The 115,343-nt window shown below is 32.8% G+C and carries 111 protein-coding genes and 2 tRNA genes (2 of these 113 cut by a window edge); 37 read left to right on the forward strand and 76 right to left on the reverse strand.

Annotation, left to right across the window (positions count from 1 at the left end):
- The 4 genes from DFQ09_RS00265 to DFQ09_RS00280 form a co-directional block, all read right to left on the reverse strand.
- Nucleotides 1–340: the 5' portion of a DEAD/DEAH box helicase gene (locus tag DFQ09_RS00265; protein WP_115807594.1), read on the reverse strand. 275 nt of this gene lie to the left of the window's left edge; the window shows 340 of its 615 coding nt (coding positions 1–340); the start codon lies at nt 338–340; its stop codon lies beyond the left edge, outside the window.
- A 55-nt stretch (nt 341–395) separates the two neighbouring features.
- Nucleotides 396–935, reverse strand: a complete 540-nt coding sequence (locus DFQ09_RS00270; protein WP_115807595.1) for a sigma-70 family RNA polymerase sigma factor — start codon at nt 933–935, stop codon at nt 396–398.
- 245 nt (nt 936–1,180) lie between these two features.
- Nucleotides 1,181–1,654, reverse strand: a complete 474-nt coding sequence (locus DFQ09_RS00275; protein ID WP_115807596.1) for an OsmC family protein — start codon at nt 1,652–1,654, stop codon at nt 1,181–1,183.
- Between the two features lie 141 nt (nt 1,655–1,795).
- Nucleotides 1,796–5,209 (reverse strand): methylmalonyl-CoA mutase family protein, encoded by a 3,414-nt coding sequence (locus tag DFQ09_RS00280; protein ID WP_115807597.1) that lies wholly within the window; start codon nt 5,207–5,209, stop codon nt 1,796–1,798.
- Between the two features lie 145 nt (nt 5,210–5,354).
- Here DFQ09_RS00280 and purU point away from each other — a divergent pair, with 145 nt between their 5' ends.
- From purU to DFQ09_RS00295, 3 genes are all read left to right on the forward strand, one after another.
- Nucleotides 5,355–6,209, forward strand: coding sequence for a formyltetrahydrofolate deformylase (purU, locus tag DFQ09_RS00285; RefSeq protein ID WP_115807598.1), 855 nt, complete (start codon nt 5,355–5,357; stop codon nt 6,207–6,209).
- Nucleotides 6,210–6,371: 162 nt separating this feature from the next.
- Nucleotides 6,372–7,082, forward strand: coding sequence for a DUF4197 domain-containing protein (locus DFQ09_RS00290; protein WP_115807599.1), 711 nt, complete (start codon nt 6,372–6,374; stop codon nt 7,080–7,082).
- Between the two features lie 99 nt (nt 7,083–7,181).
- Nucleotides 7,182–7,379, forward strand: coding sequence for a Lacal_2735 family protein (locus DFQ09_RS00295; RefSeq protein WP_115807600.1), 198 nt, complete (start codon nt 7,182–7,184; stop codon nt 7,377–7,379).
- Between the two features lie 160 nt (nt 7,380–7,539).
- Here DFQ09_RS00295 and DFQ09_RS00300 read toward each other — a convergent pair whose 3' ends face one another.
- The 3 genes from DFQ09_RS00300 to prfA form a co-directional block, all read right to left on the reverse strand.
- A complete protein-coding gene (locus tag DFQ09_RS00300; protein WP_115807601.1) occupies nt 7,540–8,322 on the reverse strand; it encodes an ABC transporter substrate-binding protein in 783 nt (260 codons plus the stop codon).
- A gap of 104 nt (nt 8,323–8,426) precedes the next feature.
- Nucleotides 8,427–9,236 carry an orotidine-5'-phosphate decarboxylase gene (pyrF, locus tag DFQ09_RS00305; protein ID WP_115807602.1) on the reverse strand — a complete coding sequence of 270 codons (810 nt, stop codon included), beginning with the start codon at nt 9,234–9,236 and terminating at the stop codon, nt 8,427–8,429.
- Between the two features lie 34 nt (nt 9,237–9,270).
- Nucleotides 9,271–10,350: a peptide chain release factor 1 gene (gene prfA / locus DFQ09_RS00310; protein ID WP_115807603.1), complete on the reverse strand. Its 1,080-nt coding sequence runs from the start codon at nt 10,348–10,350 to the stop codon at nt 9,271–9,273.
- A gap of 321 nt (nt 10,351–10,671) precedes the next feature.
- On the opposite strand from prfA, the gene DFQ09_RS00315 reads away from it, so the two are divergent.
- Nucleotides 10,672–10,959: a hypothetical protein gene (locus DFQ09_RS00315; protein ID WP_115807604.1), complete on the forward strand. Its 288-nt coding sequence runs from the start codon at nt 10,672–10,674 to the stop codon at nt 10,957–10,959.
- A gap of 7 nt (nt 10,960–10,966) precedes the next feature.
- The gene (locus DFQ09_RS00320; protein ID WP_115807605.1) at nt 10,967–11,626 is read left to right on the forward strand and encodes an ATP-binding cassette domain-containing protein; all 660 of its coding nucleotides are present in this window, start codon (nt 10,967–10,969) and stop codon (nt 11,624–11,626) included.
- A gap of 5 nt (nt 11,627–11,631) precedes the next feature.
- On the opposite strand, the gene DFQ09_RS00325 is transcribed toward DFQ09_RS00320, so the two are convergent.
- The 5 genes from DFQ09_RS00325 to DFQ09_RS00340 all read right to left on the reverse strand — a co-directional run bounded on the left by DFQ09_RS00325 (nt 11,632) and on the right by DFQ09_RS00340 (nt 17,301).
- Nucleotides 11,632–12,636: a DUF3078 domain-containing protein gene (locus tag DFQ09_RS00325; protein ID WP_115807606.1), complete on the reverse strand. Its 1,005-nt coding sequence runs from the start codon at nt 12,634–12,636 to the stop codon at nt 11,632–11,634.
- Nucleotides 12,637–12,648: 12 nt separating this feature from the next.
- Nucleotides 12,649–13,827 (reverse strand): AIR synthase related protein, encoded by a 1,179-nt coding sequence (locus DFQ09_RS00330; RefSeq protein WP_115807607.1) that lies wholly within the window; start codon nt 13,825–13,827, stop codon nt 12,649–12,651.
- 44 nt (nt 13,828–13,871) lie between these two features.
- On the reverse strand, nt 13,872–14,234 hold the full coding sequence (locus tag DFQ09_RS00335; protein WP_115807608.1) for a hypothetical protein: 363 nt from the start codon (nt 14,232–14,234) through the stop codon (nt 13,872–13,874).
- A gap of 509 nt (nt 14,235–14,743) precedes the next feature.
- Nucleotides 14,744–14,887 (reverse strand): hypothetical protein, encoded by a 144-nt coding sequence (locus DFQ09_RS18795; RefSeq protein WP_179348168.1) that lies wholly within the window; start codon nt 14,885–14,887, stop codon nt 14,744–14,746.
- Nucleotides 14,888–15,114: 227 nt separating this feature from the next.
- Nucleotides 15,115–17,301, reverse strand: coding sequence for a glutamine synthetase III family protein (locus tag DFQ09_RS00340; RefSeq protein ID WP_115807609.1), 2,187 nt, complete (start codon nt 17,299–17,301; stop codon nt 15,115–15,117).
- 179 nt (nt 17,302–17,480) lie between these two features.
- Here DFQ09_RS00340 and DFQ09_RS00345 point away from each other — a divergent pair, with 179 nt between their 5' ends.
- Both DFQ09_RS00345 and DFQ09_RS00350 read left to right on the forward strand, forming a co-directional pair.
- Complete coding sequence (locus tag DFQ09_RS00345) at nt 17,481–18,506, forward strand: glutamine synthetase beta-grasp domain-containing protein (protein WP_115807610.1); 1,026 nt, start codon at nt 17,481–17,483, stop codon at nt 18,504–18,506.
- 337 nt (nt 18,507–18,843) lie between these two features.
- On the forward strand, nt 18,844–20,685 hold the full coding sequence (locus DFQ09_RS00350; protein ID WP_115807611.1) for a T9SS type A sorting domain-containing protein: 1,842 nt from the start codon (nt 18,844–18,846) through the stop codon (nt 20,683–20,685).
- Nucleotides 20,686–21,125: 440 nt separating this feature from the next.
- Here the strand turns inward: DFQ09_RS00350 and DFQ09_RS00355 are convergent, their stop codons facing one another.
- Nucleotides 21,126–22,076 carry a calcium/sodium antiporter gene (locus DFQ09_RS00355; protein WP_115807612.1) on the reverse strand — a complete coding sequence of 317 codons (951 nt, stop codon included), beginning with the start codon at nt 22,074–22,076 and terminating at the stop codon, nt 21,126–21,128.
- A gap of 167 nt (nt 22,077–22,243) precedes the next feature.
- Here DFQ09_RS00355 and DFQ09_RS00360 point away from each other — a divergent pair, with 167 nt between their 5' ends.
- Together DFQ09_RS00360 and DFQ09_RS00365 are read left to right on the forward strand one after the other, a co-directional pair.
- Nucleotides 22,244–22,603, forward strand: coding sequence for a BlaI/MecI/CopY family transcriptional regulator (locus DFQ09_RS00360; protein WP_115807613.1), 360 nt, complete (start codon nt 22,244–22,246; stop codon nt 22,601–22,603).
- Between the two features lie 2 nt (nt 22,604–22,605).
- Nucleotides 22,606–24,573, forward strand: coding sequence for a M56 family metallopeptidase (locus DFQ09_RS00365; protein WP_115807614.1), 1,968 nt, complete (start codon nt 22,606–22,608; stop codon nt 24,571–24,573).
- Between the two features lie 79 nt (nt 24,574–24,652).
- On the opposite strand, the gene DFQ09_RS00370 is transcribed toward DFQ09_RS00365, so the two are convergent.
- Complete coding sequence (locus DFQ09_RS00370) at nt 24,653–26,614, reverse strand: endonuclease (RefSeq protein ID WP_115807615.1); 1,962 nt, start codon at nt 26,612–26,614, stop codon at nt 24,653–24,655.
- A 563-nt stretch (nt 26,615–27,177) separates the two neighbouring features.
- Here DFQ09_RS00370 and DFQ09_RS00375 point away from each other — a divergent pair.
- Both DFQ09_RS00375 and DFQ09_RS00380 read left to right on the forward strand, forming a co-directional pair.
- Nucleotides 27,178–27,330: an SsrA-binding protein gene (locus DFQ09_RS00375; protein ID WP_115807616.1), complete on the forward strand. Its 153-nt coding sequence runs from the start codon at nt 27,178–27,180 to the stop codon at nt 27,328–27,330.
- 169 nt (nt 27,331–27,499) lie between these two features.
- A complete protein-coding gene (locus tag DFQ09_RS00380; protein ID WP_115807617.1) occupies nt 27,500–27,928 on the forward strand; it encodes an organic hydroperoxide resistance protein in 429 nt (142 codons plus the stop codon).
- Between the two features lie 518 nt (nt 27,929–28,446).
- Here the strand turns inward: DFQ09_RS00380 and DFQ09_RS00385 are convergent.
- The 14 genes from DFQ09_RS00385 to DFQ09_RS00450 all read right to left on the reverse strand — a co-directional run bounded on the left by DFQ09_RS00385 (nt 28,447) and on the right by DFQ09_RS00450 (nt 45,497).
- Entirely contained in the window at nt 28,447–29,700 is a 1,254-nt protein-coding gene (locus tag DFQ09_RS00385; RefSeq protein WP_115807618.1) for an McrC family protein, read from the reverse strand.
- Nucleotides 29,700–32,645, reverse strand: a complete 2,946-nt coding sequence (locus tag DFQ09_RS00390; RefSeq protein ID WP_115807619.1) for an McrB family protein — start codon at nt 32,643–32,645, stop codon at nt 29,700–29,702. Before DFQ09_RS00390 ends, DFQ09_RS00385 begins: the two co-directional genes overlap by 1 nt.
- 12 nt (nt 32,646–32,657) lie before the next feature.
- A complete protein-coding gene (locus DFQ09_RS00395; protein WP_115807620.1) occupies nt 32,658–33,827 on the reverse strand; it encodes an SIR2 family protein in 1,170 nt (389 codons plus the stop codon).
- 2 nt (nt 33,828–33,829) lie between these two features.
- Nucleotides 33,830–34,468: a hypothetical protein gene (locus tag DFQ09_RS00400; protein WP_115807621.1), complete on the reverse strand. Its 639-nt coding sequence runs from the start codon at nt 34,466–34,468 to the stop codon at nt 33,830–33,832.
- 24 nt (nt 34,469–34,492) lie between these two features.
- Nucleotides 34,493–35,188, reverse strand: a complete 696-nt coding sequence (locus DFQ09_RS00405) for a M48 family metallopeptidase (RefSeq protein WP_115807622.1) — start codon at nt 35,186–35,188, stop codon at nt 34,493–34,495.
- Nucleotides 35,188–38,418: a type I restriction endonuclease subunit R gene (locus DFQ09_RS00410; protein WP_115807623.1), complete on the reverse strand. Its 3,231-nt coding sequence runs from the start codon at nt 38,416–38,418 to the stop codon at nt 35,188–35,190. Before DFQ09_RS00410 ends, DFQ09_RS00405 begins: the two co-directional genes overlap by 1 nt.
- 189 nt (nt 38,419–38,607) lie before the next feature.
- Nucleotides 38,608–39,123 (reverse strand): hypothetical protein, encoded by a 516-nt coding sequence (locus DFQ09_RS00415; RefSeq protein ID WP_115807624.1) that lies wholly within the window; start codon nt 39,121–39,123, stop codon nt 38,608–38,610.
- Between the two features lie 3 nt (nt 39,124–39,126).
- Nucleotides 39,127–39,858 carry a DUF3800 domain-containing protein gene (locus DFQ09_RS00420; protein ID WP_115807625.1) on the reverse strand — a complete coding sequence of 244 codons (732 nt, stop codon included), beginning with the start codon at nt 39,856–39,858 and terminating at the stop codon, nt 39,127–39,129.
- A gap of 1 nt (nt 39,859) precedes the next feature.
- A complete protein-coding gene (locus DFQ09_RS00425; protein WP_147298300.1) occupies nt 39,860–40,381 on the reverse strand; it encodes a Pycsar system effector family protein in 522 nt (173 codons plus the stop codon).
- Between the two features lie 5 nt (nt 40,382–40,386).
- The gene (locus tag DFQ09_RS00430; RefSeq protein ID WP_115807627.1) at nt 40,387–41,385 is read right to left on the reverse strand and encodes an adenylate/guanylate cyclase domain-containing protein; all 999 of its coding nucleotides are present in this window, start codon (nt 41,383–41,385) and stop codon (nt 40,387–40,389) included.
- Complete coding sequence (locus tag DFQ09_RS00435) at nt 41,385–42,608, reverse strand: restriction endonuclease subunit S (protein ID WP_115807628.1); 1,224 nt, start codon at nt 42,606–42,608, stop codon at nt 41,385–41,387. The genes DFQ09_RS00430 and DFQ09_RS00435 overlap by 1 nt, the downstream gene beginning before the upstream one ends.
- Nucleotides 42,605–43,417: a hypothetical protein gene (locus tag DFQ09_RS00440; RefSeq protein WP_115807629.1), complete on the reverse strand. Its 813-nt coding sequence runs from the start codon at nt 43,415–43,417 to the stop codon at nt 42,605–42,607. The genes DFQ09_RS00435 and DFQ09_RS00440 overlap by 4 nt, the downstream gene beginning before the upstream one ends.
- Nucleotides 43,414–44,940, reverse strand: a complete 1,527-nt coding sequence (locus DFQ09_RS00445; RefSeq protein ID WP_115807630.1) for a type I restriction-modification system subunit M — start codon at nt 44,938–44,940, stop codon at nt 43,414–43,416. The genes DFQ09_RS00440 and DFQ09_RS00445 overlap by 4 nt, the downstream gene beginning before the upstream one ends.
- A complete protein-coding gene (locus DFQ09_RS00450; protein ID WP_115807631.1) occupies nt 44,940–45,497 on the reverse strand; it encodes a restriction endonuclease subunit S in 558 nt (185 codons plus the stop codon). Before DFQ09_RS00450 ends, DFQ09_RS00445 begins: the two co-directional genes overlap by 1 nt.
- Nucleotides 45,498–45,692: 195 nt before the next feature.
- Between DFQ09_RS00450 and DFQ09_RS00455 the strand changes: the two genes are divergently transcribed.
- A complete protein-coding gene (locus DFQ09_RS00455; protein ID WP_115807632.1) occupies nt 45,693–46,019 on the forward strand; it encodes a low molecular weight phosphatase family protein in 327 nt (108 codons plus the stop codon).
- Nucleotides 46,020–47,173: 1,154 nt separating this feature from the next.
- Here DFQ09_RS00455 and DFQ09_RS00465 read toward each other — a convergent pair.
- Nucleotides 47,174–47,533 (reverse strand): XRE family transcriptional regulator, encoded by a 360-nt coding sequence (locus DFQ09_RS00465; protein ID WP_115807633.1) that lies wholly within the window; start codon nt 47,531–47,533, stop codon nt 47,174–47,176.
- Between the two features lie 398 nt (nt 47,534–47,931).
- Between DFQ09_RS00465 and DFQ09_RS00470 the strand changes: the two genes are divergently transcribed.
- On the forward strand, nt 47,932–48,501 hold the full coding sequence (locus DFQ09_RS00470) for an RNA polymerase sigma-70 factor (protein ID WP_245940287.1): 570 nt from the start codon (nt 47,932–47,934) through the stop codon (nt 48,499–48,501).
- Between the two features lie 390 nt (nt 48,502–48,891).
- On the opposite strand, the gene DFQ09_RS00475 is transcribed toward DFQ09_RS00470, so the two are convergent.
- The 3 genes from DFQ09_RS00475 to DFQ09_RS00485 all read right to left on the reverse strand — a co-directional run bounded on the left by DFQ09_RS00475 (nt 48,892) and on the right by DFQ09_RS00485 (nt 51,272).
- Entirely contained in the window at nt 48,892–49,269 is a 378-nt protein-coding gene (locus tag DFQ09_RS00475; protein WP_245940288.1) for a BfmA/BtgA family mobilization protein, read from the reverse strand.
- 326 nt (nt 49,270–49,595) lie between these two features.
- On the reverse strand, nt 49,596–50,966 hold the full coding sequence (locus DFQ09_RS00480) for a site-specific integrase (RefSeq protein WP_115807635.1): 1,371 nt from the start codon (nt 50,964–50,966) through the stop codon (nt 49,596–49,598).
- Nucleotides 50,967–51,198: 232 nt separating this feature from the next.
- Nucleotides 51,199–51,272 (reverse strand) — tRNA-Arg (locus DFQ09_RS00485).
- A gap of 118 nt (nt 51,273–51,390) precedes the next feature.
- Here DFQ09_RS00485 and DFQ09_RS00490 point away from each other — a divergent pair.
- The 5 genes from DFQ09_RS00490 (at nt 51,391) to DFQ09_RS00510 (ending at nt 55,343) form a co-directional block, all read left to right on the forward strand.
- On the forward strand, nt 51,391–52,026 hold the full coding sequence (locus DFQ09_RS00490) for a Crp/Fnr family transcriptional regulator (RefSeq protein ID WP_115807636.1): 636 nt from the start codon (nt 51,391–51,393) through the stop codon (nt 52,024–52,026).
- A 57-nt stretch (nt 52,027–52,083) separates the two neighbouring features.
- Nucleotides 52,084–52,641 carry a YeeE/YedE family protein gene (locus DFQ09_RS00495; protein ID WP_115807637.1) on the forward strand — a complete coding sequence of 186 codons (558 nt, stop codon included), beginning with the start codon at nt 52,084–52,086 and terminating at the stop codon, nt 52,639–52,641.
- Nucleotides 52,642–52,643: 2 nt separating this feature from the next.
- Nucleotides 52,644–53,060, forward strand: coding sequence for a DUF6691 family protein (locus tag DFQ09_RS00500; protein ID WP_115807638.1), 417 nt, complete (start codon nt 52,644–52,646; stop codon nt 53,058–53,060).
- Between the two features lies 1 nt (nt 53,061).
- A complete protein-coding gene (locus DFQ09_RS00505) occupies nt 53,062–53,865 on the forward strand; it encodes a sulfite exporter TauE/SafE family protein (protein WP_115807639.1) in 804 nt (267 codons plus the stop codon).
- 71 nt (nt 53,866–53,936) lie between these two features.
- A complete protein-coding gene (locus tag DFQ09_RS00510) occupies nt 53,937–55,343 on the forward strand; it encodes an MBL fold metallo-hydrolase (RefSeq protein ID WP_115807640.1) in 1,407 nt (468 codons plus the stop codon).
- 57 nt (nt 55,344–55,400) lie between these two features.
- On the opposite strand, the gene DFQ09_RS00515 is transcribed toward DFQ09_RS00510, so the two are convergent.
- Together DFQ09_RS00515 and prmA are read right to left on the reverse strand one after the other, a co-directional pair.
- Entirely contained in the window at nt 55,401–55,673 is a 273-nt protein-coding gene (locus tag DFQ09_RS00515; protein ID WP_092468387.1) for an ATP-dependent Clp protease adaptor ClpS, read from the reverse strand.
- Nucleotides 55,674–55,739: 66 nt separating this feature from the next.
- Nucleotides 55,740–56,576: a 50S ribosomal protein L11 methyltransferase gene (gene prmA / locus DFQ09_RS00520; RefSeq protein WP_115807641.1), complete on the reverse strand. Its 837-nt coding sequence runs from the start codon at nt 56,574–56,576 to the stop codon at nt 55,740–55,742.
- Between the two features lie 71 nt (nt 56,577–56,647).
- Here prmA and DFQ09_RS00525 point away from each other — a divergent pair, with 71 nt between their 5' ends.
- Complete coding sequence (locus DFQ09_RS00525; RefSeq protein WP_115807642.1) at nt 56,648–57,850, forward strand: porin; 1,203 nt, start codon at nt 56,648–56,650, stop codon at nt 57,848–57,850.
- Nucleotides 57,851–57,985: 135 nt separating this feature from the next.
- Here DFQ09_RS00525 and tpiA read toward each other — a convergent pair whose 3' ends face one another.
- From tpiA to DFQ09_RS00550, 5 genes are all read right to left on the reverse strand, one after another.
- On the reverse strand, nt 57,986–58,735 hold the full coding sequence (gene tpiA, locus DFQ09_RS00530) for a triose-phosphate isomerase (protein WP_115807643.1): 750 nt from the start codon (nt 58,733–58,735) through the stop codon (nt 57,986–57,988).
- A gap of 85 nt (nt 58,736–58,820) precedes the next feature.
- The gene (locus DFQ09_RS00535; RefSeq protein ID WP_115807644.1) at nt 58,821–59,894 is read right to left on the reverse strand and encodes an ABC transporter permease; all 1,074 of its coding nucleotides are present in this window, start codon (nt 59,892–59,894) and stop codon (nt 58,821–58,823) included.
- A 74-nt stretch (nt 59,895–59,968) separates the two neighbouring features.
- Nucleotides 59,969–61,063, reverse strand: coding sequence for a BT_3928 family protein (locus tag DFQ09_RS00540; protein WP_115807645.1), 1,095 nt, complete (start codon nt 61,061–61,063; stop codon nt 59,969–59,971).
- Between the two features lie 64 nt (nt 61,064–61,127).
- Complete coding sequence (locus DFQ09_RS00545) at nt 61,128–61,418, reverse strand: four helix bundle protein (protein ID WP_115807646.1); 291 nt, start codon at nt 61,416–61,418, stop codon at nt 61,128–61,130.
- A complete protein-coding gene (locus DFQ09_RS00550; RefSeq protein ID WP_115807647.1) occupies nt 61,402–61,947 on the reverse strand; it encodes a DUF1599 domain-containing protein in 546 nt (181 codons plus the stop codon). The genes DFQ09_RS00545 and DFQ09_RS00550 overlap by 17 nt, the downstream gene beginning before the upstream one ends.
- A 95-nt stretch (nt 61,948–62,042) precedes the next feature.
- Between DFQ09_RS00550 and folP the strand changes: the two genes are divergently transcribed.
- The 6 genes from folP to DFQ09_RS00580 all read left to right on the forward strand — a co-directional run bounded on the left by folP (nt 62,043) and on the right by DFQ09_RS00580 (nt 66,184).
- Nucleotides 62,043–62,870, forward strand: coding sequence for a dihydropteroate synthase (gene folP / locus DFQ09_RS00555; protein ID WP_115807648.1), 828 nt, complete (start codon nt 62,043–62,045; stop codon nt 62,868–62,870).
- A gap of 3 nt (nt 62,871–62,873) precedes the next feature.
- Nucleotides 62,874–63,575, forward strand: a complete 702-nt coding sequence (locus DFQ09_RS00560; protein WP_147298301.1) for a hypothetical protein — start codon at nt 62,874–62,876, stop codon at nt 63,573–63,575.
- A 207-nt stretch (nt 63,576–63,782) separates the two neighbouring features.
- Nucleotides 63,783–64,565 carry a diadenylate cyclase CdaA gene (gene cdaA / locus DFQ09_RS00565; RefSeq protein WP_020896432.1) on the forward strand — a complete coding sequence of 261 codons (783 nt, stop codon included), beginning with the start codon at nt 63,783–63,785 and terminating at the stop codon, nt 64,563–64,565.
- Nucleotides 64,565–65,353, forward strand: coding sequence for a DUF3667 domain-containing protein (locus DFQ09_RS00570; protein ID WP_115807650.1), 789 nt, complete (start codon nt 64,565–64,567; stop codon nt 65,351–65,353). The genes cdaA and DFQ09_RS00570 overlap by 1 nt, the downstream gene beginning before the upstream one ends.
- Before the next feature lie 3 nt (nt 65,354–65,356).
- Nucleotides 65,357–65,863: a DUF3667 domain-containing protein gene (locus DFQ09_RS00575; protein ID WP_115807651.1), complete on the forward strand. Its 507-nt coding sequence runs from the start codon at nt 65,357–65,359 to the stop codon at nt 65,861–65,863.
- A gap of 87 nt (nt 65,864–65,950) precedes the next feature.
- Nucleotides 65,951–66,184 carry a hypothetical protein gene (locus DFQ09_RS00580; protein WP_115807652.1) on the forward strand — a complete coding sequence of 78 codons (234 nt, stop codon included), beginning with the start codon at nt 65,951–65,953 and terminating at the stop codon, nt 66,182–66,184.
- Here DFQ09_RS00580 and DFQ09_RS00585 read toward each other — a convergent pair.
- Both DFQ09_RS00585 and truA read right to left on the reverse strand, forming a co-directional pair.
- Nucleotides 66,181–67,950: an ABC transporter ATP-binding protein gene (locus DFQ09_RS00585; protein WP_115807653.1), complete on the reverse strand. Its 1,770-nt coding sequence runs from the start codon at nt 67,948–67,950 to the stop codon at nt 66,181–66,183. The two genes, DFQ09_RS00580 and DFQ09_RS00585, sit on opposite strands and share 4 nt — an antisense overlap.
- 34 nt (nt 67,951–67,984) lie before the next feature.
- Nucleotides 67,985–68,734 (reverse strand): tRNA pseudouridine(38-40) synthase TruA, encoded by a 750-nt coding sequence (truA, locus tag DFQ09_RS00590; protein ID WP_115807654.1) that lies wholly within the window; start codon nt 68,732–68,734, stop codon nt 67,985–67,987.
- A 148-nt stretch (nt 68,735–68,882) separates the two neighbouring features.
- On the opposite strand from truA, the gene DFQ09_RS00595 reads away from it, so the two are divergent.
- A complete protein-coding gene (locus DFQ09_RS00595; RefSeq protein ID WP_115807655.1) occupies nt 68,883–69,377 on the forward strand; it encodes a metallophosphoesterase family protein in 495 nt (164 codons plus the stop codon).
- A gap of 13 nt (nt 69,378–69,390) precedes the next feature.
- Here the strand turns inward: DFQ09_RS00595 and DFQ09_RS18800 are convergent, their stop codons facing one another.
- Nucleotides 69,391–69,546, reverse strand: coding sequence for a hypothetical protein (locus DFQ09_RS18800; protein WP_181897122.1), 156 nt, complete (start codon nt 69,544–69,546; stop codon nt 69,391–69,393).
- Nucleotides 69,547–69,691: 145 nt separating this feature from the next.
- The gene (locus DFQ09_RS00600) at nt 69,692–70,102 is read right to left on the reverse strand and encodes a DUF4293 domain-containing protein (protein WP_115807656.1); all 411 of its coding nucleotides are present in this window, start codon (nt 70,100–70,102) and stop codon (nt 69,692–69,694) included.
- A 217-nt stretch (nt 70,103–70,319) separates the two neighbouring features.
- Between DFQ09_RS00600 and rho the strand changes: the two genes are divergently transcribed.
- Nucleotides 70,320–72,032, forward strand: coding sequence for a transcription termination factor Rho (rho, locus tag DFQ09_RS00605; protein ID WP_115807657.1), 1,713 nt, complete (start codon nt 70,320–70,322; stop codon nt 72,030–72,032).
- Between the two features lie 76 nt (nt 72,033–72,108).
- Here the strand turns inward: rho and DFQ09_RS00610 are convergent, their stop codons facing one another.
- From DFQ09_RS00610 to DFQ09_RS00675, 14 genes are all read right to left on the reverse strand, one after another.
- A complete protein-coding gene (locus tag DFQ09_RS00610) occupies nt 72,109–72,567 on the reverse strand; it encodes an RNA methyltransferase (RefSeq protein WP_115807658.1) in 459 nt (152 codons plus the stop codon).
- Nucleotides 72,568–72,853: 286 nt separating this feature from the next.
- On the reverse strand, nt 72,854–73,870 hold the full coding sequence (locus tag DFQ09_RS00615) for a helix-turn-helix domain-containing protein (RefSeq protein WP_115807659.1): 1,017 nt from the start codon (nt 73,868–73,870) through the stop codon (nt 72,854–72,856).
- Nucleotides 73,871–74,346: 476 nt separating this feature from the next.
- The gene (locus DFQ09_RS19035; protein ID WP_115807660.1) at nt 74,347–74,499 is read right to left on the reverse strand and encodes a lmo0937 family membrane protein; all 153 of its coding nucleotides are present in this window, start codon (nt 74,497–74,499) and stop codon (nt 74,347–74,349) included.
- 160 nt (nt 74,500–74,659) lie between these two features.
- Complete coding sequence (locus DFQ09_RS00625) at nt 74,660–76,438, reverse strand: CHASE3 domain-containing protein (protein ID WP_115807661.1); 1,779 nt, start codon at nt 76,436–76,438, stop codon at nt 74,660–74,662.
- Between the two features lie 3 nt (nt 76,439–76,441).
- Nucleotides 76,442–76,888: a response regulator gene (locus DFQ09_RS00630; RefSeq protein WP_115807662.1), complete on the reverse strand. Its 447-nt coding sequence runs from the start codon at nt 76,886–76,888 to the stop codon at nt 76,442–76,444.
- A gap of 21 nt (nt 76,889–76,909) precedes the next feature.
- Nucleotides 76,910–77,458 (reverse strand): helix-turn-helix domain-containing protein, encoded by a 549-nt coding sequence (locus tag DFQ09_RS00635; RefSeq protein ID WP_115807663.1) that lies wholly within the window; start codon nt 77,456–77,458, stop codon nt 76,910–76,912.
- A 203-nt stretch (nt 77,459–77,661) separates the two neighbouring features.
- Nucleotides 77,662–78,192, reverse strand: a complete 531-nt coding sequence (locus tag DFQ09_RS00640) for a lipid-binding SYLF domain-containing protein (protein ID WP_115807664.1) — start codon at nt 78,190–78,192, stop codon at nt 77,662–77,664.
- Between the two features lie 224 nt (nt 78,193–78,416).
- Nucleotides 78,417–78,489, reverse strand: a tRNA-Met gene (locus DFQ09_RS00645).
- A gap of 174 nt (nt 78,490–78,663) precedes the next feature.
- A complete protein-coding gene (locus DFQ09_RS00650; RefSeq protein ID WP_245940289.1) occupies nt 78,664–79,509 on the reverse strand; it encodes a leucine-rich repeat domain-containing protein in 846 nt (281 codons plus the stop codon).
- Between the two features lie 132 nt (nt 79,510–79,641).
- A complete protein-coding gene (locus DFQ09_RS00655; RefSeq protein WP_115807665.1) occupies nt 79,642–79,824 on the reverse strand; it encodes a CPXCG motif-containing cysteine-rich protein in 183 nt (60 codons plus the stop codon).
- Between the two features lie 5 nt (nt 79,825–79,829).
- Nucleotides 79,830–81,149 (reverse strand): TolC family protein, encoded by a 1,320-nt coding sequence (locus DFQ09_RS00660; RefSeq protein ID WP_115808394.1) that lies wholly within the window; start codon nt 81,147–81,149, stop codon nt 79,830–79,832.
- Nucleotides 81,139–84,336, reverse strand: a complete 3,198-nt coding sequence (locus DFQ09_RS00665; RefSeq protein WP_115807666.1) for an efflux RND transporter permease subunit — start codon at nt 84,334–84,336, stop codon at nt 81,139–81,141. Before DFQ09_RS00665 ends, DFQ09_RS00660 begins: the two co-directional genes overlap by 11 nt.
- Nucleotides 84,336–85,475, reverse strand: a complete 1,140-nt coding sequence (locus tag DFQ09_RS00670) for an efflux RND transporter periplasmic adaptor subunit (protein ID WP_115807667.1) — start codon at nt 85,473–85,475, stop codon at nt 84,336–84,338. The genes DFQ09_RS00665 and DFQ09_RS00670 overlap by 1 nt, the downstream gene beginning before the upstream one ends.
- Nucleotides 85,476–85,551: 76 nt before the next feature.
- A complete protein-coding gene (locus tag DFQ09_RS00675) occupies nt 85,552–87,459 on the reverse strand; it encodes an ABC-F family ATP-binding cassette domain-containing protein (RefSeq protein ID WP_115807668.1) in 1,908 nt (635 codons plus the stop codon).
- A 112-nt stretch (nt 87,460–87,571) separates the two neighbouring features.
- Here DFQ09_RS00675 and DFQ09_RS00680 point away from each other — a divergent pair, with 112 nt between their 5' ends.
- Nucleotides 87,572–87,979, forward strand: coding sequence for a DUF983 domain-containing protein (locus DFQ09_RS00680; protein ID WP_115807669.1), 408 nt, complete (start codon nt 87,572–87,574; stop codon nt 87,977–87,979).
- On the opposite strand, the gene DFQ09_RS00685 is transcribed toward DFQ09_RS00680, so the two are convergent.
- The 9 genes from DFQ09_RS00685 to DFQ09_RS00725 all read right to left on the reverse strand — a co-directional run bounded on the left by DFQ09_RS00685 (nt 87,980) and on the right by DFQ09_RS00725 (nt 99,134).
- On the reverse strand, nt 87,980–89,023 hold the full coding sequence (locus DFQ09_RS00685; RefSeq protein WP_115807670.1) for an NAD(P)/FAD-dependent oxidoreductase: 1,044 nt from the start codon (nt 89,021–89,023) through the stop codon (nt 87,980–87,982).
- A gap of 122 nt (nt 89,024–89,145) precedes the next feature.
- The gene (gene porN, locus DFQ09_RS00690) at nt 89,146–90,057 is read right to left on the reverse strand and encodes a type IX secretion system ring subunit PorN/GldN (RefSeq protein ID WP_115807671.1); all 912 of its coding nucleotides are present in this window, start codon (nt 90,055–90,057) and stop codon (nt 89,146–89,148) included.
- Between the two features lie 63 nt (nt 90,058–90,120).
- On the reverse strand, nt 90,121–91,695 hold the full coding sequence (gene porM / locus DFQ09_RS00695; protein WP_115807672.1) for a type IX secretion system motor protein PorM/GldM: 1,575 nt from the start codon (nt 91,693–91,695) through the stop codon (nt 90,121–90,123).
- 45 nt (nt 91,696–91,740) lie between these two features.
- Entirely contained in the window at nt 91,741–92,376 is a 636-nt protein-coding gene (gene porL / locus DFQ09_RS00700) for a type IX secretion system motor protein PorL/GldL (RefSeq protein ID WP_040757182.1), read from the reverse strand.
- Nucleotides 92,377–92,465: 89 nt separating this feature from the next.
- Nucleotides 92,466–93,812 carry a type IX secretion system lipoprotein PorK/GldK gene (gene porK / locus DFQ09_RS00705; protein WP_449489481.1) on the reverse strand — a complete coding sequence of 449 codons (1,347 nt, stop codon included), beginning with the start codon at nt 93,810–93,812 and terminating at the stop codon, nt 92,466–92,468.
- Nucleotides 93,813–93,977: 165 nt separating this feature from the next.
- Nucleotides 93,978–95,144, reverse strand: coding sequence for a formimidoylglutamase (locus DFQ09_RS00710; protein WP_115807674.1), 1,167 nt, complete (start codon nt 95,142–95,144; stop codon nt 93,978–93,980).
- Nucleotides 95,145–95,150: 6 nt separating this feature from the next.
- The gene (gene topA, locus DFQ09_RS00715) at nt 95,151–97,694 is read right to left on the reverse strand and encodes a type I DNA topoisomerase (RefSeq protein WP_115807675.1); all 2,544 of its coding nucleotides are present in this window, start codon (nt 97,692–97,694) and stop codon (nt 95,151–95,153) included.
- Between the two features lie 161 nt (nt 97,695–97,855).
- A complete protein-coding gene (locus tag DFQ09_RS00720) occupies nt 97,856–98,290 on the reverse strand; it encodes a hypothetical protein (protein WP_147298302.1) in 435 nt (144 codons plus the stop codon).
- 46 nt (nt 98,291–98,336) lie between these two features.
- Nucleotides 98,337–99,134: a hypothetical protein gene (locus tag DFQ09_RS00725; protein WP_115807677.1), complete on the reverse strand. Its 798-nt coding sequence runs from the start codon at nt 99,132–99,134 to the stop codon at nt 98,337–98,339.
- 181 nt (nt 99,135–99,315) lie between these two features.
- Between DFQ09_RS00725 and miaB the strand changes: the two genes are divergently transcribed.
- The 8 genes from miaB (at nt 99,316) to groL (ending at nt 107,059) form a co-directional block, all read left to right on the forward strand.
- Nucleotides 99,316–100,761, forward strand: coding sequence for a tRNA (N6-isopentenyl adenosine(37)-C2)-methylthiotransferase MiaB (gene miaB / locus DFQ09_RS00730; RefSeq protein WP_115807678.1), 1,446 nt, complete (start codon nt 99,316–99,318; stop codon nt 100,759–100,761).
- 12 nt (nt 100,762–100,773) lie between these two features.
- The gene (locus tag DFQ09_RS00735) at nt 100,774–101,706 is read left to right on the forward strand and encodes a hypothetical protein (RefSeq protein ID WP_115807679.1); all 933 of its coding nucleotides are present in this window, start codon (nt 100,774–100,776) and stop codon (nt 101,704–101,706) included.
- Nucleotides 101,707–101,708: 2 nt separating this feature from the next.
- A complete protein-coding gene (locus DFQ09_RS00740; protein ID WP_115807680.1) occupies nt 101,709–102,974 on the forward strand; it encodes a sigma 54-interacting transcriptional regulator in 1,266 nt (421 codons plus the stop codon).
- A 105-nt stretch (nt 102,975–103,079) separates the two neighbouring features.
- Nucleotides 103,080–103,583, forward strand: a complete 504-nt coding sequence (locus DFQ09_RS00745; RefSeq protein ID WP_115807681.1) for an LptE family protein — start codon at nt 103,080–103,082, stop codon at nt 103,581–103,583.
- A 3-nt stretch (nt 103,584–103,586) separates the two neighbouring features.
- Nucleotides 103,587–104,549, forward strand: a complete 963-nt coding sequence (locus DFQ09_RS00750; RefSeq protein WP_115807682.1) for a hypothetical protein — start codon at nt 103,587–103,589, stop codon at nt 104,547–104,549.
- 1 nt (nt 104,550) lies between these two features.
- Nucleotides 104,551–104,883, forward strand: a complete 333-nt coding sequence (gene secG, locus DFQ09_RS00755; protein ID WP_115807683.1) for a preprotein translocase subunit SecG — start codon at nt 104,551–104,553, stop codon at nt 104,881–104,883.
- Between the two features lie 175 nt (nt 104,884–105,058).
- Nucleotides 105,059–105,334, forward strand: a complete 276-nt coding sequence (locus tag DFQ09_RS00760) for a co-chaperone GroES (RefSeq protein WP_115807684.1) — start codon at nt 105,059–105,061, stop codon at nt 105,332–105,334.
- Nucleotides 105,335–105,430: 96 nt separating this feature from the next.
- Nucleotides 105,431–107,059: a chaperonin GroEL gene (gene groL / locus DFQ09_RS00765; RefSeq protein WP_115807685.1), complete on the forward strand. Its 1,629-nt coding sequence runs from the start codon at nt 105,431–105,433 to the stop codon at nt 107,057–107,059.
- A 180-nt stretch (nt 107,060–107,239) separates the two neighbouring features.
- Here groL and DFQ09_RS00770 read toward each other — a convergent pair whose 3' ends face one another.
- The 9 genes from DFQ09_RS00770 to xrtF all read right to left on the reverse strand — a co-directional run bounded on the left by DFQ09_RS00770 (nt 107,240) and on the right by xrtF (nt 113,982).
- Nucleotides 107,240–107,566, reverse strand: a complete 327-nt coding sequence (locus DFQ09_RS00770) for a DMT family transporter (RefSeq protein ID WP_115807686.1) — start codon at nt 107,564–107,566, stop codon at nt 107,240–107,242.
- 95 nt (nt 107,567–107,661) lie between these two features.
- A complete protein-coding gene (locus DFQ09_RS00775; protein ID WP_115807687.1) occupies nt 107,662–108,054 on the reverse strand; it encodes an ACT domain-containing protein in 393 nt (130 codons plus the stop codon).
- Entirely contained in the window at nt 108,055–108,867 is an 813-nt protein-coding gene (locus tag DFQ09_RS00780) for a type 1 glutamine amidotransferase domain-containing protein (RefSeq protein WP_115807688.1), read from the reverse strand.
- 147 nt (nt 108,868–109,014) lie between these two features.
- Nucleotides 109,015–109,578, reverse strand: a complete 564-nt coding sequence (locus tag DFQ09_RS00785) for a Crp/Fnr family transcriptional regulator (protein WP_115807689.1) — start codon at nt 109,576–109,578, stop codon at nt 109,015–109,017.
- Between the two features lie 179 nt (nt 109,579–109,757).
- Nucleotides 109,758–110,129, reverse strand: coding sequence for a heavy-metal-associated domain-containing protein (locus DFQ09_RS00790; RefSeq protein ID WP_115807690.1), 372 nt, complete (start codon nt 110,127–110,129; stop codon nt 109,758–109,760).
- A 107-nt stretch (nt 110,130–110,236) separates the two neighbouring features.
- Nucleotides 110,237–112,474: a TonB-dependent receptor gene (locus DFQ09_RS00795; protein WP_115807691.1), complete on the reverse strand. Its 2,238-nt coding sequence runs from the start codon at nt 112,472–112,474 to the stop codon at nt 110,237–110,239.
- 72 nt (nt 112,475–112,546) lie between these two features.
- Complete coding sequence (locus tag DFQ09_RS00800; protein WP_115807692.1) at nt 112,547–112,960, reverse strand: HYC_CC_PP family protein; 414 nt, start codon at nt 112,958–112,960, stop codon at nt 112,547–112,549.
- Nucleotides 112,961–113,009: 49 nt separating this feature from the next.
- The gene (locus tag DFQ09_RS00805) at nt 113,010–113,438 is read right to left on the reverse strand and encodes an exosortase F system-associated membrane protein (RefSeq protein ID WP_115807693.1); all 429 of its coding nucleotides are present in this window, start codon (nt 113,436–113,438) and stop codon (nt 113,010–113,012) included.
- Nucleotides 113,431–113,982 carry an exosortase family protein XrtF gene (gene xrtF, locus DFQ09_RS00810; protein WP_115807694.1) on the reverse strand — a complete coding sequence of 184 codons (552 nt, stop codon included), beginning with the start codon at nt 113,980–113,982 and terminating at the stop codon, nt 113,431–113,433. The genes DFQ09_RS00805 and xrtF overlap by 8 nt, the downstream gene beginning before the upstream one ends.
- Nucleotides 113,983–114,075: 93 nt before the next feature.
- On the opposite strand from xrtF, the gene DFQ09_RS00815 reads away from it, so the two are divergent.
- Nucleotides 114,076–114,534: a GAF domain-containing protein gene (locus DFQ09_RS00815; protein ID WP_115807695.1), complete on the forward strand. Its 459-nt coding sequence runs from the start codon at nt 114,076–114,078 to the stop codon at nt 114,532–114,534.
- A 72-nt stretch (nt 114,535–114,606) separates the two neighbouring features.
- On the opposite strand, the gene DFQ09_RS00820 is transcribed toward DFQ09_RS00815, so the two are convergent.
- Nucleotides 114,607–115,343, reverse strand: partial view of an ABC transporter permease gene (locus DFQ09_RS00820; RefSeq protein WP_115807696.1) — the 3' portion only. 517 nt of this gene lie beyond the right edge of the window; 737 of the gene's 1,254 nt are visible here — the last part of the coding sequence; the start codon falls outside the window, past its right edge; its stop codon occupies nt 114,607–114,609.

The raw sequence follows: 115,343 nt of genomic DNA on the forward strand, positions 1-115,343 counted from the left end.
TTTTTTGCTTTTCAATATCATATTCATCGTAAAGCGCATAAACTCTTAAATCTGTGTTTTTGGTAAAACGTTCAAATTCATCTTTTAAAGCTAAAGCATCTGCCTTATCTTTTACAATGATTACGGCACGTGGAGAATCCTCAAACGCTTCAGCTTTCAGCTTATGAATAGTCGCAATAATAAGCGCTGTTGTTTTCCCACTATCTTTTGGTGCAATGATATAAGCATCAGAGCCCCCTTTTAATATTGGAAGTACTTTTTTCTGAAACGAATTTGAAGTTTCATAACCAGCGTTTTCTAAAGATTCTTTTAATAAAGGATGTAATTTTTTGAAAGACATGAATGCATTTTTTAAATAGTAAATTAAAAATTTACTAAGGACTGCAAAGATACCATTAATGACAGACTTTACAGTCGGCTTTGTCTTGTATTTCTCCAACTAAATGACCTTCATCATTCATTTTAAAGCCGCAACAATCCATAAAACCCTGTGCAATCTGTTTTCTTGCACGCTGAATTTGAGATTTTACCGTTGGTAATGAAAGGTGTAATTGATTAGCGACCTCTTGTTGTTTTAAGCCTTTAATATCAGATAAAAACAAAGGGTCTCTATATTTTTTAGGTAAGCTTTTTATAATACCTCTAAGACAATCTTGCTCCGAATGTTCACTAGGTTCTGGCTCTGATTCTATTTCTAAATCGTCTACAGGAAACTCTTGTTTATTTTCTCTAAAGTAATCTAAAACCGTATATCTAGCAATTGAAAACAACCATGATTTCAGTTTATCTTCGTCTTTTAGGGTATGCAACTTCGTATGAACTTTTATAAAGGTTTCCTGAAGAATATCTTCTGTAATCACAGGATTCTTTACTTTACTTAGTATAAAGCGTCTTATGTCTTCTGCATATAGTCCCCAAACATCTTTTGTAGTCATACTCTAAATTAATTAAAATTAGTTCGGACACAAAATCTTGTATCCGAACTAACACTAATTTAACAATTGCAGTTTGTACATGCACAGCTATTACAAGTACAGTCAAAACAATTTCCTTTAGCGCAACTATCACAGTCGCAAGTGCATTCTTTATTTTTCATGATATCTATTTTTTTAGTTCATATAATAGACGAAAGAATCTTTAAAAAGATGCAAAAAAGATGACACTATTTATTAATGTTGAATTATTTCACCAATATAATTGCTTCGTGAGTAATTGGAAAATTGCACGAATTAGCTATAAAACATAAGCTGTTTGCCTTATTATGCAAACTTAGTGCTAGTGTTTTTTGTGCCTCATCTTTTATAGTCACCATAGGTTTTAATCTTACCGATTTAAAACCTCCACTTCCTGAAGCCATAACTTCTAAATCGCCTTCTGCATGATCTGTATAGCTTAAGACTTCAATATTATTTTGAGCACAAACGTATAGATAAGACATCATGTGGCACGATGTTAAAGCTGACAATAATAAATCTTCCGGATTGTACAAGGCGTCGTCACCTCTAAAGGGTTTTGCTGCTGACACTTGTAATGGTGTTGTTTTATTATCTATTAACACCTCATGATTCCGACTGAAAGTTCTTGGGTTTTGTGTGCTTTCTCCTTGATTAATTGTCCAGTTTACGGTTGCTTTAAAGGTGTGTTTTATAGACATGGTGTTCTTTTTATTGAATATAAAAAAAGCGTTTCAGATTGAAACGCTTTTTTATCTTATTATTATTTATTGAGATCCCAAAACTAGTTTGGGATAAGCGATTCGCACACTTTTTTCGACAAGCAAAAAGTGGCTCTCTGCTTACATGTTTCGTCTATACTGACCTCCTACTTCAAATAATGCCGAGGTAATTTCTCCCAAGCTACAGACCTTACATACTTCCATTAAAGCTTCAAATATATTTTCGTTGTTTATGGCACGTTGTTGTAAATCTTTTAACAATGCTGTTGTATCATTTGCTTCATGAAGGTTCGCTAAGGTTTTAATCTGAAATTGTTTCTCTTCTTCCGTTGCTCTAATCACTTCCGCAGGCACAACTGTTGGTGACCCTTTACTACTTAAGAAGGTATTTACACCAATAATTGGGAATTTTCCGTTGTGTTTTAAGGTTTCATAATACAAGCTTTCTTCTTGTATTTTACTACGTTGGTACATGGTTTCCATAGCACCAAGGACTCCACCTCTTTCTGTAATTCTATCGAATTCTAAAAGCACAGCTTCTTCTACTAAATCGGTTAATTCTTCAATAATAAATGAGCCTTGAATTGGATTTTCGTTTTTATTTAATCCTAGTTCTTTATTTATAATTAATTGAATTGCCATCGCACGTCTAACCGATTCTTCAGTTGGTGTTGTAATAGCTTCATCATACGCGTTAGTGTGCAATGAGTTACAGTTATCATAAATAGCGTATAAAGCTTGAAGCGTTGTACGAATATCATTAAAGTCAATTTCTTGAGCGTGTAAACTACGTCCAGACGTTTGAATATGATATTTCAACATTTGTGCTCTTGCATTGGCGCCATATTTGTGCTTCATTGCTTTTGCCCAAATTTTACGTGCCACACGACCTATTACTGCGTATTCTGGATCAATACCGTTTGAGAAAAAGAACGATAAGTTTGGACCAAATTTATTGATGTCCATACCACGACTTAAATAATATTCCACGTAAGTGAAACCATTAGATAAGGTCAACGCTAATTGCGTAATTGGATTGGCTCCTGCTTCTGCAATATGATATCCAGAAATAGAAACTGAATAAAAGTTTCGTACGTTATTTTCAATAAAATACTCTTGAACATCTCCCATTAAACGCAATGCAAATTCTGTAGAGAAAATACAGGTGTTTTGTGCTTGATCTTCTTTTAAAATATCTGCTTGAACCGTTCCTCTAACTTGAGCAATGGTATTGGTTTTTATTTCGGCATAAACATCGGCAGGTAATACTTTATCTCCAGTAACACCTAATAACATAAGTCCTAAACCATTGTTTCCTTCTGGTAGCTCTCCATTATAAGATGGGCGTTCTTTGCCTTTATAAATCTTAGCAATTTTGGCTTCAACCTCTTTTTCTAAACCATTTTCTTTAATGTAAAACTCACATTGCTGATCAATGGCCGCATTCATAAAGAACCCTAATAACATTGGCGCAGGACCATTAATAGTCATACTCACCGAGGTCATTACGTTTGCTAAATCAAAACCAGAATACAGTTTTTTAGCATCGTCTAAACAACAAATACTAACTCCTGCATTACCAATTTTTCCGTAAATATCTGGTCTTAAATCTGGATCGTTTCCATAAAGTGTAACACTATCAAAAGCAGTAGACAAACGTTTTGCTGGCAAGCCTGCACTTACATAGTGAAACCGTCTATTAGTTCGTTCTGGACCTCCTTCTCCTGCAAACATACGTGCTGGATCTTCGCCTGTACGTTTAAAAGGATATAATCCTGAGGTGTATGGAAATTCTCCTGGTACGTTTTCTTGCAATGTCCAACGTAATAAATCTCCCCAAGCTTGATACTTTGGTAACGCTATTCGTGGAATTTGCAAATGTGATAACGACTCCGAATGTGTTTCGATTTTAATCTCTTTATCTCTTACTTTAAAGCTATAAATTGGATTTTTGTATTTATTAACTTTCTCATCCCAACCAGTAATGACTTCCCAATTGTAAGGATCTAAGTTTAATTTTACCCGGTCGAATTCACTAACTAAAAGTTTTACAAAATCTTTATTCTCTTCATTAGGCGCTATAGATTCTGAAGCAATTCCTGCTTTATCTAATTCTGGAGTTGCCTCTAAAACAGATTCTAATGTTTTATAAATGCCGTATAAACGCTGAGCCACTTCAACTTGCGCATCTGCGGTTTTATCATAAGCGCGATTACTTTCTGCAATTTCAGATAAATAACGTGTTCTAGACGGAGGAATCACAAAAATCTTCTCGCTCATTTCCTTAGAAATTTCAAAAGTCGATTTTAATTCTGAATTAGCTTTTTCAACCAATTTATCCATAATCGCTTTATAAAGCGTATTCATTCCTGGATCGTTGAATTGTGAAGCTATTGTTCCATAAACCGGCAAATCATCTTGGTGAACATCCCAAAGATGATTGTTACGCATGTATTGTTTTTTTACATCGCGTAACGCATCTAAAGAACCACGTTTATCAAACTTGTTAATCGCTACTAAATCGGCGAAATCTAGCATGTCAATTTTTTCTAATTGTGTTGCTGCACCAAATTCTGGAGTCATAACGTATAAGGCCACGTCCGAATGTTCCATAATCTCAGTATCCGATTGACCGATACCAGAAGTTTCTAAGATGATTATATCGTATTCTGCAGCTTTTAGAACTTCAATCGCTTCGTTTACATATTTGGATAATGCTAAGTTAGATTGACGTGTTGCCAAACTACGCATATACACTCTTGAGTTGTTAATCGCATTCATACGAATACGATCTCCTAAAAGCGCACCTCCTGTTTTACGTTTAGAAGGATCTACAGAAACTAAACCAATAGTTTTTTCTGGAAAATCAATTAAAAAACGACGCACCAGCTCATCGACTAAACTCGATTTTCCTGCTCCACCTGTTCCTGTTATTCCTAAAACCGGTGTTTTAGATGTTTTATTTTTTATATGAATTTTGTCTAATGTCGCTTTTGCAACTTCTGGAAAGTTTTCTGCAGAAGATATCACTCTAGCAATTGCTTTTGGATTTTTAGTAGGAAGTAGATCTACTTCGTTACTTAATGAATCTCCAATAGCATAATCTGATTGTTGAACCAAATCGTTAATCATGCCTTGTAAACCAAGGGCTCTTCCATCGTCTGGAGAATAGATTCTGGTAATTCCATAATCCATTAATTCCTTGATTTCTTCAGGAAGAATAACTCCACCTCCACCACCAAAGATTTTAATATGACCAGCTCCTTTTTCTTTCAGCAAATCATACATATATTTAAAATACTCGTTGTGACCCCCTTGATATGATGTTAATGCAATGGCATTCGCGTCTTCTTGGATCGCCGTAGTCACAACCTCCTCTACACTTCTATCATGCCCCAAGTGAATCACTTCAACTCCAGTAGATTGAATGATACGACGCATTATATTTATGGCTGCATCGTGTCCATCAAAAAGAGATGCGGCTGTTACTATACGTACTTTATATTTTGGCTTATAAGGTGCAACTTGTTCCATTCTTAAAAATCTTGCTTATTTGAATGGCAAATTTAAGGAATATTCAAAAATCTAAGGCAATAATCATCAATTATCTAAAACGCAGAGAAAGTGGCAACGGCACACAATTTTAATTACTTTTATCAACTCATTCAAGATTAGTTTTATGCATAAAATCACATTACTTATTCATTGCGCCGATCAACCGAATATTATTGCTTCGGTGACGAGTTTTATGGCTTCAAACGATGGAAATATTGTCTATATCGATCAGCATGTCGACAGAGAGCAAAACATATTTTTTATGCGATTAGAATGTGAATTTGCATCAAATTCGTTCTCACTTGAAAAATTCAAACACCTATTCAATTCTGAATTGGCCGAGAAATTTCAATTGAAATGGAAAATATATTCTGCTGAAAGGAAACCAAAAATGGCATTATTCGTTTCTAAATACGATCATTGTTTGTATGATATTTTAGGCCGTTATAACTCGGGTGAATTATTTCTTGAAATCCCATTCATTCTTAGTAATCATCTCGATTTAAAACCTATTGCAGATAGTTTCAATATTCCGTTTTATCATGTGCCTGTTACAAAAGCGACGAAGCATGAAGCGGAACAAGAACAGTTGAACTTACTTGAAACGCATCAGGTTGATTTTATCGTTTTAGCCCGTTATATGCAAATTGTTTCTGAAACATTAATTGATAAATATCCTAATAGGATTATCAATATTCATCATTCGTTTTTACCTGCTTTTGTTGGCGCAAAACCGTATCATTCGGCATACAAACGCGGTGTAAAAATTATTGGATCTACAAGTCATTATATCACTGAAGAGTTAGACGCCGGACCAATTATAGAACAAGACGTAGCACATGTATCTCATACCTTTTCAATTAAAGATTTAATAGCAAAAGGACGCGATTTAGAAAAGATAGTTTTATCTAATGCTATTAAACTTCACGCCAATAGAAAAGTTATGGTCTATAATAACAAGACCATTATCTTCTCTTAAATACTAATTTACAGATACAAATTCAACTTAAAAACAATTTTATAGTGACTATTGCAACTTAAATGTGTCTATAATAATAAGTTGAGATGTCTATTTTAGGTCTAAAACTTGAAGTTTTTTTGCCTATATAAATTATCTTTACCAAAAATTAAAACTTAAATGATGATTAAAAGAATTTTTGCCCTACTGATTATTTTCAATTTAACAGCTTGTGCTGAGTTACAACAGGTTGTCGATTCTTTACCTCAAGGAACTGGTGGAGTCATAGGTAATGCTGATATTGCAGCCGGATTACGAGAAGCCTTAGACACAGGTATTGAAAAACAAGTAACAAAATTAACCGCAGAAGATGGTTTCTTTAAAAATGAATTGGTAAAAATCGTTTTACCAGAAGAACTTCAAAAAGTAGATAGCGCACTTCGTAAAATTGGATTAAGCAGTTTAGCTGATGAAGGTTTAAAGGTACTTAACAGAGCTGCAGAAGATGCCGTATCTGAAGCGACTCCAATTTTTGTTAATGCTGTAAAAGACATCACTTTTGATGATGCCAAAAACATTCTTTTGGGAGAAGATGACGCTGCAACATCATATTTAACATCAAAAACGCAAACGGAATTATACAGCAAGTTTAAGCCTGTTATAAATAATTCGTTTAGCAAAGTAGGTGCTGATCAAATTTGGTCTAACCTTATTACCAAATACAATAATATTCCTTTGACAAATAATGTGAACCCTGATTTAACGGATTACGTAACGCAAGAAGCTTTAAAAGGTGTTTATACTATGATTGCTGTTGAAGAAAAAGAAATAAGAACAAAAGTATCTTCTCGTAGTAGTGATTTATTGAAGAAGGTCTTTGCTATGCAAGATTAAATCAGCATTACGCTATAGATTTTGTTATCTTTTACTTAAAAAAACATTTGTTCTAGCTAAATTTTAGTAATTTACTAAGGTATTTATTAAAATTTAGCTGTGAGTAATTCAGAAAAAATAATAAAAAAAAGAATAAAGCTTAAGAAAAAGTACCTTCAACTTATTGAAGACGCTTATAATTTAAGACAAACAGATCACGCTTTAAGTGATTTCTCTGAGTACAAAGCCACTAAAGTTCTTTATAAAATTAATAAATTAGGGTTTGTTATGCACAATTCGGAAGTCCAAGTCTACTAATCCTAACTTATTAAATTACACTTAATTATACCCTAACGTTCTCTTAACTTCTAAGCTAATTAAACTCACCATCTTTGCAGTGCAAAAGATTGAGTTAGTTAGATCTTACATTAGTTAGTTAGAAGTCGATATTGTAGTTAGGTATCGACTTTTTTTATGCTTAATTATGAAAGGTTTTGAAATAGCTATAAGATTTCAGTACACGACTCCCATACCAAGAAAACAATTCACCATCGACAATTTTTATAGTCTTCTCTGGAAATTGAGCTTTTAATTCTAAGACATGTTCTTCTTTAAACGGAAAAGGTTCACTTGATAGAAAAATGAGGTCTGCCTCTTTTAATTTTGGATTACTTAAGTCGACTTCCGGATAACGTTTATCATCTTTAAACACATTTACAAAACCAGATTCTTTAATCATAGCATCTATAAAATTCTCTGATGCCGCAATCATCCACGGTTTTTTCCAAATAAAATAAGCAACTTTTAACTTATCTGTGTTTTGAAGTGTAATTTGAAATGCTTCGCGTTCTAATTGAATATTTGCTACTAAAGTTGACGTTGTCCTCTCAATATTAAAAATTTCCCCATACATCTTAATGAGCTCAAAGCAATCGTCGAGGTTATAAACATCACTCACGTGAATTGGAGCTATTTCTTCTAAACTTTCAATAATCTCCTTAGTATTCTCCTCTTTATTGCAAAGGATAATATCTGGACGAAGCGCTTTTATTTTTTCAATATTGATTTTCTTTGTGCCACCAACAACAGCTTTAGACATTCTAAGATGCTTCGGGTGTACACAAAACTTAGTAACACCAACAATTGAAGATTCTAAACCTAAATCTACCAATAATTCGGTTTGCGAAGGCACCAAAGAGATGATACGCTTGGGTGTTTTGTTGAGTTGAATTTCTCGTTTAAGTTGATCGATATATGTCATTATGAATACTTTGGCCCCGCTCAGTAAAACCTGAGTACAGCAATCTGTTTAATTATAGTTCTGTTTCAAGAGATTCCCACGTCCTACCTCCTCGGAATGACAGTTCACAATTCAACAGCCATCTGTAGTTGTAATTCTTTAGCTTTTTGAGCTGCAGCTTCCGCGAAGTCTTCTTCCTGAGACGCATAAATTATGCCTCGAGACGAATTAATTAATAAGCCAACAGAACTATTCATACCATATTTACAAACCTCTTGAAGGTTTCCTCCTTGCGCACCAACGCCAGGCACTAATAAAAAGCTATCTGGGATAATTTTTCTAATATCCGCTAAAAACTCAGCTTTAGTAGCACCAACCACATACATTAAGTTTTCAGAATTCTTCCAAGATTTAGACGTTTCTAAAACCTGTTTATACAACTCTACTCCATCAACCGACTTTGTTTGAAAATCAAAAGCTCCTTCATTTGAAGTTAATGCTAAAAGTATGGTGTGTTTGTCCTTAAAAGCTAAAAAAGGCTCTACTGAATCTTTTCCCATATAAGGTGCAACAGTAACACTATCAAAACCTAAATCTTCAAAAAATGCTTTAGCGTACATCGTACTTGTATTCCCAATATCTCCACGTTTCGCATCTGCAATCGTATAAATTTCAGGATGATTGTCGTTAAGATAGTTGATTGTTTTTTCTAAAGCTTGCCAGCCTTTTATACCGTATGCTTCGTAAAATGCTGTGTTGGGTTTATAGGCAACACAAAGATGATGTGTAGCATCTATAATGGCTTTATTAAAAGCGAAAATTGGATCTTCTTCTTTTAATAAATGCTTTGGGATTTTATTTAAATCGACGTCTAATCCTATGCAAAGGAACGATTTCTTTTTTTTAATTTGGTCTATAAGTTGCTGTGTAGTCATAGTATAAAAAAAGCCTCAGTAAAGAGGCTTCAATTTAAATTACATCATCATTAGCCTTTAACAACTCTGTGTTTTCGGCTAACATTAATTCGTCTATTATTTTTTGAATATCACCATTAATGATATTTTGTAAATCGTAAAGGGTTAAACCTGGTACTCTATGATCTGTTACGCGTCCTTGTGGATAATTGTAGGTTCGAATTTTAGCAGATCTATCACCAGAACTCACCATACTTTTACGTTTTTCAGAATCGGCTGCTTGTTGCTTCGCTAATTCTAAATCGTATAAACGCGAACGTAACACCTTTAAGGCTTTTTCTAAGTTTTTATGAGATGATTTCTGGTCTTGACAACTTACAATCATTCCCGTTGGCTCGTGATGTAACTTAATAGCAGAGTAGGTTGTGTTTACCGACTGCCCCCCAGGACCAGTTGATGTGGTACGCTCTATACGAACTTCCGTCATATCTAATTCGTAATCAAACTCTTCCGCTTCAGGTAATACCATAACCGTTGCTGCACTTGTATGCACACGACCTTGAGTTTCTGTCTGTGGCACACGTTGTACACGGTGTACACCAGCTTCAAACTTTAAAGTTCCATAAACATCTTCACCTGATACTTCAAAAATAATTTCTTTAAAACCACCAGATGTTCCGTCACTTTGACTTACAACATCGACTCTCCAACCTTTATCGCTACAATATTTTGAATACATTCGGTATAAATCACCCGCAAAAATACTAGCTTCGTCTCCACCTGTACCCGCACGCACCTCAACAACGACATTTTTAGCATCGTCTGGATCTTTAGGAATCAACATAAAACGAATCTCTTCTTCAAGCTTTTCAATGATTTCTTCTGCTTCTTCAAGTTGCATTTTAGCCATATCTACCATTTCGGCATCAGAGCCATCCGCAAGAATCTCTTGAGCTTCAGAAATATTTTCTAAGGATTCTTTGTAGGTTTCACCTTTATCTACAATTAATTTAAGATCCTTGTATTCTTTCATCAGCTTGGTGTAGCGCTGCTGATCTGATATAATATCTGGTTGAATGATAAGATCATTGATCTCATCAAAACGTTGTTTTATAATCTGTATTTTCTCTAACATCTCTCTTCAAAATTGGATTTCAAAAATACGTTTTTTTTGAGATATTAGACCGCTGCGTTTCTAGAATAAAGAATCAAGACCTAAATATTGATAAATCAGTAACTTTCAATGATCTAGTTAGCTCCGATTAAGTTACTTTAATACTAATAAATTCTTTTAGTATTATTGTTATCAGTATTAAAATATAGAAAATGTCGCTTTACTATAAAATCTTTATTCTTGACTCTAAAAGCAGAGCGGCCTTGATTCTTTTCAATGCTAATACAAATTCAATATTACAGGTAAAAATAAACTCCCCATAAATAACGTTAGTATAAAACTATGTATCGATTCCTAGCTATACTTACATTTTACAGACCGTTTGTGGTTTGGTCTTTTACGGCGAATGCTATTATCGGATTTTTCAATCCACTAATAGTACCAGCATTAGTGACCAAATTATTTCTTACGGTTTTTGCATGGTATTATGTGAGTGAAACTAATAATAAACGAAAATTAACCTTTTACAAAAATTTAGGTATTTCTACTTTAAAGCTTTTTTCTGTTATATTTATTTTAGACTGTATTTTAACCATTATTTTTATTACCATATTTAAGGAATTCACTTGATAAACAAATGATATTTGAACTAGACAATGTAGAACTTTACTTTAAAAACAAACGCATTTTAAACGGTATTTACCTCAAAGCTGAAACGGGAGAGGTTACAGCTATCTTAGGTAGAAATGGCTGTGGCAAAAGCTGCTTGCTCAATATTGCTTTTGGGAATTTAAAACCAAAATACATGTTGGTAAGATTAGATAGCAAACCTCTTTTAAAGCCCTTATATTCTACAGGAATTGCTATATATCTGCCACAGTATAATTTTATTCCTGGTGACATGACCTTGTCTTTTGTATTTAAATTATATGCTATTGATTGGGCTATTTTTATTGAAAGTTTTGAAGCGTTTTCTATCTATAAAAATGCGAGATTCAACGCACTATCAGGTGGGGAAAGACGTATTATTGAAACCTATATTATTCTAAAAACCAAAAGTCAAATCGTATTTTTAGACGAACCATTTTCTCATTTATCACCTTTACATATTGAAACTGTAAAACAGCTTATTCAAGAAGAAAAAAAAGAAAAAGCTATTATTATATCCGACCATATGTATCAACACATTATTGAGGCATCAGATCATATTTACTTATTAAATAATGGCTCCACAAAAAAAATTGAAAACCTTACAGAACTTGAGGATTATAAATATTTAAGTGAAGGTACCTTATAAAAGAATTAAGATGATGAATTACTTTTAATAATTTGATCTAAATCTACCACTACACCAACACCCAAAATTTGTTTCCATTGTAACTTAGGACCTACAATAACACTTTCTTCATTGGTTAATTCATTGGTTTCAACTTCTACCTTAATATCATCGTCATACCTAAGATGAGAGCCTAAAGTAGCCTTTACAAATCTATTGACTTTCATGTCCAAATTGAGTTCCCATTCTAAATCAACGTTTCCAAAACTATTAATATAATCCGTATATAAACGTAATAAACTTGACACTTTAATATTCTCAAAAAGCTCCTCTTCATATTTATTAGTTAATAATATACCCAATTCTTGTCTCACCTTTTTACCTTCCCTAAGCATATTTCCCTCTAAATCATAAATAGCTGGCTCTACTCCAAAAGCACCTCTATTTGCTAAATCATTATCTAAAACAAATGTTGTTTTTAAGGTAAATGGTGAGGCATAAAAGGACATGCGCTCTATAAACCTTCCATATTCCATTCCCAAACCAAAAAACATATAACCAGGGGCTAAAACTCTAGATATAGGCTCATCTCTATTAGGATAATTATATCCATTTGCTAATTGCGTGTTGAAACTAAATTTTGAAGAATAAAACCAATTACTTTTGGGGTCTTTTTCTAAACCAATATTAGAGATTACCTCAATAACATCTTCCGTTTTTCTAATGTTTAGATCTTCTTGCTTGTTTAAACCATAACGGATGTTAAAGTTAGAATTCCAAAACCATTTTTCTTGCTTATATTTTGCCTCTGCTTTACCTGATATAATAGCCGAGATTGAATTAGCTCCACCTGTATTCCAGTTTGTAAAAGACACCTGATTAAGCGTTAAGCCAACTTCTTTTTTAGTTCTCCACCCTAATTGAATAGGTTCATTCTTTTTCTTTTGAAAATATAAAGAATCTGGCTGAGCAAAAAGGATACTAGAGCATAAGACAAATACGCTAAATATAAACCAAGAATAGTTTTTCATGTTTGAAATAAATTAATACTTAAATGTGCCGTATTCACTGCTAATAGTAAGTTGTTTTTTATCGGAAGCTTCTACGCGACCAATGATTTTAGCATCTACATTAAAAGATTTTGAAATCTCAATAATAGCACTTGCAACTTCTGGCTTTACATACAATTCCATACGATGGCCACAGTTAAACACTTGATACATTTCTTTCCAATCTGTTTTAGATTGTTCTTGAATTAGTTTAAATAACGGCGGAACTTTGAACATATTATCTTTTACAATATGAAGTTCATCAATAAAATGAAGAATTTTTGTTTGCGCTCCTCCACTACAATGCACCATGCCGTGAACCGAATCACTATTATATGTATTCAGAATTTCTTTGATTATTGGCGCGTAAGTCCTTGTCGGCGATAACACTAACTTACCAGCGTCGATTGGTGAGTTCTCAACAGTATCTGTTAATTTTGTTTGTCCGGAATACACTAAGTCTTCTGGTACAGCAGCATCAAAACTTTCTGGATATTTTTCGGCTAAATATTTTGAAAACACATCGTGTCTTGCTGATGTTAATCCATTACTTCCCATACCTCCATTATATTCGGTTTCGTAAGAGGCCTGACCGAAAGACTCTAAACCGACAATAACATCACCTGCAACAATATTAGCGTTATCAATAACATCTGAGCGCTTTATACGTGCCGTGACTGTAGAATCGACAATAATCGTCCTTACTATATCGCCAACGTCTGCAGTTTCACCACCAGTTGAATGGATCGTAACTCCAAAAGACTTTAAATCTTCAATTAAGTCTTCTGTTCCGTTAATTATTGCTGAAATGACTTCACCAGGAATTAGATTCTTATTTCTTCCAATGGTTGAAGACAACATTATGTTATCTGTGGCTCCGACGCAGAGTAAATCGTCAATATTCATAATTAACGCATCTTGAGCGATGCCTTTCCAAACTGAAATATCTCCAGTTTCTTTCCAATACATGTATGCCAAAGACGATTTTGTACCAGCTCCATCGGCATGCATTATTAAACAATAATCAGAATCATTAGTTAAATAATCTGGAACTATTTTACAGAACGCTTTAGGGAACAAGCCCTTATCGATATTCTTTATAGCATTATGGACATCTTCCTTTGAAGCAGAAACTCCTCTTTGCGCATATCTTTTACTCACCGAATTACTCATTGTATCGTTTATTAGTATTGATATTGCAAAAGTAAGAATTGCGTTTAATTATAAGGAATGATTAAGCTGTAATTAATAACAGTTTTCATTTTTCTAAATAATGCTTCCTTTTTCTTTTTACCACCGAAGTATAAATTAGAGCTTAATCCACCTCTCAATAACGCATCATCTGTTTCATCTGCCATAAGACAAACTAAATGATCCTCGATAAACATATAATTATATTCCCCAAATAATATTAGGCCAACACCTTTAGTGAGTAGAACCTCAAAACCAAACCCTCCTTGTGCTCTTGCAACTGTACTTATAAAAGAATTAGATGTGTTATAACCACCACCCACAAATAAAAATGGTAAAAATCTCGTATAGGGACTAAATAGGATTTCTAAATTTAAATCGAAAGACATAAATCCTTCGTTAAAAACAGCCTTAACAGCAACGTTGTATTTATTCTATGTGATATATATATTAAGATGACTTGTAATATGATGCTTACACCCTATTCTGAAGAACAACTCACACTCTGATTCTGGATAATCGCCCTCCATCATTGTTGAACCAACTGCTAAATCTGCAACATTGAAACCTCTGTAATCAAAAAAAGCATATTTGCGATTGATAGTCTTTTTACTTTTTTTTTACTAATTTCTTGAGAAAACTCTGAATTAGAAAAAAAGTCAATGCTATACCCAAAGCAATAGCTTGGAGTTTAGAAATTATATACTTCTAAATTAGAAGATCAGTATATTCTATTGCAGATTTAACGAGAGATTGACAATACAGATAAATTTTTACTTAACTATAAACACACTATATGTTTACTGGAAGAAATCAATTAAAGCAAAAAAAAAGATAAAACCGAAACATCGATTTTATCTTATAGCCTAGAAGGCAAATATTACCTAATAATTTTATCTTAATTTTTAAGATCTGCTGGTAGCTTTACTTGTACACTTACAACTTCATCATTATTAACATTTTTCAATTCGCTAGAATTGTCTTGAGATAAAATAAGCGTTGCTCCAACAAGAATTGCTACACTAAGTAGTAACTTTTTCATTTTTACAAATTATTGATTAATAGCCCTACAAAGATACTAAACAAACGTATCGTTAAAAGGTCCACCCCCAATTATTTCGCACGATACCACCACCTTTTCGACAACTAGTTTAATGTTATCGACAAACTGCACAAAACGCAATTTTCGCACTGTAAGTTGTACGTATATATACGTATTTCATCGCATAGAATTACCTACTCAAACACCTCTAAGACATTTTATATTAATTATTTAGTGAACAAAAGCTCTCTATATTTAGTTAAAGGCCACAACTCATCATCAATCATTAATTCTAGTTTATCACAATGATATCTAATATCTTTAAATAATGGTTTTACCTCATTGCAATATCCATCAGCTTTCTTTTCTAGACTCGCTTCTTTATTAATTGCTTTTCGCGTTTCCGTCATTTTAGTTACCGTTGAGTTAATCGTTTCAATATGTTCTGATATTTGCTCGATAAGAACCAGTTGCGCTTTCGCAAAATCTTTAAAACGATCTCCATAAATAGTCTTAAGACCAGTTACATTTTCTATCAGAATATTTTGATACCTCACAGCAGTTGGCACTACATGATTTCTGGCAATATCCCCAATGACTCTACTTTCTATTTGAACATGGTGAATATAATCTTCCATTTCGATTTCGTAACGCGCTTCAGACTCCACCTTATTCATCACCCCTAAGCTGTCAAAAAGTTCTATTGTAGATTTAGCCTTTTTTATCTTTAATGCTTCAGGTGTCGTTTTATTATTACTTAACCCACGCTTCTTAGCTTCTTTCTCCCATGCTTCACTATAACCATTACCTTCAAAAAGAATCGCCTTAGATGTTTTAATATATTCTCTCAATACATTAAAAATAGCATCATCCTTTTTCATTGATTTCTTATCGATTAACTCATCGACTTCAATTTTAAAATCCATTAGTTGTTTTGCAACTATCGTACTTAAAACTGTCATTGGGTTAGCACAATTCGCTGTAGAACCCACTGCTCTAAATTCAAACTTATTACCAGTAAAGGCAAATGACGAGGTTCTATTTCTGTCTGTATTATCTAATATCACTTCTGGTATTTTACCAACCACATTAAGTTTTAGGTCTGTAATTTCCTTAGGAGATAATTTCCCTTTAGTTACTGTTTCTAATTCCCCGAGCACTTTAGTTAGTTGATCTCCAATAAAAATTGAAATAATCGCAGGAGGTGCCTCATTAGCCCCTAAACGATGATCATTACTAGCAGAAGCAATCGCAGCTCTTAATAACTCTTCGTGCGTCTGTACCGCTTTAATCGTATTAATAAAGAAGGTTAAGAACTGAAGATTGCTCATCGGTGTTTTTCCTGGAGATAATAAGTTGACACCTGTATTTGTAGATAAACTCCAGTTGTTATGCTTACCTGAACCGTTAACACCTGCAAATGGTTTTTCGTGCATAAGCACTGTAAAACTATGTCGTTTGGCAATTTTCTGCATAATATCCATTAACAATGAATTATGGTCCACTGCTAAATTAGCTTCTTCAAAAATGGGAGCCAATTCAAATTGGTTTGGTGCCACCTCATTATGCCTTGTTTTAACAGGAATTCCTAATAGCATGCATTGGTGTTCTAAATCGCGCATATACGACATCGCCCTTGCCGGAATAGTACCAAAGTAATGATCATCTAATTGTTGACCCTTTGCTGGCGAATGCCCCAATAGCGTTCTTCCGGTTAATAAGATATCTGGCCTAGATAATGCCAATGCCGTATCTATTAAAAAATATTCCTGCTCCCAACCCAAAGAGGTTCTTACGCTTTTTACGTTTTTATCAAAGTATTTACACACAGCAACTGCAGCACTATCTACCACTTGCAAAGCGCGTAAAAGTGGAGTTTTAAAATCTAATGCTTCACCTGTATAGGATACAAAAACTGTTGGAATGCATAATGTTTTATCATATATAAAAGCAGGTGATGTAGGGTCCCAAGCTGTATAACCTCTAGCTTCAAACGTGTTTCTAATACCACCATTTGGAAAACTAGAAGCATCTGGTTCTTGCTGTACTAATTGATCTCCACCAAATTTTTCAATAGCGAGTCCATCACCAATAGTTTCAAAAAATGCATCATGTTTCTCAGCTGTTGCCCCAGTTAATGGCTGAAACCAATGTGTATAGTGTGTTGCTCCTTTACTGATTGCCCATTCTTTCATTCCTGTAGAAATATGGTCTGCAACAAGACGGTTTATTTTAGTTCCTTTTTCAACGGCTTCTAAAACACTATTTAAAGCGGTCTTAGTTAGATATTGACGCATCGCTACCTCGTTAAACACATTAGAGCCAAAGATTTCGGATCGGCGTTTCTTCTCCTTAATCTTTAACGGCTTCCTTTTTAAAGATGCTTTTACAGCATGAAATCTGAGTGTTGACATATTGTTAGTTTTTAAGGTCAAAAATACAAAATATTTAAAAAATAGACAATTACCTACACAAAATTAGGGTAGTCTACAATAATTAAACACTTTTAAACTAAATACCCCCATTTTTTTTGATGGGTAAAAAAAAATAACAATATTTGTGTCATTATTATCTGATAAACAAAACAATCATTATGGCAAAAATTAAATTAGAATACATTTGGTTAGATGGCTACTTCCCAACTCAAAATATGAGAAGTAAAACCAAAGTAGAAGAGCACGAAAACTTTAAAGGTACTTTAGAAGAATTAGGCATGTGGTCTTTTGATGGATCATCTACTAGACAAGCTGAAGGTGGATCTTCTGATTGCTTATTAAAGCCAGTAGCTATTTATCCAGATCCAGACAGAATCAACGGATATTTAGTAATGACAGAAGTTTTAAATGCTGATGGAACACCTCACGTTTCTAATGGTAGAGCTACTATTGATGATGATGATAATGATTTCTGGTTTGGTTTTGAGCAAGAGTATTTTATTATGGATACTAAAACTCAGTTACCATTAGGATTCCCTATAGGCGGATACCCTGCACCACAAGGTATGTATTACTGTTCTGTAGGTGGGTTACATACTCACGGAAGAGGTTTAGTTGAAGAACATGCTGATTTATGTATTGATGCTGGTTTAAATTTTGAAGGTATTAACCAAGAAGTTGCTTCAGGACAATGGGAATTCCAATTATTTGCTAAAGGTGCTAAAAAGGCTGGTGACGAAATTTGGATCGCTAGATACTTACTAGACCGTTTAACTGAAAAATATGGTTACTATATTGAATACCATCCAAAACCATTAGGTAGAGATATGGACTGGAATGGTTCTGGTATGCACGCCAACTTCTCTAACGAGGTATTAAGAACTTGTGGAGATAAAGAAACTTACGCAAAAATTTGTGAAGCTTTCCGCCCTGTAGTAAAAGAACATATTGCTGTTTATGGAGAGTTTAACGATCAACGTTTAACAGGTTTACACGAAACGGCATCTATTAATGATTTCTCTTGGGGAGTTTCAGATAGAGGAGCTTCAATCCGTATTCCTATTATCGTAGTTGAGAAAGGCTGGAAAGGTTGGTTAGAAGATAGAAGACCAGCTTCTAATGGTGATCCATACAAAATTGCAGGTAGAATTATTAAAACTGTAAAAAGTGCTGACATTTCTTAATTAGCCACTATTATATATTTTAAAAGTCGTCTAGAATTTTTTTTTCTAGACGACTTTTTCACTCCTTATTATATGTGAAGATTAAAACACACTTAATCTCATGTTTATTTACAAGTAAGCAACATACTTCTCAAGAAACAACTTCACTTATTACTGTATCTCGCTCATACTTATGAGTTTCATAAGAACTAAGGAGTATTCCCTTACAACGATAAAATCTGTTTTTCATAGTAAATTACGTCATTTTATCGACTTTTTGAGATAGTCTTCGCCTTTTTTGGGCTACCAATACACACCTTCATAATATTGCATTGTTATTAACCAAATTCAAATACTTATGAAAAATTTTACTAAGCACCTACTTCCTGTTTTATGCGGAGCTGCTACTTTTATGTCAATTAATATGAATGCCTTCCAAGGTAATTCACAAGATAGCTGTAATGCTGTCGAAGTGATTGCCTCAACCCAAGGCACTCAATCAAATGGTGATGCGGTACTTGCGAGTCGTTCAGATGTTAATGCCGCTTTAAATGCACCAGACAAATCAAACGCTGCTAACGGATTTTATACTTTAGGTATGAAAGGAAGCATTACTCTTGCTTTAGGCGGAGCTGTATACAATGAGCGCGGAACCGATATAATGATTTATGAAACGTCTTTCTCTGGAGATAACTGCAGTGGATATGATGATGAAATGGCATTAGTAGAGCTATCTCAAGACGGTGAAACATGGATCGAATACGGTACAGTTTGTCGTGATGGAGCAATAGACCTTGAAGGTGTTGCTTTAGATTACGTTACTCAAATTAGAATTACAGATATAACATATGGAGCTGGAGATGGCTACGATTTAGATGGTATTGAAGCAGTGAATGGCTGTGAAGACATTCCTCTTGATGTTTGTTATGGTTCAGGAGCTATGAACTATATCCCAGGATTAGATAACAATGGAAATGCATTAACAGTTGCTGAGCGCATGGACACAAATAAAGCTTTAGGTCAACCTCAAATGGATGATTCATTAAACTTTTTATCATTAGGTTACGGTGGAGAAGTTACAATAACTTTTGACGGTGTTGTTTACAATAATGAAGGTCCAGATATCGAAGTTGTTGAAACTACATTTGGTAACGCATCATTCGCTAGCTACCCAGAATCTGCTGATATTTATGTGTCTCAAAACGGTATCGATTTTTACCTTATTGGATCAGTTCTTACAGATGACGCAGGAGATTTAGATATTAGCAATGCACCTATTTTCTTATCTTATATTACAGAAGTGAAGATTGTAGACACAACACCTAGTGGATCTATTTCTGCTGATGGTTTTGACTTAGATGGTGTTGTTGCTTTAACGGGTTGTAAAGAACCTATTTTACCTACACCTGCAGGATGTTATGCTGTAGATTACTTTAACTATGTTGAAGGAACTAAAAAGAATGGTGGTGTTATTGACGCTATTAGAACTGAAACGCCTAACAATGTACTTGGTGAGCCAGAATCAACTGATGATTACGTCTTTACATCATTAGGGTACGGTGGAGAAGTTACTTTAACATTTGGTGGTGCTGTTTACAACCAAGAAGGTCCTGACTTAGTAATTGTTGAAACTACTTTTGGTAATTCATTAGGATGTGACAGTTACAAAGAGTTTGCTAATGTTTATGTGTCTGCTGATGATATCAATTATCATTTTGCTGGTACTGTATGTAAATCAGATAATACAATTGATATTTCAGACGCTGGTGGGTTTAACTTTATTTACTACGTGAAAATTGTAAATAACGACGAATTAACAACAACGGAAGACGGTTATGACCTTGACGGTGTAATTGCTATAGGAACTTGTGAAGAATTTGATTACCAGGCTTACGCTGAACAACAACGTTTACTTAGTGTAAATACGGTGAATGCTGAAGAATTAGGCTTTAGAACATACCCTAACCCAACAAATGGTGTATCTTATATTGAATTTACACCTCAAGCAACTGGTAACGTATCGATAGAGGTATTTGATATTAACGGTCGTAATGTTGGTCGTGTATTCAATGAGGAAGCTTACCCAGGTAAAGTATACAAAGCAGAATTTAACTCTAGTAATTTAGCTGCAGGCTTATATGTATATAAAGTTACCACTGGAAACTCAAGCATTACTAAGAAGTTTGTTGTTACTAAATAAGTAAAGCAACATATTAGTAATTCCAATTACTATATACAAAGCCTCCTGAAATATTTTCAGGAGGCTTTTTTTTTCTATTACTTTTTAGACGTTATGTTCAATTGAAGATAGGTGTAAAATGAGCTTTAATACCTCAACGACTCAATAGTCATAACGTTCATTTCATATAATTAAAAACTTACCTTAGCGAGTATAAGAGGCTAAATTTAATGCTAAGAATTTAGTTGTTAGACCAACCATTGTAGACGTTACAACAAGAAACTCAAAATAGTGCTTAGTGAGTTATTCGCTAGAAATAATAGAATTAATGAACCATTCTAGCGCATACAAAAGCCTCACGGATTATAAGGTCATGAGGCTTTCTCTTTATGCTTTATGCTAATTAAGAGAAGGTAATCATACCTTCATCAACAACGTACATTCCTAATTTACCTCAACATCTATTTAAGCGCCATATATATGAACACCAAATAAGACCCTAACAATAACACTCCTTTAAACCTTCCTATTTCAAAACGTTTTGGGATGATTATAAACGGAATTAAAATAGCAGCAAAACCAATCATCCAAAATATATTTGTTGATAATATCTCTGGAGTTTCAGGGTTAACAACAATAGGTTTTATCATTGCAGTAAGACCTAATACTGAAGCGATATTAAAAATATTAGAACCAATAAGGTTTCCTAAAGAAATAGCTTTCTCTTTCTTTAATGCTGCAATAACAGAAGCCGCTAACTCTGGCACACTTGTACCAATAGCAATTACGGTAACAGAGATGGCATAATCACTAATACCTATAGATACCGCTAACTCTTTAGCTCCATCTACTAACCAAAGAGAACCAAAATATAAACCTGCCGCACCAATTAGCAACCACATTACAATTTTAAAGTTAGAAACTACAGCAAGTGAATCGTCTACCTCTTCAACGTTTGCTTTAGTTGATTTTCTAGAACTTCTAATTAAAATAACTAAAAAGACAACTAAAGAAATCATCATTAACAAGCCTTCAATAGCGGTTAAAACTCCATCATTTTTTAAGAAATAATACAGTACAAATGACAATAACATCATCATTGGCCAATTCAGTTTATAAAAGTCACGATCTACAGCTAATGGAGAAATAATAGCCGTTATTCCTAATACTAAGCCAATGTTTGCAATATTAGAACCGATGACATTTCCTAAGGCAATATCCGAAACCCCTTCTAAAGCGGCTTGCAAACTCACTAATAATTCTGGTGCAGACGTCGCAAAAGACACAACCGTCATACCAATAACCAACTTAGACAGCTTAAGTTTAAAAGACAATCCAACGGATGCTTTAACCAAAAAATCTCCACCAATTACTAACAACGCTAACCCTGCAATAACCATTAACACACTCATCTCTATTTATATTTTTAATTACTTATATCCATTAAAAGCGCAAAGATAATATTTCATTTTCACACCTACTAAAACTATAATTTTCGTTATAAAACTATTTTTGCAGTTGTACAACTACAAAAATAGTTATACATTTGAATTAAAGACTAACACTAGATTTTACGTTTATGCAAAAGCTAACAAATAAAGAAGAAGAAATAATGCACATTTTATGGAAGTTGGAAAAAGCTTTTGTAAAAGATGTATTAGCAGAGATATCGGTTGATAAACCACATTACAATACGCTTTCTACCATTATTAGAAATCTAGAAGAAAAAGGCTATGTTAGTTATAATGCCTATGGCAAAACACATCAGTACTTCCCTATTGTAACCAAAAAAGACTATAAAACCAAGTTTATGAATACTGCTATTGAAAACTACTTTAATAGCTCGTACAAAAATGTTGTTTCATTTTTTGCTAAGGAAGAAAAAATTAGTGTCGATGAGTTAAAAGAGATTATTGCCTTAATAGAAAACAAAAAATAATTATGGAATATCTATTAAAAGCATCAGCCGTAATTGCCATAATGTATGTGTGTTTTTACTTTTTTTTGAAAAAAGAAACTTTTTTTGAGCACAACCGATGGTTTCTTTTAACGGGATTAGTACTTGCGTTAATTTTCCCCTTAATCGTAATTCCTGTTTATATCCCTGTTGAACCTATAGCAAATGAAGTAACAACCTTTATATCATCTACACCTTCAAGTTTTGTTACTACTCCAACTGAAGTCGCATTTGATTGGTTTAAACTTATTCCTATACTATATAGTATTGGAATAATCGTGTTTAGCGTTCAGTTTGTTTTTCAGTTGGGCTCGTTAGTTTTACTCCTTCTAAAAAATCCAAAACACAAAGACCAACATTTCACTTATGTGATTGTAGATACTAAAATTTCACCATTTTCATTTTTTAAATGGATTGTTTATAATCCGGAATCGTATGACGCAGAAGAACTTCAACTTATTCTAACACACGAGAAAGTTCATGTTAACCAATTGCATTCTATAGATATTATCTGTACACAATTGGCTTGCATTCTATTTTGGTTTAACCCCTTAATTTGGTTGTACAAAAAAGAAGTGCGCCAAAACTTAGAATATATCGCAGATTCTAAAACACAATCCCTTACCAACACCACAAAAGAATACCAACATTTATTATTAAAAACCAGCGTTACTAATCACGCTACTATAGTATCTAATAATTTTTATAATTCATCAATCAAAAAACGAATTCTTATGTTAAACAAATCGAGATCAAATAAAAAAAATCTATTTAAGTACCTTTTAATTCTTCCGCTTTTAGCTGGCTTATTAATGAGTATGAATACGGAAACTGTTTATGTTGAAGTTAAAAATGACATCATTAAAAACACCAACACAACTGAGATTATTGATGCCATCTCAACTGAAAGTATCAAGGTTAAGTTTACAAAAAATATGAGCGATGAAAGCTTATACAAAATGAAAACATGGTTAAAGTCTAAGAATGTCACCATGACCATAAAACACGTAAAGCGAAACAGAAATAGCGAAATTTCGAATTTAAATATTGATTTTAAAACAGAAAACGGCACTACAAATTACCATGTTAAAGACAAAGATGGTATTGCTCCTTTTGAATTTAAAATGGATGATGACGGCAGCTTTGGGGTTGAGGTCGTTCAACCTAACGATCATAAAAATACAACCTTTATAATCGAAGACAGTATCTATTTTAATACTCAAACTCCTGAATACAAGACTAAAATTAGTCAATTAAGTTTTAATAAAGACACTATTCATTCCTCTATGGATTCTTTAGAGATTAAGAGTCAAATCAACAAAAAATCTGATTTTTATTATGAAGATGGATCTAAACCTAAAATTATCAGTCAAGAAGTCATAATTCATGACCCATCCAATAAGGCAATTTACAACTCACGTTACGATTCTCAGAATCCAAAACCTTTAATAATTGTAAATGGTAAACCTGCTCTTTCAAGTTATTTAAAAACTATTGATCCTAATGATATTGAAAGTATGACTGTTTTAAAAGGCGAAAACGCTATTGACACTTACGGCGACAAAGGAAAAAATGGTGTTATTGAATTAGTTTTAAAAGACAGCAAAGCGATAAAAAAAGATAGCCAATGGAAAGTAAGCAAGGCAGAAATAAGCAACGTCACTTTTATTGACGATGAAGATGCTTCAAAAAATGGATCCATTGCTTATATTTCAAAATCTACACCAGATCAAATTTTAGATTCTCACGTAAATGAACTTAAAAGAATTGGAATCACGGTTAAGTATTCAAAATTAAAACGCAACAAAGCTGGCGAGATTACAAGTATAAAAATTAGCCTCGAAGATGGAAAAGGATCTAAAAGTAGTGCCGCCTGGAAAGTCACTGATGGTATTCCAAATATAGAATTCGGAAAATCAGAAGGCACTTTAATTGCAAGAACTCAAGAATAAAATTTACATCATCTCAAATACTAAAAAAGCCAAACTGTTTAAATTCAGTTTGGCTTTTTTATTGAAGTAATATTATACGTTAATCGACAATAACCTTCTTAATCACAGAACGATTCTCGCTTGTCAACTTTAAAAGGTACAAGCCAGAAGCCACATCTAAATCTATATACTCCTCAACAGATTGCGATTGCTTTAAAAGTTTTCCATCAATAGAATAAACTTCAACATCTGCATTAGCATTTAATCCTGAAATATAAACACGTCCTGTTGTTGGATTAGGAAATATAGCTACTTTAAGCTCTGTATTATCAGTAACATTTAATACTTGATCCCAATCTTCACCAATTCTATTTCCCCAAATATATTCTATCATATCTGGCTGATCTATAAATGGGTTTCTATTCTTCTGCCAGTTATAAATTACGTTATTTCTATTCATTTCAAAATCATCTGGCGGATCATTTCTATGCCAATCTAATAAGGTTGCTAAATCGCCAAACTCACCAACATTGCCTTCCGGAAAGCCATTAACAATTTCTAACCCATTATAACGTACTGCCATATAGAATACACCTCTTGCCACATCTCCTTTAAATTTACCTGCTGTTCCACTTGGACCATTATACTGACCATAGAACTGGTTATTTCTACTACTATTTTCTGGTCCGTCTGCAGCTCTTAACGCATGTGCATCAGAATTCCCATGACGTAACGAGTCTGCTTTGGTTGTCCAATACACATCAATCCCATCTGCAATTTCATCTTCCTCTATACTGTCAAATCCACCACGAGATCTCGGAAATGTATGTTCTCTATTCCACTTCCCTGTACTTAAGGAATTTGTTTGAATATCTAATTTAGCACGTCCTTCTTCTAAATACACCAACCAAACCTCATTACTATGTTCCGGATTTTGATCAGCTTCTTTTAAAATATCAATAACATCAGCATACGTCTGCGCTCTAACAACACTTGGATCTGCTACAATATCTTGTAATGCTTGTCGCAATTCTACATCAGCTAAACCATCTAAATTACTATAATAGCCATTTGGTTGTGTACTTTCTACAATGCCGTATGTTGGCTCTAATGGTGTCCCCCAAGCTGCTACTGTAAAATCATTATCTACAACTCGTATTTCAATATCACCATTATTAGCAATAATGGGTTCAACTAAATCTAAAAATCTAATTTTTAAAACCTCATCACCCTCATCATCCGCATCATCAACTATAGTAATTGTGGTACTCGCTGTAGTTTCACCAGATAAAATTGTAATACTTGTACTCCCAGTATAATCCGAGGTATTAAACCCGTAATTATCTAAACTTATATTGAAGTTTAAATCTGAAGTAATCTCTGTATCTGACGTAAACAAAATATCAAAAGCCTCACCTTCCCCGATCTGTGTTTCTGTTACTGAAATTGCTATCGCGGTAATAGTAATACCAGATCCATCATTCTCTCTTCGCGGTGTTGGAGTTGCAGACGCAAATGTTTCATTCCCCATACCATCTACAAAACGTTGAATCGATTTTGGATTGGCATTAGTACCACTATCATTATGCTGAAGTGTTTCACCTAACTTATCTAATAAACCAGTGGCATCAGAATCATTAGTTCCATACACCATAGCATCAATTAGATTCGTTTGAGTTGCTACCGTTTCTTCTGGGAAATCATTTACCGAAGCTTGATAAATACCCACGGCATCTGGACCATTCTGAATGACATTTTCGGACATTAAAGATTGTGGAAAAGGAGTCACATTCGCACTACCCACAACCAACAAACCATTAATATCTGTTGTTAAACCATTTAAATCATATGTAAAATAGCTGCTATCGCCGCCACTACTCGATCCATTAAAGAACACTAAGATGTAGCCATCTGTTGAAAAATTCGGAGTTGTTGATTTTATTTCAATAAACTCATCAGTATCTATACTAGGACTATCAGGTTCTAATTCATTAATCACTAAAACTTGAGACCAACTAAATCCTGAAATTAATAGTAATATTACAATAGTAATTTTATTCATCGCTTACTTTTTCACAAAGATAGTTCTATTATTATGTCTATCTGTTACGGTAATATTAAATACGAAAAACACTTCAAATAAAACATGAAAATTATCATGAAAAATATGTAGAACAATAACCAAACGTAGAGATTTAGTCATTTTCAGGACGAAAGTCCCCTACGATTTAGATACCTATTCAAAAACACCCCTATAAAAGTATCAAAACGAAGCCACAAACCACTATTAAAACAATAAAATGAAACACAATCATAGGCAAGTCACAATATATTGAAACACAAATGGTATTTTTAGTTATAAATTAGAATCCAAATTCATCGATTTATTCCAAATCATTTGGCGGAACATTGTTTAGATTATATATTGAAATCTCAATCAAACAAACGAAGTAATTTATTAACCTCTAAACTTAAAAACTATGATGACATTAACTAAATTGATTATTGAAATTATTATTTCTTCAATCTAAATGAAAACCAATTAAATTACCAACCAAAAAAAGTAAAGCTTAGTTCTAGAATAAGTTTTACTATTTTTGTTAAAGATTTATTATTCAATTTACTATGAAAACTAAAATCTTTAAAATCCTGGCTAAACTTAACAAAGCCATACTTCCTTCTTACACTAAAAAACAATTAGACCTTAGCAAAGCTTCTAAGCTTCAACTTGCTATAATAGGTTGGCGCGTTTATGTAACTAAAAATGCGCTAGGCTAATTAATCCTTTTTTATGGATTCTATCTTCTATTCTTTCTAAGGCAAATCACTTTATAACTAAAGTTTTCTTTTAACATTATCTAAATTTATGAGAAATTTAAGACCGAAGATTTTATTAGATAGTTGTAACGTATTATATTTAGTATACTAACATTAAAAACAAAAGACCATGAAAACATTATATGAAGCAACCACAATAGCAGAAGGAGGAAGAACAGGACATATCACGTCAGAAGATGGACCTTTAGATCACAATCTTTCTGTCCCTAAATCTATGGGAGGCAAAGGTGGAGACGGCACAAACCCAGAACAACTTTTTGGTGCCGCCTACGCAGCATGTTTTGGCGGAGCCTTACAATCTGTCGCTAAGAATGAAGGCATCGAAATAGATAATGACGCATTAAGTGTCACTGCTATTATTGGGTTTTGTAAAGATGACGATGGCTTTTGCTTAGAAGCCACTTTGGATTGTTATATCCCAGGAGTCGATTTAAAAACAGGTGAAGACCTCGTAGAAAAAGCACATGAAGCCTGTCCTTTTAGTAAAGCAACACGCGATAATATTACAGTAACTTTAAATTTATTACTTGATGAATAAGATTCCGATCTAATAAATTTATTAAAAAATAATTAATAGAACCACGTATATCTTTATGATCATCGTGGTTTTATTGTATAAAACAGGCAAACATTCTATAAATCAAAAAAACCAACACTTTCAAAATTGCTTGAAAGTATTGGTTTTAGTAGTGACCTCGACTGGATTCAAACCCAGTACCACAAACCTTAATAAATAAAGGCATTTGCAAATTTCTTAATTATTAGGTAGCCTATTAGCTCCCACAGCGATTGATTTTCTATATGTTTGTTATATTTTCAATCTTATCGTAAAGATAAAAAAAATCAAATGAAAACAAACTTATAAAAACGACTAAGTCTATGTTTTATAATTATTAGTGGGCTGGCGAAAAATACTGGTTATGGCAATGTAGCGTCTGTTCGATAGACAGGTGTGAAAAGGACATAACGAGTATTGCGCGGAACTGGAAGCTCTTGCGATTGAGTGAATGTAGTTTTTACGGAATGAAGGAATTAGTATGTGCTGGAAGTGTGGGATTAATTTACGTTAGCTTCAAACGACTCCAAAATTTCTTTGGCAATATCTCTATTCAATTTACCATCTTTTAAAACTTCGGCAAACGCTAATTCGCAAGAATGCGCCTTATCATCTTCTGCAATAAAATAATCACCCTTAATGGTATTCTGATTTGTTGTTGAAGGATATAATAACATACTATGATTACAATTCCATCTATAGTTATAAGCATACATCTGCTTTAAATCATCATCACCTGGTTTACCATCATTTACAACTTTCCATTTAGTATCAATAATAAAGGTTTTATCTCCACTTCTAGACTCTAAAACAATATCAGGCTTTATTACTTTTTTATTCCAAAAGACCTTTTGTTTTTGGCCTCTTATGATAAATTCTTTGCTGCCCTCTTTTTTTATTGATTGCAGTATGTATTCTTCCCAAAGCTTATTCATATCAAACATTAATGCTATTAAATTTTTGTTCCCAGACTTGATATCTGGTCGGTAATTCATTATTATTAATTCTGAAATAAGTAACGCCTTCTCATAAGGAATATGCTTACGTGAAATTGGGATTTTCTTAAAATGGTTACTTTTTACTCTTAGGTTGTCTGTAATAGGAAATAAAGTTTTTATTCTATTTAGCTTATCTAATACAATAGATTCTGAAGTAAAATGAGATACTACTTTAATCGTTTCGTTTAGTATTTGGTGAATCAAGTGGTTATTATCATATAAACTTTTATTTATATAAAAACGTTCTTTATGAATAGTGTTTTTTGATATGTGTTTAGCAAATTGAATAGGGCCTTTTAAAGCCTTTGCTTGACCTGATTCTCTTCTGTATTTTTTTATTAAACCTCGTTGAATTAATATTTCAACTTCATTTAAAAATAATTCAAAATATAAATGCAATAGCGAATTAGATTTTAACCGTAGTTGTGCGGTACCCGTATTTTTTGCGGTTAATAAGTTGCAAGTTTTTAGCATATCCAATAAAACACCTTGCCAGATATTTTTATTGTTTTCTTTACCTGATTTAGGCAATACTTCAATTGTTGTTTTTCCTATTTGTATTACTCCTACATATTGTTTAAAACGTACACCGTTCGGGATTAATTCAAAAAAAGGTGTGTTAGGATTTTCATTATAGTATTGTTCAAAAGCTTGAAAATGATTTTTTAAAAATCGTTCATCATTCCATTTTCCTATGTAGGAGACTCTTTCGTACTCAAAGAATTGTAAAGGTTGATATGTGTTTTTCTTACTCACTAATTGATAAGCTTATTGATGGCATTTATAAATTCCTCGTCTTCCATTGTTTTTGGATCTATTATCTCGAAAACCTCATCTTCATAATTTGAGCTATCACCTTTACTAAATACTGCAAACAAATTTTCTTTCCTCTCATTTTCCATTTCATCATCAGTCTTTAAAAAACCATCGCCCAGTACTAACCCAATTTTATTAAAATCATTGAAAAAGTATTCTTGAAGAAGCGGAATAATATTTTCTGAAAAAACAGCTTTCAAACTTTCAGTAATATTTATATTCTCAATTTTTGATAATTTTAAAAAATAGGAATGACCTATTTGATGGTCTCGATCTATTAAACGTTTGATGCGCTTGTTTATTTTTTCTAAAATGACACTAATTTGTGTGTCGTTCCATTCATTTTTATCGCCTAAAACCGTGCTAATAACTTTATAATTAGGCATTACTTCTTTAAAGCTGAAACGACGTCTTAAAGCACTATCTAAAGCTTCAACAGAACGATCTGCTGTATTCATTGTTCCAATTACATAAAGGTTGCTTGGTACACCAAACATTTTTTTTGAATATGGTAACCTAACTTTTATTTCATTAACCTCTCCAATTCTTTTATCACCTTCAAGTAGAGTTATTAGTTCCCCGAAAATTGAAGCTACATTCCCTCTATTTATTTCATCAATAAAAATAGCATAGTCATTATCTGGATCTTGTTCTGCTTTATAGGCTAATTGTTTAAAGACACCGTCTTTTATTTCATAGGATATATCAGTGCTTCCTGTTTCAAGTAAAGGTTTTATACCTTCTACAAAATCCTCGTATGTAAACGATTGATGAAAAGTAACAAATTCGAAATTTTTGATAGAATCATTAAATTCAATTGATGGATCTTTAACCTCGTTTAAAAGTTCATCTACTTCTGGATATAAGTTTACTACAGCTTCTTCTTCTAGACTCCATTTAGATTCTTTAGTTTTGAAAAATATCTGTGGCTCACTTCTGTCTTTTACATTTACATTAGGGCAAGAATTTACTGTATGTGCTTGTAATCTACTCCATAGAATAGGGTGAATTGATTTAGCACTTGATAAACGTTCTTTTGCTTTTACTATAGGATGCGCTAATATTTCTTTTGTATTTGATTCACCTATATCTCTAAGGGCTATAGCAAATGTTTGCCACCAACTTAAATCTTCTGCTATTTTATCATGTACTTGTTCAGTTGTTAAGTTTTCTTCAGAAATTGTGAATTTTGAGAAATACTCATTTTGTAAAAAAAACGTTTTTCCAGTTCCTGGAGGACCATACAAAATTTGATTTAAAGGTTCTTTTAATCTATTCACACCGTTATCGTTGTTATTAGTCTCACCGAACTTTTGGTTTAAAAATTTATAATAGTTATCCTTACCTAAAATTGCTCTGGGTCTATGTGTGCTTTCCCGTTTGCTGTATTTTATAAAATCGTTATCCTCGTTTTTATATGCAACTTCATTTATCGCTTTTATAATATTAAAATAGTTGGATTTTGAAACTTCAAAAATATCCATATCAAAATACGTATTGTATTCATCTAAGTATCTATTTAAAAGCTCTACATCGTTATTAAAATAGTTAGATCTAGGATTTTGCAAAAGCCAATCGATAAATTCTTTTTTAACGTTAATCAGGTTTTCTATATTATTATTTCGTAATAATATAGCTTGGTAAAAAGGCTGAAAAAGTAGTTTATTGGCCTCTTCAATATTTTTAATTTCTTTGAAAGTGGAATAACCGCTAGGTAGCCAATCCCGTTTATCATTTACTAAACTTCTAGTATTATCAATAAAAGGTTTTAAGATAATTTCATATTCTCTATAAGTAAACTCGCTGTTACCAATAATATCATTTATTTCTTTTGGCAATTCTTTAGAATTTGATGTAAATCTAATAAGATGTGAGAGTTTATTTCTTCCACAAGTTATATAAGCGTAATCACCTATAACTGCTTCATTCATCCAGTTTTCACCTTGATTATTACCTGTGTACCTTCCCATGACAGCCCATTTATGACCTTCAAATTTTTCAAGTAGATTAGCTTTTCTATAAGCTGTCGTTTTAAGAAATGTACCCATCGACAACTTGTATATTCTATTTTTAGATAGATCAATTATATTTTTTTCTTTGTTTGATTGACTCATAAATTTCTCTATATTTTCATTCTTAAACATTAAATATTTAAGTGCGTTATTAGTGGTATTAGCTTCAACATTCCATTGTGTTCTTTTGGAATTTTTTATTGCATTATATTGAAGTTGAAATTGAGTTTTGTGTTCTTGAATTAATTCTTCATCTACTTCAGACCAATTTTTAACTTTGATTTTTATAAAGTTTTGCTCTGGTTCGCCTTTGTATGGATAATCGTAAACAAAGTTATATTTACTTTTGTTCTGATCTTTAAACTTTTTGCTGACTAGAAAACCAATATGAGCATAATCATCTTTTTCGATATATGAGTAAGCCGCTCTCATCCCAACAATAACCGAAAGTATTCCTTGGCTTTCAATAGCCAATCTTACCTTGTACACCTCTATATTTAAATCAGTAAGGATAGTGTGACCAAATTTTATAAAACCTTGAAAGAGATCGAGTTTCTTAACCCGTTTTTCTAGGTGTTTAATAAGTTTGCTTCTATCGGTAGTATTGTAGATAAAATCTTCAGTTATTTTAAAACCTATTTCCTCTATGAATTGATTTGTAGGAACGCCGCCACTAACTGATTTTACCTCTAATTCTGGATACTCTGCTTCAATCACATTAAATGCTCTAGCTAAAACAACTTTAGGTGGCATTTTTACTTTTTTAAAGATTACGTGATAGCGTTCACTTTTATTTTTTTTATCCCAACTTTCATTCTCTACTAGAATCTGCTCTATAGTTGATTTCCAAATTTGTTTTTCATTTTCAGTCATAATTTTTTAACTCTAAATAAATTCTAGAAGATCGTCCAAATTATTTAAGTTACGATTAGTTGCAGCTTCAAAAGGATAATCAACAAATGGATTCTGATTAAAAATATTTAAATCTTTGCGTTTTTTTAATTCGTTATTTACGTGCTCGTCACCATAAGAATAACCTGAAATTAAGATTGTTTGCGCAGCCCCAATAGAATCCTTAAAGTTTTGAAGTAACTGAGAATACATAATATCATTATCAATAATATCCGTTTTATTAGTTCCAGTAATAAACTTAGGTGTGATATCAAAATTCATATCTTGGATTACCTTCTTTGTTTTTGGATCTATTCTTGTTGCATAATGCTTAGCACGATAGCTATTAGTTGTAAAGTAATTGTATTTCCCTGTATGTTGCAAAAACATTTTACCTCTATCTTCAAAGTGCTCAAATCTGAAATAATCTAGACTACCATGCAACTTATGAATTCTTATTTTTTCTGAAAATTCATTTTGAAATACTTTTAGCGGTTGATCTTCATATTGTATTTCCGAATTTGTTGTTGTAAAACCTCTTGAATAATTTAAGCCTTCTCTTTGCAATAATCCTTCTAAAAGCACATCGTGGTTTAAAGTGTATATATCTACTTGATCAAATTGCTTTATATATTCTAGAAATATTTGATATTCCCGAAAAGCTTCGTCAATTTTATTACTATTAACAAAGAGAAGATCACTTATCAGATGGTTAATAATTTGAGATAATTGCTCCAAATAAGGATCTCTTTCAAATAAGTATAAGTAGGGCGCATGAGCTTCTGGTTCACCAATAAGATATGGTTTATCAGCTATAAGAGTTGTCTTAGCTCTCTTGTAGACTTCTTTAAACCAATCCATGTCATTGAATTTATTCATTATGAAGGCAAAAAACACTTCGTAATTATCAAAATCATCAACTTCTCGATTGTATGTCTTTATTATTTCATCAAGTATATATGAGTAAGCCAATTGCTCAACGCCTAAAAGGCCATTATGTATTGTAGTAGCATCCTTTTCGTCTTCCCACATCCACTCTCCAGAGCCCATTCTTAGAAGTTTGCTTTTTTGATCGCGATCAAAGCGTGTTCTTATATCATTAGCTAATGGCATACCTGCAGGAAATGAAAAACCTGCACCTAATAATACTGTTAACTTTTTCATGTTTAATTATCTTCAATATTTAAAACAAAATTTTCAAAATTGTAGGTCTGAATATAATCACTTAGAAGCATTTCAAGTTCTGGAAGTTTTAATTCCATTCTCCCATGAATGGTATAGCGTAAGTACTGTCCAATGGTATTTAGAAAATTTAATAATACTCCAGAATGGGATAACTGAGGTCTAATAACAGCCCATATTTCATCATGACTATTAGGATGATAGGTATAATAATTTGCTTTATCTAACTTGGCATAAAAAGGATGTTTTATCATTTTTTCATCCTTAAAAGCTTCAATTACTGTTCGAATATCAGAATTTAATAATTGTGCTAGTTTACAAAATAATACTTGTGATAAATTACAGTGAAATGAAATATAATTATCATCTATAATAACACATTTTCCCTGACTAAACTGTTCTGAGTAAAATTGACCAGCTTTAAAATTATCACTTAAAGTATCATTATAATCTAAGTCTACAAGTAAATCTATTATTGGACGACCTCTATACTCGTGATTAAAAAAAGCTATAGGATAGGAAAAATAATCTTGATGTATTCTATTGAATGTTCTTAAATAATGAAAGTTAATATTGTCTAATACATTTATTAAATAATATAATTCCGAAATTGTTTTAGTCATAGTTTTATTTTTTTAAATAATTGTTTAGGCCAATAGTATCTCCAATTTGTTCTTCCATTTCTTCCATTCTGGAAACTCTTTTTCTTGTAAGTCAAAAAAAGCTTGCGTATGATCTCTATGCACTAGATGACAGAGTTCATGAATGATTACGTATTCTATACATACTTTAGGCGCTTTAATTAGTTCTGGATTTAAAAGAATTCTTCCATTTGTAGAACAAGAACCCCAACGGTGTGGCATTTTTCTAATTTCTAATTTATTAGGTGCCACTTCATATTTTTTAAAATGTTCTATTAATGGTTGCGCTATGGTATGGAACCAAGCTCTTGCCTTCTCTAAGTACCAGGATTCTAATAATTGTTCTATTTTGCTGACATCACTTGTTCTTACTTCGATATTGCGTCCTGTATGCTTTACGATTTCTTCATTGCTTTTTACTACTAAAAGCTGGTATTGTCTACCTAGATACAAGTGAGATTCACCTGAGACATATTTGCGGACTGTATTTCTAGGTTCAAATGATAAAAAATGATCCTGTTGTTTTAATATCCATGACGCTCTCTTTCGGACTTTCTCTTCTATTTTTTCTATACTACTTCCAACTGGAGCATTCACTTCAGTAGAACGATCAGGATGCACGGTAATACCTAATGTTTTTCTTTCACGAAAGTTCAAGTTATATACTATTTCTTCAGAGCCATATATTAGTGTGCGACGCATTATTTATATCTTATTTTAGCTACTTCTACAATACGTTCTGCAATTTTGTCGATATCTTGGAAACTCAATTTTAGGTCATATTTGTCTCGAATATGATCTATAATAAAATCCCCAATAAGGAAAATCATTTTCTTTTGAACATCTGTACCGCTTTTACCCGACCAATCCACTCGACGTAGATTAAGAATAATATCATCTGCTTTAAGTGCTAATTCTTCTGCTATTATAAGTACCGTTGCTTTATCATCATTACGAGACTGAAATTCTTCAATACCTATTCCAAAAAATGCTCTAGCTACTTCTTTGTCTTCCAAAGAAGCAGGTATACTAGAGTCTGTTCTACTCAATACCGCGTCTTTAGCTTCTTTAATCCTTTGTAGATAAACCGTTTCATCAATTCTACCTTGTAGATAGTCCTCAATAGTTTCTTTAATTAATTGCGAAAAACGTTTATAAAACGCTGGATCTTCATCCATTTTTTCAGAGATATGCTTTGCTGTTCTTGAGGCAATCATATCTGCCTTAGCAGCTTGTCCTGTTGCTTTTTCTATTTCTTCATCAAACGCTTCTCTGTCAAAAATATTTACTAGTTCTGTAAGTGTCACAACATCTGAAGTCGGTATATGTGTATCAATTAATTTCTGAATTTGACCTTCGTATTTTTTATAATCTATCTTATCAGAATACCTTGATGCTACAGCTGTGCGCAATTTCATAAAGAAGGATAAGTCTTCTTTATATTTTGCAATTCGTTTTTCTTCTGTCTCTTTATGAAAAACAATAGATGACAGTGCTAATTTTAATATGCGCGCATATTTTGCTAGTTGATCATAGAACTTATTTCGTAGTGCTTCGTCCCTTAGTAGTTGTTGGTATCCTTCTGCATCTTTCTTATTTGTAATAGATGAAAAAAGTTGCCAAAGATCACTATGTATTTGTGGCAATTGTTCTATTTCTTCACTAATATTTGTTAGCGTTCCATGTAATTGATCTTCATCAAAATCGTCAAATGTAGAGTAGGTCTTTAATGCTGAGTCCAACTCTTCAAGAACACCATAGTAATCTATTATATAACCATAATCTTTATCTGGGCTTACACGGTTTACACGTGCAATAGCTTGTAATAGCGTATGGCCTAATAATTTTCTGGTTAAGTACAGTACTATATTATTAGGTGCATCAAAACCTGTGAGTAGTTTATCTACAACTATGATTAATTCTGGTTTATTATCGTTTTTAAAACGGTTTACAATATTCTTTTGGTATTTTTTTGGAGAACCGTGTTCGTCCATCATTTTGTGCCAAAACGTTTTTACTAAATCATTCGTTTTTCCATAGGCGGTGTCTTCACCTTCACGTTCGTCTGGAGGAGATATTACAAGTGCTGAGGTTACTTTACCTATTTCATCTAAATAGTTTTTATATTTTACAGCAGCTGCTTTAGACTGACATACAATTTGGCCTTTGAATTTTGTTTTTTGAAAATTCTTTACATAATGATTAGTAATATCCCAGGCGATTGCATAAATTTTTTGATCGGCAATATTAAGTTGATCTGCTCTAGAAAATTTCTTTTTAAGATCCGCTTTTTCATAATCATTTAATGGCTCTGACACCATATTAAAAAAGTTATCTAGAGGCGCTGCATTAACGTCCTGTATTGCGTGACGCCCTTCATATAATAATGGCACTACAGCTTTATCTTTTACCGCTTGATCTACCGTATAACTATCTATAAGCGTACCAAATTTTGATAATGTACTCTTGTCTTTTTTAAATAATGGAGTTCCTGTAAATGCTATAAAGCACGCATTAGGTAATGTTTTTTGCATTTCAATATTAAAGGTACCGTGTTGGGTACGGTGTCCTTCATCTACTAATACAAAGATGTTATTACTAGTGAGTGGTTTTTTTATTTTCTTTACTGCAGATTCAAATTTATTGATGATTGTAGTTACTACAGCATCACTTTCTGTATGTAATAATTCTACTAGTTGCGATCCTGTTTTAGCGTTATCTACATCCATTCCACATTTTCTAAATGTACCCGTGATTTGAGTATCTAGATCTGTTCTATCTGTAACTAAAATAATTTTTGGATTCAAGATACTTGACTCCATTGCAATAGCTTGGGCAAGCATCACCATTGTAAGTGACTTTCCACTTCCTTGCGTATGCCATACCACACCACCTGTACGCTGTCCATTATTTAATTTTTTAATTTGCTTCATTGCCTTTTTTATGGCAAAAAACTGCTGATAACGTGCTACTTTTTTAGAACCATTATCAAACAATGTAAAATTATATATGAGATCTAATAAACGTTCTTTGCTGCATAGGCTGTATATATAGTCATCTTGAGGCGTTGCTTTTATTTCTTCTACTTCTAATGCGTCAAAATGTTTGCGGACGTAGTAGAAACGTTCGTTAAATAAGCGTTGCTTTATTGAATCTGCAAGAGGTGTGTTTTTTAGTTTATAAATACTTTCGCGAAAGCGTGCTTCTTTTTCTTTATCAATACCTCCATTAGGTTTTTTAAAATCTTCTTGCCATTGTGCCCAAAATTTTTCTGGAGTCCCTGTTGTAGCATAACTACCTTCATTCACTGTCACCGCCATTATTAACTGCGCCATTGCATATAATGGACGAATACCATCCTCTTTTTGATTGCGTAGGTTTTGTGATATAGCTTGTGTTAAAGGCTCTTTCATATCTGGTCTTTTACACTCTATAACACAAAGTGGAATACCATTTACAAACAATACAATGTCTGGTCTGTAATGCTCTTTTAATCCAGAACGAAGGACACTAAACTCTTCTGTTACGTGGAATATGTTTTTTTCTGGATATTCCCAATCGATATACTGTAAATCAAAACTTTTACGATCTCCTTCTATGCTTTGATCTAATGAAACACCAAGAGTTAGAAGCTCATAGATTTTCTCACTAGTGGACATATAACCATCTACCATAGGTATATCTCTCAATGCTATGATTGCATTTTCAATATTATTATCTGTAAACGGAACTACTTTATTTGAAGAGACACGTGCTATATTAATTTTATGTAATTGTTTACGCAAAATATCCTCTAATAAAATACTAGATGTTTTATCACCTCTCGCTTTTATAGCTTCTTCTTGGTTGAGGTAGTTGTAGCCCATATTAATTAATAACTGCAATGCAGGTATTTGTGAAATATGATCTTCTTTAAACGAAGGTGTTTCCATAGTTTTGTTCATTACAAAACCGCTCTAAGCGAAACGGTATGATTGTTGATATTTTGTTTATAAGCAAAATTTAGTTACTTTTGCAGTGTCATTACCCAAAGGGTACAGGACTTGGCTTAGCACTTGTTGCATCGTTCGTATTGCCTAAAGATACGTTCCTCACTTACGAAGTGAGGTTTTTTTTTGCCTTTAATTTGGGTATTCATTGTGCCAATTTTGAAACCTTCTTCTCTCTATATCATCTACCTTAAATGCTGTTACTAATTGTAAAGAATTGGTTATTTCTCTTATAATAACTACATAATCTTTTTCATATAACCAGTAATACTGTTGATTTTTACCATTTGCATGGATGCGTTCAAAATAACGTACTCTTGTATCTTCTTTACAATTCACAACTGGTTTTATCCAATGAATTTTATTTGCTCGTTCTGGATCAAAATTTCTTTTGCCTGAATGTTTGCTTTCTCTTGTGCAAACATGTTCAAAACCAGAAGGCCTACCTCTAAACAACGGATGCCTTGACTTTCTTTTGTCATAGGCGACCTGAATTCCGTTTATATAAATAGGCTCTTCTATCATATCCTTTTTAAAAACCCCATAAAGCGTATACATTTGATCTGATGTTGGTTCGTCTAAATCTAAATATTCAAATAGATCTTCCACAATATCTAGTTCGTGTTCTTCCTCAAAATAATTCATCATATCTTATTTTTGAATTTGAATTTGAAAATCGAAAATATTGAACTTTTCTTCAAAAGGAGGTGTTCCGTCATGTATAGCATATCCAGATTTTTCTTCTAAATATTTAATAATTTCTATTTTAACCTTTGAAGCATTTTCTTGCTTATGTAATTTTCTTGCTTTAAAGGTTATTGCGCCAATAAAGAAATCTGCCATTTGCAAAAACTCGTTTTCATCTGATCTAATATGCTGAAAAAAATTAAAAGGAGAGTCTCTGCTGTACTTTTCCCTGTACTCTGCATTAAGCCTGGTGTCTAACTTATTTAAACGTTCCTTTCCTCTTGTGTCTTTTATGTCTAAAGTTACTTTATGAGGTGTTTCTAAGTAATTTACCCAAGGATTACGCAGTAATAGAAAAACTAATGTGTAGTAAAAAGAATTATGATCCCCTTTATTGTATTTAGAGTGGTCTAATTGGTTTTTATTTTTAACCAAAATAGCTCTAAATTGTATCTCATTTTCAAAGAAAAAATCAATATAATCTTTATATAATCCTATTCTGGAATAAGAGAGTTTGTTCCATTTAATCTCGGTAGGAGATTTATGTTTTAGCTTTAAACCCTTTATGGCTTGTTTGAAAGCGACGTAGTTCTCTGATGCAATTTTTGTATAACCAATACACATTAAAGGTTGTTTGTCATTTTCTAAATGGCAACTCTCGTCTATGTAGATATTATATTCGTAGTTTTCTGGCATATTATTTTTTATATGTGTAGGCTGCGAAAATTGCAGCGACTATAGGATTAATGTAAGCACTGACTGTTATCCAAACAGCAATTGTAAATAGGCTATATTTTCTAGTAGCTACATTTGCTAGGGAATGAATTTGAACAGCTATGTCTTCATCAACTTCTGAGAATTCTTCTTTTACACCTTTGCCTTTTAGAGATTCTAAAATCTTTTTAGGTGTGCTTTTTCCTAAATGTTCAAAAAAGAAAATATTATTTTTTTCTTTGGAATTTGAAATACTTAGGAGTATAAATTTAAGGCGAGGTACAAATGAAATTAAACAAGTGACTGTAGAGATAATTAATAAAATAATTATAAATGAAAAGTAGTTATCTATAAAATTTGGCTCTTCTGCTTTGTTTAAAAAGGGAAGCTTAGCAACGCCATATATAGAGGCTGAATTAAATACTACAAGCATTGCGTTTTTAGCTTCAGCAAATTTTAGCCAATCTTTAACATTGCTGTGTATTTCTAATAATTCTTTATTCATATTTTTTATTTTATTTTCCAAGTTAAATTAGAGCCGTAAACCTCGTTATTAACATCCTTAACTTTATAAGTTTCTTTTTCCCACCATTTATATATAACATCATTTCCATCTGCATTTTCTTTTTTATAGCCATTATATACTGCTTTAGAAATTAATATAGCTGGATATTCTGTTTTTCTAATTTTCTTTTCAAAGCTTATAAATTTTCCACCGGACACGTATACACTACCTGTCGATGAGGTTTGTATAGAAGCTGCAAACTTTTCTGGTGTCATTTCTACTGTTTCTATAATATCTGAATACGTTGGTAAACCAAGTCTACTTAAAGGTGTTACTCCAGGAGGATTTGCAAGACCTAAATTAAAATCTAAAAAACCAATATTATTAGAAGGATTTCGCTTTACTAAATAATAAACCTCTTTAACCATCTTATTAGCAGTATCCGTAAGCCTAGAAGCAAGGTTTGCAGGATACCCAGTCCAAACCAAGCCTCTGTTTTCATTTGCTTCTGTACCTTTCTTTGGCGTACCTACTTTGATCACTTTTAATTCTCCATAATCTACACCAATACCGCATTTAAAATCCATACTTGTAAATTCGGTGTCAATTATTTGGGTACATAAATGATTAATGGTAATTGCACAATGGACTGCATTTCTGTAACAATTATCAGAAGGAAACACCACCATCACTCGGTCTCCAATAATATTTCTAACGTAACCACTATGATGATGCGCTGCTTTTAATACCGCTTTAGAGAAAGCAGAATATAACTTACCCATAGTTTTAGTATGATACTTTCTGGTTAAAGCGATCGAACCTCTAATGTCTACAAAAAGGACACAAGTGTTTATTACTTTTGCTTTCTTTTCTTCTGTGTTACCAAAAGTGAGTGCGCTGTCATCTAAGTTAGGCACATACTTAGTAGAAGTATATGAAAAATCAGTACTTAAGATGTCTTTAATATCTCCATCGATTTCTTGTATAATTTTCTTTACAGCCATTATACTTTTAATCTTTTTTTACCACTAAGCAATTGTTGCATTAAGCCTTTTTTTTGCAATTGCAATTGGTTGCGTTGGGTTGTTAGTAAGCTTATTTCTTGGTCTGCCGTGTTTAAAACTTGGGCTATGGCAATTTGTTCTTTTATAGGAGGCATATTAATCTTAATTCCTTTAAAATTTTTCCATCTTAATCCACCACGACGATCAATAGATCCTTCCATTCTTCTGTTATACTCGTGAATGAGTTTATGAGACTTTAAAACTTTAAAAAGATAATTATCATCTATTGTTTCTTTGGTTTTAAAAATCGTATACATAGGACTAACTAAACCAAATTTATTGAAGTCTTGATATCCGATAGATCCTTCTTCTATATGATTTGTAGCATAAGCAAAATATCCGTGAGGAACTATTTTGTATTTTGATAAATCATCTCCAAAAACTTGTCTTCCAAAATATTCTAACGAAGGTACTAGGCCATCATATTTAGTACAGGATAGGACTTCAATAGGTTCATTTGCATCATTTTTTTCACTATACTCACTTGCGAAATCTTCAACACGCTTTTCCTCCCACTCTTTATTAAACCCAGACAACCGTTTTTCACCACTTAACAATTGTTGCATTAAGGCTTTTTTAAGTTGTTGTTTTGCTTTTATTAAAGCATCTTGTTTTGTTATGGCAGTGTCCCAAGTGCTTAGGCAGTTGGCAATGATTTTTTGTTCTGGGAGCGGTGGAATGATAGATTTTGTCAATAAAATATCCTTTCGTGAAAGTCCAGGTATCATATTTCCTGAAGCCAATTGTTGAAATTTATATCTCTTTTCATTCAGAATATAAAATAAAAATAGGTTGTCTGATTTCACTCCATTAATAGACATTAATTGCCTGCCTAGAGCGACTTCAGTTAAACTACATAAAGCTAAGGCTCCCACTCCAGAACCCTTAACTGTAATTAGAACTTCTCCTTTAAATGACACTTTATTGCGAACATCAGTCCATTTTTTGACTTTGCTTATTGAATTAGTTATATCGGTCGGGCCCGTGAAATAAGGAATTCCCGTTTTTTTAGAGCTATAGTCTTCTTTATCTAGATGTTGACCTGATTCTAGAGTAATTAAATTATCTAACTTGTCAATCACCCAATCTTCAGGAATCCATCCTAATTTGGTTTCTTTAAATCCTAGTTTAGAAGGTATGTTATTTTTCTTTATAGGCATCATAATCTCTTGTGTGTTACTTTAATTAAATATGCCATTACTAACCCAGAGTTATCGGCGTAATCTTGATAGTTTTCATGTGCAGAATTATCTCCAAAAGATGGGATGTCTTCAACAGGACTTTCTTTTAATTTTTTAGGAATAATTTCAAAGTTTAAATCAGTGAATTCAAGAGAATATTCGTTAATTATTTTAGACCACTTCTCAATTTCTTTCTTTTTTAACTTCTCTATCTGGATCTTATTAAGCGTTTGATTGTCTTTATCAAACCTTCTAAAAAAACAGATATAACCTGAAAGAATTTGATTGTGACAAATTGAGTCTTTTAAATTTAATGCATTTACAATTCTTAGTACATCTTCTTTTATTTTGTTAAAATCCGGATTCAATGCTTTGACTTCTATACCTACTAATGATCTTTGTTGATTAGACAAGTAGCCAGAATTATGCATAGAATCCTCTGTAATTGTAATATCAATTCTTTTACTTTTATTATTTATAGGATTATGATCTTTTCTATTTAATAATTTACCACCAAATAATTCTTCTGGAAATTTCACACTAGGAAAAGCACCGTTATAAAAATTTTCAATAGGGTATTCTAAATTAACAGCCAAACCTTTTCTAAAGCAATGTTTTTCTAAATTTTGAGCAATATTTACAGTTATTAAATACTCAATTATGCGCGATTGAAAATCTGTATAGTTTTGTGTAAAATAAAGATTTTGATCATATCCTTTTTTTAAACCTTCTAAAATATGATTTTCTATCTCTTGTAAAAGATTGGTTTCTTTTTCTGCTATTACAATCATAAGCCTAATTCCTTTAAGTATTTACTCATCTCTTCACGCACTCCAACAAGTTCATTTTCTAATTTAGTAATTTCTGTTTGAACTTCTGTGATATTAATTTCTGCTTCTTCTTCAAAGGTGTCTACATACCGTGGAATATTAAGGTTGTATTCGTTTTCTTCCATCTCCTCGAGAGTAGAGACATAACTGTATTTATCTTCTACTACACCTGAAGGCATTCCGCTTTTGCGAAAACTTATATAAGTGTCTACAATATGGTCTAGGTGTTTTTCAGAAAGTACGTTTTGATTTTTACCACTATCATATTCTTGACTGGCATCTATAAATAAAGTGTCTGTACGTTTGTCTTTTCCTTTATTAAAAATGAGTATGGCCGCAGGAATACCAGTTCCAAAAAATAAGTTAGCCGGCAAGCCAATTACTGCATCCAAAAGATTGTCTTCTATGACACGTTTACGTATGCGTCCTTCTGCACCACTTCTAAAAAGTACACCGTGAGGAACCACAACACCTATCACACCTGTACCTTCATAAGCACTCTCTATCATGTGTGATATAAACGCCCAGTCTCCTTTGCTTTTAGGTGGCACACCACGGTTAAAACGGTTGTACTTATCGTCTTCTGCTTCATCGTGTCCCCATTTGTCTAATGAAAAAGGCGGATTTGCTACAACTGTATCAAACTTCATAAGATTATCGCCTTCTGTATGTTTAGGGTTTCGTAATGTGTCTCCCCAACGTATAGAGGCATTATCAAAACCGTGTAAAAACATATTCATCATTGCTAGTGCCCAAGTGCTTCCATTAGCTTCTTGTCCATATAATGAAAAGTTAGAATCGCCTACTTGTTGTCCTGCTTTAATTAATAGTGATGCAGAGCCACACGTAGGATCGTAAATACGCGCTCCTGGTTTTGATTTTGTTAATCGCGCAAGTAATGTAGAGACTTCTTTTGGCGTATAAAATTCACCCGCCTTTTTACCAGCATCACTTGCAAAGTTTGAGATAAGAAACTCGTAAGTATCCCCTAAAACATCTTGTCCATCTAATGCTGAAGGTCTTACATCTAGCTTATTAAAATCTGTAAGTAGATTTTTAAGTCTTGAATTCTTGTCTTTTTTATCTCCTAGATTACTACTGTTAAAACTGATGTTTCTAAAAATTCCTGCACCATCACTACTTGTTAATTTTTCACGGTTAGCATCCTCTAAATCTGCAAGAGCAATATCAATTAACTCTCCAATATTAGGTTCAGTACGTTTGTTATATAAAGAGTTAAAATGACTATGTTCTGGTACTATAAAACGCTCAGAAGCCATAGCACGTTGCGCACGCGAAATATCGCCATCGTATTTTTTAAGATGTACTTCGTACTTCTCTGTATAGGTGTCAGATACATATTTTAAGAATAACATCACTAAGATGTAATCTTTATACTGACTAGGATCTATAACACCTCTAAAGGTATCGCAGGCTTGCCAAATAACTTTATTGATGTCTTCGGATTTAATTTTATTGCTCATTATGATTGTATTTTATTTTTTAGTAATAATTCTAATTTGGTTGTTTTTAAATGATCTAATTGTTTTGTCAATTTAGATTCTTGTTTTTTAAGTTCGTCAATAGCTACAATGTTTTTTTGAATTTCTAATGTTGGGATTTCTATATCTAATTCTCCAAGTATTGTTCTGTTAATAGCTGGCAATGCAGTACCACGACTATAACCTCTCAATTCTTTTTGAGTACTTTCTAAATTAATATACCAAGCTATATAGCTAGGTATTACCGAAGTTATTGTATCGCGTAGTACCATAAATACAGATGAAGCAACCATAGGTTTGACAAAATGCTTTAAGGTGTGTGCAATAAATCCGTTATGTCCTTTTGCTAAAACCACAATATCTTCTTTAGTTAAAAAATGTTTTTCTAACTTTGATGATGGCATTAGGCTAGGTTCGATAAGCGGATTAATAGAGTGAAAATCTACAAAATCACTAGCACCTAAGTAGTAGATGGTTCCTTGAGGATTTCTGCGCTCATTTATGCCCGAGGATATTGTAGTGATTTCTTTAAGTTTCATTTTATTTGTTGTTATCTACGTACAAATGTATAGTAATTTAGGTTTGAATCCTAATTAATTTTATTGTTATTTATGTACAATTATGTTTAGTCTAGCGAAAGCGGCTACTTTTACTAGTGTTTTTAGGTGAAATTTTATTTAATAAAATATTTATTTCTATTGAAATAGGTTCACAAAAGCTAATAATGAGAGTTTATGAAAGTATTATTTATATGTTCGGCTAATAAACAGCGGTCTAAAACTGCAGAGGATTACTTTGCTTCAAAATATAGCATCCACGAATTTTTGAGTGCTGGCACCAATCTTAAAATTTGTCGAAAAGAAGGGACTACAGAACTTACAGAGGATTTATTAATATGGGCTGAGGCTGTTTATGTAATGGAAAAAAGACATCTTGTGCAAATACAGAAGCATACAGGATCTACCTATTATTCAAAAATTAAAGTATTAGATATACCAGATGTTTATAAGTATTATGATGGTGATTTGATTTCGATTTTAGAAGAGAAGGTGTTGTTATAGAATTACCATTATAATGGTAATTCTAAAGTAGTATTTCATAATGCATAAAATACTTTCGTGATTACGCATTCAAATTTCTCCTCGTCTCATCACTTATAGGTGTTGTTGATAATTCATGTCCAAAAAATATTAGAACTTCATTTACCTTTGCAGTCATTAAATTTGGTTTACCCGGTTTAAGATCATGCACAAAGCAAAGCCCAACCAACACCAGTTAAATGTGATAGCTTCAACTGTGTCATTTTACTTTCTTTACTGCACACCCTAACAAATTCAGCAGTAGCATTATGTCGATTCTAATCTTTCATTAATATACCCTTATGGGTAAATTAATAAAATGTTCAAAAAATATACCTTTTTGGGTATACTATTATTTTTATAGAGTAAATTATACCTTAATGGGTATAAAAATAAAATCTTAGCGATCACTTACAAACCGTCAAATTTTGCCAAGCGTTCGCAAATTTTATTCGAAAGTGGCATTTTGAAAAGACGAAGATTTAAAGTTGCTGGCTTTTAAGCGTTGGGCAATCTTCGACTTTTTAAAATGTTAGCCTAAATGGCGATTGAATGTCACGTGCAGATGTGAATTAAAAATTAAACAAGGGTACTATTTATCTTTGCTTTATAATCAAAGGTGAATTTAGTTAATTTTTGCCCTCGTTTGATCAGACCCAATTCAAAGATTTGGCAGTAAATAGATTTAATTGCCAAATCTTTGATGACTGTAATTTATAATTTTTATATTACATAACAATGAACATAAAATAAAGTCAGCGAGCGTAGCGCTGCAAGCCCCAACATCTATCGAACAAACCTAAAAGGGTTTTTGGTGCTATTTTAACCATAAATGTTTATACAGTCTTTCAACCTCACTTACCCGAAAGATGCCGTGCAATATGTTTAGGTTCTGGCTTAACAAAAAGCTTTCGAGCATTTCTGTGGTTAGTGTCAAATCACAGTTTGCAGTTGAAACTGAACTCATGTTTTGTTACTTTTAAATTTTAAAAAAATTAGATTGAAAACTTGTCGAAGAAACGCCAGCTAAACACCTATTGAAATAATTGAATTCCAACTAGACTTTTACCTTTAAGAATTTGATAATAATAAATTTAATATGATTTCATTGAGTAAAATAAATTTCAATTCAAATTTTATAAAGAGTCATACTCATTAATAATCTTACTTTTTAAAGAACTGTAATAGTTTCTTTTTTCCTTAGTAAGCTTATCTTCAAGGTTTATTGATTCTTCTAGAATTGATAATAATCTATCTTTACTTTTTAGTACAAATAATTCACAGAAATCAATATCTAGAAGTTGGCTGATTATATAAATTTTATCCCAACTACTTACATTTTCAAACCTTTCGACCCTACCCACCATTGTTGGGTTAGAATTTAACATTAGTGAAAGAGTAAGTTGCGAAAGTTCTTGTTTCAATCTAGCTAATCTAAGAACACATCCTATTTGGATATTTAAAAGTTGTAGTTCTTTTTCGTTATACTTTATCACATTGTAAAAGTTGGAAAAATTGTATAATTTATTCGATACATATTTGTATTGAATAAATTATTTACTATATTGTAATTAATTATCTAATTTTACCATTCTTCACATTAGAAAATCTTTGAAGTTCTAGCTTTGAATCTCTGAATAGAAAACTGGTAATTTTTGTAGATGAGATGATAAGTAGATTGGTCCACGCCTAAGGCGTGGGCTTTCTTATCAAAGTAAAGTATATCAGTATCTCTATTCGTGTCAGTTGAATTTCAACCCTATTTGTATTTTACATTTAGTTAAATAGTGACGGTGTTCTTTTTGTAACATTCACGAGTAGTATTGGAAAACAGTTGTTTAACGCCTAGTAAATTATAATCTAAATATCTAGGAATAGTATAATGTATATTTAAATGAGTGGTTCCACAGAACCTAAAAAAATGCTTCAAGGCAAACCACAACATATGACCTCAGAAAAGTATAAGGCACTTTTTGACGACTTGTACCCTTCGTTATGTCTATTCGCTAACAGATATTTAAAAGATTTAGATACGTCTAAGGATGTGGTTCAAGAAGTATTTATTAAAACTTGGGAACGTAAAGTGCCCCACCCCAACTATAATGCTATAAAATCGTTTCTGTATATCTCTGTTAAAAATAAATCGTTAGATTATTTACGAAGTAACTATCATAAAAAAATGATGATAACTCCAGATACAGACTTTTATAAAATTCAAACAAAAGATCATTTTTTGAGCGAAATAGTAATTGTTGACATTTATAAGAATTTGGAAAGTGCAATGAAAACACTACCCAATAAATGTGAAAAGATCATAAGGTTTAGCTTAAATGAATATACCAATAACGAAATTGCAGAAGAACTGTCTATATCGATCAACACCGTTAAATCCCAAAAGCGTATTGCCTACAAAAAACTAAGAAATGCGTTAAGTCATCTAAATAGTTTTTTTGTTTTACTTTAAATTTCGACTTTCATTGTAATATTTTACAATTTGCAATACAAAAAAGGACGTCTTGTCCATTTTGATAGATTATGTAAACTGAAGTCAGTAAAAAACTTTATGCTTTAAATCGCTGTGGTGCTATTAATAGCGATCAATAGGCTTCAAAGAGATAACATATCTTTGTGAGCATAATAAAAATTCAATATGGATTTAGGATAATTATAAATACATCAATCCGCCAATTTAAAATTTGACATCTATCCTTCTTTTAAAATTTAACACTTCATTTTCAGTTAGTTCCAGTTTTATATAATCCTTCGCGAAGGTACTTTTTACAATCTTAACTTTACCTAAAATGCATCTCAAATCATTTTTTAATAAATTCATATTACCCTCCAAACGATCGTATTAAATTTTTGGGACTTTAATTTCCATTTCGAAGTTTTTTTCATTCTGAACCTTAATAAGTTTTTCCTCTACTAATCTTGACTGTGTTGGTTTTGGATTAACAAACAATGATTCCAACATTTTTCTAGTAGGTATTAAATCACGCTTTTCAATCTCTCTTAAAATACTTTCAACAGCATCCATTCTTTTATTTATTAGGATGGATAAACTATTTATACTATTGTCAAAAGGAACGAATGGATTGATTTGGTTCTTTTCAAAAAAATCCAACATTGCTTCCATTGTTTCTGTATAATTTTCATTCTTGTCCAATGCAAAATTCTTAAATCTTTCGACAGTCTCATTGTGAAAATTAATTCTTGAAAAATTCTTACTCATAATGCTAAATTTTAAAAATTAGGATAATGCATTCTACTGTTTATAAGGGTTTTCGGCGATTTTTCTCAATTTTAACGCAAATTTGAATATTCGAACACCTCTCTAACACAACATAAACAACTGAAAATAAGTTAATTAAAACAAAAAAGGGAATAATTATAACATCGCGCAGCGTGTTATCCTCTTGCTATTCCCTCCTTAGTCTTATAAACCCACTTTTTGCATTTGCATTCCAAATGACAATTGGATAAAATTTATCCATTTTAAAATGGGAATACCTTTTATTAACTAGTATCTTTTTAAATCTCGAAAACAAAAATTAATGCTTAATTTTCATCAGATTTTTCATTGAGCACTTCACTCAGTTTCTCAATTAATTGCTCCTTTGTTAAATTAGAATACTTCGTCTTTTCAGCTTCCACAATTTCTTCACGTAAATGTTTAAGCTCATTTTCCTCTTCAAATTTCCTCGCTTTTTCATTGAGTCTTTTCTGCACCGCATCCATATCAGATTTTATCTTATGATCCATAACGCGCGCATAAATTTGAGTCGTTGTAATTTTAGTATGTCCCAAGATTTTTGAAACCGTTTCAATTGGCATTCCATTACTTAAAGCAACTGTTGTTGCAAATGTGTGCCGTGCCATATGAAAGGTCAGGTTCTTATCAATTCCAACCTCAGTAGCAATCTCTTTCAAATAAAGGTTTGCTTTCTCGTTTGATATTGAAGGTAAAAGTGTACCTAAAATTTGTGTGACTGGATGTGAGTCATATTTCTTAAGAATTTGTTCTGCCCTAAATAACAATGGTATCTTAATTTTACTATTGGTTTTTTGTCTAAAAGTGCTAATCCATTTATTGCCTTCGTCGTCTCCTATCCAGACATTCTTCTTTGTTAGATTTTTAATATCAACATAAGAAATTCCTGTATAGCTGCTGAAAACAAAAAGATCCCTTACACGGTCTAAACGGTCAATTGAAAACCGATGTATTGCAAGTCTCGAAAGCTCACTATCGGATAAAAATTCTCTATCCACTTTATCAAAGGTCGATTTCCATCTTCGGAAGGGATCATCTTTTATCCATTCCAAATTATAAGCAAGTGTTACTATTTTTCGTAAACGTTGAATATGCTTTGTAACCGTATTATGGCTCATTGCTTTTGGATGCCCTTTAGGGTAGTAAGCATTGAGAAAAGTTTCAAAATCGCATAAGAATTTATAATTCAAATCAGATAGAGATATATCTGTGACCCTTTTTTTCTTAAGAAAACGAATAACATAACCTTCAGAAACTTTAAAATTTCTAATTGAACCAACCGCATGGGTATTTTCAATTTTAAGCCTATGATAATTTATTAACTCTATTAAAGTTTTCGAGTCTTCTCCTTCTTGTAGAAACTCATTTTTTATATCATCTGCTGTTATTAATTTATTACTACTTCGTAAAATTTGATAATGATTATAGAGTTCTGATTTTGTCAATTCCAAATACTCATTAATTTCTTTGGCTTTTGAAGAACTGCCAATTACCTTTCGTTGTTTAGAATCCCAAAGTTTTAATGGGACTTTTCTTTTCAAACTAATGTTGACACGCTTTTGGTCAATAGTAACTCGTGCATAGAGAAGTACTTCTCCATTAATTTCTTTTTGCTTGTTGACCCAGAAATGAACCCCAAGTGTTTTTACTGTTCTCATAATTGTTGTTGCATTAAGTTAAACTTAAATTCAGATCGTCAAATCAAACAAACAATTGAGCTATATTATTTTAGCTTAAAATACACCCGAGGTAACCTTTTTAAATTAGAGGTAACCTTTTAGGTATCATTTTAAACCAAATAACATCAAATTAAATGAACCCCTAAAAACCACGAAACCACGCAAATCCGTAGATTTGCGTGGTTTTGATGCTATTTAATACAGCTTTTAGTGACCTCGACTGGATTCAAACCAGTAACCTCTTGAGCCGTAATCAAGTGCGCTATTCAGTTGCGCCACGAGGCCATTATTTTCACTTTAATAATACCTAATGGTATTTTTTTAAGTGGGTGCAAATATAATACATTTATTAAATGATAGCCAAACTATTTATTTCAAATTTTTAAATTACTATTTTTGAAGTATGATTTCTAAAGAATTACTTCAACCATTTAATTACCTATTCGACTCAGAACTAATCGATAGCATCGCCAATGTTGCGTTTCTTAAAACTTTTCAGAAGGCTGATATTATTATAGACATAGGTCAAGACTTAAATTTTATCCCCCTTTTAATTAAAGGAAATATTAAAGTTTTACGAGAAGACACTGATGGTGACGAACTTTTACTCTATGTTTTAGAGACAGGAGATACTTGTGCGATGTCTTTAACATGTTGTATGTCAAAATCAACCAGTAAAATTAGAGCCATTGCAGATGAAGGCGTTACGGTTATAATGATTCCTATTGCCAATATGAAACTGTGGTTTAATTCTAATGAAAGCTGGCGTAACTTCATATTACAAAGTTACCAAGTCCGTTTCGATGAGATGCTAGAAACAATTGACACGCTCGCTTTTATGAAAATGGATGAGCGCTTGTTTAAACACCTCACTGACCAAGTTAAATTATCGGCCTCAACTAATTTAGAAGTCACCCACCAAGAAATTGCCGAAGATTTAAATACTTCACGGGTTGTAATTTCACGATTATTAAAACAATTAGAACGAGAAAATAAAATTGAACTCGGTAGAAACAAAATCCGGGTTTTAGACTTTTAGTAACATTTATCACATAGTCTTAAAATCATAAAGCTATTTTTGTATCAAATTAAACGTATGGAATTTATTTTACAACCATGGCCTTGGTATGTTTCGGGTCCATGTATTGCAATCATAATGTATCTACTACTCTATTTTGGTAGAACTTTCGGAATGTCTTCTAATCTTAGAACGCTATGCGCTATAGGAGGCGCAGGTAAACGTGTCGCCTTTTTTAATTTTGATTGGAAAAGTCAAAAATGGAATCTCATTGTTGTATTAGGGGCTATCGTTGGTGGCTTTATAGCGCACTATTTATTATCTAACCCTATTAATATGGATCTCAGCGAAGCTACGGTTAAAGACTTAACTGCACTTGGGTTTAACGATGTTGGCCAAAGTTTATTACCGCCAGAGTTATTTAGTTGGGATGCTGTATTTAGCATCAAGGGCATGTCTCTTCTTATTGTAGGCGGTTTTCTTGTTGGCTTCGGTACACGTTACGCTGGTGGTTGTACTTCTGGCCATGCTATAACAGGGCTAAGTAGTTTACAATTACCATCATTAATTGCTGTTATTGGTTTCTTTTTAGGAGGCCTCATAATGATTCATCTTATTTTTCCAATACTCTTTTAATTATGGGCAAGTATATAAAGTTTTTTATAGTCGGTATTTTCTTCGGAATTGTTTTAGTAAAGTCCGAAGCTGTATCATGGTATCGCATTTTTGAAATGTTTAAATTTCAATCGTTTCATATGTATGGTATTATTGGCACTGCCGTTGGTACCGGTGTGATTCTATTATTAATATCTAAGCAGAAAAAGATACAAACAACAGAAGGCACCACCTTAAGAGTTCCTTTAAAAGACCGTGGCTTTACACGCTATATCCTTGGAGGAACAATCTTTGGTTTGGGTTGGGCGCTATCAGGAGCTTGCCCAGGACCTATGTATATTTTAATTGGCACAGGCGCTTTTTCAATTATAATTGTTATTGCTGCGGCCTTATTAGGCACTTATGTTTATGGGTTATTAAAAGATAAACTACCACATTAAAATGGATTTTATTGAAATTGTAGGTTATATAGGCGCTTTAATCGTTGGACTTGTATTAGGTCTAATAGGTGGAGGTGGTTCTATTTTAACGGTTCCTATTTTAGTCTATTTTTTAGGCTTCAGTCCCATAATTGCAACTGGCTATTCTCTTTTTATAGTAGGAAGCACAGCCTTAGTTGGTACTGTGCGCAACATTAGGAAAAAGACGATAGACTTTAAAACGGCTATTATATTTGCAATTCCATCAATACTTACTGTATTTACGGTAAGAAGTTTAGTAATCCCTAACTTACCAGAGGTTTTATTTTCAATCGGTAATTTTCAGCTTACAAATTCACTATTTATTATGTTGCTGTTTGCTATCATTATGCTTTTGGCAGGTTGGTCAATGATTAAATCTAAAGTTGTCAATAAAGAAGGTGTTGTAACCAAATTAGATAACACTCACTATTTCGCCATTGGTACGCAAGCTATCGGCATTGGTGCATTGGCAGGCTTGGTTGGAGCTGGAGGAGGCTTTTTAATAGTACCAGCATTAGTATTATTAGTAAAACTTCCTATAAAAAAAGCCATTAGCACATCGTTGTTTATAATTGCCATTCAATCCCTAATAGGGTTTTTAGGTGATTTAAAAACATTAACTATCGATTGGCGCTTTCTAATTACGTTTACCGTGATCTCAATAGTTGGGATTTTTATCGGATTAGCATTGTCGAAAAAAATTAGTCCTAAAAAATTAAAACGTGGATTTGGCTATTTTACCATAGTCATGGCAATCTATATAATTTTCAAAGAATTGTTTTAACACTCTTTGTGACAATTATCACACTGCAAAAAAATGAAGTTTTGTAAATTTGTAATACATATAAATTAATAATGAAAATAGAACAATTATACACAGGCTGTTTAGCACAAGGTGCTTACTATATTGAATCGGAAGGAGAAGTTGCTATAATTGATCCACTTAGGGAAATTCAGCAATATCTTGATAAAGCAAAAGCGAATAACTCAAAAATAAAATATATTTTAGAAACTCATTTTCATGCTGATTTTGTTTCTGGACATGTGGATTTAGCTAAAGAAACAGGTGCAACGATTGTATTTGGCCCAGGCGCAACTACAGAATACGACATCCATACAGCTACTGACGGTGAAGAATTGAAACTAGGAAATGTGACTATAAAGGTTTTACATACACCTGGCCATACTTTGGAATCAGTTACTTATTTACTAATTGACGAAAATGGAAAAGATCACGCCATTTTTTCTGGTGACACTTTATTTTTAGGTGATGTTGGACGGCCAGATTTAGCCATTAAATCCGATTTAACCAAAGAAGATTTAGCAGCAATGTTATTCGATTCACTTCGAAATAAAATTATGCCTTTAGCAGATGATGTTATAGTTTATCCTGCACATGGCGCTGGTTCTGCTTGTGGAAAAAATCTGAGCAAAGAAACTGTAGGTGTTTTAGGTGAACAGAAAAAAACAAATTATGCGTTAAGAGCAGACATGACGAAAGCTGAATTTGTAAAAGAAGTTTTAGATGGTATTGCACCACCTCCACAATACTTTGCGAAAAATGCCATGATGAACAAGATGGGTTATGATGCGTTTGATACGGTTTTAAAAACAGGAAACGTTCCTCTTAGTCCAGAAGCGTTTGAAGCGATGGCAAATCATGAATCTGCTTTAGTACTAGATGTTAGAACACAAGCTGATTTTATAAAAAGTCATATTCCAAATTCTATATTTATTGGGCTGAATGGTGGTTTTGCACCATGGGTTGGAGCTTTAATTAAAGACATCAAACAACCTATTGTATTGGTGGTTCCTGAGGGTAAATCTAAAGAAGCTGTTACAAGATTATCTCGTGTTGGCTATGATAACACCTTGGGCTATCTTGAAGGCGGATTAGACGCTTGGAAAAAAGCAGGAAAAGATATTGAAACTTTAGATTCTATCTCTGCAGAAGAATTTGCAGATAGAGCAAAAGCAAATCAACTTAATGTATTAGATGTACGAAAAGATGGAGAATACCAATCTACTCATCTAGAAGGCGTTCAACATTTTTCACTAGATCTTATTAATGAGAACATGAATCAGGTTGATAAAGACAAAACGTACTATGTACATTGTGCAGGTGGTTATCGTTCTGTTATTGCAGCCTCTATTTTAAAAGCAAGAGGGTTTGATAAGCTTGTTGATATTGCTGGTGGATTTGGCGCAATTAAAAACACAGATTTAAAAATGACGAATTTTGTTTGTCCGTCAACGTTGTAAAAAGTTAAACATATCAATTATAAAATAAAAAATCCCACATGATGTGGGATTTTTTATTTAAACTATTTCAGCGCTAAGTCCTGCTTGTAAAAGCTTAGAGCAGCGTGGTTCTAAATCGTCATAAGAACCTGTTTTTACGGTACACTTACCTTTATAATGCACTAACAGTGCACATTGCTCTGCTTGTTCTGGCATGTGATCGCAAGCATAAATAAGCGTATCAATAACATGGTCAAACGTATTGACTTCGTCATTAAATAATACGATTTCGTTTTGTTTTAATACTTCTTCTTCTAGAAGTAGTTCTTCTGAATATTTTTCTTTTGTCATAGTGGATATCTTTTTAAGCACATCATCTACAGTGCTTAGTGTGACAGACTCTATTTTTAATTACTACTAATTTATAAATTTTAACGACACCCATTGTCCTTTTTGCAGAGTTTTAGTCAACTTTAACATCTGCTTATTACACTCTGCTTCAATAATTGGAATATCTTGCTCGTAAAAACCACTCAAAAATAAAGATCCGTTTTCATTTAAACATTTGGCATATTCTGATATATCAGCCAATAATATATTTCTATTGATGTTCGCAATAATACTGTCGTATTTTTTGTCATTTAATAACGTTACATCACCTTCATAAACCGAAATATTTTTACAATCATTTCGTTCTACGTTTTCTAAACTATTTAAATAACACCAATTATCTATATCAATAGCATCTAATTTAGTAGCACCTACTTTCTCAGCTAATATGGCTAAAACTCCAGTTCCACAACCCATATCTAAAACCGACTTATTTTTAAAATCGTTTTGTAATATATGCTGAATCATCATGTGTGTGGTTTCATGATGTCCTGTACCAAAACTCATTTTTGGCTCAATAATTAAATCATATTTTACATCATCTCGTTTCTCATGAAATGGCGCACGTACAGAAACCAAATCATCAACGACGATCGGATTAAAATTCTTCTCCCATTCTTCGTTCCAATTGGTTTGTTCTATGTCTTCAAACGTATAATCAATCTTAAATTCATCTGAACTCAAAATATAAATAGCATCGAGAATGTTTTCATTCCATTCCTCTTTTTGAATATACGCTATGACGCCTTCTTCATTTTCTACAAAGCTTTCAAAACCAGCATAACCTAATTCTGCAATTAAAATCTCAACTGCTGGTTGTAAAGGACTTACTTTAAACGTGTAACCTATATATATTTCGGACATTAATCTTTTTTTTTGCAAATTTACTAATCATTAATTTAGTTACTAGTATTTTTGCTTCAAATTAAAATGATATGAATAAATATATTATAGGCATTCTATTTTTGGTTCTATCTCAAGTAACCATTGCTCAAGATGACAACGACATTAAACTATCTGCATTACCGTATTATAGCTATGGTAAAGGTCTAGGAATTACATCACCGGATAGTATTTTTAAACTCAACATTCGTTTTAGAATGCAAAATCGATTCACATCTCTATATAATGAAGATGAGGAAGATGGATATGAAGCCATGATTAGACGTTTGCGTTTGCGTTTTGATGGTTATGTTGGTGACCCAAGCATTATTTATGTTATTCAATTATCGTTTTCACCAAATGATGTTGGTGCTATTGAGGACGGTGACAATCTTAACATTATTAGAGATGCGATTGTATTTTACAGACCCGATGAGCATTGGAATATTGGTTTCGGACAAACCAAACTTCCTGGAAATAGGCAACGTATTAATTCCTCTGGTGCTTTACAACTTACAGATCGCTCTATAAACAATGCACGTTTTAATATCGACAGAGATTTTGGTTTACAAGTCTACTATCTGAATGATTTACAAGACAAGTTTTCTTATAATGTAAAAACAGCGATTAGTACTGGTGAAGGTCGAAACTGGACGAAGGAACCAGATAACGGATTAGCGTTTACAGGGCGTTTAGAACTCTTTCCTTTTGGTGCTTTTAAAAGTAACGGCATGTTATTTGAAGGAGATATAAAACGTGAAAAAAGTCCAAAATTAATGCTCTCTGGTGTTTACCATTACAATAATAATGCCCGAAGAACACGTGGTACTATTGGTGATGAGTTGTTTGCGCAACGCGACATACAATCCCTATTTTTAGATGCTATTGTAAAATATAATGGCTGGGCGTTTCAAACAGCTTATATGCAGAGAACTGCTGATGATCCTATAACGTTTAATCCGGATGATGCTTTAGATTCTCAATACGTTTTTACAGGAAATGGATTTGACACCCAATTGAGTTATATTTTTGACAATAACTACGAAGTTATTGGCCGTTATTCTTACCAAGAACCACACAAAGATATTGAAGCATTAACACCACAAACCAATCAATACAGTCTTGGTGTTACGAAGTATATTTGGGAACATGCTTTAAAATTACAAGCCGAAGTTACAAATACAGAGTTAAACTATTTAGATTCTAGCACTACTAGCAATTGGTATTTAAGATTTCAGGTTGAAATAGGGATATAGTCTAATTCACACTTATTGAAATCTAGAAAACAACTTAGATTTCAAGCAAAAAAAAGTCCTTAAACACATTGGATATCTCCAAAAGTTTAAGGACTTTTTAAATTATTATAAACTTAGTTTATAAGTTAAGATCTTTTAGAATGCATTTACAATCGCATAGAAATCTTCTGCGTTAAGTGCGGCTCCTCCAATTAATCCACCATCTACATCTGGTTTTCCAAAGATCTCTTTAGCGTTTCCTGGCTTTACACTTCCACCATAAAGGATAGAAACAGAGTCAGCAACATCATTACCATATTTATCTGCTAAGGTTTTTCTAATAAAGGCATGCATATCTTGTGCTTGCTCTGGACTAGCAGTTTCACCTGTTCCGATGGCCCAAACTGGTTCGTATGCTAAAACAATATTTTTAAAAGCATCAGCTTCTAAATGAAATAATGCATTTTTAATCTGACTTTCTACTACAGCTTCATGGTTTTCAGATTTTCTATCTTGTAATTCTTCACCAAAACAGAAGATTGTTCTCATATCATTTGCTAAAGCGGCATCCACTTTTTTAGCTAACGATTCGTCCGTTTCATTGAAATACGCACGACGCTCACTATGACCTAAAATAACCGTTTTAACTCCGATACTTTTTAACATACTAGCGCTAATTTCACCAGTATATGCTCCGTTTTCAGCAAAGTGCATGTTCTGAGCAATAACCTCTATAGACTCTTGTCTTAAAGATTCAAACGCTTGCCATAAGTTGGTAAACGTTGGTGCAATCATAACCTCAGCATCTGATGTTTGATTTTGCTTTAACAAATCTGTTATCAGAAGTTCCGATTGCGGTAAATCATTATTCATTTTCCAGTTTCCGGCTACGATATGTTTTCTCATAATATAAGTATATTAAATTTTTAATTTCAGTACACAAAAATAACATAATAAAGATGAAAGTAAATTGACAATTGTCAGTATTTCATTATGATAACTTCACTCTTGGATCTAACCAAGCATAAATGATATCTACAAAAATATTAATCGTAATAAATATAATCGCTATCACTAAAACAGCTCCCATTATTACTGGTAAATCTAAAGTATTAAGTGCATTTACAATTTCTTTCCCTAAGCCGTTCCACCCAAAAATATATTCCACAAAAACAGCTCCTGCTAACATCGATGCAAACCAACCTGAAATTGCAGTAACTACAGGGTTTAAAGCATTTTTAACCGCATGATTTTTAATCACCTGAAACTCACTCAAGCCTTTAGCTCGCGCCGTTCTTATATAATCTTGGTTTAAAACTTCTAATAGCGAGTTTCGCATTAACTGAATCACAACGGCTAATGGTCTAATCCCTAAAACGATTGCTGGAAGGATTAAGTTTTTCCATTGAATACGCATCTTTTCGCCAAAGTCATCGAGTTCGTATAAACTACCTGTCATTTCTAAATTGGTGTATTTATGTAATACAAAACCAAATAACCATGCAAATAAAATGGCACTAAAAAAGGACGGTACACTCATACCAAACGTACTTAAAATCTGAATTGTTTTATCGATCCAAGTGTCCTTATATAAAGCCGAAATAATACCGAAAACAATACCTAAGGCAATGGCGATAATAATAGCAGAAATTGCTAAAACAAACGTATTTGGAATGGTTTCACCAATAATATGACTTACTTTCTTTCCTTGTTTAGCAAAGGACTCTCGTAAATACGGCGCTTTTATAACCGTAGTGGTATTCCCAAAGCTGAATAGTTCTGTTGCTGTATACTTATTTGGGCTTAAATAGGTATAATCATTTTCCGTTTTAGAGTGAAACGAAATTGGTGACAAATCATTCAGGTAATATAAAAACTGCGTTCCGATAGGCTTATCAAATCCGTATTTCTTCTTTACCGCAGCGACTTGTTCTTCTGATTGGTTTTGTCCGAGCATCATTTTTGCAGGGTCACCAAGTTTATTAAATAAAAAGAAAATGACGGTTATAACACCTAGTAAGGTGATAAAGGCATAAAAGATTTTATTGATTAAATATCTTATCAAAAAAATAGGTTGTTATAAAACTCCGTTAAAACATCATTTAATTAAAAATTGACACTAAAATACTACGTTATAAACTATAACTCAATATCTTCAATATCATTCCAATGCGCCTTGTTTACAACAGTTCCTTTGTTTAATATGATGATTCCAGGATTTGCACGCACAATGGTTTTAACTACTTTTTCGTCACAGAGATAAATATCGAAATTAAAATTATATTCTGCTTTTGCTTGCGCTTTATCCGCAGCACCAGATGACGATAAACCAATTACAGTATAGCCTTTTTTAATAGCCTCATCTGTAAACGATTTCAACTTTGCCATACCTTCTGCTTCGCCTTTGGTGACGTTGTACATGGTTACCATTACTAATTTTTCTTGTTCTAAGAAATACCCTGTTAAATCTTCTTCATCAGATTCAATAGAAAAATCTTGAATGGCAGGAATATACCCTTCGTCTATAGTCTTAGTTTCTACTCCAACATACTCACCATCTACACTAGGATAACTTCCATTGGTCACAAACTCTTGCTCTTCTCCATTGACATTAAATGTCCATGTGTATTCTAAAATTGGTTTTTGAGCATCTTCAGGAATCGCCATTTCTTCAGATAAGTTTTTATCAATCGCATAGGCTCTAAAATCTATAGATGGCAAATGCATTAATACATGATACCCAAACCAAAGCGACACAACAAAACTCAATAGTGCAATCACTGTTGTTGGCAATTTAGAAAATAAAGGTTTAATGTGTTTTACACCGAAAAACAAAATTAAAGTAAGCACTAATAGCACCACATCTTTGGTAAAGCTTTCCCATGGTGTTAATTTTAAGGCATCACCAAAGCAACCACAGTCTTTTACTTTATCGAAATACGCCGAATAAAACGTTAGGAACGTAAAAAAGACAATCATCAATAACAAACTCCAAACTGTGAATTTAGGTTTATAGCCAATTAATAAGAAGACTCCTAAAACGACTTCAAAGACCACAACAATAACTGAAATACCAAGGGCATACGGAATTAGGAATTCCAAATTTAAAACATCAGACCCAAAATATTCTTCTAGTTTGTATGAAAAACCAAGCGGATCATTCAGTTTTATAAACCCTGAAATAATAAATAATATTCCTGTAAAAATTCTGCTAAGATGTACAATGTATTTCATAAATATTTTAATTCCAAAAATCAAAAACTAAATTCCAAAAAACTTAACATTCAACTTTATTGTTCTACTTCAATTTGTTTATAATGGCAGAGAGAATTTTCTTAAGTTCGCTCGCTTCTAAAATTAATTCTTCAATTCTGTCTTTATGAGTTTCGTTTAATTCCTTTAAAAGCTTCAGCCAATACTCACTTTCTTTTGCCTCTTTTCTAGAAATTCTTAATCGAAACTTTAAATCTTTATCCCCTAACTTTTCATTAGCTTCAATATAATTTGCCCCAACTGAACCGGACGATCTCACCAATTGCTTACAATCTTCTAAATTCGGAATTGTATTTTGATCATTGCTTTGATTCACCTAAGTGAATTAAAGCAAAAATCGCATAATTAATCATGTCTTGATAATTAGCATCAATACCTTCACTTACTAGTGTTTTTCCTGCATTGTCTTCAATCTGCTTTACACGTAATAATTTCTGTAAGATTAAATCCGTTAACGAACTTACACGCATATCTCTCCAAGCCTCACCATAATCGTGATTTTTATCGAGCATTAATTGTTTGGTGAGTGCAATTTTTTCATCGTAAAGTTTAGCCGCTTCTTCAGTGTTTAAATCGGGTTGTTCTACCACTCCTTTTTCTAACTGAATTAAAGCCATTAAACAATAATTAATAATACCGATAAATTCACTTACCTCTCCTTCATCTACTTTTCTAACCGCATTTTGTTGCAATCCTCTAATGCGCTGTGCTTTTATAAAAATTTGATCGGTTAAAGATGGCAATCTTAAAATGCGCCATGCACTCCCATAATCACTCATTTTATTTACAAAAAGCGCTCTACATTTAGCGATAACAGCATCGTATTGTTTTGAAGTATCTTGCATCTATTACGTTATAATTTCCGTAAATTTCGCATAAATAAATTAGAAGTTCAAAGTTTGGGGTTTAAAGTTTTCTTAACGCCTTTTTTAGAGTAAACATGAATATAAATTGTAAAGGAAAATTAATCAATTTATCCACACCAAAAGTGATGGGTATATTGAATGTTACGCCAGATTCGTTTTTTGATGGTGGAAAATATAAAGATGAAACGGCTATTTTAAATCAAGTTGAAACCATGCTAAACCATGGAGCTACTTTTATTGATATTGGTGGTTATAGTTCTAGACCAAATGCTGATGCTATTAGTGAGGAAGAAGAATTAAACCGCGTCATTCCTATCATTAAATTAATCTTGAAACATTTTTCGGATACTTTAATTTCTATTGACACCTTTAGAAGTGAGGTTGCTAAACAAAGTATTGAAGCAGGAGCTGCACTAGTTAATGACATTTCAGCAGGAAAGCTCGATGAAAACATGCTTTCTACAGTTGGAAAATTAGGCGTGCCTTATATAATGATGCATATGAAAGGGAATCCCAAAACCATGCAACAGCATACAACATATACTGATGTAACTAAAGAGGTGATTGCTTATTTTGCAGAACGTATCGCAGCGGCACACCAAGAAAAAATTAATGATATTATTATTGATCCTGGATTTGGTTTCGCAAAAACAGTAGACCAAAATTTTGAATTACTCAATCAACTCGAATTGCTTCAACTTACCGACAAACCTATTTTAGCTGGTGTATCTCGAAAATCTATGATTTACAAAACGTTAAATTCAACATCTGAAAATGCCCTCAACGGCACCACTGCGTTACATATGGTGGCGTTACAAAAAGGTGCGAAAATTTTACGTGCACACGACGTCAAAGAAGCGATGGAATGTGTAACACTTTATAACCAATTGAAATCTAATTAACCCATGCGCTATATTTATCTACTTATTATTTTATGCTGTTTTAGTTGCAATAACGAACGCCTTTTATACTTGCCTGAAATTGAAAATGCCGAAATCACCGAAGTCTTAGACGTGTCACCTGCTTATATTTTTTATGATGAAACAGAACTAGATTCTACATTATTGAATCGCAAAAATTTAATTAGCACAACCAATTGGTTAGTGAATGTAGATAAGCGCTTAACCTTAAAACAAGCGATTCCTAAGATTATATTGATGCAAGAAAAAAAGCGAAATGCTAAAATGCACAAAAACGAGAATGCTAAAAATTATTTTACATGTAATGATACGAGTATTGGGAGTTTGGGGTTTATTGAATTTACGGATGTGGTATTTAAAGAAAAAATCAAAATTGATACGGTCTATCATAAATACAACATGCCTACCGAAGAAAACTTGAAAAGAGTTGCAGGTTTCCATGCCAGCTCAACAATTCCATTAATCTTTAAAGACAGTAATCACTTCGAAATTGGTGAACAAGAATCAAAAATCTATGAGTTAAAAAATAAACTCAACAAGTTGACGGAAATTAATTTTATCGGAATTCATTTACAACTCTACTTCGATGAGAATTTATCATTTCAAGATTATATAACTATTAGAAGAAAAATTAATTCTTTAACATCAGATTTAATTTCGGTGGATTTTAACGAATTCATTTATTAAATAATAAAAAGATTTATACGTTTTGAAAAAACACCCCTAAAGTCCCCTCAAGGGGACAACGGACAAATTAAACGTTCTTGGATTGTCCCCTTGAGGGGACTTTAGGGGTATAAATATTTTAATATCGAAAAAGTAAATGAGCTAACAATTATTATTTTTACTTACGTACTTAACATAAATTACTAAATTAGCAGAAACACCAGCCTTTTGGAAAACTTACAACTTTGGGATTTTAGATTTATAGACTTTGTGGATGTCTTCCTTGTGGCTATCCTACTCTATTACATCTACAAGCTTGTAAAAGGTACGGTTGCCATCAATATTTTTATTGGTATTCTAATCATTTATTTTGCCTGGCGATTAACAGATTACCTCAATATGCACATGCTTTACAGCATTTTTGATGGTTTTATGAAAGTTGGTATTATCGCTTTAATCGTCGTATTTCAACCCGAAATTAGAAAGTTTCTTTTAATGGTAGGTTCTACGAATATTAGCGGAAAGCGAAATCTGTTTAAAAACTTTAAGTTTCTTAAAAACGACGACCAAACCACAACCGATGTGGATTCTATTATTAATGCTTGTAATAAAATGGGAGCGTCTAACACCGGAGCTTTAATCGTTATTGAGCGTAACAACAATTTAGATTTCTTAACAAACACCGGAGATGAGATGAATATTTTAGTGTCTCAGCCCATTATAGAAAGTATCTTTTTTAAAAATAGCCCATTACATGATGGCGCCATTATTATCGATAAAAACGTGGTAAAAGCCACACGTGTTATTCTTCCTGTTAATAACGAGAAGAATATTCCGGAACGTTTTGGTTTACGTCATAGAGCTGCCATTGGTATTACAGAAAAAACAGATGCCATTGCACTTTGTGTGAGTGAAGAAACAGGTCAGATTTCTTATATTAAAAATGGAGAATTTGAAATGTTTAAAAATACGGACGAACTTAGAGATAAAATCAAACACGATTTAGGTTAGTGAACTGTAAAAATTGTAATAACACGCTTAAAGCATCACAGAAGTTTTGTGATGAATGTGGCGCGAAAATCATTCAAAATCGCTTAAAACCACAAGTATTAGCACAACAAGTTAATGAGCAGTTTATTTCTATAGACAATAAATTTCTTCGCACATTCATTGATCTTTTTAGACAACCAGAAACTGTAATCGTGGGTTATATTAATGGTACTCGAAAAAAGTATATTGATGTCCTTCAATATTTTGCAATTGCTTTAACATTAGCTGGTATTCAGGTCTTTTTACTTACTACATTTTTTAGAGACGCCTTAGATTTTACGCCAGAGTTTGCTAAAGCAATAGAAAACATGCCAGAGAAAAACATCAATTCTATGGCAGGTTTTAATCCCGATTTCTTCACAAAGCATCAAGGTTTAATATATATTTTGGGTGTTCCGGTTTCTTCATTAGCAACTTGGCTAGTCTATTTTATTATTGGAGATAAGCGCTTTAATTTTACAGAACACCTCGTTATAAATCTTTATTATTCAGCTCAAATCATCATAATAACAGCTGTATTTAGCATATTGTTCTTAGTTATTGGTATGAATTATCTAATCGTATCAACTATTCTTGGCTTACCTACTTTTATCTATTTAGCATACGTATTAAAAAAAGTATTTAAAGAAGATTTTTGGAATACAGTTGCTAAATTTTTAATTGTGATGGTTTTTTATATGGTTATCTATTTTATCCTAATTATAATCGCGGCTATAGTTTTATTTTTTAATGGTTATTTTAAAATTTAAATTATGAATTGTAAAAACTGCCACACAGAGCTATCAACAAAAGATGATTATTGTAAATGCTGTGGTGGTAAAGTGATTAGAAATCGTTTGACTTTCAGAAATCTTTTTGAGCATATTAGTGAAACGTTTTTCAATTATGATAACAAGTTATTGCGAACTTTTGTTCAACTTTTTAAACAACCGGAAGATGTTATAGATGGTTACGTAAATGGTACACGAAAAAAACACGTTAATGTCATTAGCTATTTTGCATTAGCCATAACCATATCTGGGTTTTACCTTATAATAGTTAAAAAATTCTTTCCCGAAACCTTCGATTTTTCTCAAATGACTATTTCTGGTCAAGAAGAGTTTCAGAAAAAGAATATGTCATTTATTGAAGAGTATCAATCCATACTAATGATGCTATATGTGCCTTTGTATGCTTTAATGGCTCGGATTACATTCTTCAATATCAAAAAATACAACTACACAGAGTTGCTTGTTGTTTTTATGTATATACAAGCATAAATATCAATAGCCAGTGCAATAGTCATAATTACTTTAGGAGTCTTAGGAATAAGCTCAAGCATTGTTGGAATGCTTATGGTGCCATTAATGATCATCTATTCAGCATACGTTCTTAAACGACTATTAGAACTTAGCACTTCTGATATTATAGTTAGAACATTATTGTTTTTTGTTGTGTTAGGAATAACCTTCGTTATTATTACAATAATTCTGTTTGTTGTATTGTTCTTCACAGGTGATTTACAAGAAACATTTGGACCAGCCTTTGAAGCTGGCAAAAAAATAGGAGAAGAAGCTTCTAAAGCAAAGTCAGCAAATTAAGCCACTTCAACCTTTAAAAACTGAACTTCATAAAGATTTTTATAATAACCTGCTTCTTTTTGAAGGAGAGATTTGTGGGTTCCGATTTCAACAATTTCTCCTGCATCCATCACTATAATTTTATCAGCCTGCTGTATCGTAGCTAATCGGTGAGCAATTACAATTGAGGTTCTTCCTTTTGTAATTTTATCAGTAGCATCTTGTATGAGTTGCTCAGAATAGGAATCTACAGAAGATGTGGCTTCATCCAATATTAATATACTAGGGTTAGTCACATAAGCTCTTAAGAAAGAAATTAATTGACGTTGACCAGAAGATAACATGACACCACGTTCTTTAACATTATAATGATACCCATTAGGAAGACTAGAAATAAACTCATGAATTCCTATTGCTTTAGCAGCGTTTACAACATCGGCTTCTGTAATGTTAGGATTATTAAGCGAAATATTATTTAAAATAGTATCTGCAAATAAAAACACATCTTGTAACACTACTGCAATTTGGCTTCTAAGCGAGCTTAAGGTCATGTCCTTAATATCGATATCATCAACTTTTATAGTTCCTGAATTGATTTCATAAAAACGATTCAATAAATTAATAATAGTAGATTTTCCAGCTCCTGTTGCCCCAACTATAGCAACGGTTTCACCAGCTTTAACATTAAACGAAATACCTTTAAGAACTTCTTCATCTTTAATATAAGAGAATCGTACATCTTCAAATGAAATATGTCCTTTAAAATGACTGGCTTCAATAGTACCAGAATCATCAATATTAGAGGTTGTATCTAACACTTTAAAAACACGATCTGCAGCGACCATTCCCATTTGAAGCGTATTGAACTTATTTGCGATTTGGTTTAAAGGTCTAAACAACATTGGTATAAACATCGTAAAAGCAATTAAATCTCCCAATGTTGTACCTGCATTTTCAGAAATAGCATTAAAACCACCTACCAAAATAACCATCGCCATTGTTAATGACGCTAAAAACTCTGCAATAGGAAAGAAAATAGAATTATACCAAACCGTTTTTAACCATCCTTTTTTATGACGTTCATTAATAGCTTTAAACTTTTTATATTCAGTAGTTTCACGTGTAAACAATTGTAATATTTTCATTCCTGTAACACGTTCTTGAACAAAAGAATTCAAATTTGAAACTTCCGTACGCACGTCTTCAAAAGCAATTTTCATATACTTCTGAAAAATCTTAGTGGCGAATAAAACTATTGGCATTGTAACAAAAACAATAAGGCTCAATTTTAAATTAATAAATGACATAAATCCTGCGACTACAATCATTTTTAAAATGTCACTAAAAATCATGAATAAGCCTTCACCAAAAATATCAGCAATACGCTCCATATCTGTGACAGCTCTTGTTATTAAAACACCAACTGAAGATTTATCGAAATAGGTCATTTTAAACTTAAGCATGTGCTTAAATAATTTCACCCTAATATCTCTAACCACAGATTGTCCTAACCAACTTGCATAATAGATAAAAAGCAATTGGGATACAACTTCAAAAATTAATAATGCAAGCATTATAACCATGTAAATTACAAAGCCATTATACTCCTTATTTGCAATTTTAACGTCAATAGCCTCTTTTAAAACATAAGGTCTAAAAGCACCGAATACCGCCAAGCCAACAACACAAAACAATGAAATAATAAAAACCGTACGGTACGGTTTTATGTATTTCAACAATCGTGTAAACAACGATACATCAAATATTTTTTTCTTTTTATCTGTCATACTTATTTCCCTAAAAACTGGGAACCTCTTCAATTTAATTTTCTATTCTTATCGTTTTAGGATACACTATATTTACTAAATACAGGCCATGTGCAGGAACTGAAAATCCGGCTTCACTCCTATTCTTTGAAGCAATAATAGCATGCAATTCCTCAGGTTTCATTTTTCCTAAACCAATATTAACCATTGTACCAACAATGGCTCTAACCATATTTCTTAAAAACCGATCCGCAGTAATTGTAAAAACAAGTTGCTCATTGATTTTTGTCCAATGTGCCTCTTTTATATCACAATTATACGTTTTTACATCAGTATTCGTTTTTGAAAAGCATTGAAAATTTTTATACTGAAATAAGATTTTACAAGCTTCATTCATCGCTTCAAGATCTAAAGGTGATTGTATTTGGTAGGCAAAATCGTAATTAAATACATTTTTAGACGTCGAGATTTTATAGTTATACGTTCTACTTTCCGCATAAAACCTAGCATGTATCTCTGGCTTCACTTCAAAAACAGAAGTGATTGCCACATCTTTTGGTAAAAATGAATTCAGTTTATAGATGATATCTATAGACTTAAAATCTCCATCATAATCAAAATGCGCAAACATTTGTGAAGCATGCACCCCAGTATCTGTTCTACCTGCTCCCATTATAGATATTTTAGTATTCAAAATGGTAGAAAGCGCCTTTTCTATTACTTCTTGTACAGAAATAGCATTGGGCTGATTTTGCCAACCATGATATGCTTTACCATTATATGATAACTCTAAAAAATATCTCAAAAGATTACATTATTTTTGCTTCGGAATCTACAAAGATAACTTTATTCCTGCGAAGGCAGGAATCTCCTTAACAAAACATTAGAGATATAAACCTTCTTTTTTCAGGAAAGAATACAGGAAAACATACTGAATTAAGTTCAGCGTTATAATGAAAAAAATACTCCTATTATCAGACACACACAGTTACATCGACGACGCCATTCTTAAACATGTAAAACAGGCTGATGAAGTATGGCACGCAGGCGACATCGGAGATTTAGAGGTTACTGATCAAATTAAAAATTTAAAACCTTTACGAGCTGTTTACGGTAATATAGACGATGCTAAAGCACGAACTGAATTCCCGCTTCATAACCGATTTATGTGCGAAGATGTTGACGTTTGGATAACTCATATTGGTGGTTATCCTCCAAAATACAACAGCAATGTTCGTGATGCATTAGTTGCAAACCCACCAAAATTGTTTATAACAGGGCATTCTCACATCTTAAAAGTAATGCCAGATAAAAAATTAAATTTAATTCATATGAATCCTGGGGCAGCTGGAAAACATGGGTTTCATAACGTGCGGACGATGTTGCGGTTTAAAATTGACGGTGCAGCAATTAAGGACTTAGAAGTTATAGAGTTTGAAACTAGGTAATTTTGAGATTAAATTACTTTTTAGCCCCCCTTGCACTATATATCAATCCCAAAAGAGCGGTTCCTACACCTATAAATAGTGACGTTCCCATAGTAAATGAAGCCAATTTATATAGTAAGAAACTTAAAACTAAAGCGGCTAATACATGTAAAACAACTTGTTTTCTCATTTATATCGTTTGTTAACTGAAGGCATTTACAGCCTTCAACTAAATTACAAAATTTTCTAAAACAAATATATTTTTCACTAAAAGACAAAAAAAACCCAGACGGCAGCGTCTGGGTTTTCACACTAATACTACTAAGATTTTAGGTCTATCGTAATCGATCTACAGATTTCACGAGATCTTCATCCTTTTTAATAGCCTTGTTAGCCAAGACTAAACACACAATAGAAAAAATAGGAAGAAGAATCCCAATACCTTTCTCAGAAATGTTAATTTCTCCAGATAAGCTTAGCGATTGATATACAAAGATTCCTAGTAAAATAAAGTTTAATATTATATTAAGTCGTCCCAAAACAAATTGAGATTTCCTGTCTTTAAATCTAAATATTGATGTCAAAGCTAATAAAGCTGAGCCTAAAAACAAACCTAAATACAAATAATTATCTAAAGCATATACTTTTGCTCCTTCATTGTCCGTCCATAAATGAAAAACAAAGATTAAGCCTGCTGAAATTATAACAGCTAAAAGTAAATATAGAGTTTGAATGCGTTGAATCATATCTTTTATTAAAAAAGCTCTGCAAAATTAGGAGTTTATTTTTTAAAAAGATAGAAATTATTTTAAAATAAAATTGTATTATTGCAATAGAAAGAAGTAACGTACTGAGTTGCATCCGCCTAATCTTCCAAATTAATCTCACTTTTTTTCTTTTTATTTCATCTAGAAAATATTGAATTAATAATATCAAAATTATAATACATATACAACATATAGAATGTTTGAAATTTCTCAGTTAAAGGCTAAAAAACTTCCTGAATTACAGGAGATAGCAAAACAACTAAACGTACCTAAATACCGTACACAAAAAAAGCTAGACTTGGTTTATCAAATTTTAGATTACCAAGCAGCTAACCCTAGTGCTGTAAAGGCAAAGGTAGCAACTGAGACATCAGTAGCAACTGAAGCAAAGGAGACTAAACCAGCTCCAAAACGCGCTAGAGTTCCACAAAAACCTAAAGAGAGTGAAGAGCAAAAATCTATAGAGTTTGCTGACAAGAAAGAAGACTCTAAAGCAAAGCCTCAAGTACAAAACAAACCAAATCCTCGTAAACCCCAAGAGCGTAAGCCACAGGAAAATAAACCGCAGGATACTAAGAATAAAGAGGAAAAATCTAATACAGAAAAACCTGTAAAAGAGAAGCCTCAGAACAAACCACAAGAACAAAAGAAACCTAATCCTCGTAAAGATGATAAACGTCGTCCACAAAACGATAGGCAACCACGTTCTAAAGATGGTAATACTCATGGTAATAATTCAAAAAGCAATGGTAATAAAGATAGCAGAAATCGCTATCGTGAGCCAGATTTTGAATTCGATGCTATTATTGAAAGTGAAGGTGTTTTAGATGTTATGCAAGATGGTTATGGATTTTTAAGATCCTCAGATTATAACTATCTATCGTCTCCTGATGATATTTATGTATCTCAATCTCAAATTCGTTTATTTGGACTTAAAGTTGGTGATACTGTACTAGGAAATGTACGTCCACCAAAAGAAGGTGAAAAATATTTCCCTTTAATTAAAGTTAGCAAAATTAACGGTCAATTGCCTAATGTGGTAAGAGATAGAGTTGCTTTTGAACATTTAACACCACTATTTCCACAAGAGAAATTTAATATTGCCGAAAAGCAAGCAACAATTTCTACACGTATTATGGATTTGTTCGCACCAATTGGTAAAGGACAACGTGGTATGATTGTATCGCAACCAAAAACAGGTAAAACAATGTTACTTAAGGATGTTGCCAATGCTATTGCAGCGAATCATCCTGAGGTTTATCAAATGATTTTATTAATTGATGAACGTCCTGAAGAAGTTACAGATATGCAACGTAATGTTAGTGGAGAAGTTATCGCTTCTACTTTTGATAAAGAAGCACACGAGCATGTAAAAATTGCAAATATCGTTTTAGAAAAAGCAAAACGTTTAGTAGAATGTGGACACGATGTTGTGATCTTATTAGATTCTATTACGCGTTTGGCAAGAGCTTATAACTCTGTACAACCAGCATCTGGTAAAATTCTTTCTGGTGGTGTTGATGCTAATGCTTTACACAAACCAAAACGTTTCTTTGGAGCTGCACGTAACATTGAAAATGGTGGTTCTTTAACTATTATTGCTACAGCATTAACAGAAACTGGTTCTAAAATGGACGAAGTTATCTTTGAAGAATTTAAAGGAACTGGTAACATGGAACTACAATTAGATCGTAAGATTTCTAACCGTCGTATTTTCCCTGCTATCGATTTAACTTCATCAAGCACAAGACGCGATGATATTTTATTAGATGCAACTACAATACAAAGAATGTGGGTGATGCGTAAGTATCTTGCAGATATGAACCCAGTTGAAGCTATGGAATTCATTAATGACCGTTTTAAGCAAACAAGAAACAATGAAGAGTTCTTAATTTCTATGAATGGCTAATAGCCTGAATATATAAAACTAAAAAAACCTTGAAATTAGCTTTCAAGGTTTTTTTATGCTTTTTTTTTTATTTGAATTAAACCCTAGGTTTATCAATACCTCTATCGTACATCACTATACTACCTGCTACCGACACATTAAGACTTAGTTGGGATTGGAATTTTATTAAAAAATGACTTTTTTCAATCGCCTGGTTAGACAAACCATGATCTTCTGCTCCTAATAAATAAACACAACGTCTAGGATGTTTAAACGTTTCTAAAGGCACAGCTTCTTCTGTTAACTCTACTCCAACAAGCCTTGCTCCTTTAGGGATATTATTAAAAAACTCTTCAAAGGTATCATAATGAAAATAGGGCATGGACTTCACTGCATTGTGCGTATCGCACGCCTGTTTAGCATAACGATTTCCTATTGTAAAAATAAAACTCGCCCCTAAATTTTGAGCAGATCTCCAAAGCACCCCAAGATTTTCTGGTGTTTTTCCATTCTGAATTCCAATTCCGAAGAATTCATTTGTAAAATTATCATTCATGACTCAAAAATAAAAATTTGAATTATTTTTTGATTCAAAATCATAAAAAAAAAGAGGTTGTATAAATATTTTAATTAATATTTATACAACCTCCATCTGATATATATTATGCTGTTACAGCTAACTTAATCTTTATAATATTTTACATACATTTAGTATAATACATTTCTAACTTATGTCAGCTTGAGTGCAGTCGAAGAATTAAATCCCTATAAGTTTTCGACTGCGCTCAATGTGACCTTTCTCTCTTCATTCTTTTTCAAATAGTCAATTTTATTAGTATATATTATGCTGTTGCAGCTAACTTAATGTTTTGTTTATACTCAATTGGCGAGCAATTATATTGCGCTTTAAATATTTTAGAGAAATAACTTCTACTAGAAAACCCAAGAGAATATACAATCTCCGAAATATTTAAATCTGTGTTTTTAATTAGCTCTTCAGATTTTTTAACTCTCACCGATCTGATAAAATTATTTAACGTTTTACCATGCATCAGTTTAAATCCTTCTTGAACTTTAGCAGGACTTATAGAAATCTTTGCTGCTAATTCTGTAACACTCAAATTGGTTTCAGGAAAATTATTAATGAAATCTGATAATTCTTTTACTTGTTTTAATTCAAAACTAGTTAATGATCCTGTAGGGTTTTGAGAACTTTTTACATCCATTGAGTGTTGTTCTATTTCCATTGCTAATATAAAGTTTACTAAACCTTGAATTAATAATGTTCTTACAACACCATCTTGTTTTATAGCCTTTAATTGCTTAATATTTTCTGCAATTTTTAAGTTATAAGAACCTACATAACTATAATCTGCTGTGTTCCCTGAAATGAAAAGTTCTGAAACCATATTATTTATATGGTGTTTAGCTGAACTCTTCTCAGACGTGTTAACCGAAATAATGGTAGAGTTAACATAGATATCTTTAAAGAAGCTGATATGGTTTTCACTAGTTTCAATATTAGCGGAAATACCTGTTTGAAATGTCTCCACAATGTTTGAATTCCTATCATTATTGAAAGAATGTTTTAATTTTCCTTCCGAACAATATAAAAAGTTTACAACTGATCGTTTTGAGCTTTCAACTACGAACGTTACGTCTTCTTTAAATTTTACATCAAACTCTATAAAAACTGTATGTCTCTCTAATTCTATACCTCTAATTATCCCTACGCCTAACTCATTATCAATTTTTAACTCAACCTCTCTTCGGTTTGTTGTAAAAGTTCCACCAACTTCATTATTTAAAGCGTGAAACATAAATTGTAAATTATTTGCTTTAATCTCTATAGTTTTCATATGTGTTTGTTTTTTGGTTAGACAGTAATTTTATTAGTCTTAAGTAGGATGGTAATCTTGTAAGTTTAAAAGGTCTTTTTGGAGCTTACTATAGCATTCAATTTTGAATACTCCAGTTCTGAATATGCAACTTCAATTTTGCGTTTTGGAAAAATTCTTCCAACTCTAGCAAATTGCTTTTGTAAGTGTTTAGATGATATTTTCATGGTGTGATGGATTAGGTTAATTTTCTTATGTCAAAGTAACGAACTCTTTAGGCTTACTGTGTTATACAATTCCCTAGCTTTGTTATATTATTCCGAATTACTGTTAAACAAAACTTAAAAAAGCGCTAATTAGATGCCCAAAAAGTTAGACATCAGCCTATCAAAAGTTGAAGCTACACTTATAACATAGCGTAAATAGACATCGCTGAGAAATAGAAAAATGTACTTAAATAAAAATTTGAATTGAGATAACCTTGAATAAGGTTTCTGTTACTCCTTAGAATTATTTCTATTAACCACTACAAGTAAAATAATAGCCAATATTAGTAATAAGTGAATGACGGCAGATAATGCATAGACAAAAAATCCAATAGCCCAAAGGATAACTAGTAATACTAAAAAAGCATAAATAAAAGTCTTCATTGTAGAAAAACGATTTAATTAAGGGCATCAACTTTATAGGGAAATTTGCTTCAAACAATTTTAAAACAAACTTTAAGCAATTATAAAATGACGGTCAGTTCTTAACAAATATGCTCAATTAGAAATAGAGCATGTTATACAATTTCAGAAAATGTTTATACTATTTTAAAAACGGCAAGTAAATAATAAATGAGGCACCAGCATTGGGCATACTTTCCGCCAAAATAACTCCCTTGTGGTTTTCTACAATCTTTTTGCAAATTGCTAAACCGATACCGGTACCAGAATATTCAGATTTACCGTGTAACCTATTAAATAGTAAGAAAATCTTATCGGCATACGTTTGCTCAAACCCAATACCATTGTCCTTAAAGGTAATCTTATGGTGAAACTTATATAACGAGTCTTTAATCTCTTCTACATCCTTAGAGAGCACCTCTTGGTGTGTAATTTCGATTATTGGCGGAACTCCTTCACGACTATACTTTAATGAATTACTTATTATATTAATAAATAATTGTTGAATTTGAAATGAAATCACATCCATTGTCGGTAAATCATCACAAATAATTGTAGCTTGTTTTTCTTCAATGCTATCTAAAAGCTCTGTTTTAGCATGCTCTAATAGCATATTCATATTTGTTCTTAAATACTCTTTTTCTGATGTGTTTGTTCGAGAATATTGTAACAAATCCTCTATAAGCATGCGCATTCTGGCAGATGCAGATTTCATTCTTTGAATATAAAGTTGCCCACTTTCGGAAATATGATCCTTTTCTTTAGCCTCTAATCGCGACATAAAGGTCTGAATTTTTCTTAGCGGCTCTTGTAAATCATGACTCGCAACATAGTTAAATGCAGACAGTTCTTTATTAGTACGTTCTAATTCTTGGTTGCGCTGCTCAATGATTCGATAATTTTCTAATTCATTTGTAACATCAATAGTGACACCAAACATTTTTTTATCACCTTCTGTATCATCCATCATTTTAGAATAAGCCTTTAAGTGTCTTATGGTTCCATCTTTATGAACTACACGATACGTTGTAAAAGGCAATTCCTCTTCTCGCATCATCATATTAATTTGCTGCCCCAAATGATTAATATCCTCTTCGTGTACGTATTTATAAAAATTCTCTAAAGTCGGCTCAAAACTTTGTGGTTCTTCACCTACCAAACGGTATAAATTATCTGAAAATTCAAATTCATTGTCTTCAATATACCAGACCCAAGTACTGGTATTACTCACAATTTCAGATTGCTTGGTTAATTTTTCAAAAATTTCTAATTCAATATTATTCTCTTTAAGAGCTTTTAAATCCTTACTCATTTTAAAATAAGCCAATAGAAGAATAACTAACGTAACTATTAGTAGGCCATAAAATAATAAGGGAGTTAAACCTATCTTTTTCTCATTTATCTCTTGATTGTGTGTTAACAGACGTTGCTCTAAATCTAACATTGCAGTGATATCTGCACGAATTCTGTCCATCCTTATTTCACCTTCATGCAGTAAAAATAATAAGTCTTGTGTTAGAATTGTATCATCCTTAGCAAGACTAAATGATTTATCAAAATTGTTGAAGCGCTTCTTAATATCCCCCTTTAACTCTTTAAGTTTTTCTACTTGTTCTCCATTAGATACAATCAGTGTATCTAATTTATGAAGGTTACTAGTTACTTTTTGTAAACTTTCTTCATACGGATTCAGAAATAAAGAATCGTGTGTGAGCAAAAAACCTCTATGTCCTATTTCGGCATCCTTAAGATTAGAAATAATGAGTTCTAGCTCACTTCTTAATGAATAATTATCTTTAACAACTTTTGATGTTTGAGAGAGCTCACTAATATGTTTATATGTAAAACCACCAATACATAAAATAACGAAAAGACCAACAATAAACGCGGTTCTTAGATATCTGCTAGAAGGTGTAGGCATAGGTTATAATCTTAATAAAAAATTGTCTTTATTTAAACCACTGGTTTGATATTGCCAATTGGTTGTTACGACTTCTGAAAGAACTTTTTTAAGCTTTTCAAAATCATTGGGTTTCTTAATGTACACATTGGCTCCTTTAACAAAGGTATTTTCAATATCCTCTTCAGAAGCTGATGTAGAGTATATGGCAATTACCATTTCTCGTAAGCGTTCGGTAGCTTTGATGTCTTTTAAACATTCTAACCCTGATTTCTTTGGCATGTTTAAATCGAGAAACAAAAGGCTTGGAAGTGTATTGTCTCCATCATTTAAATACTCCATTAATTCTATACCATCCTTAAAAAGTAGAACTTTACTTTTAAGTTTCAATTCATCAAAAGCCTCTGTAAAAAACAATCTGTCGTCTTCATCATCATCAGCCAATGCTATATTAATATAATCGCTATTCATACTTACAAAATTAAGGTTAGGTTAATTTATTTGTTTTCTTTTAGCAATAATTCGTTGAAAAGCAGATGGCGTAATACCTGTTGTATTTTTAAACTGCTTACTTAAATGCGCAACACTTGAATAGTCGAGTTTAAAGGCTATTTCAGTGAGCGAAAGCTCTTCATTTGTCAATAATATTTTAGTATATTCTATTTTCTGTAAGATAATAAAATTTTCGATGGACGTATATGTCACTTCCGAAAACAGATTAGATAAATAGTTGTAATTCTCTTCTAACTGTTCTGCTAAATAAACTGAAGTCTTAACATTTACATCCCTTTCATTAAAGACCATATCTACAATAACATCTTTAATTTTTTGAATCACAATCTTTTTAGGATCTTCTATAATTTCAATCCCATAATCATTTATATCATCATGAAATCTTTTTAATTGTTCTTCTGATACCTTGGCCATCAATTCTATTTCACCAAATGCAGTTTGTTGATAATTGAATTGGTGTGCTTCTAACTTTTGCTTTAAAACCGTGTTGCAAACCTTAGTAAAATCAAATTTTAGTAATAATTTCATGTTGTAGTATTGTTCTTTAGGTTGAACGCTTTAATCACTATTCAAATTTAATATTAAAATTCGCATATTTCACTATGTTATTTTTGTGAATTATTAAAATATGAAGAATAAATAATTACTTCTACAACTAGAGACTTTTAAGAATGCAAAAAAGCCGATTATGATAATCGGCCTTTTCTTGTGATAAAATTTTAATTACTCAATTAAAATTCTGAATAATTAAATTTTTGACCACCGATTGAAACATCAGCCATTGCACCAGCTTTAGATTTTGCAAAAATGACAACACCATCATTATAATTGGCATTTTTACTAGCTCCTTTATCTACTATAACAGCTTTTGCTTCAGCAGAAAACTCAAAGTTTCCTTGCTTAAACTCGTTTAAAGCATCTTCAGTTTCAAAGAATATAACTTGCATATAGGCTTCTCCTCCTGCTTGCAGACCGACATCTAATTTTTTCAGATCAGCCATTCCTACTGGAACTCCATTTTCATAAACAACACCATTACCTGAAGCTGCCCCTATAATTAATGCTCCTTCCCCAACATTTGGAAATACAACATAACCAGAGGAATTACTAAAAAATTTCTCTAAGCCAACATCATAACTCTTCAATGTTGAGATTGCTTTTTCGGCATCCTTCATAACACGTTTATCATCTTTATTCTGAGCAAATGCAAATACGGTTACAAACATTAATGCCATCGTTACTATAGAATTTCTAATTTTCATAATTTTAAATTTATTGGTTAAACATTTATTTAGAGAGAGTATGAAAACAAAACAGCTTTAACCATCTCTAAATTTCTTATTGTAAAATTAGGCGTATTAGGCATTCTTAATTAATGCAATACAATTAATTATTGATGCTATTGATGATAGTATAATTATAGGAAGACATGAAAGGAAGTCAAAAAAAAAGGCCTTCGATTTCTCGAAAGCCTTGTCTTACTTAGTAGCGGGAACTGGACTCGAACCAGTGACCTTCGGGTTATGAGCCCGACGAGCTACCTACTGCTCTATCCCGCGATGTTAATCAAAAAACGATTTTCTTAGCTTTTAACTTTCGGTTCATAATGCCGACATATCGTTTTGGGACTGCAAAGATAATACTTTTTTTAGAATACCAAAGTATAAACAAAAAAATAACGCTCAAATATTAAATTAATTTGAGCGTCACTAAATATTATCTATAACTATTGCTTAATTTTCGTCTTCTTCCTCTGCATCTAATGTCGCTAGTGCACTGTTTCTATTGACATCATCTAAGTCAAAGTCTACAATATTTGGGAACTTCGCCTTCAATGCTGCGAAATTGCCTTTAAATTGATTTTGTCCTAATAGTAATGTTTTTAAATTAGTCAATTGTGCTAGTTCGCTTGGTAACTCACCATAAAATGCATTATTTGATAATACTAATTCTTCTAACTGTGCTAATCCTCCTATAGTTGAAGGTATTGTTCCTAGTAATCTGTTATCGAAAACGCTTAAAACTTTTAAGGATTTTAAATTAGATAAATTAGAAGGAAGATGACCTATTAATTGATTACTACTTAATATTAAACTTTCTAATTTTGTTAGCTTCCCTATTGATGAAGGAATCTCACCTACAAAGTCATTATTAAATAACTCTAGTGACTTTAATTTTCCTAAATCCCCAATATCAGTAGGAATTTCACCGTTAAATACATTAGAAAATAATTTTAACTCTTCTAAGTTAATCATACTCACTAGGGTGTTTGGTAATTCACCACCTATTTTATTAAACGATAAATTAAGAGATTTTAAATGTGTTAATTTTGAAATTGATTCTGGAAGTGTTCCATTTAAACCATTAAAACTTAAATTTATGGCTACAACATTTTCATTGTCTAGGGTTATTCCATGCCATTTTGAAACGGGTTGGTCTAAATCCCATGATTGGGTCCAAGAATCGCCATTGGTTGCGTTGTATAAATCTACAAGTGCTGTTTTTTGATCTTTAGAAACTTCTGCAAAAGAGAATATTGAAACCAAGCAGAATAGTAATGTTATTTTTAGTGTCTTCATAGTGGTTGATTTTTTGTGGAGGGACACAATAACAGCACGAATATAACTACTATCACCACGAACTGCAAATTTTTTCGACGAACTACACGCTCACAAAACGCAAAACGCTAAAAATTAATACATTAAGAATTTTTATTGTTCGATGTTTTCATATTGAAAACTTACAATTTCTTGATTGTTTATATCTATTGAAAGTTGAATGGGATTACAACAAATTTCGCAATCTTCAATATAGCTTTGACGGCTTTGAGATAAATCAATCAACATTGAAATTTGCTCCCAACAATAAGGGCACTGAAAAAAATGTTCTTCCATAACATCTACAGTTCAACATTCAATAACTCCCCACTAATTTGAAGCACTTCTAACTCAGATAGTTTAGCAGAAAACTTAGCCTGATTCCGACTTAATTCAGCATTAAGAAGGTTGACTTGCGCTTGTCTAAATTCAATAGAATTAACTTGTCCTATTTTGAATTTTTCTTGTGTACGGTCAAAATTATTCTGAGCCGTTTTAATATTCTTTTCCTGAATATTATAAATTTCTAATTTATTCTGGTAGTTATCCCAAGCATTATTAAAGTCACGTTCTATACTGAGTAAGATACTTTCTTTTTGAAGCTTTTGCGTTTCAAGATTTACCTTAGCATTTCTCACTCTCGTTATAGTAGATCCACCATCAAACAAATTCCAACTTAAGTTTAAACCTGCGGACAAGCCTGTATTTGTAGAAACTGCCAAAAGTGCTACGGCATTATTATCATTCTTATTCCAACCATAAGCACCCGATAAACCTATAGTTGGCAAATATGCTGATTTACCTGAATTAATATCGAGCTCACTAATTAAAATATTTTTTTCAGTTTGAAGCAGTGCGACATTACGTGTTTTCGCTTTTTCAAATAAACTATCTTTTTGAAACTGAAGTGTAAACTCTACTTCTGTCTCAACATTAAAATCATTAGAATATGTTTCTCCCAATACTAATTTTAAGTCGCGCTTAGCCGTTTTTATATCTTGCCTTGTATTAATAATATTGATACTGTCGGTGTTAATATCAACTTCCGCGTTTAAAACTTCTAATTTGGTGTTTTGGCCGTATTCAAATTGATATTCAGCTCTTATCAATCTATCTTTTGTATTATTCAACGTTTCTTCTAAAGCGTTTAAATTATCCGAAAGTTGAGCCACATTATAATACACAGAAAATAACTGAAGTATGGTCGTTTCTATAGTTTGTCTAGCTTGTAATTCTGATAATTGGTATTGCTCCTTTAATCGTTTATAATTATAACGCCTACCTAAGCCATCAAATAATGTGTAATTCAGACTCAAACTGGCATTATAATTTGAACTTTCGGCTCTATTTAAGACCGCATCTGGTCTTCCGTCTGAAAATTCAGCTTCTGTATTATCTAAATTATAGTTTGCGCCTGCGTTACCAGTAAGGGTTGGCAGAAAGCCTGTATTAAGAATACTGGTATTATTCTCAGCAACTGTAACCGCATTCTTTGCGATTTTTACTCCGTAGTTATTATCTAAAGCTGCAGAAACGGCTTGCTCTTTTGTTAACACCTCTTGTGCTTGCAAACCAAGACAGCATGCAAAAAACAAAATGGTAAGTTTGCTTTTAGTGATCATTTGCTTCATTTTGTTCTTTTATGGCACGTTCTACTTCTTCTTTGGTAATCTTATTTCCTGTAGCCAACCATTTACCATTCTGTTTAATACTGTTACTAAACGATAAAAATAAAGGCAGTACCAACAAGGTTAAAATAGTAGCATAAGCAATTCCGAAAGAAATAGAAATTGCCATAGGCTTTAAAAACTGTGCTTGTCTACTTTTTTCTAATAGTAAAGGCGCTAAACCTGCAACAGTAGTTAATGATGTTAAGAAAATAGCTCTAAAACGTGACTTTCCGGCTTCTGATAATGCCAAATCGAAAGTCATCCCTTCTTTTAAATTACTATTAAACTTTCCTATTAGAACCAAACCATCATTCACCATAATACCAATCAAAGCAATAATCCCTAGAAGTGATAAAATATTAACCTGAAAACCTAACAACCAATGTCCCCAAGCTACAGCTGTTAAACTAAATGGAATTAACAAAAGGAGTAAAAACGGTTGCGAGTAACTTCTAAATGTAAATGCAATAGTGATATAAATTAATATTAAAATAATAGGACCAGCAACACCTAAAGAACCAACTAGTTTGTCTTTTTCTCTATTCTGCCCTTCAAAAGAGGCATTAATAGTTGGATATTTAGATTGCAATTGTGGAATAAAAACCGTTTTAATATCCTCTAAAATATCTGTATTACTCGTACTTGGATCTTTTAAATCGGCATAAACCTGAATCTCTCGTTTACCTTCTAAGTGATTAATTGCAACATCTCCTCTTGCAATACTATAACTAGCAATATCTTTTAGAGTCACACGCTCTCCTGTTGGAGTTACAATTCGCATGTCATCTAAATCGTTAATAGAACTTCTATTTTCTCGGTCGTAACGTACCCAAACTTTAATTTCATCTTGTCCACGTTGAAAACGTTGTGCTTGTGATCCAAAAAATCCTGAACGAATTTGAGCCATTACCGTTCTTAAATCGAGACCTAATAAATAAGCACTTTCTTTGAGTTCTAATCGTATCTCTTTTATACCAGCAGGATCATTATCTCCGATATCTTTAAGTAAAGGGTTAGTTTCCAAGTATTTTTTCAGTTCTAATTTAGAAGCTTTAAGCTCTTCAATATTATTACTTAATAACGATACAGACACAGGACTCCCCCCAAAATTACCGCCAGAACCATAGATAAGGCGTTCTGTTCCTATTACTGGGCCGACCAATTCTTCTAATCTCTTAGTTACTAAGTCTGCTTTTATTTCGTCTGGTCGCTCTTCCCCTGGTAAAAGGTTAATTCTTAATCGTGCATTAGAGCTATTACTAATATCAACGATTGTGTTTTCAAATAGTTGTTTTCCGGTGCCTTTTAGATATTTCTCTGTCAATTCTTCATTAACGATAAATGATTTTTCTTCAATTAAAGAAATTATAGAATCTGTAATTTTCACATTCGTACCTGCTGGCATTACCAATTCTATATTAGCAGAATCACTCGCAATTCTCGGAAATATAGTGACTCCAATAACACCCCCACCTAGCGAACCAAGTGTTAAGACTAATAAGGCAACGAATATACCTAGTGATAAAATTTTAAAATTTAAAACAAAGTTTAAAGTCGGAGTATAAACTCTATCCCTTAGATAAGACATAAATCGATCTCCTGCCTTATTAAGGTTTTTCATAAAAGAGAAAAACTGTTTTATTTTTGAAGGGTTTGCATCTACTTTCTGAGCTCTTAGCGCTTTAGAATGTGCTAAATGCGCTGGTAAAATTATAAGCGCTTCTATTAAAGACACAATAAGCGTTAAAATTACAATTACAGCAACCTCACTAAAAAACTCACCTATTCTACTATCTAAAAAGAAGAATAATGAAAAGGCTAAAACCGTTGTAATAATTGCGGATACTACAGGTGGTATTACCTCCATGGTACCATCTATCGCAGCTTGAATTGGTGATTTCCCTTTTTCGTAATGCTGATAAATATTTTCTGCAATTACAATGGCATCATCCACCAAAATACCAATAACGATAATCATTCCAAAAAGTGATAAAACATTAATGGTAACATTAAATTGAGATGCAAAAATAAACATACCCAAGAACGAAATAGGCAAACCAAAAGCAACCCATAGCGCTAATCTTGTATTTAAAAATATAGATAAAAACAGCAATACCAATAACATACCTGCAATGGCATTTTCGGCTAATAGTTGTGTCCGCTGATTTAAGGTAATTGATCTATCATTAACAACTTCTAATTGCACGTTGTTATACATTTGGTTGTACCCTTCAATGTATTCATTTACCTTGTCTGCAGAAGAAATTAAATCTTCATTATTAGTACTTGTAACTGCAATATTTACAGATAAATTCTGATTAAAGTAAGTCGCGTTTGGTGTTTCAGAAAAACGATCGCGAACAATTGCCACATCTTTTAATCGAATTACTTTTCCATCAGAAGACGCTCTTACAATAATATTTAAGAGTTCTTTACCATAATACTGTCTGTTGTTAGCTCTAATTAAATACTCTTCAGCAACGGTTTTTACATTTCCGCCTGTCACTAAAATATTAGCATTACTCACTGCCGAAGCCACCTCCTCAAAAGTTAGGTTATAAGCCAACAAGTCTATTTCATTAACCGCTATTTCTATTTCCTCTTCAGGAAAACCAGACAATTCAATTTGAGAAATACCTTCAATTCCTCTTAGATCGGTTTCAACTTGCCGAGCCAATTGTTTTAAAGTAACCAAAGGAATATTCTCTCCGCTTATAGCAAAAGAAATGGTTTCTCTTACAATTTCTTGTTTTGAAACCACTAAAGGCTCCATACCTGTAGGGAATGATGGTACACGATCTACCGCATTCTTAACTTCTAGAAGCATGAAGTCTATATTCTCCCCTTTCTCAATCTCTACGGTTATGGATCCGCTGTTTTCTAACGACTTAGAAGTAACTCTATCAACACCTTTTAGACCTTTTAAGTTATCTTCAATTTGAAGTACAATTCCTTCTTCTATTTCCTGAGGTGAAGCACCAGGATATGTAATACTAACAGTAATAATTTTTGTTTCAGTAAGAGGAAAGAAAGATGACTTTAAAGACAAAGCCCCAATTATACCAAAAATAACAAATGCAAGAATTAATACATTTACTGCAACATGATACCTTATAAAATATTCAATTATTTTTCTCATTATTGAATAGAGTCAGAGGTTTTATCACCATTACTTGCAGCTTTCACATGCATACCTGCGTAGGCACCAGGAACTGGTTTTCTTAAAATTATAGTTCCGTTTGGAACGTCTCTTAAAACGACACTTGTATTAGAAAAATGGGCTGGTTTCACGGCTATAACATCAAGTAAACTATCTTTAATTATATATATTTCTTGACTATCTAATAACAAGTTTCTGTCAATCTCAATAGCATTTTCAACCTTTTCTGCATTCAAATTTGCTTCAAGATACATTCCTTCCTTAAGATCCGAATGTTCAACGGCAATATAAGCAGTAATGGTTTGTGTATTTGCATCTATACTTCCGTTAACACGCGACACTTTACCTTCATAAGTCTTGGTATTATCTAAGCTTGTTAAAGCAACGTTCTCACCCACTTTTAGTATATCAGCAAAAGACTTGCTAACAGCAACTTCCATTTCGTAAATTGAAGGATTTATAAACTCACCTAACTTCTGACCATTTCTGACCAACGTCCCTTCTGTAACTAAGGCTTCTGTTAATATCCCCGAGAATGGTGCAATAATTCTATATTTTGTTAAGCGTTGCTCTAGGTTCTTTACATTGTAGAAAGCGCTTACAATGCCTCGACCAGTGATGAAGTAATTTTCTTTTTCTCCTGAAATTTCAGGTAATTTTGGAGTGGTTTTATTTAAATCAAATCCATTTAAATAGGTTTGCCATTTTTGGAATACATCAGGAAAATCTAAACGTAAATCGGGCATTATAGCTGCAATACTATTATACAAATCACTTTTTGCAGATTGCACACTAGCATAATATTCTGATGCATCTAAGCGAATTAATGTTTCCCCTTTGTTGAATTTCTGACCTGGCTTAAATAGCTTTGAACCTGTTAAAAACAATCCCTGAACTTCAGAGTACAACTCCACCCGTTGCATAGCAGTTAAGTTTCCATTTGCAGCAATCACAATGGGGATTGTGCTGTTTTTCACAGTATCTACGAGTACTGTTTTAACAACTTTTGGTATTACAGGTTTCGGTTTATGCTTATTATCTATAAGATAATTTGCAAAAATGATTGCACCAATTATTAATGCAACTCCTAAAACGGATAAAATAATTTTTCTTAACATAAGCACGTTGGTCGTCAATAATTTACAAAGCTAACTTTAAAGCCAACTGAAGCCGTTAAAAAAATCTTAATTATTCTTAAGAAATAGCATCTAGATCAAACTGAACGGACTCCCAATCTTCCATTAATTTACTCAAAGACTTCTTCTTTTTCTGATAATCATCAAAAAATTTAGGATCTGAAGCAGTTTTATCATAATCCGTTGCCAATCTTAAATCATCAGCTTTAATGTCTTTTTCAAGTTGATTAATTTTAGATTCAATATTGCTCAACTTATTATTTAAAGACTTTAATTTCTTTTGATCCTCGTAACTCTGTTTATTACTTTCTTTAGGTTTGTCTGCTATAACTGTTCTTTTTTCAGCTTCTCTTAAATTTTCGAGATTACGTTGTTCTAGGTAAAAATCAATATCACCTAAATATTCCTTGATGTTCTGATCTTTAAATTCATACACCGTGTCTGTCAACCCTTGAAGAAAATCTCTATCGTGAGATACTAAAATTAAAGTGCCTTCAAATTGCGTTAACGCTTCTTTTAATACATTTTTAGATTTAATATCTAAGTGATTTGTTGGCTCATCCATAATAAGGACGTTTAATGGCTGCAACAATAACTTAGCCAAAGCTAAACGGTTTCGTTCCCCTCCCGAAAGTACTCTTACGTATTTCTCTGCTTCCTCACCTCTAAATAAGAACGATCCTAAAATATCACGAACCTTACTTCTATTGGTTTCATTTGCCGCATCAATCATCGTATCTAAAACGGTTTTATTACCATCTAAATACTCTGCTTGGTTTTGCGCGAAATAGCCAATTTGAACATTATGTCCTAGATTTAATTTTCCTTCGTGTTTAATTTCACCAACAATAATTTTAGCTAAAGTTGACTTCCCTTGTCCGTTTTGTCCAACAAAAGCCGTTTTAATATCTCTAGGAACTGCTAAATTCACATTATGCAATACTTGCAAGTCTCCATAGCGTTTAGACACATTTTCCAATTCTACAACTACCTTACCTGGCGTAATAGAGACGGGGAATTTTAAAGACATTACACTATTGTCATCTTCATCGACTTCAATACGATCTATCTTATCTAATTTTTTAATCAGCGATTGTGCCATGGTCGCTTTAGACGCTTTAGCTCTAAATTTTTCAATAAGCTTTTCGGTTTGCTGAATTTGTTTCTCCTGATTCTTCTGAGCTGCCAATTGTTGAATCTTCATTTCCTTACGCAATACCAAAAACTGAGAATAAGGCTTATTGTAGTCGTAGATTCTACCTAATGAAATTTCAATCGTACGATTGGTAACATTATCTAAAAACATTTTATCGTGAGATACAATAACAACGGCACCCGTGTAGCCTTTTAAGAAGTTCTCTAACCAAATAATAGATTCAATATCTAAGTGGTTAGTTGGCTCATCTAAAAGTAATAAATCATTATTTTGAAGCAACAGTTTTGCTAATTCAATTCGCATTCTCCAACCACCAGAAAAGGTATCGGTTAGCTTATCAAAATCTTCGCGTTTAAAACCTAAACCTTGAAGAATTTTCTCCGTTTCACCTTGATAATTATACCCACCTAAAATTTCGTATTGGTGTTGAATATCATTCAAATCAACCATTAACTGATGATAAGTCTCACTTTCATAATCGGTACGCTCGGCTAATTGTGTATTAATATCTTCTAGCTGTGCTTCACACTTTTTAATTTCTTTAAAAGCTTGGTAAGATTCTTCTAATACTGTTTTACCTAAATCGAAATCAATATCTTGTTTTAAAAATCCGATTCTCATATCCTTATCGGCAGCAATCTGACCAGAATCGGCTTCTTGTTCTTTAGATAAAATACGAAGCATTGTTGATTTCCCTGCTCCATTTTTGCCAATTAAGCCAATACGATCACCAAGACCGAGTTTAAAAGTAATTTCTTCAAAAAGATATTCTCCTTGAAATGATATTGAAAGATTATGGATATTTAGCATAAGTTTTTTGAATATTACAATTGTGTTTTACGTTACAATTGTTACAGTGCATCAGTTATATTATTTTATCTTCGCAGTGTCTTAGAAAAATGCAAAAGTAAAGGTTTTAGTTATGATTAGAAAAGGAATGAAACTTTATAGTATTCTTTTTGGTGTATGTCCAAAATGTCATCAAGAATCCATGTATCAGAACACAAATCCTTACGCACTTTCTGAAGTTATAAAAATGCAGGAAACGTGCTCTCATTGTAAGACGAAATACGAAATAGAACCCTCTTTTTTCTATGGCTCGATGTATGTAAGTTATGCCGTTGGTATTGCTTTTTCTGTAGCTGCATTTATTATTAGCTACAACATATTGGGATCGTCTTTAACAATTGCTTTTATTGCAATTATAGCTACCTTAATTGGATTTATGCCTGTAATTATGCGTTTATCTCGTAATATTTGGATAAACCTCTTTATGAGTTATGATAAAGAACTAGCTGAAAAATCAGAAGTAAAAAAGGTAAAGCATTAATTACTCAAAACGATTTACATCAATTTCTGCGTCTAAACTTTCATTATGTTCTATAAATTTAAATAGCTTATCAGCGACGTAAGGCGCAATCATAACACCACGTGTTCCTAATCCATTAAGCACATAAAGATTATGATGCTTTGGATGTCTACCAACTAACGGTCGTCTATCCTTTACAGTAGGTCTAACTCCTGCAATGTGATTCACAACTTGGAAATCGCATGTTATGAATGTCTTTAATTTTGAAATTAACTCTTCCTTAGCCGATTCTGTTGGTATATTAGATTTATCATCGTTATTGTAAGTTGAACCTACATTATACAAATCATCACCTAATGGAATAACAAATACAGAAGACTTTATAGCATACTTAATCTTTAACTTTGGAGCTTTAATAGTTAATATTTCTCCTTTTGAACCCGTAAGCGGAATGGTATTGAAATACGGATTGTGTTTTACGCCAAAACCTTCAGCAAATACAATTTGTTTTGTCTTGAAGTTTTCATAATGAATAGCATCGTCCTTAAACTGAATATTATTATGAATGAACGATAGCTCCTCTAGACAATCATCCTTTTTTAGAAGATTCTTATAATTGGTTATTAGCTTTTCTGTATCTAATCGTCCGGCATGTAATACTTCACCAAATCCATACGGAGCATCAATTTCAGGATTATCATTTTTAATAAGCTGAAGTGAGAGATACGATTCTAAAGACGGTTTGTCTGATGCTGTAAACCACTTATTCTGCTCTTCTATAGAAGTGAAACGTCTTAATATTGGTAGTTTATAATCTATCTTTATATCTAACTCGGTTTCAATTTTAGAATATAGAGGTAATGCTAGTGCTAATTGTTCTTTCGCGTTCCATACCTCTGAAAAACGCTTTAGTATAACCGGATTATACAATCCTGCAGCGACTATAGAAGACTTCTGAGAGTCATCATTAAATACTACAAATGTTTTATTGTGAGCTCTTAACTGCTCGCAAAAAGCGATGCTTGCTAAGCCACATCCTACTATAATATAATCTACGTCTTTCATTATTACAAAAGTAAATAAATCTAGACTTCAAAAACCTTTACAGAAGAGATAAAAAAAATATTAAAACAAAAAAAAACGCCCACTTAAAAAGTGAGCGTTTATATATTTTATGCTAAAGCTAACTAGTAACTCCACATATCTTGTTCAAAGTTTCTAATCTTATCTTTGATACGTTCTGATTCTAAAAGCTGCATTAATGCATTTTCTGCAACATACTCCTTTACTTCTCTATCACCGTAGACATTTTCTTCTTTGTAGATTGAACCACTAAAACGTCTGCTGTTTAATAAATGATCGAAAGATAATGGTACAGCGCTATTCTTGTTGTTGAAAGCTTTCGCTTCATGAAGAATATCTCTGATTTCTGGGAAAAATACCCAAAATAAACCGATAGGTTCTTTATTTGACTCATCGTCAGAATCAATAAAGTTTACATCTGGTGCTGCTGGCGCAATACCTAAGATACGAAACTTTAATTCTCCTTGACGCTTATCAAAATACCAAAGTCCTTTTACTAAATAAGAATTAATATCCGCAGGACCAATTTCTCTACGAATCTTGTATTCTTCTGGCACTAATGCCGTATCAGTAACACCTTCAGCGTTCATCCAATCAATTCCAACATCTGTGATTCGTTCCATTACTAAAGCAGGAGCTAAATCTTCCATAGTACGTTCTTCAGTAAAATATGCATCTGCATATACTTTTGGAATAGTACCATCATTGATATTTTGCATTAGCACCATATACAATGATTTTCTATCATCACCTAAATTGTCTTCAATAGGAAAGTATAAAGGAAAATTGGCACGTTCGTCTAAAACAATCTTTTCCCAAGTCATTTTAGAAAATAAAATATCTCTATCTCCGACATATCCGTATTCTAAAGGCTTATCGTTATCTAGAAGTAACTGTGCTTCAGTTTTCATACCAATTTCTTCTGGTATTTTTGCATTTAGGATATTAGCCTGAGCAAACATACTGTTTGCAGCTAATACACCTAATCCTATACATAAAAAGCTTTTTAAATTCATCTTATTTTTTATTATAATTTGGGATTTTCTTTTAATAATGATTGTTCTATAAACAATCTATTATTAGTTACTTACCTCAATAGTAATTGTTGAAACTCCTTTTAATTGGTAGCTAGAATTTCCTTGAATCTTAGCTTTGATATTAAAAATAGTAACAACATCACCCGCACGTGCTCTACCAATTGCAGATTTTGCTTGTGCATTCATTTTAGTACCAGCAACATTAACAGTAGGCTGTCCAGGTACTTTTACTTGGAACGATGTTACGTTAATTGGTAAGTCGAATACAAAATCATCTAATTTAGCACCAACAGTACCTATTTCTAGGTTACGTTTTGGTAATTTAACAAAACCGTCTTGACCTGAAATAGTACCAGTTGGTTTTGGAATATCTTTAATTCTGAATGTTTGTTGATCACTAACTCTAGATCCATCATCTAAGGTAGCAGATACATTAATTGTAACCTCTCTACCTGTTCCTGGATTCATAGTGTATTTTCCAACACCAGAACCTTTAGATAAACCTGATCCACTAGCTGACACTTTATTATCTGGTACACCAGCAAAAGAAATTGTCATTGGGTTAGCAACACCACGATAAACAACGTTCATCTTATCTGCAGAAATAGTTGCAGAGTTTGGTCTTGGTACTACAACATAGTTAGCTACGATTGGAATTGGTAATTCTTTACCATTTTCAATAAATGTAAATTCACCTTCAATTGAATGCTCACCAACATTACCAACATTAAAATCTAATGTTGCTGCTCCTGTTGAATCAATTGCATTTTTTAAATCAACTTCTTTACCCTGTACTACTAATTTCGTTGGAGGAACATTTGCATATTTTCCAATAACAACACGTCCTTGAAACTTTTCACCTGCGAAAAAAGCAGACTTATCAGCCAAAACGATTGCTTTGTAGTTATTTAGTGTTGTAGCTTCTGATAATGTATTACCTAAAAACAAGTTGTAAAGGTTAGCTTCTGTTACTCTAACATCATTTTGCATTGCTGTTAATTTCGTATAAGATGCAATTGCTGGATAACCTTGAAAGTTATAATTTAACCAATCAATTTTCTTTCCATCCTTATTAACCTCTTGTGCTGTGCTAAACGTTTTTTCAAAAGTTTCACTTTCACCTCTATAAGCTTCATCTTTAGATAAGATGGCCTTAATATCAGTTTTATAATCGTTAAGAGCAGCCATTACTTTGTCTCCTTCTTTTGTTAAACGATCACCGGTAAACCAAGCCTCATCAAGAATATCGGTTTTATCCATTGCTTCAAAAGGTAAATTACCTGTTTTAGGATCAACTTGATATTCTCCAGCTTTAAGTAAATCTACTTTTACACCTTCAAGAAACTTGAAGTATTTATCTGATGCAATTTGCACTTGTTGTGCTCTTGCTGCTGGGATTTTAAATTCCTCAGGCTTTTCCTCACCTTTAGTTTTTAAATCTGTAAGCATCGCTTCATTTCTATTTCCTGTCGCTTCATTAGCATCAGCAAATTTTGCTTCCATTAATCCGAAAGCAGATAGTACTTCTTTAGACATATTCATTGCCATCATAGCAATAAATACCAAGTACATCAAGTTAATCATTTTTTGCCTTGCGGACTGTTTTCCTCCTGCCATTTCTAACTAGTTTTTAATTATTAATAATTCGATTATAAAAACCAATTAGTTTTTGTTCATTGCAGATAACATACCACCATATACACCATTTAAAGATGATAGGTTAGATGCTAAGGATTGCATTTGTTCTTTTAATTTAGTTGCATTTTCTACAGCTTCTTCGTTGATAGCAGCTTGACGATTTGCGCTATCTACTTGAACTTTATAAAGACTATTTAAAGATGCCATTTGAGCTGCTGCTAAAGACATTTCTTCGCTATATTTCTTTTGAGATGCCATAGAATCAACTGTAGGAGAAATTCCTTTTGCTGCTCCTTCAAAGTTTTTAATGCTATCACCTAAGCTTGCCATAAGCGCACCATCAATTTTAGCATCTTTTAATAAGTTATCTAATTTTTTAGATAACATACCTTCTGCATCTTTAGGCTCTTCTAAAGCTTTCTTTTTAGATCCTAATGTTTGACCACCAGCCAATTCAGGATATACTAATGACCAATCTAAGTCATCACCTTGCTTCTCAAATGCTGATAGTGTAAATACAAGTGCTTCAACAATCATACCGATAGTAAGGATAAGGGATCCATAAGGCCAGTGTTGAATTTTGAATAATGCTCCAACAATTACGATTGCAGCTCCAAGTCCGTAGACCATATTCATTGTTGATAATTTCTTTTGTGCCATGATTTTAAGTTTTTGTTTTCAAATGAGCTTGGTTGTTAATACTCATTTTGGATTAATATTAGGTTTAAGTTAAGTTTAATAAGTTTGAATTAATTTGTTGCTGCGTTTTTAGTTACTTCAGTTCCCATGTAATCTTGAACTGTTCTAAATCCGATATAGCTTCTTGCAGAATCAGCATATTCATAATCTCTAGAACTTACTTGCAAGAAATAAGCAACATCTTTCCAAGAACCACCTCTAACGACTTTACGTGCGTTATTAGGATCATTTACATTTGGATTAATTGATGATGCAAATTCATAAGATGCAGGATCGTAAGAACCGTTTACCCATTCTGAAACGTTACCCGCCATATTATATAAGTTGAAATCGTTAGGATCATAAGAATCCGCTTCTACTGTATATAATGCTTGATCGGCTGCATAATCACCTCTTAAAGGTTTAAAGTTAGCCATGAAACAACCTCTGTCGTTTTTAGTATAAGGTCCACCCCAAGGATACGTTGCACCTTGCAATCCACCACGTGCTGCATATTCCCATTCTGCTTCAGATGGCAATCTGTAAGAGTTTACAGGTTGTCTTCCTCTTTTCTTTCTATCTGCATTATGGTATAAAGTTCTCCACTGACAGAAAGCTTGCGCTTGCTTCCAAGATACACCAACTACTGGGTAATCTCCATAAGCATCATGCCAGAAATAATCATTATGCATTGGCTCATTATATGAGTAAGCAAAATCTCTAATCCAAGCCGTTGTATCTGGATAGATCTCAACTTCTTGTTGAACTACAACCTCAGAACGTTTTAAACCTCTATCCTTTGCTGCTTTTTGAATATCCATGTAAGTATACTGGAATTTAAATTGCTTAACATCCCAAGTACGTTGGCCATTATATGATTCTTCTAATGGTAAATACATACCATCCATCACTTCAGCATACAATTCATCTGGATAATCATCCGTATTGAAATGCAACTTTGCATCGCGATTAATTTTTCTTTGTTCGTTACCATAGGTATTCACCATGTAACTTTCGTAAGCGTTAAGATCTTCTGGATTTGCATCTAAATACGCAAATTCTCCAATATCTCCACTTCCAGGTGTTTTCCCTTCTAAGTCAGCCATCTCAGCTAATTTTAATCTTAGAGTCGAATCTCTTACCCACTCTACAAACTGACGGTACTCACTATTTGTAATTTCAGTTTCATCCATATAGAATGCACGAACTGTGGCTGTTCTTGTTGGCGCGTCTTGTACTCCAGCTAAATCATCATCTGATTTACCCATAATAAAAGCTCCACCTGGCACCAATGTCATTCCATAGGGCTTTTCTGGATGCCATTTCTTACCTTGTACACCAACCAATTGTCCTCGATCTCCAGAATTACAACTGGCTACCATAACTAGTACTGCGGTTAGTAAAATAAACTTCTTAATATTCATAGTAACTCTAGGTTAAATTAGTCCTTATTATTTTTGAGGTCGTAAACATATTTATATATTTCCGAATAAACAACTTTTTTTATCTTTTTTTTGCACTTTACCCTGAAAATAAGCATTTCATCGATTAAAAAAGTGTTAAAATCGGATTAAACGTTCATTTTAAAAGCTATTCTTCCGGTAAGCCTTATACCAACGCTCAGGTATTTCACCTTGAGTTGCATGCACATAATCGGAATGCATGCATGGTAATAACGTATGCTTTTTTAATTTATTATTAACATTTGGTAAAAAAGGAATTTCAATCCACCAACGACCTGTTTTTAAGCTTTTGTAAAAAATTAATTCATCATCTTCTACCAAAACATTATATTTTTGATAATGATTTTCATTGTTAAAATCGTCATCTTTAACTCTACAATTTACACCTTCAATAAAATACCATATCATTTGTGCTATTAGCATTGAAGTTGAGCTATCATTTTTAGAGCCTTGGTATTCATAAACCCCAAATGATGACACTTTATTACTAATACCAGCATATCTACTTATGGCACAAATTTCTTTTCCTGAAAAACCATTAGGCGAATACTTCTGATTTTCACTTACTTCAGAAGCTCTAACCGACTTTAAATCTACCGATACAATATGGGCATCTCGCATTAATGGCTCTACCCTACTGATGTCTCCAGATATTTCACCTAAACGGTAGGCCTCAAAGTACAACTTTTCTATAAGATCTATTTCTTCTTGGGAGTTAAAATATGTTTGGTAGCCAATTGTAGAATAATTGAATAGATTATAAGGCTCTTCTACAATGACTTTACCTACGTAACTATTATTCTTAATTGGAAGATTTGCATCACCCAAATCGAAATTACTATCCACACTTACCACATTTACCATAGGCATGAGTGAATCGTAAGCACGATAATTTGCATAAGTTAAATCTTGACTTCCTCCTAAAACAATAGGAATGATACTTTTTTCTACTAAAACAGATATCGCCGTACGAATTGCAAAATACGTGTCTTCAACCGTTTCGCCTGGTTCAATATCACCAAGATCCGCTAATGTTGTATGCCAGTTACCCGGAAACAACGTGTAGAGTGTTTTACGAATAGAGTCAAAATTAACATGAGCACCAATAAAATTGACGTCATTTCTATTTTCTTGAACTCCAATAATCGCCATTTGTACGTTTTCCAAATCTGGAACACCGTTTTGACGCGAATGTACCTTAATTTTTTTCCCTAGCGCTTGTTGCGCTATTAGTTCATTATGAGCTAAAACCGCATCTGATACAGGCGTAAGGAAATTAAAATTCATATCCAATTATTTCTTTTTAGTTGTAGCTTTCTTCTTTGTTGCAGTTTTCTTCGTCGCCGTTTTCTTAGGGGCTTTCTTTTTTGCAACCTTCTTTTTAGGTGCGTTTTTTTCGAGAATCTCTTGCGCTTTCTCTAAAGTCATTTTAGTCACATCTACCGTTTTGGCCAACTCTACTTTTTGCTTGCCTTTTATAATGTTGTGCCTTCCCCATCTTGCTTTCTCTACTCTTACTCCTTCATCTTCCCAATTATGGATGACCTTATCAATTTCCTTTTGAATTTTTTCTTCAATCAAAGTAATGATATCGTCTTCTGATAAATTATCCCAATCGTATTTTTTATTCACATTAATAAACATATTGTTCCATTTTATGAATGGTCCAAAACGCCCTTTTCCTTTTGTAACTTCTATATCTTTATACATATATATAGGAGCATCTGCTTTTTCTTTCTCCTTAATATATATTAAAGCCTCGTCCATCTCTACACTCAATGGATCAACACCTTTTGGTAATGACACGAATTTTTTACCAAACTTTACATATGGTCCAAATCGTCCGTTATTAACCTCAACTTCCTCGTCTTTATAATGACCTAATGCTTTTGGAAGCTTAAACAAGTCCATAGCCTCTTCAAAAGTTATAGAACCTAATTGTTGATCTGGTGATAAACTTGCATACTGAGGCTCTTCTTCATCGTCAGGTTTACCCAACTGTACTAATGGTCCAAATTTACCAAGTCGTACTAAAACTGTTCGTCCTGTTTTTGGATCGATACCTAATTCCCGTTCTCCAGATTCTCGTTCTGCATTTTCCTGTACATCTTCGACTTGTGGATGAAAGCCTTTGTAGAAATCCTTCATCATTTCACGCCAATCTTCCTTACCTTCAGCAATATCATCAAAACGATCTTCTACTCTTGCTGTAAAGTTATAATCTAAAATACTTTCAAAATGGTTAACTAAGAAATCGGTAACAATAATACCAATATCTGTAGGCACCAATTTCCCTTTATTAGAACCTGTTTGCTCTGAAAGCGTGTTATCTTTAATCGTTTGATTTTCGAATACTAATTGTTTGTAGCTTCTTTCATCACCTTCATTCGTTCCTTTTTCTACGTAGTTTCTATTTTGAATTGTAGAAATAGTTGGTGCGTAAGTAGACGGACGACCAATTCCTAGCTCTTCCAATTGCTTCACTAATGAAGCTTCTGTGAATCTTGCAGGCGGTCTTGTGAAACGCTCAGTTGCTGTGATGTATTTATTTTTAAGAGGTTCACCAACTTTTAAATCTGGTAAAATTCCTTCTTGTTCTGCGTCTTCATCATCTGTTCCTTCTAAATATACTTTTAGAAACCCTTCAAACGTGATGATTTCTCCATTAGCTGTGAATTGTTCGCTAATTTTATTTTTAGAATTGATTTGAATTTTAAGATTAGTTCTTTCTAATCTAGCATCACTCATCTGAGAGGCAATAGCACGTTTCCAGATTAAATCGTATAACCGTGCTTGGTCGCGTTCTGCACTAACGGTGTGATTTGAAAAATCTGTTGGTCGTATAGCTTCGTGAGCTTCTTGCGCTCCTTTAGATTTCCCTTTGTAATTTTTTGGATTACTAAATTTAGAACCGTAAGCCGAAGTAATTTCGTTTTCTGCTCCTTTTTTAGCTTCATCAGATAAGTTTACACTATCTGTTCTCATATAGGTGATATAACCAGCTTCGTACAAACGTTGAGCATTGGTCATCGTTCTACTAACAGAATAGCCTAGCTTACGAGACGCTTCTTGCTGAAGTGTTGATGTTGTAAATGGCGCGGCGGGTGATTTTTTAGCGGGCTTCTTTTGAAGGTCTGAAACTTCATATGAAGCACCCATATTATCATTTAGGAATTTTAATGCTTCCTTTTCAGAATCAAAATTCTTAGGCAGTTTTGCTTTGAATGAATTTCCGTCTTCGTTTGTAAACTCAGCATCTATTCTATAAGATGCGGTTGTTTTAAACCCTTGCACATCGCGTTCGCGCTCTACAATTAAACGAACTGAAACCGATTGTACTCTACCTGCAGATAACCCACCTTTTACTTTTCTCCATAATACAGGAGATAATTCATAACCTACAATACGGTCTAAAACACGTCTTGCCTGTTGGGCATCTACTAAGTTATAATCAATACTTCTTGGATTCTCTATCGCTTTATGTATCGCCGTTTTTGTAATCTCATGGAATACAATACGTTTCGTCTTTTCCTTATCTAATTTTAAAGTTTCGGCTAAATGCCAAGCAATTGCTTCTCCCTCGCGATCCTCATCACTTGCTAACCAAACAATATCTGCTTTCTTTGCTAATTCTTTTAATTTCTTAACGACATCTTTCTTATCTTTAGAAACCTGATACTTAGGCATAAAGTCTCCTTCTACATCCACTCCTAATTCTTTTGAAGGTAGATCTGCAATGTGTCCAAAACTGGACTCTACTTTAAAATCTTTTCCTAAAAATTTTTCAATAGTTTTAGCCTTTGCAGGTGACTCAACAATAACGAGATTCTTTGACATTCTTAAATTTTTGCGTTTACAAATGTATATGAAAATTAAGTTACAATCCTAATTTGGTCGTAAATACCATACATTTTATCGTGATTAAAATGTTATAAAAAACAGAAGAAGCCCTACAAATTATAAGGCTTCTTCGATTTATAAAAATTTTCAAATCTTAATTAGTAGGCATATAAAACGGATTCTGGTAAACCTTCAATATTTAACAAAACCTCATTGGTTCCATCGACTCGTAATGAAGACAAATGAAAAGTCTCAGCTTTCTCAAGCACTACTAAGCAAACTTGATTATTAAAAAGTGTCAATTTTAAATAACGCTGAGGCGGCATGGATTCGGCAATATTCCCTGAATCTATTAATGTTAACACCCAATCGTTACTATCACAACCACTAGTGGTCACATCAACTGTTAAACAATCACCACTCAAATCAACATTTAACACACCAAAATTATCAGACTCTGCTGTTTCATAGGCTTCATTATTGCTTACGACTTCTAATCCACATGGTAATAGCACTACATCATCTTCATTGCATTGAAAATTCATCAATAACATTGAGGTCAACGAAAACATTATAACTTTACTAAGTTTCATAAGAGTATGTTTATTGTATAGATGTAAAACGGATTAAAGGGTTGCGTTAAAATGTAGACAATTGTTCAATTCGTCGCATTTGATCATCCTCTTCATCAAAGCCAACAACATCTTTATATATAAAATACGAAGGCAAGTAACCAAATGAAGAAGTAACATACACCCCAAGTCCACACATTAAGAATCCTACTATCATGGCTAAAAATCCGGTTACAAACATTAACCCAAATGAAATTAACCATTTATTATTACCAAGATCAAAACCTAATCCAATAATTTCAGAAACTGATAAATCAGGATTAAAAGCATAAATAACAACAATAAAAGACAAAGGAACGACTGCATATATTATAAGAAGGAAACACAATAGCGTTGCTAAAAGGGCAATACCCGTAAATGCAACCCCCAGCTTAATCGTTTTACCTAAATACGGTTTTTTGAAGAAATAGAAATAGTCTTCTTTCCCTGATTGCTCTAAATCTTTGAATTTACATATTCTATAAAAGGCAGCTTTTAAACCAAGTCCAATTGCACTCATAGCTACAATGAGAAAAATATAAACTACAAAAAACACCAATCCAAAAGCAAACCCCATTCCGGAGTCCCCATAAGCCCCATATGAGTCATAACTATCACTAACAGTTAAAGCATTAGCAAAACCAAAAAACAGCAAGGGTATATAAACAATCATTATTACAGGTACTGCCAAAACAATATTTAGTAATAACATTACCAATCCTTGTACCCAAACTTTTTTAAATAATTCTATGGATTGATTAAAGATAATTCCAAAATCTAGTGCTTTCGCGTTTTGAATTTTGCTTTTAATTTCTGTACTGTTCATTTTTAGTCTTGTGATTTAGTTCGCCAAAAGAAATCTATTTTTATTAGATATTCAAGAAAAACACTACTCTAAACACCGTTTAAATATAATAATTAAACATTATGACTGCCACTTTGTCATAATCTATAAAATAATATTACCTTTGCATACTTATTGAGAATTGAAGTATTCACTACAGCTGATGGAAAAAATTATAGACGAAAACAAACAAGGGGAAACCTTAATCATAGACAAGAAAGAAGGTAACCAACGCAAATTATTTATTGAGAGTTATGGCTGCGCTATGAATTTTAGCGATAGCGAAATTGTAGCCTCTATTCTGTCTGAGCAAGGTTTTAATACCACAAAAATCCTTGAAGAAGCAGATCTTGTTTTAGTAAACACCTGTTCTATTAGGGACAAAGCTGAACAAACTGTTAGAAAACGATTACAAGAATATAATGCCGTAAAACGCATAAACCCAAAAATGAAAGTTGGGGTTTTAGGTTGCATGGCAGAACGCCTAAAAACTAAATTCTTAGAGGAAGAAAAAATTGTAGATTTAGTTGTTGGCCCTGATGCTTACAAAGATTTACCTAATTTGCTTGCCGAAGTTGAAGAAGGAAGAGATGCTATTAACGTTATCCTTTCTAAAGAAGAAACCTACGGAGATATTTCACCTGTTAGATTAAACAGTAATGGTATTACGGCTTTCGTTTCTATTACTCGTGGTTGTGATAATATGTGTACCTTCTGTGTTGTACCGTTTACACGCGGAAGAGAACGTAGTAGAGATCCACAAAGTATTATTGAAGAAGTAAACGACCTATGGACTAAAGGCTTTAAAGAAATTACGCTTTTAGGACAGAATGTTGATAGTTATCTATGGTATGGTGGTGGCCTGAAAAAGGATTTTAACAATGCTTCAGAACTTCAGAAAGCAACTGCTGTAAACTTTGCTAATCTCTTAGAGTTATGCGCTAAAGCACAACCAAAAATGCGAATTCGATTTTCAACATCTAATCCGCAAGATTTTACCATGGATGTTATTGAAACCATGGCGAAATACGATAACATTTGTAATCATATTCACTTGCCAGTACAAAGTGGAAGCGATCGTATTTTAAAAGAAATGAATCGTTTGCATACACGCGAAGAGTACTTTGAGATTATTGATAACATTAAACGTATCATTCCTGAATGTGCAATAAGCGTCGATTTAATCGCTGGTTTTCCAACAGAAACGGAAGAAGATCATCAAGACACCTTATCTTTAATGGAATATGTAAAGTACAACTTTGGTTATATGTTTACCTATTCTGAACGCCCTGGAACCTTGGCTGGTCGTAAAATGGAAGATGATGTACCCGAAACTATTAAAAAACGTCGTCTAAAGGAAATTATTCTATTAGAACGAAAGTATAGCGAAATTAATACCCGAGCGCATCTCAATAAAACAGTAGAAATTTTAATAGAAAAAGCATCTAAAAAATCAGATTTGCAATGGTCTGGAAGAACTTCAGACAATACTGTTGCCGTTTTCCCTAAAGAACATTATAAAGTGGGTGATTTAGTTAATGTACTTATAACAGATTGCACAAGTGCAACGCTTATTGGAAAAGCTATTGACTATTCTAAGAACAATTAATAAAAAAAACAAATGAAGAAATTAGCCTTAGCATTATTCACGTTAACTCTTATAACCTCTTGTGATGTAGAACCATTAGATCCTGCTTACACTCAAGGAGGTGGTAGTCAAGGAGGTGGTAGCGGTAGCGAGAGTGCAGACTTAACGATGTCTACTTACGAGCTAGACACGCAGATTAATTTAGTGTTTTTTGGTATTCCTATTGAAACAATCACCAATTCAGATTTCAACATTGCTAACGATAAAATTATATCTGGTACTAATGCGTTATCTGCAGAAGGCAGTCCGTTTGAAACCGAAAATCTTATCATTACGCGTAATAGCTCTGGACAAATTATTAACGATAAATCTGTGAATTCATCAGGGGCAACTACTAACGAAACTGTAATAACCTACATAAATGGCGTAGTATCTAATATCACTTATGAGTATTACGGAGATGACGAAGACGATTATAACTACAATTTCACTTACGACGGAAACATAATTACAAGAACAGAAGTTGGTTCTACTATTTCTACGCAATTTACCGTTGATGGTTCTGACCGTGTTATTAAGAAAGAATCCTTTGATGGTGATTTTTCTATTCAGGTTGAAACCGTATCGTACAATGCAGCAGGTAATATTACAAGCAGCACAACAACTGGTGAAACACAAAGCAACACCACTTATCAGTTTGACAACGAAACAAACCCTTTGCAAGTCATTTACGAAGACAATTATATTTTAACTTTCTTAAAGGATGATTATTCTGATGAAATCGGTGGTCAAATAGCACAATTTCTTTCTACAAATAATTGGAATGGTGCTACTTTCAGTGGTACTGCATTCAATTTTGATTTAGAATACAATTCTGCAGGACGAATAGTAAGTAGAGATATCGCTTATGATTTTGGACCTGAGTTATCATTTGAATTCAACGAAAGATTTTCATACGTAAATTAATTATGGAATCAATTCAAGCTATAAAGCAACGTTTCGGTATTATAGGAAACGATACAAAACTTAATCGCTCCATAGAAAAAGCAATTCAAGTATCGCCTACGGATATTTCAGTTTTAGTGACTGGAGAAAGCGGTGTAGGTAAAGAAAGTATTCCTAAAATTATTCATCAATTATCACATAGAAAGCATGGCAAATATATTGCTGTTAACTGTGGTGCTATCCCAGAAGGCACTATTGACAGTGAATTATTCGGGCACGAAAAAGGAGCTTTTACAGGAGCCACAGCAACGCGTTCAGGCTATTTTGAAGTTGCAGATGAAGGGACTATTTTTTTAGATGAAGTTGGAGAATTACCATTAACTACGCAAGTACGCTTGCTTCGTGTTTTAGAAAATGGCGAATTTATAAAAGTAGGTTCTAGTAAGGTTCAAAAAACTAATGTAAGGATTGTAGCGGCTACAAACGTTAATATGTTTGACGCTATTAAAAAAGAGAAGTTCAGAGAAGATTTATATTACAGACTGAGTACTATAGAAATCAACTTGCCACCTTTAAGAGATCGAAAAGAAGATATTCACCTATTATTCAGAAAATTTGCTAGTGATTTCGCCTTAAAATATAAAATGCCAACAATTAAATTAACTGACGATGCTGTTAATTTGTTAGTAAAGTATAGGTGGAATGGTAATATTAGACAATTACGAAATGTTGCAGAACAGGTTTCCGTTTTAGAGCAAACCCGTACTATCGATGGTATTACAATTCAGAACTATTTACCAAGTATAGGCAGCAACTTACCAGCTGTAGTTAAAAATTCTAAATCAGAAAGTGATTTTAGTAGTGAGCGTGAGATTTTATATAAAGTCTTATTTGACATGAAGAGCGATCTAAACGATCTTAAAAAGCTGACCATGGAACTCATGAAAAAAGGAAGTGATTCTGATGTTCAAAAAGACAACGAACATTTAATTCAGAAAATTTATGGTGAGGAAAAAGATGAAGAATTTGAAGCAGCCGTTGAAGATTTAGAGGTGTTATCTCTTGCAGAACATTCTGACGTAAATGAGAGTGTGGCTTCAGAAACCGAAGATAAATATCATTTTGCTGAAGAAATTGAAGAAGAGGAAACGCTGTCTTTACATGACAAAGAATTAGAATTGATTAAAAAATCCTTAGAACGTCATGGTGGAAAACGCAAATTAGCAGCAGCAGAATTAGGTATAAGCGAGCGAACACTCTACAGAAAAATCAAACAATTTGATCTTTAAGATAAATTTAGGAGAACTATAGAAATATTCTTAATCCATAAGTCGTTTACTAAAAACGGATTAACGAGCCAAAAACCTCATCAATAAGAAACAAACACAATTTAAATGAATTCATTAAAATATATTTTCATCGTTGCTATTTGCCTTGCATGCTACGGTTGTAAGGTTAATTATTCGTTTACAGGAATTACAGAAACACCAGAAACGTTTCAAGTTAATTTCTTTCAAAATAATGCGGATTTGGTAGAACCTGGTTTAGATCAATTATTCACAAATGCCCTTCAAGATCTTATTGTAAATCAAACCAGTGCACAATTAGTAAATTCAGGGGGTGAAGTTATTTATGAAGGAGAGATCGTAGAATACCGTATTGCACCAATGACCGCTACGGCCGAAAATACAGCTGCACAAAACCGATTAACTATTGGTGTTAGAGTGCGCTATATTAATACAAAAGATGAAGAAAAAGATTTTGAACGCACATTCTCTTTCTTTTATGATTATGGTGCCAGCGAACAACTTTCAGGTGGTATAAAGGATACCGCCTTCGACGAAATATTAGAACGTTTAACACAAGATATTCTTAATGCTTCTTTAGCAGACTGGTAAACTATGCAGCTTCAAGATATAACATATTTATTACAACATCCAGAAGCGGTTACAGCAGCTCAAACCGAACTACTCTCTTCTGCCATAAAAGAATATCCTTATTTTCAATCCTTAAGAGCTTTATACCTTAAAGGATTAAAACAAAAAGAGAGTTACAAGTACAATAACGCGTTAAAAATCACAGCTGCCCACACCACTGATCGCAGTGTGTTGTTTGATTATATTACTTCAGACATTTTCAATCAAAATGAAATATCTGAACAGATTAAACAAAACACAGAGTATATCAAATCTATTGAGGTTAATGCTGTAGATGATATTTCAGTCAATAAAAGTGTTACAATCGATGATGCTTTAAAAGAACATATTAAAGCTACAGAAGGTGTTTTAGACCCAGGTTTATTTGAGGTAAAACCAATGCCAAAACCTAGGTTAGAAGCTAAAATTGAAGATTCCATTATCGCTGTTGATGTTAAAAATATCACCGCAGAAAAGGAGCTTAAAATTGGTACACCTTTAGAGTTTAATAAAACTGAAAATCATTCATTTACAGAGTGGTTAAAGATTACGAGTTTCAAACCTATAGTTCGCAACGAAGTTGAAGACGAGACTAAAAACGACGTTAAACCTGTAACCAAAAACAACGTTGAAACAGAGCTGCCTGAACAAGAAAGCCTATCTCCTCTTCAGAAAAAACTTGCTATTATAGATAAGTTTATAAGCGAAAATCCAAAGATAAAACCCGTTTCTAGCAATTCACCAAAACCAAAGTTAGTTAACAATGACAACCCCGTTTCTGATAGTTTAATGACTGAAACTTTGGCACGAATTTATCTCGAACAAAAAAATTATGATAAAGCAATTCAATCTTACAAAATTTTAAGTTTGAAATATCCAGAAAAAAGTAGTTTCTTTGCACACCAAATAAAATTGGTGAAAGAATTAAAAGATAATAATACCATATAAAATGAGTGCATTTTCAATATTTTTAGTCCTAATCGTAATCGTAGCTTTTTTACTTGTTGTAGTAATTATGGTACAAAACCCTAAAGGTGGAGGGTTATCATCATCTTTTGGTGGTGGAGGCACCCAACAAATGGGAGGTGTTAAAAAAACTGGTGACTTTTTAGATAAGAGTACATGGTTCTTAGCTACCGGATTAATTATTTTAATCTTAGCTTCTAATTTAACTATCAGTTCTGGTGGTTCTGCGGAATCTAAAGCTTACGATGCTGACGATGCTACTGAAATGCCTGTAGTACCAACTGCACCTGCAACAGATACTACATCTGGCGAATAATACAAAACTTATTATTACCAAATACATTAAGCCAACTTTTTAAGTTGGCTTTTTTTATTTAAAAACTTTTCGGCAGATGGGTCTGAAACTTTGTCAGATTTTGTGTCTTGGCATAATTTTCGAACTACGCTAAAGCGTAATATTATTAATTAAATAACAAAAAAACATATAACAAATGGGCTTAAACATTAAACCATTAGCAGACCGTGTTCTTGTAGAACCAAAGGAAGCTGAAACGAAAACGGCTTCAGGTATTATTATTCCAGATAATGCAAAAGAAAAACCACAAAGAGGAACTGTTGTTGCCATCGGTAATGGTACAAAAGACGAACCTTTAACGGTTAAAGTTGGAGACACTGTACTTTATGGGAAATACGGAGGAACTGAACTTAAGTTAGAAGGTAAAGATTATTTAATGATGCGTGAGAGTGATATTCTTGCGATTGTTTAAATTGCTTTTCGCTATTGGCTTTTCGCTATAGCACAAAAATTTAAAATTAAAACGCAGCCAAAAGCCAAAAGCTAATGGCTAAAACCTAAAATAGAAATGGCAAAACATATAAAATTTGATATTGAAGCACGCGACGGACTAAAACGTGGTGTTGATGCATTAGCAAACGCTGTAAAAGTAACGTTAGGACCAAAAGGTCGTAATGTAATTATCGGAAGATCATTTGGTGCACCACAGGTGACTAAAGATGGTGTTTCTGTAGCAAAAGAGATTGAGTTAGAAGACGAGCTTGAGAACATGGGAGCGCAAATGGTAAAAGAAGTTGCTTCTAAAACTAACGATTTAGCTGGTGATGGTACAACAACTGCAACCGTATTGGCTCAAGCAATTGTAAAAGAAGGTCTTAAAAACGTTGCTGCTGGCGCAAATCCTATGGATTTAAAACGTGGTATTGACAAAGCTGTTGAGGCAATTGTTAAAGATTTAGAAAAACAAGCTCAAAAAGTAGGTAGCGATTCTGATAAAATCAAACAAGTTGCTGCAATTTCTGCAAACAATGACGATACTATTGGCGATTTAATCGCTAAAGCTTTCGCTAAAGTTGGTAAAGAAGGTGTAATTACTGTTGAGGAAGCTAAAGGAATGGAAACTTACGTTGACGTTGTTGAAGGTATGCAGTTTGACAGAGGTTACTTATCTCCGTACTTTGTTACTGATGCTGATAAAATGATTGCTGATTTAGAGAATCCATACATTTTATTATTCGATAAGAAAATTTCTAACTTACAAGAAATTCTTCCAATATTAGAACCAGTTGCACAATCTGGACGTCCATTATTAATCATCGCAGAAGATGTTGACGGACAAGCACTAGCTACTTTAGTAGTTAACAAATTACGTGGTGGACTTAAAATCGCTGCTGTAAAAGCACCAGGTTTTGGTGATAGACGTAAAGCAATGTTAGAGGACATCGCTATCCTTACAGGTGGTGTTGTTATTTCTGAAGAAAGAGGTTTCTCTTTAGAGAATGCAGATCTTACAATGTTAGGTACAGCTGAAACTGTAACTATTGATAAAGACAACACAACTATCGTTAATGGTGCAGGTAAAGCTAATGATATTAAAGCGAGAGTTAATCAAATTAAGGCTCAGATAGAAACAACGACTTCTGACTACGATAAAGAAAAACTTCAAGAACGTTTAGCTAAGTTAGCTGGTGGAGTTGCTGTACTTTATGTAGGTGCTGCTTCTGAAGTAGAAATGAAAGAAAAGAAAGACAGAGTTGATGACGCTTTACATGCTACACGTGCTGCTGTAGAAGAAGGTATTGTTGCTGGTGGTGGAGTTGCTTTAGTGAGAGCTAAGAAATGTTTAGAAAAAATTACTACTGAGAATATAGACGAAACAACTGGTGTACAAATCGTAAATAAAGCGATTGAGTCTCCATTAAGAACAATCGTAGAAAATGCTGGCGGTGAAGGTTCTGTAGTTATCAATAAAGTTTTAGAAGGCAAAAAAGACTTTGGTTACGATGCTAAAACTGAAACTTATGTAGATATGCTTAAAGCTGGAATTATTGATCCTAAGAAAGTAACTCGTATCGCTTTAGAAAATGCCGCTTCTGTAGCTGGCATGATCTTAACGACCGAATGTGCTTTAGTAGACATTAAAGAAGATGCACCTGCTATGCCAATGGGCGGAGGCGGTATGCCTGGCATGATGTAGTAGATATGTTATCTCTACAAATAAATTATTGACTTAGGTCAGTTACAAATACTAAAAAGCCTTTGATGAGAATCAAAGGCTTTTGTTTTAGAATAAACGGATTGGTTTTAGAAATCTTATTGACGCGATTGATGCATCTTTAAAATAAATTTAAAAGCATTAATACTCACATTAATCTGCCTAATGCGAAACCACCTTTAGCCCAACTATTGAGATAATTAATGTTGAAATAAAAAATAATCTCCACACTGTTGCTGGTTCTTTAAAAACAAAAATACCAACTAATACAGTTCCCACAGCACCAATACCTGTCCAAACGGCATATGCTGTGCCAATAGGTAATACTTGTGTCACTTTTATAAGAAGCAGCATACTTACTACTAAGCAAACCAAGAAACCGATATACCAATAGGTTGATTCATTTCCTGTCGCTTCTTTAGCTTTTCCTAAACAAGCTGCAAAGGCCACTTCAAAAAGTCCTGCAATTATTAGTAGTATCCAATTCATTCGTTATTATTTATTTGGTGTGGTAATTTTAAATCATGGTATGCTTCAGTATTAAAGCAAACGTTTTATAAACAGTGATATCTACACTGAATGCATTATTTAGAAAATGCATTCAAAACTTCCATAGCTTTGTCTGTATCTTTTTTATCTACAAAAATATGATCGTGATAATAAGCCGCGACAACATTACAACTAATTCCATTTTCAGATAATGCGTTTGAAAATGCGGCTGTTAAACCAACAGCCTCCAACGAAGAATGCACAGTAAGTGTTATCCAAGACGCCACATAAGAATAATCTAAATGTAATTGGTCTGCAATTTCTTTTTTGAGGATAATAGTAGTGCTTTCCTCTTCTTTAAAAGTCATTACAACTTGGCTTAAATTTATTTGATCCAAATGTTCTGTTTTACAAAATACAAAATCGCCTAAATTGTGCTTTGGTTTCATTGATTTTAAAAGCATTTCTAAATTTTTCTCTCCACTCATTTACTTCTTGCTTTTAGTTAGTCTTTGTAACTCTTTTAAGGTCGCCTGACCAACACCATGAGCAGATTGTGGGTTTTGTCCGGTAACTAATCGTTGATCCGTAACCACGTGCTCAGTAAAAGGTTCTGATTTTTCGAAAATAGCACCACGCGCTATTAATTGATCTTCTAGTAAAAACGGAACGACATCTTCTAGTTTTACTTTAACTTCTTCTTCATTTGTAAACGCATTTACATTTTTACCATCAACAAGATAAGATCCGTTGCTTAATTTAATATTCACTAAGCCAGCAGGACCATGACATACCGCACTAACTACTCCATTGTTTTCATAGATCTGCGCTGCAATTTCAGCTATTTCGGTATTATCGGCAAAATCCCACATGGCTCCATGACCACCTGCATAATGAATGGCAACATAATCACCTGGATTTACTTCATTCGGTGTTTTAGTGTTTTCAATTTTATGGCGGTATATATCGTTATCCCAAAATTTCTTATTAATAGAATCTGTCATATCAAAAGCATCTACAGGTGCTTTTCCACCTTTCGGACTTACAAAATCGATTTCATAACCCGCAGTATGTAACACATCCCATGGATGCGAAACTTCTCCTAGATAATAACCTGTTTTCTCTCCTGTGTTTCCTTTTTCACTGTGACTTGTTACTACAAATAATATCTTTTTTAATGCTTTAGTTTCTGTTTTTACAGTTGAATTATCCACATTGGTTTCACTATTATCACAGCCCACAAGAAGAGCAGCAAATAAGAGTAGAATAAGTGACGTTTTAATTTTTATCGAATTTGACATCTCTAAGTATATTTTAAAATTAGTTTTAGATTATTCTCATTTCTTAGAAGCTAAAACAATTTTACAGCCTCCAATGAAGAACAATATCAGAGGGCAAAATTCCTAAACATTTTGGAGAAACCATTTAACAAATGATAAAAACGACATTTATTTTAGGTTCGCTCTAATTCGGCTTAAACTAATTTGAGTTATACCTAAATAAGATGCAATATGAGATAATTGTACGCGCTGCAGTAAGCTAGGATGATTATTAAGAAGTGCTAAGTACCTCTGAGTTGCATTTTCAAATTGCAAGGAAATAAGACGTTTTTCGGATTTAATAATTTCTAATTCTGCAAATTTCCGTCCCCAATTTGCAATATGAATATCTTCTAAAAAAAGTTTTTGAAGTTGTTCCTTCTTTAATTCGTAGAGTTCGCAATCTTCCAGCAATTCTACATCTTCGTAACCTTTTTGATTGTTGACATAACTTTGCATTGAAACAATAGGATCTCCTTCTTTACCAAACCAAAACGTGATTTGATTATCATCGGAATATGCATAGGCTCTTGCTATTCCCTTTTTAATGAAATAAATACTTTTTTCAATTTTATTGGCTTTAAATAAAATATGCCCTTTTGGAAATTTAGCTTTAATTATCGACGCTTTTATTAAGTCTTTCGATTTAACTGTAAGCGGGTAAATATTATCAATAATTTGGTCTAGCTCCATACTTGTAACTATTATTCAATTTTTTATTATTTCAAAAATACTTAATTCTAGCGCTATAATATCTTATCGAACTTCGTTAAATATTTTCAACCTATCAAGAGGATATAACAGATTATTCGTTTTACTCAGAATGAAAAAAGAACATAAAAAAAGCCTGAATCTAAATTCAGGCTTCTATATTATTTTCCGTCTTCTTTTTCCTTTTCATGGTCTTTCTTAACATCTTCATCACGGTAAAGACAACAAGCATGCACAGAATGGTATTGTTCATCAGTGGCTTTAATTTCCTTGGTATCATGCCCCACAGCAGCTACACTTTTAGAAATTTTTGTTAAGTCTGTTTTACGCTCATCGAAGATTAGTTTTAACTCATGTGTATCAACACTCCAAACTGCAGATTTTACACCTTTGGTTCTAATAGCTGCTTTTTCTATGCGCTCTTTGCACATACCACAAACACCATCGACTTCTATGCTTGCTTTTTTGTTCTTGTCTTGTGCAAAAGCTAATGTCGTTACTAATAATGTAAATATTAAAATTACTTTTTTCATCTTGTTTTGTTTTTTTTGTCATTCCTGCAGAAGCAGGAATCTATTCATATTAAATTTAATTTCTATTTATAATCCCGAATTTTCAGGGACACTTCTTCAGTAATTCGCTACTGTATTCTAAATCGTAAGCCTGCATAATATAGACTTCCAAAAATTGGACCATACACAAAATTACTATCAAAATTTGAACCAAATGGATTATCTGGACTTATAATAGGATTGTTTTGCCTTACATTCGTTACATTTTCCCCTCCTAAATATACTTCAAATTTTGGAGAAAACACTTTAGTGACTTGCAAGTTTAACGTTCCTACAGTTGGTGTTTCATCTGGCAATTGATATTGCGTAGCACTTAAATCTGTACTAGGAAAACGTTGCGAACTTAACCAATTATAGGTGGCGTCAAATTTCCAATGTGCACCATTAGCTTTAACTTCAGTCTCGTAAGACGTGTTTGCAAATAAGCGATGCTTTGGCACTAAAGGCTTTTCTAATTTACCAGAAGTATAATCCGTTTGAATATCATAATACTTGTAAGCCATTCGTAAATCGAAATGTTCAAAAACATTATAATTAAATTCAAATTGAAAACTATTAGCATAACTATCTCCTTCCAAATTATAAAAATTGACTTCATACGGATTCTCCCAATCTACAACGACTTGGTTTTGAAAATCAGTTCTATAAAAATCAAAAGTTACATCTGCCTTTCTATCAAACAGATTAAAACCTTGTAAATAGCTTACACCATAATTCCATGCGATTTCAGGATCTAATCCATAAATTTTTCCACCTGAATTTAAGATATTGATTTGTCTTGAGCTCGCGAACATATTTTGGTTTTCAGCGAAAATATTAGCACTTCGCTTCCCTCTTCCTATTGAGAATCTTAAGGCTGACTTTTCCCAAGGTGTATATCGTAAATGAAAACGCGGTGTTACAAAAAAGCCTAATCTATTGTGCTGATCCACACGCACACCAGCCGTCATGGTTAGTTTATCTAAATTATCGTATGCATACTCAAAGAAACCCCCAATAGAGTTCTCTACTCTTTCAAAATTAGTAGTGTTTACAAGCTCATCAAAATGATCATAGGTAAAACTTAATCCTGTTTTTACCTTGTGACGAGAATCTCCAATAATGGAACTATAAATTAAATTGGAATAAAAACTATTATGCTCAATATCATAAAGATTCAATCCAAAATAAGAATCTTGGTTATGGTGACTAAATGCCATTTGAAATCCAAGATTTTGATACGGGATTTCAGGATTCACATAACCTAATTTTGTAGTTACCTCAAAGCGTTCTGAATTAATTTCACTTCCCCAGAAATTAGTTGTTCCGCGATCTGTTTCAGGCTTAAAATTGACTTGACCAGCTTGTTTTTCATCATTTAAGTATTTCAAATTAATAAAAGAAACGAAGCCTTTTTCAGGATTGGTGTATTGCCAACGGTTCATTATATTAATCTGGTTATAGATTGGCATATCCATAAAACCATCATCATTAACATCGTGCTTTTTTTGATGTGTATTTCCGTGTAAATACAACCCTGTACTCCACTTCTCAGATACTTTGGTATTGAAATGTGTGTTAAGTTCTAAGCGTTCATTAGAACCACCATAAAGATTCACAAATAAGTTATCATCTGTTGTAGGTTTAACGAGCTCTGCATTTATTTGTCCTGCAATACTTTCAAAACCATTAACAACACTACCTGTACCTTTGGTAATTTGAATACTTTCTACCCAAGTCCCAGGAATAAAACTTAAACCATAAGCTTGAGATGCTCCTCTAATAGCCGGAATGTTCTCGGTTGCAATTAGTATGTAAGGTGAGGTTAGGCCCAACATTTTTATTTGTCGTGTACCCGTAACAGCATCCGCAAAATTCACATCAATTGATGGATTCGTTTCAAAACTTTCTGCCAAGTTACAACAGGCTGCTTTTAATAATTCTGCACTTGTAACCGTAAATGTATTTGAAGCCTCTAGATACGATTTTCGTGTCGCTTGCTTACGCGATGTAATTTCCACAGCATCTAACTCGTCACTTGCTTGTAGAACATGTTTTATATATTTGTTTTCATTTACTGTTACCGTAACTGTTTTAAAACCCACATAACTAATAACTAATTGATTATATGAAAACTTATACGGTAAAGTAAAAGTGCCGTCTTCAGCAGTAATGGCTCCTATTGAAGAATCTAACCAATATACATTTGCACCAGATAATGGCATTTCTTTTCCACTGCTTGTTTCTAAAATAACGCCTTTTAATTGATCTTGTGCAGATAACATGAGCGACAAGAACATAAATTTTATAAATAAATATTTTTTCATTTGTTTGAATTTCGGGTATAACGACTTGCACATAAGCATGTGCTTCCTTTTGTACTAAGGGTTATAACGGAATCAAATAAGGTAAACTTCATCTAAGAGATGAATATCTTCAACTAATGTTGGTGGTAAGTAATCACTATGAGGAATAACCAAGCTTGGTAAACCTTCAAAGAGATTGATATAAGAATAACTATAGGCAAATAATACCTGTTGTAAACTAAATTCTAGGTCTTCAAAAGAATTGATAGTTAAATCAGAAGGGCCTTCAATGACATCTATTTCATTTTTACAGCAGCTTTTCTCAACGACCTCTGTCTGTTCTGCTTTTGAAATATCTATGCCACAATTTTTACTTTCAGAAAAAATAGCAACATCAATTAAAACATCCCCACAAAAATGCTTATCAATAGTTAATGATAATGTAGAAAACAATACCAAAAATGATAGTGCAAAAGAAAACGCTTTATGTAGGTATGAAAATTTCACGATGCAAAGCTACAAAATTATTGAATTATAATAGGCTATAGATACATTATTAACGATTCAATTTATAGTAATAGAACGCTGGAAATAGTAGAATTAAGCCAATAGGTTGGATTAAAAAACGTCTAATATTAAAAAACAAATAGTAATCTTCTTGATTAGGATTTATAACAAAATATAAAAATGGAATCAGCAGCAAAACATAAGCCACGGCAAAAATCAATACCGAAAACTTAACGATACTTTTATCCTTAAAAATCAGATACAAAATCCCCAGTGAGATTACCGTATTTAAAACATAACGCAATGTTGTAAACAAGACTAGCTTTGCTATTTCTCGTCTTGGACTATCCAAATACAAATAATCATTTTCAAAAAATGTTAAATAGGGATCATAAAACAGTACGTCTTCATAAGCCCTAATTAATATTAATAACAGCAGCAATACTAGTACGAAACTATAGGTGATTAATTTACGCATTAGACTTCGCTTTTTTAGAAAATCGATTCACCCAAACCATCCAAAGTAGGAAAACAGTACCATAAATTAACATTGGAAAAATAACGGTATGCAGAATTTCTCTTCTCCAAGGATAATGATATAGTCCTACTGATAAAATCACAATTCGAATTAAATTGAAAGCATAAATAATGATGCTACCAGCTAATCCATACAATAAAGTGGTTTTAAACTTACCAGCAAAAGCAACTATAAAAGACAGAAATAAAATAATAATACTTATCGCATTGCAACCTTCTATTACGCGTGCTACATACTTTCCATTGATAATAATTTTCATTGAGGGTTCATTAGGATGCGCTGTAACACTAGCCTCGTAACCCAAACCATTTAGTAAAGCATTGGTCTGTTCCGCTACCAAATTGGTTAAATAATCCGGATAAAACAAAGAACCATGAGATTCATTTAAGTACACATTATAACCGATAGTCAAAACACCATATACCGCCAGAAAAGTGACGATAAAACGGATTACAGATTTATATTTTATTAAAAGCGTCCTCAAAAAATTCCTAATGTTAGTTTGTTGTTAAATTTATAAAAACCGCATTTTAAAACAGTGTATTTTAGATACTTTTGCAAAAAGTTTTTTACACCTATGAATTTACACGACTTAAAACCTGAAATAAAATCGATTGTAGCACAAGACAACCTTAGTGTTGACGAACGCTTATTAAAGATTTGCGAAACTCTCGAAGCAAATATAAGTTATTATAATTGGGTTGGTTTTTACTTTAAAAATGGACATAAAGACGAATTAAAATTAGGACCATATGTTGGTGAACCAACGGACCACATTATAATTCCGTTTGGAAAAGGGATTTGTGGGCAAGTTGCGATAAGTAATCAAAATTTTGTGGTTCCAGACGTGGCTGCTCAAGATAATTATATTGCTTGCAGTATTACAGTTAAGGCTGAAATTGTGATTCCTATTTTCGTAAATAATGAAAATGTAGGTCAAATAGATATTGACTCTAATACACCAGACCCTTTTACTGAAGCAGACGAGCGATTTTTAGAGTTTGTTTGTAAAGAAGTTTCTTCTTTATTAAAATAAAAGCCTCATTGAAACTGTATTAGTTACAGTTTACCTCATTAATATATATTGAATATTGAGGCTGTGCGTAAATTACATTCCTGTTCGTATGGCCTCTACAGGATCTAATCGCGATGCCGCCAACGCAGGTATCACTCCAGAAATCAATCCTATTACGGAAGATATAAAAAATCCAAGTGCCATATTTTGAAGAGATAGTACAAATTCAAAGTCTTCGGTAAGATTACTTCCTATTATAGTTCCTATCCACACTAAAAACAATCCTACCAACCCTCCAACTACAGCAAGTATAACTGCTTCAAATAAAAACTGAAATAGTATAAACTTATTCTTAGCGCCTAAGGATTTCTGAATCCCGATAAGGTTAGTACGCTCCTTAACGCTTACAAACATAATATTAGCAATTCCGAAACCACCAACTAGAAGCGAAAAACCGCTAATTACCCATCCAATTAAGTTTAAACTTCCAATAATCGTATCTATAACATCTTGTAAACCAGAAATAACTCTTATAAAAAACGTGTCTATTTCATCAGGCTTTAAACCTCTTTTATTGCGCATTATTTGGGTGACTTCTGCTTTTACACCTTCAACATCAGCATCTTTTTTGGGTTTAATAATAACGATATACTTCATGAATGGATTATTATCCCCATATCTATTTCTCACATAATTTGCAGGTAGAAAAATCGAAACATCATTACTATCTCCAAATAGTCCTGAGCCTTCTTTTTTAACAACTCCAATAACTGTAAACTTCTGACCATAAAGGCGTACTTTTTTACCAATAGGTTCAAGTTCACCAAATA

It is taken from the genome of Winogradskyella pacifica (assembly GCF_003386275.1).
Classification (GTDB): domain Bacteria; phylum Bacteroidota; class Bacteroidia; order Flavobacteriales; family Flavobacteriaceae; genus Winogradskyella; species Winogradskyella pacifica.

Bases quoted from the DNA above. Each gene is read 5' to 3' on its own strand.
- DFQ09_RS00805 (WP_115807693.1), bottom strand. From the start codon at position 113,438: ATGCGTAAATTAATCACCTATAGTTTCGTACTAGTATTGCTGCTGTTA.
- DFQ09_RS00335 (WP_115807608.1), bottom strand. From the start codon at position 14,234: ATGTCTTTCGATTTAAATTTAGAAATCCTATTTAGTCCCTATACGAGA.
- DFQ09_RS00370 (WP_115807615.1), bottom strand. From the start codon at position 26,614: ATGAATAAAATTACTATTGTAATATTACTATTAATTTCAGGATTTAGT.
- DFQ09_RS00410 (WP_115807623.1), bottom strand. From the start codon at position 38,418: ATGGAAACACCTTCGTTTAAAGAAGATCATATTTCACAAATACCTGCA.
- DFQ09_RS00420 (WP_115807625.1), bottom strand. From the start codon at position 39,858: ATGCCAGAAAACTACGAATATAATATCTACATAGACGAGAGTTGCCAT.
- DFQ09_RS00575 (WP_115807651.1), top strand. From the start codon at position 65,357: ATGAATTGTAAAAACTGCCACACAGAGCTATCAACAAAAGATGATTAT.
- DFQ09_RS00495 (WP_115807637.1), top strand. From the start codon at position 52,084: ATGGAATTTATTTTACAACCATGGCCTTGGTATGTTTCGGGTCCATGT.
- DFQ09_RS00685 (WP_115807670.1), bottom strand. From the start codon at position 89,023: ATGAAAGACGTAGATTATATTATAGTAGGATGTGGCTTAGCAAGCATC.
- DFQ09_RS00585 (WP_115807653.1), bottom strand. From the start codon at position 67,950: ATGACAGATAAAAAGAAAAAAATATTTGATGTATCGTTGTTTACACGA.
- DFQ09_RS00660 (WP_115808394.1), bottom strand. From the start codon at position 81,149: ATGATCACTAAAAGCAAACTTACCATTTTGTTTTTTGCATGCTGTCTT.
- topA (WP_115807675.1), bottom strand. From the start codon at position 97,694: ATGTCAAAGAATCTCGTTATTGTTGAGTCACCTGCAAAGGCTAAAACT.
- DFQ09_RS00330 (WP_115807607.1), bottom strand. From the start codon at position 13,827: ATGAGTAATTCGGTGAGTAAAAGATATGCGCAAAGAGGAGTTTCTGCT.
- DFQ09_RS00320 (WP_115807605.1), top strand. From the start codon at position 10,967: ATGATATTTGAACTAGACAATGTAGAACTTTACTTTAAAAACAAACGC.
- DFQ09_RS00760 (WP_115807684.1), top strand. From the start codon at position 105,059: ATGGGCTTAAACATTAAACCATTAGCAGACCGTGTTCTTGTAGAACCA.
- DFQ09_RS00775 (WP_115807687.1), bottom strand. From the start codon at position 108,054: ATGAGTGGAGAGAAAAATTTAGAAATGCTTTTAAAATCAATGAAACCA.
- DFQ09_RS00510 (WP_115807640.1), top strand. From the start codon at position 53,937: ATGAAAATAGAACAATTATACACAGGCTGTTTAGCACAAGGTGCTTAC.
- DFQ09_RS00355 (WP_115807612.1), bottom strand. From the start codon at position 22,076: ATGAGTGTGTTAATGGTTATTGCAGGGTTAGCGTTGTTAGTAATTGGT.
- prfA (WP_115807603.1), bottom strand. From the start codon at position 10,350: ATGTTAGAGAAAATACAGATTATAAAACAACGTTTTGATGAGATCAAT.
- DFQ09_RS00600 (WP_115807656.1), bottom strand. From the start codon at position 70,102: ATGATTCAACGCATTCAAACTCTATATTTACTTTTAGCTGTTATAATT.
- DFQ09_RS00500 (WP_115807638.1), top strand. From the start codon at position 52,644: ATGGGCAAGTATATAAAGTTTTTTATAGTCGGTATTTTCTTCGGAATT.
- DFQ09_RS00480 (WP_115807635.1), bottom strand. From the start codon at position 50,966: ATGAGAACAGTAAAAACACTTGGGGTTCATTTCTGGGTCAACAAGCAA.
- DFQ09_RS00630 (WP_115807662.1), bottom strand. From the start codon at position 76,888: ATGAATAGCGATTATATTAATATAGCATTGGCTGATGATGATGAAGAC.
- porM (WP_115807672.1), bottom strand. From the start codon at position 91,695: ATGGCAGGAGGAAAACAGTCCGCAAGGCAAAAAATGATTAACTTGATG.
- DFQ09_RS18795 (WP_179348168.1), bottom strand. From the start codon at position 14,887: ATGAAAAAGTTACTACTTAGTGTAGCAATTCTTGTTGGAGCAACGCTT.
- DFQ09_RS00450 (WP_115807631.1), bottom strand. From the start codon at position 45,497: ATGAAACTTAAAGAAATCACTACAATATCCTCGGGCATAAATGAGCGC.
- DFQ09_RS00470 (WP_245940287.1), top strand. From the start codon at position 47,932: ATGAGTGGTTCCACAGAACCTAAAAAAATGCTTCAAGGCAAACCACAA.
- DFQ09_RS00395 (WP_115807620.1), bottom strand. From the start codon at position 33,827: ATGAAAAAGTTAACAGTATTATTAGGTGCAGGTTTTTCATTTCCTGCA.
- DFQ09_RS00745 (WP_115807681.1), top strand. From the start codon at position 103,080: ATGAATTCATTAAAATATATTTTCATCGTTGCTATTTGCCTTGCATGC.
- DFQ09_RS00625 (WP_115807661.1), bottom strand. From the start codon at position 76,438: ATGCCTACACCTTCTAGCAGATATCTAAGAACCGCGTTTATTGTTGGT.
- DFQ09_RS00790 (WP_115807690.1), bottom strand. From the start codon at position 110,129: ATGAAAAAAGTAATTTTAATATTTACATTATTAGTAACGACATTAGCT.
- pyrF (WP_115807602.1), bottom strand. From the start codon at position 9,236: ATGACTACACAGCAACTTATAGACCAAATTAAAAAAAAGAAATCGTTC.
- DFQ09_RS00360 (WP_115807613.1), top strand. From the start codon at position 22,244: ATGCAAAAGCTAACAAATAAAGAAGAAGAAATAATGCACATTTTATGG.
- DFQ09_RS00490 (WP_115807636.1), top strand. From the start codon at position 51,391: ATGATTTCTAAAGAATTACTTCAACCATTTAATTACCTATTCGACTCA.
- DFQ09_RS00400 (WP_115807621.1), bottom strand. From the start codon at position 34,468: ATGACTAAAACAATTTCGGAATTATATTATTTAATAAATGTATTAGAC.
- DFQ09_RS00610 (WP_115807658.1), bottom strand. From the start codon at position 72,567: ATGAATGATAATTTTACAAATGAATTCTTCGGAATTGGAATTCAGAAT.
- DFQ09_RS00505 (WP_115807639.1), top strand. From the start codon at position 53,062: ATGGATTTTATTGAAATTGTAGGTTATATAGGCGCTTTAATCGTTGGA.
- DFQ09_RS00325 (WP_115807606.1), bottom strand. From the start codon at position 12,636: ATGAAAAACTATTCTTGGTTTATATTTAGCGTATTTGTCTTATGCTCT.
- purU (WP_115807598.1), top strand. From the start codon at position 5,355: ATGCATAAAATCACATTACTTATTCATTGCGCCGATCAACCGAATATT.
- secG (WP_115807683.1), top strand. From the start codon at position 104,551: ATGAGTGCATTTTCAATATTTTTAGTCCTAATCGTAATCGTAGCTTTT.
- DFQ09_RS00405 (WP_115807622.1), bottom strand. From the start codon at position 35,188: ATGCGTCGCACACTAATATATGGCTCTGAAGAAATAGTATATAACTTG.
- DFQ09_RS19035 (WP_115807660.1), bottom strand. From the start codon at position 74,499: ATGAAGACTTTTATTTATGCTTTTTTAGTATTACTAGTTATCCTTTGG.
- DFQ09_RS00315 (WP_115807604.1), top strand. From the start codon at position 10,672: ATGTATCGATTCCTAGCTATACTTACATTTTACAGACCGTTTGTGGTT.
- porL (WP_040757182.1), bottom strand. From the start codon at position 92,376: ATGGCACAAAAGAAATTATCAACAATGAATATGGTCTACGGACTTGGA.
- DFQ09_RS00540 (WP_115807645.1), bottom strand. From the start codon at position 61,063: ATGAAATACATTGTACATCTTAGCAGAATTTTTACAGGAATATTATTT.
- groL (WP_115807685.1), top strand. From the start codon at position 105,431: ATGGCAAAACATATAAAATTTGATATTGAAGCACGCGACGGACTAAAA.
- DFQ09_RS00595 (WP_115807655.1), top strand. From the start codon at position 68,883: ATGAAAAAAATACTCCTATTATCAGACACACACAGTTACATCGACGAC.
- DFQ09_RS00725 (WP_115807677.1), bottom strand. From the start codon at position 99,134: ATGAACAGTACAGAAATTAAAAGCAAAATTCAAAACGCGAAAGCACTA.
- DFQ09_RS00515 (WP_092468387.1), bottom strand. From the start codon at position 55,673: ATGACAAAAGAAAAATATTCAGAAGAACTACTTCTAGAAGAAGAAGTA.
- DFQ09_RS00440 (WP_115807629.1), bottom strand. From the start codon at position 43,417: ATGATTGTAATAGCAGAAAAAGAAACCAATCTTTTACAAGAGATAGAA.
- DFQ09_RS00345 (WP_115807610.1), top strand. From the start codon at position 17,481: ATGGCAAAAATTAAATTAGAATACATTTGGTTAGATGGCTACTTCCCA.
- DFQ09_RS00340 (WP_115807609.1), bottom strand. From the start codon at position 17,301: ATGTCAACACTCAGATTTCATGCTGTAAAAGCATCTTTAAAAAGGAAG.
- DFQ09_RS00390 (WP_115807619.1), bottom strand. From the start codon at position 32,645: ATGACTGAAAATGAAAAACAAATTTGGAAATCAACTATAGAGCAGATT.
- DFQ09_RS00740 (WP_115807680.1), top strand. From the start codon at position 101,709: ATGGAATCAATTCAAGCTATAAAGCAACGTTTCGGTATTATAGGAAAC.
- DFQ09_RS00615 (WP_115807659.1), bottom strand. From the start codon at position 73,870: ATGAAAACTATAGAGATTAAAGCAAATAATTTACAATTTATGTTTCAC.
- DFQ09_RS00795 (WP_115807691.1), bottom strand. From the start codon at position 112,474: ATGAAAAAATATTTATTTATAAAATTTATGTTCTTGTCGCTCATGTTA.
- DFQ09_RS00430 (WP_115807627.1), bottom strand. From the start codon at position 41,385: ATGGCTGTAAAGAAAATTATACAAGAAATCGATGGAGATATTAAAGAC.
- prmA (WP_115807641.1), bottom strand. From the start codon at position 56,576: ATGTCCGAAATATATATAGGTTACACGTTTAAAGTAAGTCCTTTACAA.
- DFQ09_RS00275 (WP_115807596.1), bottom strand. From the start codon at position 1,654: ATGTCTATAAAACACACCTTTAAAGCAACCGTAAACTGGACAATTAAT.
- tpiA (WP_115807643.1), bottom strand. From the start codon at position 58,735: ATGAGAAAACATATCGTAGCCGGAAACTGGAAAATGAATAATGATTTA.
- DFQ09_RS00350 (WP_115807611.1), top strand. From the start codon at position 18,844: ATGAAAAATTTTACTAAGCACCTACTTCCTGTTTTATGCGGAGCTGCT.
- DFQ09_RS00550 (WP_115807647.1), bottom strand. From the start codon at position 61,947: ATGCAAGATACTTCAAAACAATACGATGCTGTTATCGCTAAATGTAGA.
- DFQ09_RS18800 (WP_181897122.1), bottom strand. From the start codon at position 69,546: ATGAGAAAACAAGTTGTTTTACATGTATTAGCCGCTTTAGTTTTAAGT.
- DFQ09_RS00455 (WP_115807632.1), top strand. From the start codon at position 45,693: ATGAAAGTATTATTTATATGTTCGGCTAATAAACAGCGGTCTAAAACT.
- rho (WP_115807657.1), top strand. From the start codon at position 70,320: ATGTTTGAAATTTCTCAGTTAAAGGCTAAAAAACTTCCTGAATTACAG.
- porN (WP_115807671.1), bottom strand. From the start codon at position 90,057: ATGAATTTAAAAAGCTTTTTATGTATAGGATTAGGTGTATTAGCTGCA.
- DFQ09_RS00635 (WP_115807663.1), bottom strand. From the start codon at position 77,458: ATGAAATTATTACTAAAATTTGATTTTACTAAGGTTTGCAACACGGTT.
- DFQ09_RS00475 (WP_245940288.1), bottom strand. From the start codon at position 49,269: ATGAGTAAGAATTTTTCAAGAATTAATTTTCACAATGAGACTGTCGAA.
- DFQ09_RS00710 (WP_115807674.1), bottom strand. From the start codon at position 95,144: ATGAATTTTAATTTCCTTACGCCTGTATCAGATGCGGTTTTAGCTCAT.
- DFQ09_RS00720 (WP_147298302.1), bottom strand. From the start codon at position 98,290: ATGAAACTTAGTAAAGTTATAATGTTTTCGTTGACCTCAATGTTATTG.
- DFQ09_RS00750 (WP_115807682.1), top strand. From the start codon at position 103,587: ATGCAGCTTCAAGATATAACATATTTATTACAACATCCAGAAGCGGTT.
- DFQ09_RS00670 (WP_115807667.1), bottom strand. From the start codon at position 85,475: ATGTTAAGAAAAATTATTTTATCCGTTTTAGGAGTTGCATTAATAATT.
- DFQ09_RS00270 (WP_115807595.1), bottom strand. From the start codon at position 935: ATGACTACAAAAGATGTTTGGGGACTATATGCAGAAGACATAAGACGC.
- DFQ09_RS00365 (WP_115807614.1), top strand. From the start codon at position 22,606: ATGGAATATCTATTAAAAGCATCAGCCGTAATTGCCATAATGTATGTG.
- DFQ09_RS00770 (WP_115807686.1), bottom strand. From the start codon at position 107,566: ATGAATTGGATACTACTAATAATTGCAGGACTTTTTGAAGTGGCCTTT.
- DFQ09_RS00785 (WP_115807689.1), bottom strand. From the start codon at position 109,578: ATGGAGCTAGACCAAATTATTGATAATATTTACCCGCTTACAGTTAAA.
- DFQ09_RS00735 (WP_115807679.1), top strand. From the start codon at position 100,774: ATGAAGAAATTAGCCTTAGCATTATTCACGTTAACTCTTATAACCTCT.
- miaB (WP_115807678.1), top strand. From the start codon at position 99,316: ATGGAAAAAATTATAGACGAAAACAAACAAGGGGAAACCTTAATCATA.
- DFQ09_RS00650 (WP_245940289.1), bottom strand. From the start codon at position 79,509: ATGAAGACACTAAAAATAACATTACTATTCTGCTTGGTTTCAATATTC.
- DFQ09_RS00300 (WP_115807601.1), bottom strand. From the start codon at position 8,322: ATGACATATATCGATCAACTTAAACGAGAAATTCAACTCAACAAAACA.
- DFQ09_RS00415 (WP_115807624.1), bottom strand. From the start codon at position 39,123: ATGATGAATTATTTTGAGGAAGAACACGAACTAGATATTGTGGAAGAT.
- DFQ09_RS00815 (WP_115807695.1), top strand. From the start codon at position 114,076: ATGAATTTACACGACTTAAAACCTGAAATAAAATCGATTGTAGCACAA.
- DFQ09_RS00435 (WP_115807628.1), bottom strand. From the start codon at position 42,608: ATGATGCCTATAAAGAAAAATAACATACCTTCTAAACTAGGATTTAAA.
- DFQ09_RS00425 (WP_147298300.1), bottom strand. From the start codon at position 40,381: ATGAATAAAGAATTATTAGAAATACACAGCAATGTTAAAGATTGGCTA.
- DFQ09_RS00375 (WP_115807616.1), top strand. From the start codon at position 27,178: ATGAAAACTAAAATCTTTAAAATCCTGGCTAAACTTAACAAAGCCATA.
- folP (WP_115807648.1), top strand. From the start codon at position 62,043: ATGAATATAAATTGTAAAGGAAAATTAATCAATTTATCCACACCAAAA.
- DFQ09_RS00780 (WP_115807688.1), bottom strand. From the start codon at position 108,867: ATGTCAAATTCGATAAAAATTAAAACGTCACTTATTCTACTCTTATTT.
- DFQ09_RS00665 (WP_115807666.1), bottom strand. From the start codon at position 84,336: ATGAGAAAAATAATTGAATATTTTATAAGGTATCATGTTGCAGTAAAT.
- DFQ09_RS00640 (WP_115807664.1), bottom strand. From the start codon at position 78,192: ATGAAAATTAGAAATTCTATAGTAACGATGGCATTAATGTTTGTAACC.
- DFQ09_RS00675 (WP_115807668.1), bottom strand. From the start codon at position 87,459: ATGCTAAATATCCATAATCTTTCAATATCATTTCAAGGAGAATATCTT.
- DFQ09_RS00380 (WP_115807617.1), top strand. From the start codon at position 27,500: ATGAAAACATTATATGAAGCAACCACAATAGCAGAAGGAGGAAGAACA.
- DFQ09_RS00680 (WP_115807669.1), top strand. From the start codon at position 87,572: ATGATTAGAAAAGGAATGAAACTTTATAGTATTCTTTTTGGTGTATGT.
- DFQ09_RS00525 (WP_115807642.1), top strand. From the start codon at position 56,648: ATGAATAAATATATTATAGGCATTCTATTTTTGGTTCTATCTCAAGTA.
- DFQ09_RS00560 (WP_147298301.1), top strand. From the start codon at position 62,874: ATGCGCTATATTTATCTACTTATTATTTTATGCTGTTTTAGTTGCAAT.
- DFQ09_RS00580 (WP_115807652.1), top strand. From the start codon at position 65,951: ATGATCATCTATTCAGCATACGTTCTTAAACGACTATTAGAACTTAGC.
- DFQ09_RS00655 (WP_115807665.1), bottom strand. From the start codon at position 79,824: ATGGAAGAACATTTTTTTCAGTGCCCTTATTGTTGGGAGCAAATTTCA.
- DFQ09_RS00290 (WP_115807599.1), top strand. From the start codon at position 6,372: ATGATTAAAAGAATTTTTGCCCTACTGATTATTTTCAATTTAACAGCT.
- DFQ09_RS00445 (WP_115807630.1), bottom strand. From the start codon at position 44,940: ATGAGCAATAAAATTAAATCCGAAGACATCAATAAAGTTATTTGGCAA.
- DFQ09_RS00280 (WP_115807597.1), bottom strand. From the start codon at position 5,209: ATGGAACAAGTTGCACCTTATAAGCCAAAATATAAAGTACGTATAGTA.